The organism is Bradyrhizobium sp. 44, from assembly GCF_023073095.1.
GTDB lineage: Bacteria > Pseudomonadota > Alphaproteobacteria > Rhizobiales > Xanthobacteraceae > Bradyrhizobium.
On sequence record NZ_JADPIY010000004.1, the window covers coordinates 342,758 to 430,449 of the forward strand.

At 64.6% G+C, this 87,692-nt stretch carries 87 protein-coding genes and 2 pseudogenes (1 of these 89 cut by a window edge); 35 read left to right on the forward strand and 54 right to left on the reverse strand.

All coding sequences use genetic code 11. The annotated features are described in order from the left end of the window. Together hpnO and IVB41_RS01555 are read left to right on the forward strand one after the other, a co-directional pair. Positions 1 to 55, forward strand: partial view of an aminobacteriohopanetriol synthase HpnO gene (gene hpnO / locus IVB41_RS01550; RefSeq protein ID WP_247426049.1) — the 3' portion only. The gene continues 1,337 nt to the left of window position 1, outside the view; only the last 55 of its 1,392 coding nucleotides appear in the window; its start codon lies beyond the left edge, outside the window; the stop codon is at positions 53 to 55. Positions 56 to 170: 115 nt separating this feature from the next. Continuing rightward, positions 171 to 575, forward strand: coding sequence for a GFA family protein (locus IVB41_RS01555; protein WP_247288711.1), 405 nt, complete (start codon positions 171 to 173; stop codon positions 573 to 575). A 15-nt stretch (positions 576 to 590) separates the two neighbouring features. On the opposite strand, the gene IVB41_RS01560 is transcribed toward IVB41_RS01555, so the two are convergent. The 5 genes from IVB41_RS01560 to IVB41_RS01580 form a co-directional block, all read right to left on the reverse strand. Next, a complete protein-coding gene (locus IVB41_RS01560) occupies positions 591 to 1,358 on the reverse strand; it encodes an anti-sigma factor (protein ID WP_247426052.1) in 768 nt (255 codons plus the stop codon). Continuing rightward, entirely contained in the window at positions 1,355 to 1,903 is a 549-nt protein-coding gene (locus IVB41_RS01565; protein WP_247288712.1) for a sigma-70 family RNA polymerase sigma factor, read from the reverse strand. The genes IVB41_RS01560 and IVB41_RS01565 overlap by 4 nt, the downstream gene beginning before the upstream one ends. 157 nt (positions 1,904 to 2,060) lie before the next feature. Then, positions 2,061 to 2,396: a cupredoxin family copper-binding protein gene (locus tag IVB41_RS01570; protein WP_027569019.1), complete on the reverse strand. Its 336-nt coding sequence runs from the start codon at positions 2,394 to 2,396 to the stop codon at positions 2,061 to 2,063. 23 nt (positions 2,397 to 2,419) lie between these two features. Beyond that, positions 2,420 to 3,364, reverse strand: a complete 945-nt coding sequence (locus IVB41_RS01575) for a metallophosphoesterase (RefSeq protein WP_247426054.1) — start codon at positions 3,362 to 3,364, stop codon at positions 2,420 to 2,422. Positions 3,365 to 3,552: 188 nt separating this feature from the next. After that, positions 3,553 to 5,172 (reverse strand): GMC family oxidoreductase, encoded by a 1,620-nt coding sequence (locus IVB41_RS01580; RefSeq protein ID WP_247426057.1) that lies wholly within the window; start codon positions 5,170 to 5,172, stop codon positions 3,553 to 3,555. A 200-nt stretch (positions 5,173 to 5,372) separates the two neighbouring features. Here IVB41_RS01580 and IVB41_RS01585 point away from each other — a divergent pair, with 200 nt between their 5' ends. Further along, the gene (locus IVB41_RS01585; RefSeq protein ID WP_247426059.1) at positions 5,373 to 6,545 is read left to right on the forward strand and encodes a M20 aminoacylase family protein; all 1,173 of its coding nucleotides are present in this window, start codon (positions 5,373 to 5,375) and stop codon (positions 6,543 to 6,545) included. Positions 6,546 to 6,623: 78 nt separating this feature from the next. Here the strand turns inward: IVB41_RS01585 and IVB41_RS01590 are convergent, their stop codons facing one another. The 3 genes from IVB41_RS01590 to IVB41_RS01600 all read right to left on the reverse strand — a co-directional run bounded on the left by IVB41_RS01590 (position 6,624) and on the right by IVB41_RS01600 (position 11,029). After that, a complete protein-coding gene (locus tag IVB41_RS01590; protein ID WP_247426061.1) occupies positions 6,624 to 8,252 on the reverse strand; it encodes an inorganic phosphate transporter in 1,629 nt (542 codons plus the stop codon). 99 nt (positions 8,253 to 8,351) lie between these two features. Beyond that, positions 8,352 to 9,794, reverse strand: a complete 1,443-nt coding sequence (locus IVB41_RS01595) for a UdgX family uracil-DNA binding protein (protein ID WP_247426063.1) — start codon at positions 9,792 to 9,794, stop codon at positions 8,352 to 8,354. Further along, complete coding sequence (locus IVB41_RS01600; protein ID WP_247426065.1) at positions 9,794 to 11,029, reverse strand: putative DNA modification/repair radical SAM protein; 1,236 nt, start codon at positions 11,027 to 11,029, stop codon at positions 9,794 to 9,796. Before IVB41_RS01600 ends, IVB41_RS01595 begins: the two co-directional genes overlap by 1 nt. Before the next feature lie 163 nt (positions 11,030 to 11,192). Between IVB41_RS01600 and IVB41_RS01605 the strand changes: the two genes are divergently transcribed. From IVB41_RS01605 to IVB41_RS01615, 3 genes are read left to right on the forward strand one after another with little or no spacing between them, the layout of a single operon-like run. Next, a complete protein-coding gene (locus IVB41_RS01605; protein WP_247359906.1) occupies positions 11,193 to 11,981 on the forward strand; it encodes an ImuA family protein in 789 nt (262 codons plus the stop codon). Continuing rightward, a complete protein-coding gene (locus IVB41_RS01610; RefSeq protein ID WP_247426067.1) occupies positions 11,878 to 13,470 on the forward strand; it encodes a DNA polymerase Y family protein in 1,593 nt (530 codons plus the stop codon). The genes IVB41_RS01605 and IVB41_RS01610 overlap by 104 nt, the downstream gene beginning before the upstream one ends. Next, the gene (locus tag IVB41_RS01615) at positions 13,467 to 16,835 is read left to right on the forward strand and encodes an error-prone DNA polymerase (RefSeq protein WP_247426069.1); all 3,369 of its coding nucleotides are present in this window, start codon (positions 13,467 to 13,469) and stop codon (positions 16,833 to 16,835) included. The genes IVB41_RS01610 and IVB41_RS01615 overlap by 4 nt, the downstream gene beginning before the upstream one ends. Before the next feature lie 115 nt (positions 16,836 to 16,950). On the opposite strand, the gene IVB41_RS01620 is transcribed toward IVB41_RS01615, so the two are convergent. Next, positions 16,951 to 17,721: an SDR family NAD(P)-dependent oxidoreductase gene (locus IVB41_RS01620; protein WP_247359903.1), complete on the reverse strand. Its 771-nt coding sequence runs from the start codon at positions 17,719 to 17,721 to the stop codon at positions 16,951 to 16,953. Positions 17,722 to 17,896: 175 nt separating this feature from the next. Then, complete coding sequence (locus IVB41_RS01625; RefSeq protein WP_007593600.1) at positions 17,897 to 18,184, reverse strand: hypothetical protein; 288 nt, start codon at positions 18,182 to 18,184, stop codon at positions 17,897 to 17,899. 54 nt (positions 18,185 to 18,238) lie between these two features. Between IVB41_RS01625 and IVB41_RS01630 the strand changes: the two genes are divergently transcribed. The 3 genes from IVB41_RS01630 to IVB41_RS01640 all read left to right on the forward strand — a co-directional run bounded on the left by IVB41_RS01630 (position 18,239) and on the right by IVB41_RS01640 (position 24,182). Beyond that, positions 18,239 to 19,639, forward strand: a complete 1,401-nt coding sequence (locus IVB41_RS01630) for a CoA transferase (protein WP_247426072.1) — start codon at positions 18,239 to 18,241, stop codon at positions 19,637 to 19,639. Between the two features lie 145 nt (positions 19,640 to 19,784). Further along, the gene (locus tag IVB41_RS01635; protein ID WP_247426074.1) at positions 19,785 to 21,029 is read left to right on the forward strand and encodes an efflux RND transporter periplasmic adaptor subunit; all 1,245 of its coding nucleotides are present in this window, start codon (positions 19,785 to 19,787) and stop codon (positions 21,027 to 21,029) included. A 36-nt stretch (positions 21,030 to 21,065) separates the two neighbouring features. Next, positions 21,066 to 24,182: an efflux RND transporter permease subunit gene (locus IVB41_RS01640; protein WP_247426083.1), complete on the forward strand. Its 3,117-nt coding sequence runs from the start codon at positions 21,066 to 21,068 to the stop codon at positions 24,180 to 24,182. 9 nt (positions 24,183 to 24,191) lie between these two features. Here IVB41_RS01640 and IVB41_RS01645 read toward each other — a convergent pair whose 3' ends face one another. The 6 genes and pseudogenes from IVB41_RS01645 to IVB41_RS01675 all read right to left on the reverse strand — a co-directional run bounded on the left by IVB41_RS01645 (position 24,192) and on the right by IVB41_RS01675 (position 29,838). Beyond that, positions 24,192 to 24,818: a LysE family translocator gene (locus IVB41_RS01645; protein WP_247426085.1), complete on the reverse strand. Its 627-nt coding sequence runs from the start codon at positions 24,816 to 24,818 to the stop codon at positions 24,192 to 24,194. Positions 24,819 to 25,018: 200 nt separating this feature from the next. Next, positions 25,019 to 25,981, reverse strand: coding sequence for an amidohydrolase family protein (locus tag IVB41_RS01650; RefSeq protein ID WP_247426087.1), 963 nt, complete (start codon positions 25,979 to 25,981; stop codon positions 25,019 to 25,021). Positions 25,982 to 26,032: 51 nt separating this feature from the next. Continuing rightward, a pseudogene (locus tag IVB41_RS01655) lies at positions 26,033 to 26,590 on the reverse strand (hypothetical protein). Positions 26,591 to 26,615: 25 nt separating this feature from the next. After that, positions 26,616 to 28,046, reverse strand: coding sequence for a TolC family outer membrane protein (locus tag IVB41_RS01665; protein ID WP_027569036.1), 1,431 nt, complete (start codon positions 28,044 to 28,046; stop codon positions 26,616 to 26,618). Between the two features lie 184 nt (positions 28,047 to 28,230). Then, positions 28,231 to 29,010, reverse strand: coding sequence for an enoyl-CoA hydratase (locus tag IVB41_RS01670; RefSeq protein ID WP_027516881.1), 780 nt, complete (start codon positions 29,008 to 29,010; stop codon positions 28,231 to 28,233). A 162-nt stretch (positions 29,011 to 29,172) separates the two neighbouring features. Beyond that, positions 29,173 to 29,838, reverse strand: a complete 666-nt coding sequence (locus IVB41_RS01675; RefSeq protein WP_247426093.1) for a hypothetical protein — start codon at positions 29,836 to 29,838, stop codon at positions 29,173 to 29,175. Between the two features lie 288 nt (positions 29,839 to 30,126). Here IVB41_RS01675 and IVB41_RS01680 point away from each other — a divergent pair, with 288 nt between their 5' ends. Then, entirely contained in the window at positions 30,127 to 30,672 is a 546-nt protein-coding gene (locus IVB41_RS01680; RefSeq protein ID WP_027569038.1) for a sigma-70 family RNA polymerase sigma factor, read from the forward strand. A 2-nt stretch (positions 30,673 to 30,674) separates the two neighbouring features. Further along, positions 30,675 to 31,313 carry an NrsF family protein gene (locus tag IVB41_RS01685; RefSeq protein ID WP_027516884.1) on the forward strand — a complete coding sequence of 213 codons (639 nt, stop codon included), beginning with the start codon at positions 30,675 to 30,677 and terminating at the stop codon, positions 31,311 to 31,313. Positions 31,314 to 31,323: 10 nt separating this feature from the next. Here IVB41_RS01685 and IVB41_RS01690 read toward each other — a convergent pair whose 3' ends face one another. Next, positions 31,324 to 32,427: a DUF2336 domain-containing protein gene (locus tag IVB41_RS01690; protein WP_247426095.1), complete on the reverse strand. Its 1,104-nt coding sequence runs from the start codon at positions 32,425 to 32,427 to the stop codon at positions 31,324 to 31,326. Positions 32,428 to 32,490: 63 nt separating this feature from the next. Continuing rightward, positions 32,491 to 33,648, reverse strand: coding sequence for a GGDEF domain-containing protein (locus IVB41_RS01695; protein WP_247426097.1), 1,158 nt, complete (start codon positions 33,646 to 33,648; stop codon positions 32,491 to 32,493). Between the two features lie 433 nt (positions 33,649 to 34,081). Here IVB41_RS01695 and IVB41_RS01700 point away from each other — a divergent pair, with 433 nt between their 5' ends. The 4 genes from IVB41_RS01700 to IVB41_RS01715 all read left to right on the forward strand — a co-directional run bounded on the left by IVB41_RS01700 (position 34,082) and on the right by IVB41_RS01715 (position 38,207). Continuing rightward, on the forward strand, positions 34,082 to 34,651 hold the full coding sequence (locus tag IVB41_RS01700; protein ID WP_007593582.1) for a sigma-70 family RNA polymerase sigma factor: 570 nt from the start codon (positions 34,082 to 34,084) through the stop codon (positions 34,649 to 34,651). Continuing rightward, entirely contained in the window at positions 34,648 to 35,343 is a 696-nt protein-coding gene (locus IVB41_RS01705) for a hypothetical protein (protein ID WP_247426099.1), read from the forward strand. Before IVB41_RS01700 ends, IVB41_RS01705 begins: the two co-directional genes overlap by 4 nt. 15 nt (positions 35,344 to 35,358) lie before the next feature. Continuing rightward, a complete protein-coding gene (locus IVB41_RS01710; RefSeq protein ID WP_247426102.1) occupies positions 35,359 to 37,065 on the forward strand; it encodes a S8 family serine peptidase in 1,707 nt (568 codons plus the stop codon). A gap of 479 nt (positions 37,066 to 37,544) precedes the next feature. Continuing rightward, on the forward strand, positions 37,545 to 38,207 hold the full coding sequence (locus IVB41_RS01715) for a TIGR03809 family protein (protein ID WP_247426104.1): 663 nt from the start codon (positions 37,545 to 37,547) through the stop codon (positions 38,205 to 38,207). Between the two features lie 30 nt (positions 38,208 to 38,237). Here IVB41_RS01715 and IVB41_RS01720 read toward each other — a convergent pair whose 3' ends face one another. From IVB41_RS01720 to IVB41_RS01790, 15 genes are all read right to left on the reverse strand, one after another. Continuing rightward, positions 38,238 to 39,608 carry a TIGR03808 family TAT-translocated repetitive protein gene (locus tag IVB41_RS01720; RefSeq protein WP_247426106.1) on the reverse strand — a complete coding sequence of 457 codons (1,371 nt, stop codon included), beginning with the start codon at positions 39,606 to 39,608 and terminating at the stop codon, positions 38,238 to 38,240. A gap of 104 nt (positions 39,609 to 39,712) precedes the next feature. Further along, entirely contained in the window at positions 39,713 to 40,366 is a 654-nt protein-coding gene (locus tag IVB41_RS01725) for a pyroglutamyl-peptidase I (protein ID WP_247426108.1), read from the reverse strand. Next, positions 40,363 to 41,352 carry a methylmalonyl Co-A mutase-associated GTPase MeaB gene (meaB, locus tag IVB41_RS01730; protein ID WP_247426109.1) on the reverse strand — a complete coding sequence of 330 codons (990 nt, stop codon included), beginning with the start codon at positions 41,350 to 41,352 and terminating at the stop codon, positions 40,363 to 40,365. The genes IVB41_RS01725 and meaB overlap by 4 nt, the downstream gene beginning before the upstream one ends. A gap of 51 nt (positions 41,353 to 41,403) precedes the next feature. After that, positions 41,404 to 42,918 carry a tripartite tricarboxylate transporter permease gene (locus IVB41_RS01735; RefSeq protein ID WP_027569048.1) on the reverse strand — a complete coding sequence of 505 codons (1,515 nt, stop codon included), beginning with the start codon at positions 42,916 to 42,918 and terminating at the stop codon, positions 41,404 to 41,406. A 4-nt stretch (positions 42,919 to 42,922) separates the two neighbouring features. Further along, positions 42,923 to 43,417 carry a tripartite tricarboxylate transporter TctB family protein gene (locus IVB41_RS01740; protein WP_247399234.1) on the reverse strand — a complete coding sequence of 165 codons (495 nt, stop codon included), beginning with the start codon at positions 43,415 to 43,417 and terminating at the stop codon, positions 42,923 to 42,925. 89 nt (positions 43,418 to 43,506) lie between these two features. Continuing rightward, a complete protein-coding gene (locus tag IVB41_RS01745) occupies positions 43,507 to 44,499 on the reverse strand; it encodes a tripartite tricarboxylate transporter substrate binding protein (RefSeq protein ID WP_247399231.1) in 993 nt (330 codons plus the stop codon). A gap of 126 nt (positions 44,500 to 44,625) precedes the next feature. After that, the gene (locus tag IVB41_RS01750; protein WP_247426111.1) at positions 44,626 to 45,396 is read right to left on the reverse strand and encodes an RsiV family protein; all 771 of its coding nucleotides are present in this window, start codon (positions 45,394 to 45,396) and stop codon (positions 44,626 to 44,628) included. A gap of 53 nt (positions 45,397 to 45,449) precedes the next feature. Beyond that, entirely contained in the window at positions 45,450 to 47,606 is a 2,157-nt protein-coding gene (scpA, locus tag IVB41_RS01755; protein ID WP_247426113.1) for a methylmalonyl-CoA mutase, read from the reverse strand. A 23-nt stretch (positions 47,607 to 47,629) separates the two neighbouring features. Continuing rightward, complete coding sequence (locus tag IVB41_RS01760; protein ID WP_027569053.1) at positions 47,630 to 48,094, reverse strand: GFA family protein; 465 nt, start codon at positions 48,092 to 48,094, stop codon at positions 47,630 to 47,632. Continuing rightward, positions 48,091 to 49,977 carry a methylmalonyl-CoA mutase subunit beta gene (locus tag IVB41_RS01765; RefSeq protein ID WP_247426115.1) on the reverse strand — a complete coding sequence of 629 codons (1,887 nt, stop codon included), beginning with the start codon at positions 49,975 to 49,977 and terminating at the stop codon, positions 48,091 to 48,093. Before IVB41_RS01765 ends, IVB41_RS01760 begins: the two co-directional genes overlap by 4 nt. A gap of 82 nt (positions 49,978 to 50,059) precedes the next feature. Continuing rightward, positions 50,060 to 50,551 carry a 2-amino-4-hydroxy-6-hydroxymethyldihydropteridine diphosphokinase gene (gene folK, locus IVB41_RS01770; RefSeq protein ID WP_247426117.1) on the reverse strand — a complete coding sequence of 164 codons (492 nt, stop codon included), beginning with the start codon at positions 50,549 to 50,551 and terminating at the stop codon, positions 50,060 to 50,062. 1 nt (position 50,552) lies between these two features. Beyond that, positions 50,553 to 50,921, reverse strand: coding sequence for a dihydroneopterin aldolase (folB, locus tag IVB41_RS01775; RefSeq protein WP_027516901.1), 369 nt, complete (start codon positions 50,919 to 50,921; stop codon positions 50,553 to 50,555). Then, a complete protein-coding gene (folP, locus tag IVB41_RS01780; RefSeq protein ID WP_247426119.1) occupies positions 50,918 to 51,778 on the reverse strand; it encodes a dihydropteroate synthase in 861 nt (286 codons plus the stop codon). The genes folB and folP overlap by 4 nt, the downstream gene beginning before the upstream one ends. Before the next feature lie 234 nt (positions 51,779 to 52,012). Beyond that, positions 52,013 to 52,420 carry a DUF4332 domain-containing protein gene (locus IVB41_RS01785; RefSeq protein ID WP_211382897.1) on the reverse strand — a complete coding sequence of 136 codons (408 nt, stop codon included), beginning with the start codon at positions 52,418 to 52,420 and terminating at the stop codon, positions 52,013 to 52,015. Positions 52,421 to 52,446: 26 nt separating this feature from the next. Continuing rightward, complete coding sequence (locus IVB41_RS01790) at positions 52,447 to 52,812, reverse strand: DUF2267 domain-containing protein (RefSeq protein ID WP_247426121.1); 366 nt, start codon at positions 52,810 to 52,812, stop codon at positions 52,447 to 52,449. A 346-nt stretch (positions 52,813 to 53,158) separates the two neighbouring features. On the opposite strand from IVB41_RS01790, the gene IVB41_RS01795 reads away from it, so the two are divergent. The 3 genes from IVB41_RS01795 (at position 53,159) to IVB41_RS01805 (ending at position 57,696) form a co-directional block, all read left to right on the forward strand. After that, a complete protein-coding gene (locus IVB41_RS01795; protein WP_247426123.1) occupies positions 53,159 to 54,787 on the forward strand; it encodes a helicase HerA-like domain-containing protein in 1,629 nt (542 codons plus the stop codon). A gap of 133 nt (positions 54,788 to 54,920) precedes the next feature. After that, a complete protein-coding gene (locus IVB41_RS01800; protein ID WP_247359877.1) occupies positions 54,921 to 56,249 on the forward strand; it encodes a glycosyltransferase family 87 protein in 1,329 nt (442 codons plus the stop codon). Between the two features lie 52 nt (positions 56,250 to 56,301). Then, the gene (locus IVB41_RS01805; protein ID WP_247359876.1) at positions 56,302 to 57,696 is read left to right on the forward strand and encodes a M20/M25/M40 family metallo-hydrolase; all 1,395 of its coding nucleotides are present in this window, start codon (positions 56,302 to 56,304) and stop codon (positions 57,694 to 57,696) included. Positions 57,697 to 57,893: 197 nt separating this feature from the next. Here IVB41_RS01805 and IVB41_RS01810 read toward each other — a convergent pair whose 3' ends face one another. Then, complete coding sequence (locus IVB41_RS01810) at positions 57,894 to 58,673, reverse strand: class II aldolase/adducin family protein (protein ID WP_007593534.1); 780 nt, start codon at positions 58,671 to 58,673, stop codon at positions 57,894 to 57,896. A 180-nt stretch (positions 58,674 to 58,853) separates the two neighbouring features. Then, entirely contained in the window at positions 58,854 to 60,503 is a 1,650-nt protein-coding gene (locus IVB41_RS01815; protein WP_247359875.1) for a glycosyltransferase family 39 protein, read from the reverse strand. 313 nt (positions 60,504 to 60,816) lie between these two features. On the opposite strand from IVB41_RS01815, the gene IVB41_RS01820 reads away from it, so the two are divergent. Together IVB41_RS01820 and IVB41_RS01825 are read left to right on the forward strand one after the other, a co-directional pair. Beyond that, a complete protein-coding gene (locus tag IVB41_RS01820) occupies positions 60,817 to 61,689 on the forward strand; it encodes a DUF308 domain-containing protein (RefSeq protein ID WP_247399204.1) in 873 nt (290 codons plus the stop codon). A 172-nt stretch (positions 61,690 to 61,861) separates the two neighbouring features. After that, positions 61,862 to 62,278, forward strand: a complete 417-nt coding sequence (locus IVB41_RS01825; RefSeq protein WP_027569063.1) for a MucR family transcriptional regulator — start codon at positions 61,862 to 61,864, stop codon at positions 62,276 to 62,278. A gap of 5 nt (positions 62,279 to 62,283) precedes the next feature. On the opposite strand, the gene IVB41_RS01830 is transcribed toward IVB41_RS01825, so the two are convergent. Next, the gene (locus IVB41_RS01830; protein ID WP_247359873.1) at positions 62,284 to 62,715 is read right to left on the reverse strand and encodes a SufE family protein; all 432 of its coding nucleotides are present in this window, start codon (positions 62,713 to 62,715) and stop codon (positions 62,284 to 62,286) included. 68 nt (positions 62,716 to 62,783) lie between these two features. Further along, positions 62,784 to 63,209, reverse strand: a complete 426-nt coding sequence (locus tag IVB41_RS01835; protein ID WP_247359872.1) for a DUF5330 domain-containing protein — start codon at positions 63,207 to 63,209, stop codon at positions 62,784 to 62,786. A gap of 384 nt (positions 63,210 to 63,593) precedes the next feature. Here IVB41_RS01835 and IVB41_RS01840 point away from each other — a divergent pair, with 384 nt between their 5' ends. The 3 genes from IVB41_RS01840 to IVB41_RS01850 are packed head-to-tail and all read left to right on the forward strand — an operon-like array spanning position 63,594 to position 66,614. Then, complete coding sequence (locus IVB41_RS01840) at positions 63,594 to 65,525, forward strand: PAS domain-containing sensor histidine kinase (protein ID WP_247426125.1); 1,932 nt, start codon at positions 63,594 to 63,596, stop codon at positions 65,523 to 65,525. Next, positions 65,518 to 66,213 carry a peptidoglycan-binding domain-containing protein gene (locus tag IVB41_RS01845; protein ID WP_247288761.1) on the forward strand — a complete coding sequence of 232 codons (696 nt, stop codon included), beginning with the start codon at positions 65,518 to 65,520 and terminating at the stop codon, positions 66,211 to 66,213. The genes IVB41_RS01840 and IVB41_RS01845 overlap by 8 nt, the downstream gene beginning before the upstream one ends. A 56-nt stretch (positions 66,214 to 66,269) precedes the next feature. Next, positions 66,270 to 66,614 carry a DUF1491 family protein gene (locus IVB41_RS01850; protein ID WP_027569068.1) on the forward strand — a complete coding sequence of 115 codons (345 nt, stop codon included), beginning with the start codon at positions 66,270 to 66,272 and terminating at the stop codon, positions 66,612 to 66,614. On the opposite strand, the gene IVB41_RS01855 is transcribed toward IVB41_RS01850, so the two are convergent. Then, positions 66,611 to 67,597: a DUF2336 domain-containing protein gene (locus IVB41_RS01855; RefSeq protein ID WP_027569069.1), complete on the reverse strand. Its 987-nt coding sequence runs from the start codon at positions 67,595 to 67,597 to the stop codon at positions 66,611 to 66,613. The two genes, IVB41_RS01850 and IVB41_RS01855, sit on opposite strands and share 4 nt — an antisense overlap. A gap of 253 nt (positions 67,598 to 67,850) precedes the next feature. Here IVB41_RS01855 and IVB41_RS01860 point away from each other — a divergent pair, with 253 nt between their 5' ends. After that, on the forward strand, positions 67,851 to 68,039 hold the full coding sequence (locus tag IVB41_RS01860) for a hypothetical protein (RefSeq protein WP_027516916.1): 189 nt from the start codon (positions 67,851 to 67,853) through the stop codon (positions 68,037 to 68,039). Between the two features lie 14 nt (positions 68,040 to 68,053). Beyond that, entirely contained in the window at positions 68,054 to 68,815 is a 762-nt protein-coding gene (locus IVB41_RS01865; protein ID WP_247426127.1) for a hypothetical protein, read from the forward strand. A 5-nt stretch (positions 68,816 to 68,820) separates the two neighbouring features. On the opposite strand, the gene IVB41_RS35590 is transcribed toward IVB41_RS01865, so the two are convergent. The 9 genes from IVB41_RS35590 to IVB41_RS01910 form a co-directional block, all read right to left on the reverse strand. Next, positions 68,821 to 68,952, reverse strand: a complete 132-nt coding sequence (locus IVB41_RS35590; protein ID WP_256379048.1) for a hypothetical protein — start codon at positions 68,950 to 68,952, stop codon at positions 68,821 to 68,823. Between the two features lie 59 nt (positions 68,953 to 69,011). Beyond that, complete coding sequence (locus IVB41_RS01870) at positions 69,012 to 69,209, reverse strand: hypothetical protein (RefSeq protein ID WP_247426129.1); 198 nt, start codon at positions 69,207 to 69,209, stop codon at positions 69,012 to 69,014. A gap of 205 nt (positions 69,210 to 69,414) precedes the next feature. Continuing rightward, positions 69,415 to 69,582: a hypothetical protein gene (locus IVB41_RS01880; RefSeq protein ID WP_247426130.1), complete on the reverse strand. Its 168-nt coding sequence runs from the start codon at positions 69,580 to 69,582 to the stop codon at positions 69,415 to 69,417. A gap of 60 nt (positions 69,583 to 69,642) precedes the next feature. Further along, entirely contained in the window at positions 69,643 to 69,828 is a 186-nt protein-coding gene (locus IVB41_RS01885; RefSeq protein ID WP_027569072.1) for a hypothetical protein, read from the reverse strand. A 188-nt stretch (positions 69,829 to 70,016) separates the two neighbouring features. Further along, a complete protein-coding gene (locus IVB41_RS01890; RefSeq protein WP_027569073.1) occupies positions 70,017 to 71,171 on the reverse strand; it encodes a helix-turn-helix transcriptional regulator in 1,155 nt (384 codons plus the stop codon). 86 nt (positions 71,172 to 71,257) lie between these two features. Next, complete coding sequence (locus IVB41_RS35855; protein WP_407062468.1) at positions 71,258 to 71,437, reverse strand: hypothetical protein; 180 nt, start codon at positions 71,435 to 71,437, stop codon at positions 71,258 to 71,260. Positions 71,438 to 71,722: 285 nt separating this feature from the next. Then, entirely contained in the window at positions 71,723 to 72,316 is a 594-nt protein-coding gene (locus IVB41_RS01900) for an amino acid synthesis family protein (protein ID WP_247426132.1), read from the reverse strand. A 9-nt stretch (positions 72,317 to 72,325) separates the two neighbouring features. Further along, positions 72,326 to 73,189, reverse strand: coding sequence for a fumarylacetoacetate hydrolase family protein (locus IVB41_RS01905; RefSeq protein ID WP_027569076.1), 864 nt, complete (start codon positions 73,187 to 73,189; stop codon positions 72,326 to 72,328). A 94-nt stretch (positions 73,190 to 73,283) separates the two neighbouring features. Then, positions 73,284 to 73,985 (reverse strand): GntR family transcriptional regulator, encoded by a 702-nt coding sequence (locus tag IVB41_RS01910; protein ID WP_027569077.1) that lies wholly within the window; start codon positions 73,983 to 73,985, stop codon positions 73,284 to 73,286. Between the two features lie 105 nt (positions 73,986 to 74,090). Here IVB41_RS01910 and IVB41_RS01915 point away from each other — a divergent pair, with 105 nt between their 5' ends. The 3 genes from IVB41_RS01915 (at position 74,091) to IVB41_RS01925 (ending at position 77,057) form a co-directional block, all read left to right on the forward strand. Further along, positions 74,091 to 75,083: a zinc-dependent alcohol dehydrogenase family protein gene (locus IVB41_RS01915; RefSeq protein ID WP_247359865.1), complete on the forward strand. Its 993-nt coding sequence runs from the start codon at positions 74,091 to 74,093 to the stop codon at positions 75,081 to 75,083. 16 nt (positions 75,084 to 75,099) lie between these two features. After that, entirely contained in the window at positions 75,100 to 76,005 is a 906-nt protein-coding gene (locus tag IVB41_RS01920; RefSeq protein ID WP_247426134.1) for a VOC family protein, read from the forward strand. A gap of 74 nt (positions 76,006 to 76,079) precedes the next feature. Then, on the forward strand, positions 76,080 to 77,057 hold the full coding sequence (locus tag IVB41_RS01925; RefSeq protein WP_247426136.1) for a tripartite tricarboxylate transporter substrate binding protein: 978 nt from the start codon (positions 76,080 to 76,082) through the stop codon (positions 77,055 to 77,057). 27 nt (positions 77,058 to 77,084) lie between these two features. Here IVB41_RS01925 and arsC read toward each other — a convergent pair whose 3' ends face one another. Genes arsC through IVB41_RS01940 form a run of 3 tightly spaced genes read right to left on the reverse strand, consistent with a single transcriptional unit; the run spans position 77,085 to position 78,542 of the window. Further along, the gene (gene arsC, locus IVB41_RS01930; RefSeq protein ID WP_247426138.1) at positions 77,085 to 77,486 is read right to left on the reverse strand and encodes an arsenate reductase (glutaredoxin); all 402 of its coding nucleotides are present in this window, start codon (positions 77,484 to 77,486) and stop codon (positions 77,085 to 77,087) included. Continuing rightward, positions 77,483 to 78,187, reverse strand: a complete 705-nt coding sequence (locus tag IVB41_RS01935) for an MIP/aquaporin family protein (RefSeq protein WP_247426140.1) — start codon at positions 78,185 to 78,187, stop codon at positions 77,483 to 77,485. The genes arsC and IVB41_RS01935 overlap by 4 nt, the downstream gene beginning before the upstream one ends. Next, a complete protein-coding gene (locus IVB41_RS01940) occupies positions 78,180 to 78,542 on the reverse strand; it encodes a helix-turn-helix transcriptional regulator (protein ID WP_247426142.1) in 363 nt (120 codons plus the stop codon). Before IVB41_RS01940 ends, IVB41_RS01935 begins: the two co-directional genes overlap by 8 nt. 127 nt (positions 78,543 to 78,669) lie before the next feature. Here IVB41_RS01940 and IVB41_RS01945 point away from each other — a divergent pair, with 127 nt between their 5' ends. From IVB41_RS01945 to IVB41_RS01955, 3 genes are all read left to right on the forward strand, one after another. Further along, positions 78,670 to 78,987: a helix-turn-helix transcriptional regulator gene (locus IVB41_RS01945; RefSeq protein ID WP_027569084.1), complete on the forward strand. Its 318-nt coding sequence runs from the start codon at positions 78,670 to 78,672 to the stop codon at positions 78,985 to 78,987. 51 nt (positions 78,988 to 79,038) lie between these two features. Then, positions 79,039 to 80,406 (forward strand): NAD(P)-binding domain-containing protein, encoded by a 1,368-nt coding sequence (locus tag IVB41_RS01950; RefSeq protein WP_247426144.1) that lies wholly within the window; start codon positions 79,039 to 79,041, stop codon positions 80,404 to 80,406. A 115-nt stretch (positions 80,407 to 80,521) separates the two neighbouring features. After that, entirely contained in the window at positions 80,522 to 81,703 is a 1,182-nt protein-coding gene (locus IVB41_RS01955; protein ID WP_247426185.1) for an MFS transporter, read from the forward strand. A 12-nt stretch (positions 81,704 to 81,715) separates the two neighbouring features. Here the strand turns inward: IVB41_RS01955 and IVB41_RS01960 are convergent, their stop codons facing one another. From IVB41_RS01960 to IVB41_RS01970, 3 genes are read right to left on the reverse strand one after another with little or no spacing between them, the layout of a single operon-like run. Then, on the reverse strand, positions 81,716 to 82,516 hold the full coding sequence (locus tag IVB41_RS01960) for an ABC transporter permease (protein WP_247399179.1): 801 nt from the start codon (positions 82,514 to 82,516) through the stop codon (positions 81,716 to 81,718). Then, positions 82,513 to 83,109, reverse strand: coding sequence for an ATP-binding cassette domain-containing protein (locus tag IVB41_RS01965; RefSeq protein WP_247426146.1), 597 nt, complete (start codon positions 83,107 to 83,109; stop codon positions 82,513 to 82,515). Before IVB41_RS01965 ends, IVB41_RS01960 begins: the two co-directional genes overlap by 4 nt. Positions 83,110 to 83,112: 3 nt before the next feature. Continuing rightward, entirely contained in the window at positions 83,113 to 84,147 is a 1,035-nt protein-coding gene (locus tag IVB41_RS01970) for a Cj0069 family protein (protein ID WP_247426156.1), read from the reverse strand. A gap of 494 nt (positions 84,148 to 84,641) precedes the next feature. Here IVB41_RS01970 and IVB41_RS01975 point away from each other — a divergent pair, with 494 nt between their 5' ends. The 4 genes and pseudogenes from IVB41_RS01975 to IVB41_RS01990 all read left to right on the forward strand — a co-directional run bounded on the left by IVB41_RS01975 (position 84,642) and on the right by IVB41_RS01990 (position 87,017). Then, positions 84,642 to 84,875: a hypothetical protein gene (locus tag IVB41_RS01975; RefSeq protein WP_247426158.1), complete on the forward strand. Its 234-nt coding sequence runs from the start codon at positions 84,642 to 84,644 to the stop codon at positions 84,873 to 84,875. A 17-nt stretch (positions 84,876 to 84,892) separates the two neighbouring features. Next, a complete protein-coding gene (locus IVB41_RS01980; RefSeq protein ID WP_247426159.1) occupies positions 84,893 to 85,801 on the forward strand; it encodes a DUF1259 domain-containing protein in 909 nt (302 codons plus the stop codon). A gap of 3 nt (positions 85,802 to 85,804) precedes the next feature. Then, positions 85,805 to 86,488 carry a hypothetical protein gene (locus IVB41_RS01985; RefSeq protein ID WP_247426161.1) on the forward strand — a complete coding sequence of 228 codons (684 nt, stop codon included), beginning with the start codon at positions 85,805 to 85,807 and terminating at the stop codon, positions 86,486 to 86,488. A gap of 29 nt (positions 86,489 to 86,517) precedes the next feature. Continuing rightward, a pseudogene (locus IVB41_RS01990) lies at positions 86,518 to 87,017 on the forward strand (GlcG/HbpS family heme-binding protein). 109 nt (positions 87,018 to 87,126) lie between these two features. Here the strand turns inward: IVB41_RS01990 and IVB41_RS01995 are convergent. Further along, positions 87,127 to 87,387: a DUF1127 domain-containing protein gene (locus tag IVB41_RS01995; protein ID WP_247426163.1), complete on the reverse strand. Its 261-nt coding sequence runs from the start codon at positions 87,385 to 87,387 to the stop codon at positions 87,127 to 87,129. Positions 87,388 to 87,692: the final 305 nt, after the last annotated feature.

The following is an 87,692-nucleotide window of genomic DNA, read 5'->3' on the forward strand; positions in this document are numbered from 1 at the left end:
GATCTGGTCGCTCGGCAAAACGCTGGTGGACAACGCGGTGAGGCGATCGGCGTAAGGCCTGTGCTGCGGCCTGATGTCGCGACGTGCGACCTGCTGAAGCAGTCCGTCTCCCGAAATTCCAAATCGACGCTTATTTTCCGGCATTGACCTGACCGGGAGAGGAGTGGGCGATGCCTTTGACTGGCGGCTGTCATTGCGGCGCGATCCGCTACGAAGTCAACGGCGACATGATGGTGCACGCGCTCTGCCATTGCGCGGATTGCCGCCGCCACTCCGGGGCACCGATGGTCGGCTGGGCGATGTATTCGCTCAAAGCCGTCAAAGTCGTGCGCGGTCAGCCGAAGATCTATCAATCATCCGAACATGGACGACGTCACTTCTGTGCCGATTGCGGCACTGGGCTGTTCTACATCAACGAAAACCTGATGCCCGATATCATCGATATCCAGAGCGGGACCTATGATGACCCCGATGCCGTTCCGGCGACGATGCACATTCAGGTCGCCGAGCGGATTGGCTGGATGAAGCGGGCTCACGAACTGCCCGTCTTCGAACGATTTCCTCCGCTCGAATGACTGGATGCGCAGAGGCTAACCCTTCATCGCCGCCTCGAACTTGTCGACGAATTCGGCAAGCTCGTCGGGGGCGAGATCGCTGACGGCCCAGAAGTTCAGGCCGCGATTGCCCCAGCGCCGGCAGTTGAAGCCCTGCATGGTTTCGGTCTTGGGCGCGCGGTATTCCGCGTTCGATGTCTGCGACACGAACAAATTCACCACGTGCTGCCGGCGCTTGTAGACGACCGCACCGATGGCGCGGGCGTCGATATAGTCGAGCCGCCCTCCCACCAGCGTAAACCCTTGTGCGGTGAGGTCGATCACGGGCGGGGCGACGTCGAGCTTGCCGTTGAACCACGGCTTCACCGTGTGCTGGTCGGTCGAGACCACGTCGATGAGGTGGCCGGCCTGGAGCGAGCGCAGATGCGCGGAGACGACCTCCGACAGGATGCGCTGCTGGTCGTCCTGGCGCAGCACCAATGCAACGACGCCGGAGGCGGCGAGCGCCGAGACTGCCGAGCCCATCGCAAAGCCGCGCAGCACGGAGCGGCGGCTCGGCTGTTGGCGCTGCGGCTGCGGCTGCGGCTGCGGCAGCGAAGCCTCGATACGCGCGCGCAGGCTCGCCGGTGCGGTGTAGCGCAAATCGGCGTCCGCGAGCACGCGCTGCATGTCGCGTTGGGCCGAAAGCTCCGCAGCGCAGGCCGGGCAGCTCACGATATGGGCTTCGACCTCGCGCGCATGGCCGGCATCGAGCTCGTTGTCGAGCAGCGCGTGAAGCAGGATTCTTGCTTCGTCGCAGGTCATCTTGCTTGCTCCTCATCCGCCGTCCAGGCCGCGCGCAGCATGGCGCGGGCGCGGGCGAGGCGGGACATCACGGTGCCGACGGGCGCGCCGACGGCCTCGGCGATTTCGCGATAGGACAGGTTGTTGATCTCGCGCAGCACGAATGTTTCCTTGAACGGCTCGGCGAGCGCGTCGATCAGCTTGCGGATCGCGCCCGCATCGCGGCTGCGCAGCACTTCGGTCTCGGGACTGGCCTCGGTCTCCTGCCAGATCGGCGTCTGCTCGGCAGCGCCGGGCGTATCGTCGATCGCGCTGTGCCTGTGCGCGCGCCGTGCATATTCGGCATTGCAGACGTTACGCAGGATCGCGAACAGCCAGGGCTTCATCGCCGGTCCGCGATAGCTGTCGAAATGCTTCAGCGCGCGCAGATAGCACTCCTGCACCGCGTCCTCGGCATCGGAGGCATCACGCAAGAGATAGCGCGCGAGGGTGTAGACGTCGTCGAGATAGGGCAGCGCCGCCTCGCGGAAGCGTTGCGCCTTCTGCAAATCGTCGTTGGCGGGCATCGCTCCTCGCTTTGCCTCTTGCTCTGATCGTTGCTTCGTCTCGTCGTTGCTCGTTTCGTCCCTGTTCGTTTCGTCCCTGTGTGTGACCGAAGGCACACGAGCCCGGCCGGCGTGGGACCACCGGCCGGGCAAGACGTTGATGCCTTGGTTCGAGACGTTACTCAACCTTGATCATCCCCGTCATGTGCGGGTGCAGAGAACAAAAATATTTGTAGTCGCCCGCATTGGTGAAGGTGAACGAGAACTTGTCGTCAGTGTCCAGGGTCTTGGATCTGAACTTCCCGGCCGACACAACGGTATGGGGGATGTCGTCCCGGTTGGTCCAGGTCACGGTGGTGCCGACCTTGATCTTGAGCTCGGCCGGCTGGAAGACGAAATTGTCGATATGCACCTCCATGTCGTCGGCACGGGCGGTTGTGGCGGGTACCAGCATGGCCGCGGCCCAAGCGAGACCGAAGGCGACACCGAAGTCGCGGCGATTGAGAGTCTTCATTGTCAGCTTCCGTTAGCCCTGCATCAACCCTGGAGCGGCGTGTCGATGATCGCGAGCCGCTGCTCGTTCTGCTTGAAGTTGATGCTGGCAACGCCGAGCATCGCGCGGAGCTTTGCGTCCTCGACCTTCATCGGTCCGGGCGAGGGGGCAGCTCCCGGCGCCGGCTGCGGAAAGGCGGTGGAGCGTGCGGTGTGGAAGGTGACGTTGCCTTCGACCTTCTGCATCACCTGGTGAATGTGGCCGTTCAGCACGGTGACTGAACCAAAGCCCTTCACCTGTTCCAGCGCGCGGGCGCCGTCCTCAGTGCCCCAGCCCCATTCGGGGTAGACGGTCCAGAGCGGGATGTGGGCGAACAGCACGATCGGCGTCGATTTCGACTTGCCGCGCAGATCGTCCTCGAGCCAGGCGAGCTGCTCGGCACCGAGATTGCCGAGGCCTCCGGCCTTGAGGTCGACGACATTGACGAGGCCAATGAAGTGCACGCCGCTCGCGTCGAACGAATACCAGCCTGCGCCCTTGGTACCGCGGCCGTAGCGCTCGCGATAGAACTTCACGTCCTCGTCGAGGAAGTCATGCTCGCCGGGCACGTAATGCACGTCGAGCTTGCTCTGCGAGATGATGCGATCGGCATTGTCGAACTCGGCGGCCTTGGAGAGATGCGTGATGTCGCCAGTGTGGATCATGAAGGACGGCTTGACCGGCATCGCGTTGATCTTGTTGATGGCTTCCTCCAGCGTGCCAAGCGCGTTGGGATTGGCCGGCTTGTCGAAGCCGACATGGCTGTCGCTGATCTGGAGGAAGGTCATTCCGGGCGCGGCCGCGGTCGCGGCTTGCGCGGAATCGATGATGCCGAGCGAGCGCGGGACGCCACCGGTGATGGTCCAAAGCACCCCGGTGCCGGCCCAGGTCATGCATTCCAACACCTTGCGGCGGCTTAAGCCGTCCTCGCCGTGATCGTGTCCGCTCATCGCGCAGCTCCACTTCGCCCGGAATTGGGCTTCGGGGAGGTGATTGGGGGAGCGGGGGTGTTATTCCCGGACGCGATGACGTTTTCGTGAGGTGGTTGGACGCGTAGCCCGTATGGAGCGTAGCGGAATACGGGACCTATCGAGCGTCCTCTCCCTGGATTTCGCTACGCCCGATCAAGGCTACGCATTCACTTCGCATCCTCCAAAATCATCGCCGCACCCTTCTCGGCGATCATCGCGGTCGGCGTGTTGGTATTGCCCGACGTGATGGTCGGCATGATCGAGGCATCGACAATGCGAAGGCCGCCGAGACCGTAGAAGCGCAGGCGTTCGTCGACCACCGCCATCGGATCGCTTGCCGCGCCCATCTTCGCGGTGCCGACGGGGTGGAAGATGGTGGTGCCGATGTCGCCGGCGGCCTTCGCGAGCGAGGCATCGTCGTCGCCGACGGCGGGGCCGGGCAGATATTCGCTCGGGAGATATTTTGCCAGCGCCTTCTGCTGCATCAGGCGGCGGGTGGTGCGGATGGCGTCGGCGCCGACCTGGCGGTCATCATCCGTTGAAAGGTAATTAGGCGCGATGATGGGCTTCTCGTCCGGCGTCGCCGAACGCAGACGTACGGTGCCGCGCGAGGTCGGCTGGAGATTGCAGGCGCTCACCGTGATCGCGGGGAAGCGGTGCAGGGGATCGCCGAACTTGTCGAGCGACAGCGGTTGCACGTGAAACTGGATGTTGGCGCGTGTGCGCGTCGCATCGGAACGGGTGAAGATGCCGAGCTGCGACGGCGCCATGGTCAGCGGCCCGCGGCGGCGGAAGGCGTAGTCCAGGCCCATCAGGCCGCGTCGAACCAGATTGTAATAGGTCTCGTTCAGGGTGCGCACGCCCTCGACCTTGTAGATCGCGCGCTGCTGGAGATGGTCCTGCAGATTGCGGCCGACGCCGGGCTTATCCATCACGATGTCGATGCCGAGCGGTGACAGCCAGTCGGCAGGTCCGATGCCGGAGCGATGCAGCACCTGCACCGAACCGATCGCGCCTGCCGAGAGGACCACCTCGCGTTTCGCACGCGTCTCGAAGATCTCGCCATTCTGGATGAAGCGCACGCCGACGGCGCGGCCCTGTTCGATGATCAGACGGTCGACCAGCACATGCTTTTCGAGCCGCAGGTTCGGGCGGTTCAATACCGGCTTGAGGAAGCCGCGCGCCGACGACCAGCGCCGGCCGCGCTTCTGATTGACGTGGAAATAGCTGGTGCCTTCGTTGTCGCCGGTATTGAAATCCGGGATGCGCTTGATGCCCATCTCCTCGGCCGCGTCGCCCACGGCATCAAGGACGTCCCAGGACAGCCGCGGCGCCTCGATGCGCCAGCCGCCGCCGGCGCCGTGATGCTCACTCGCGCCGAGGAAGTGATCCTCGAGCCGTTTGAACAGCGGCAGCACGTCGTCGTAACCCCAGCCGGTCATGCCGAGCTGGCGCCAGTGATCGTAATCGGCGGCCTGTCCACGCATCGAGATCATGGCATTGATCGCCGAAGAGCCGCCGATCACCTTGCCACGGGGATAGGCGAGCGAGCGGCCGTTCAGCCCGGGCTCGGCCTCGGTCTTGAACATCCAGTCCGAGCGCGGATTGCCGATAGCGAAGAGATAGCCGACGGGAATGTGGAACCAGATCCAGTTGTCGTCGCCGCCGGCTTCGAGGACGAGGACGCGATTGCTGGAAACGGCGGACAGCCGGTTGGCGAGGATGCAGCCCGCCGTTCCGGCACCAACGACAATGTAGTCAAACTCACCTTCGAGCCGCCTTGGCATTCTGCTTCCACCCAACGGGCGTCATGCCCGGGCTTGTCCGGGGCATCCACGCGCTTTCCGTTCTAATAGTCAGACGTGGATGGCCGGGACAAGCCCGGCCATGATGAGAGGACAGAGCTACCCGGAGCCCCCGCCAGTTGGGTGGACTGGTGCTTGCATGGTAGACAGGCCTGCATTTTCAACAAAGTTTGAGACCCTCCATGCCCATCGTGAACCGCGTCGCCGACCTTCAACCCGATATTCAGGCCTGGCGCCGGGACATCCACCAGCATCCGGAGCTGCTCTATGACGTCCACCGCACCGCAGCATTCGTCGCGGACCGCCTGCGCGAATTCGGCTGCGATGAGGTCGTGACGGGCATCGGCCAGACCGGCGTGGTCGGCGTGATCAAGGGCAGCAAGCCGGCCGCCGAGGGCCTCAAGGCCATCGGCCTGCGTGCCGACATGGATGCGCTGCCGGTCGAGGAACAGACCAACCTGCCTTACGCTTCGAAGACCCCGGGCAAGATGCACGCCTGCGGCCATGACGGCCACACTGCGATGCTGCTCGGTGCTGCGCGTTATCTCGCCGAGACCCGCAACTTCGCCGGCGATGCGGTGGTGATCTTCCAGCCGGCCGAGGAGGGTGGCGCCGGCGGCTTGGCCATGGTCAAGGACGGAATGATGGAGCGCTTCGGCATCGAGCAGGTCTACGGCATGCACAACGGCCCGGGCATTCCGGTGGGCTCGTTCGCGATCCGGCCGGGTCCGATCATGGCGGCGACCGACGAGGTCGATATCATGATCGAAGGCCTGGGCGGCCATGCCGCGCGGCCGCACAAATGTGTCGATTCCGTTCTGGTCGGCGCACAGGTGATCACGGCGCTGCAGTCGATCGTCGCGCGCAGCGTCGATCCGCTGGAATCGGCCGTGATCTCGATTTGCGAGTTCCACGCGGGCAATGCCCGCAACGTGATCCCGCAAACCGCGACACTGAGGGGCACCATCCGCACGCTGTCGCCGGAGGTGCGCAAGCTGGTCGAGAAGCGCGTGCACGAGGTCGTGGCGGGTGTGGCGCAGATCACCGGCGCCAAGATCGACCTGCGCTACCAGCGGAATTATCCCGTGGTGAACAACCACGCCGCGGAGACCGAGATTGCGCGTCGCATCGCGGGGCAAGTTGCGGGCGAGGCCAACGTGCTCGAGATGTCGCCGCTGATGGGCGGCGAGGATTTCGCCTATATGCTGGAGGCGCGCCCCGGCGCGTTCATCTTCTGCGGCAACGGCGACAGCGCCGGTCTGCATCACCCCGCCTACAATTTCGACGACGAGGCGATCGTCTACGGCACGTCGTACTGGGTCAAGCTGGTCGAGCAATCGCTCGCGGCGTCGTAAGGTCAAGTCGAAAGCACAAACGAAAAGGGCCCGCGCATCGCACGGGCCCTTTGTCTTCGAGTGACGCGATGATCGGCTTCAGAAGATCCGCGAGAAGATCACGTACAGCGTGCTCGACAACAGGATAGCGACGGGCAAGGTCAGCACCCAGGCCATCACCATGTTCCTGATGGTGGCGACCTGGAGACCCGAACCGTTCGCGGCCATGGTGCCGGCGACGCCGGACGACAGCACGTGGGTGGTCGAGACCGGCAGGCCGAACACGTCGGCGGCGCCGATCGTGGCGGCGGCGACGAGCTCGGCGGAGGCACCCTGCGCGTAGGTGAGATGGGTCTTGCCGATCTTCTCGCCGACGGTGACGACGATGCGCTTCCAGCCGATCATGGTGCCGAGGCCGAGCGCGATCGCGACGGCCACTTTCACCCAGGTCGGGATGAACTTGGTCGCGCTGTCGAGGCCGCCCTTGTAGGCGTTCAAGGTCGCGACCTCTTCCTTGCTAAGGTCATTTTCCTTGTCCTTCATCAGGAAGCGGATCGCTTCCGAGGTCAGGTACATGTCGTTGCGGGTGTTGCCGACGACTTCCGCCGGCACCTTGTTCAGCGAACCGTATTTCGCGACCTGCTCGCCGACATCCTTCACCAGCACTGACAGAGAAGGATAGGTGCCTTCGCTGATGTGATGCGAGGTGACGTACTGCGTCACCGCAGGGCGGGGATCGCCGATGATCGCATGACCGGCGCCCTTGGCCGCAACCACCTTGGAGGCGGCATCCGAGACCTTCGCGAACTGGGCGACTTGCGACTCCGGCAATGCGCGGTTGAGCGCGTAGGCCGTGGGCACGGTGCCGATCAGGATCAGCATGATCAGGCCCATGCCCTTCTGGCCGTCGTTCGAACCGTGGGCGAAGCTGACGCCGGTGCAGGTCAGGATCAGCAGGCCGCGAATCCAGATCGGCGGGGCTTTATTACCCTCAGGGGCGGCATAGAGCGCTGGGTTCTTGACGATCAGCTTGAGCAGCAGCAGCAGGCCGGCGGCGCAGACGAAGCCAACCAGCGGCGACAGCAACAGCGCATAGCCGATCTCGGTGGCCTTGCCCCAGTCCACGCCCGAGGTACCGTCGCGGCCGCGCATCAGCGCGTTCGCGACGCCGACGCCGATGATCGAGCCGATGAGCGTATGCGAGGAGGAGGCCGGCAGGCCGAAATACCAGGTGCCGAGGTTCCAAAGGATCGCGGCGATCAGTAGCGCGAACACCATCGCGAAACCGGCGCTGGAGCCGACCTGGAGGATCAGCTCGACGGGCAGCAGCGAGACGATGCCGAAGGCCACGGCGCCAGACGAGAGCAGCACGCCGAGAAAGTTGAAGAAGCCTGACCACATCACCGCGACCTCGGCCGGCAGCGAATGGGTGTAGATCACGGTCGCTACCGCGTTGGCGGTGTCGTGGAAGCCGTTGACGAATTCGAAGCCGAGCGCGATCAGGAGGGCGACGATAAGAAGGATATAGGGCAGGTAGCTCGTGATCCGCGTGCCGGTCGCATCGACATCCGAATAGATGCTGTAGGCCACATAGAGCAGGCCCGCGGCGAGGATGCCGAAGAACAGGATCAGTGTCAGCGGATTGAAGCCCTTGTCGAGATTTGGCCGCGAGGCCGGCTGGATCGGCGCGGGATCGGCTACCGCGCGGTCGAATGCAACATCGGTCATGTCTGGACGCCCCTTAACTTTCTGTAAGGGCTATTGTCCCCGATGGATTTGAAGGCTGGATGACAGGACGGCACCTGAAAGGGGTTTTCCCGCCCGTATTCAGGCGGCGCGCGCGGCTTTCTTCTGCAAACCGGCGACGATCTTCAGGTCTTCGACAAAGCGCTGATATTCCAGCGCCTTGGCTTCCGGATCGGGCAACCGCAGCAGATAGGACGGGTGCACCGTCACCAGCGCCTTGTGACCGTCGGGAAGGTCGATCAGCCGGCCGCGGGTCTTGCCTACAGGGGTGATCTTGCCGAACACGCTCTGCGCGGCGGTCGCGCCCATCGCAACGATGAGATCGGGCTGGATGACGGAGACTTCCCGCTCGTACCACTGCCGGCAGGCCTTTATCTCCGGCGTATTCGGCTTCTGATGCAGGCGGATCTTGCCGCGCGGCACGAATTTGAAGTGTTTCACCGCGTTGGTGACATAGACCTTCTTGCGGTCGACGCCGGCCTCTTGCAGTGCCCTGTCGAGCATCTGGCCGGCCGGACCGACGAAGGGATGGCCCGCGAGGTCTTCCTTGTCGCCAGGTTGCTCGCCGACCAGCATGATATTGGCTGACTTCGGACCCTCGCCGAACACGGTCTGGGTGGCGTCCTTGTAGAGATGGCAGGCGCGGCAGTGGGCGGCCTCCTCGCGGAGCGCTTCGAGATCGTCGGCAGCGGTCTTGCGTTTCATCGGAGCCTCCGGCCGCTTTTGAGGCTTGTGCGGATCGGTTGCGGCATTGGCGATCATGGCGCCGGTCATGCGCTCGGCGTCCTCAATCAAGGGCTTAATGATCGAAGCCTCGGGCAGGTTCCTCCAATATTTCTTCGGCATCTCGGCCTGCATCGCCTTCACCTTCAGGCGGGCCGGATTGAAGATGCTGGCGTAGTAGCGCCGCCAGGTTTCCTCCAGCCGGTCTTCGCTCGGTGCCTCGCTCTTGCTGACGCCTGATGTGAACGAGAGCGCGTGGCCATCCCAATGCGCGCACAAATCCGGCGTCAGGATCGACCAGGGCATGTCGGCAAAGCGCCGGGCGAAGAACGGCGCGGCGAGCTCGACGATATGATGCTCCGGCTCGAACCAGGCGACATAGTGTGCTTCGCGTTCCCTGCCGATCTCGCGGAAGCGCACGAAGGCGTGCATCTTGTGCTCGTCGCGGTAGACCGCCTTTGCCATGGCCGTGACTTGCGCGACGTCGGGATCGGTCGCGACCTCGATGAGATCGTGGTTGTCCTTCAGCCGAAACAGCAGGCGATAGAGGATCGCGAAACGCTCGGGATCGCGATGGAGGATCGCGGCCTTGGCGAGCTCGACGAATTTTGCAGGCACGTTGAAGGTGCCGTCGCCACCCGCCGGCAGCGGAGACGGCGAGGGCGTCGCGAACAGCTCCGCTTCGCCGCCCTGCACGGTCCAGGTGATGTCTGCCGGCTTCATTTGGTGTAGCACGAGGCTACGCGCGGCTTTGCGCCAGCCGTCGAAATCGGTTTCGTTCTCGAGGGTGATATATTGCATCAGAAGCCAAATCCCAGTTGCGTTGCCTTCGGCTTGAACCGTTCGATCAGCCGTGCCTCGTCGAGGCGGTGCGGCGCGGGACGGTGGTCGCTGAGGACGATGAACGGCAGCGCCTTGTTGCGGGGCACATGCAGCCGCGCGAGATCGGCGACGCGGATCGTGGTCGTGCGTCGCGTTGCGATGATGCGATCGACCGCCTTGGTGCCGAAGCCCGGCACGCGCAACAACTCCTCGCGGCTGGCGCGGTTGACGTCGAGCGGGAAGCGGTCGCGGTGGCGTAATGCCCAGGCGAGTTTTGGATCGATGTCGAGCGGCAGCATCGCACTTTCGTCGACGATCTCGCCGACGTCAAAACCGTAGAACCGCATCAGCCAGTCGGCCTGGTAGAGTCGGTGCTCGCGCAGCAAGGGCGGCGCGCGCAGAGGCAGCGCGCGGCTGGCATCGGGGATCGGGCTGAACGCGGAATAGTAGACGCGCCTCAGCCTGTATGAACCGTAGAGATTGGCGCTGGTGTGGAGGATGGTGTGGTCGGAGGCCGCGTCGGCGCCGACGATCATCTGCGTGCTTTGGCCGGCCGGCGCGAAGCGCTGCGGCTTGGCTTTCGTGTTCGCGTTGCGGCTTTCCTCGGCCTCGTCCAGCTTCAGCCGCAGCCGGCCCATGGTGCGGCGGATCGCGCGCACGTCCTTCTCGGGCGCGAATTGCTGCAGGCTCGTCTCCTGCGGCATCTCGATGTTGATGGAGAGACGGTCGGCATATTTGCCGGCCTCGGAGATCAATGCATCGTCGGCCTCCGGGATCGTCTTGAGATGGATGTAGCCGCGGAAGTGATGCTCCTCGCGCAGTTTTCGCGCGACACTCACCACCTGCTCCATGGTGTAGTCGGGGTTGCGGATGATGCCGGAGGAGAGAAACAGCCCTTCGATGTAATTGCGCCGGTAGAAGTCGAGCGTCAGCTTGACCACTTCGTCGATGGTGAAGCGGGCACGCGGCACGTTGGAGGAGGCCCGGTTGACGCAATAGAGGCAGTCGTAATTGCAGGCGTTGGTCAGCAGCACCTTGAGCAGCGAGATGCAGCGGCCGTCCGGCGCGTAGGAATGGCAAATGCCCATGCCGGGCGCGGTCGATCCCATGCCCTTGCCGTCGCTGGAATCCCGCCTCTCGGTGCCGCTGGAGGCGCAGGACGCGTCGTACTTGGCGGCGTCCGCCAGGATTTCCAGCTTGCGTTGCACGTCCATATTGGAATCCCTTTGATTCAGCTCATGAATCCCGAAGAGTGCCAATTCGATTGACTCTCCAGGCGCCGTTAGCTTTATATTAGAACATACCATGAACAATTGAGCCAGCCGTTGGTTCTCTTTTTGAGAGCCACGGCAATCACCCCTTCAAGGAGCGGCGACCATGAGCGGCGCACGCATCAGCGCGCTTGCAGCCTTGCGCGGCCAGATCGAGCGCATCGAGACGGCGGAGGTCGTGCATCATCGCGACCGTGTCGCGCTCGGCCATCGCGAGGCCGACAACGCGCTAAAGGGCGGGCTCGCGCGCGCGGCAATCCACGAGGTATTTTGCGAGGGACGTCAGGGCGCGGCCGCGACGGGCTTTGTCACCGGACTTGCGGGGCGGATGACGGCGCGAAAACCGCTGCTGTGGGTGCGGCAGGATTTTTCAGAAATTGAAACCGGTGCGCTGTCGATGAGCGGGCTCACCGAGATCGGTCTCGATCCGCGCCGCATGGTGATGGTGCGCGCCGCCGACGTGGAGAGTGCGTTGCGCACGTCGGCCGATGCGCTCGCCTGCGACGCGCTGGGTGCCGTCGTGCTCGAGCTCTGGGGCGAGACGAGGCAGTTCGATCTGGTGGCGAGCCGCAAGCTGACGCTGGCTGCGCAATCTTCCGGTGTCACCGGCCTGTTGCTGCGGATGGCCGCGCAACCTTTACCCTCAACCGCCGAGACCAGATGGATGCTGCGCGCGGCGCATTCGCCGCCGGGCGCGATGTGGAGCGCTTGGGGGGCGCCGCGTTTCGATGCCGAGCTCCTGCGCAATCGTCATGGCCCGTGCGGGCGGTGGATCATGGAATGGAAATGTGATGAGTGCCAGTTCTCTGAATCGTCGGCGTATCCTCAGCCTGTGGCTGCCGCGCCTGCCCATCGATCGGATCCAGCGGTTCTTCGGCAACGTCGGACTGCATGAAAATAATGCGCCCAGCATCGTCGTTGCCAAGGACAGCAACGCGTTGGTGATCCATGCGCTGGACGAGGCGGCCGAGCGCCTCGGTCTGCATATCGGCCAGCCTCTGGCCAATGCCCGGGCGATGTGTCCTGATTTAAAGGTGTTCGACGCCGATGCCGTGGCCGATGCCAAGACGATCGGCGACATCGCAGACTGGTGCGATCGTTTCACGCCGCTGGTGGCACTCGATCCGCCGCACGGGCTGTTCCTCGACATCACCGGCTGCGCGCATCTGTTCGGCGGCGAGGCTGCGCTGTTGCAAACCCTTGTCCGTGCCCTCGATCGACAGGGCTTTGCCGTCAGCGCGGCGATCGCCGGCACCTCGGTCTGCGCGCGCACGTTGACGCGGCAATCTTCAGGGACCATCGTTGCCGATGGCGGGGAGGCGGCGGCAATCAGCCGGTTTCCGGTGTCAGCGCTTGGCGCGGGTGAGGCCATCAGCACCGGCCTGCGACGCGCCGGCCTGAAGACCATCGGCGATGTCGCCTCGCGCACGCCGAGCGAAATCACGGCGCGGTTCGGTGCGCGGTTCTCCACGCTGCTCGCGCATGCGCTGGGGCAGGGCGATGCGCCGATCAATCCACGAAAGCCGCTGCCCGATTACATCGTGGAGAAACGCTTTGCCGAGCCGATCGCGACCGACACCATGATCGCGATGACGCTGTCGCGCCTGGCGGACACGCTGATTGCGTCGATGGAGAAGCAGGGCAAGGGCGCGCGCCGCCTGGAAGCAGCCTTCTTCCGCACCGACGGCGCGGTGCGCGCGATTATGGTCGAGACCGGACGTCCCGTGACGCGGAGTGCGGTGATCGATCGGCTGTTCCGCGAGCGCCTCGATGCACTCGCCGATCCGCTCGATCCCGGCTTCGGCTTCGACATGGTGCGGCTGTCGGCAAGCCGCACCGAGATCGTGGTGCAGGAGCAGCGCGATCTCGACGCCCATGTCCACGACAATGACGAGCTTGCCGCGCTGATCGACCGCATCGCCGCGCGCATCGGCGGAAAGCGCGTCGTCGTGCATCTGCCTGAGGATACCCATATCCCTGAATGTGCGGTGCTGGCCGCGCCGGCGCAGCATCATCTCGCCGTGGCCATGCAGGCCGAATGGCCCGCGCGCACCAAGAGTGAGCCGCCGCTGCGTCCGTTGCGGCTGTTCGACAAGCCTGAGCCGATCAATGTGCCGTTTGCGACCGTGCCCGACGGGCCGCCGCATCAATTCACCTGGCGCCGCGCGCAGCATGCGGTGGTGCGGGTGGAAGGCCCCGAGCGCATTGCCATGGAATGGTGGCGGCAGGACGGCAAGCAACTGACGCGAGACTATTTCCGTATCGAGGATGCCGAGGGCCTGCGCTTCTGGATCTTTCGCGACGGTCTTTACGAAAGGGAGTGCTTCGACGGCGACGGCAAGCCCGTTCCTCCCGGTTGGTATGTGCACGGTCTTTTCGCATGAACACACCCGCTTATGCCGAGATCGGCATCACCACGAATTTCTCCTTCCTGCGCGGCGGCTCGGATCCGCGTGCCTATGTGCACCAGGCCAGCATCCTCGGCATTCCCGTGATCGGCATCGCCGACCACAACACGCTCGCTGGCGTAGTGCGCGCCCACAAGGAGCTCGACAATGACGAGGTGCTGCACAAGCCGAAGCTTTTGATTGGCACCCGCATCGTCTTCATCGACGGCACGCCCGATATCCTGGTCTATCCGCGTGACCGCGCCGCCTATGGCCGGCTGTGCCAGCTTCTCACCCGAGGCAAGCGCGGCGACGGTATCACGCGGATCGCGAAGGGCGAGTGCCATCTCACCTTCGCCGATCTCCTTGCGTTTTCCGAAGGCCAGCTCCTGATCCTGACGCTGCCGTATCGCTTCGATGCGGCGCAGACGCAGGACATCCTCGCCAAGCTGAAGGCAAGTCGTGCCGAGGGCGTGTGGCTGGCGGCGAGCCTGGTCTATCGTGGCGACGACCGCCGCCGCCTCGCGCAGCTCGACGATCTCGCCGCAAAAGCAAAAGTGCCGCTGCTTGCGACCAACGAGGTGCTCTATCACCACCCCGCGCGCCGTCCCCTCCAGGACGTGCTGACCTGCATCCGGGAGAAAACCACGATCGAGGCGGTCGGCCGGAAGCTGGAAGCCAATGCCGAGCGATTTCTGAAGACGCCCAGGGAGATGGCGCGGCTGTTCCGCGATTTCCCCGAAGCTATCGCGGAGACCATGCGCTTTGCGGACAAGATCACCTTCTCGCTCGATCAGCTCAAATATCAGTATCCGGATGAGCCGGTGCCGTCGGGAAAGACCGCGCAGGGGCATCTGGAGGATCTGACCTGGGCCGGTGTCGACAAATATTTCGGCGGCAAGATCGACGACAAGCTGCGCGCCACCCTGAAGAAAGAACTCGCACTGATCGCCGATCTGAAATACGCGCATTACTTCCTCACCGTGCACGACATCGTGCATTACGCCCGCAGCCAGAACATTTTGTGCCAGGGGCGGGGATCGGCGGCGAATTCGGCGGTCTGCTACGTGCTCGGCATCACCTCGGTCGACCCGACCAAGGTCGATCTGCTGTTCGAGCGCTTCATCTCCAAGGAGCGGCTGGAGCCGCCCGACATCGACGTCGATTTCGAGCATTCGCGGCGCGAGGAGGTGATGCAATATGTCTATCGCCGTTACGGCCGCCATCGCGCCGCGATCATCGCCACCGTCATCCATTATCGCCCGCGTAGCGCCATCCGCGACGTCGGCAAGGCGCTGGGCCTGACCGAGGATGTCACCGCCGCCCTCGCCGACACCGTTTGGGGAAGCTGGGGCAAGGGCCTCAACGACATGCAGGTCAGGCAGGCCGGCCTCGATCCGCAAAATTCAATGATCAACCTCGCAGTCGAGCTCGCGACCGAGCTGATCGAATTCCCCCGTCATCTGTCCCAGCATGTCGGCGGCTATGTGCTCACGCAGGACCGGCTCGACACCTATGTGCCGATCGGCAATGCCGCGATGGACGATCGCACCTTCATCGAATGGGACAAGGACGATGTCGACGCGCTCAGCATGATGAAAGTCGACGTGCTCGCGCTGGGCATGCTGACCTGCATCCGCAAGTGCTTTGATCTGATCGAGCAGCACAAGGGCGAACGCTGGATGCTGGCGAGCGTCCCGCAGGATGATTCCAAAGTCTACGACATGCTGTGCGACGGGGAGTCGCTCGGCGTATTCCAGGTCGAGAGCCGCGCGCAGATGAACATGCTGCCCCGGCTGAAGCCACGGACCTTCTACGATCTCGTCATCGAGGTCGCGATCGTGCGGCCGGGGCCGATCCAGGGTGACATGGTGCATCCGTATTTGCGGCGGCGGAACGGCTTGGAAAAAGTGAACTATCCATCGCCGTCACCGGAGCATGGCGACAAGGACGAGCTTTACAGAGTGCTGCACAAGACCCTCGGCGTGCCCCTGTTCCAGGAGCAGGCGATGCGGATCGCGATCGAGGCCGCGAAGTTCACGGCCGAGGAGGCCAACGGCCTGCGCCGTGCGATGGCAACGTTCCGCAATGTCGGCACCATCGGCAAGTTCGAAGACAAGATGATCGGCAACATGATCGCACGCGGTTATGCGCCGGATTTTGCCAGAAACTGTTTCGAACAGATCAAGGGTTTTGGCAGCTACGGTTTTCCGGAGAGCCATGCCGCAAGCTTCGCGCAGCTTGTCTATATTTCCTCATGGCTGAAGCATTATCACCCTGATGCATTCTGCTGCGGCCTCCTGAACTCGCAGCCGATGGGCTTTTACGCCCCGGCGCAGATCGTCAGCGACGCTCGCAAGAACGGCGTCGAGGTGCGCGATATCGATGTGTCCTACAGCTTTGCGCAGAACACGCTGGAAGAAGGAAGTGGCAAATATTGCGCCGTGCGCCTGGGCTTCCGCCAGATAGACGGTTTTCATTGGCTCGATGAGGATGAGGAAAGGCTGAAAAGAGGCGCGCCTCGGAATGAGTATGTGGAGAGAGCGCCCGACTGGGCCGACTGCATCGTCGCCGCGCGCAACCGCCGGCCCTTCACCTCGCTGGAAGATTTCGCCCGCGACACCGGTCTGCCCAAGCGCGCGCTGATCTTGCTCGCCGATGCCGACGCGTTCCGCTCGCTCGGGCTCGACCGTCGCGAGGCGCTGTGGCAGGTGCGGCGCCTGCCCGGCGATGTGCCGCTGCCGCTGTTCGAGGTGGCCACCGCACGCGAGCAGCCGGACGAGCATGCCAGGCCGTTGCCGGTGATGCCGCGGGCCGAACAGGTGGTCGCGGACTATCAGACCATTCGGTTATCGCTGAAGGGGCATCCGATGGAATTTTTGCGCGAGATGTTTTCGCGCGAGCGCATCGTCGCCTGCAAGGACATCAACCATGACAATGAGCGGCGCCGTGTCCGCTGTGCCGGCGTCGTGCTGGTACGGCAGCGGCCGGGCAGCGCCAGCGGCGTCGTGTTCATGACACTGGAGGACGAAACCGGCATCGCCAATGTCGTGGTGTGGCCGAAGATCATGGAGCAGTACCGGAAGGAGGTGATGGGCGCCCGCCTCATCCTGGTCGAAGGCTATATCCAGAGCAGCCCCGAAAAGGTGACGCATCTGATCGCCCAGCGGATGATCGACCGTTCGCACGATCTGGTCGGCCTCGCCAACGACGCCCTCGGCCGCAAGCATCCGGTGCCGGCAGGCGCCACCGTGGTCGAACCGCTCAACGACGATCCCCGCGCCCACACCGATGCGCCCGCGCAAAAACTTCGCCACCCCCGCAACGTCCGCATCCTGCCGCCGTCGCGGGATTTCCATTGAGGAATGTAGAGCACTCTGCTGCCACACCGTCATTGCGAGCGCAGCGAAGCAATCCAGACTGTTACCGCGGAGAGATACTGGATTGCTTCGCTGCGCTCGCAATGACGAGCATATTCTAAAAATTCACCCGGTTCGAGATCGCGCCGTCCACCACCAGATTGGAGCCCGTGGTGAACCCCGACACCGGGCTCGCCAGAAACACCGCTGCGCTCGCGATCTCCTGCGGCGTCGCCATGCGGCCGGTGGGGTTGCGCTTCATCGCATCATTGTAGCGCTCGGGCATGTTCTGCTCGATCGTATTCCAGACGCCGCCCTTGAAATAGACCGTGCCTGGCGAGACCACGTTGACGCGGATCTTCTTCTTCGCGTACTGCCGTGCCAGCCCCTTGGCCATGTGGATCAACGCAGCCTTGATCGGGCCGTAGGAGCTCGCCGTATCCGCTTGCGCCGCGGAGATCGATGAGATGATCACGAAAGCGGCATCGCCGCTGCTTGCACCGCTGGCCTCGAGGAACGGCCGCGCGGCGTCGAACGCATGCACGGCGCCGAGCAGGTCGAGCCGAAAATTCTGTTCCCACGATGCGGCATCATGGCCTTGCGCCATCGCCCCCGCGTTGGAGAACAGCATGTCGATGCCGCCAAGCTCCTTTGCAGCATTCTCGATCCAGGATTTCAGTGCCGCGCCGTCGGTGACGTCGACCGGACTGCCGGTCGCGCGGATCCCGCTCGCCTTCAACTCCGTAACGGTGGCGGCAACCTGGTCGGCGTTGCGCGCACACACCGCGACATTGCTGCCTTCGCCGGCCAGCGTCGCCGCAATCGCCCGCCCGATGCCGCGCGTGCCGCCAAGCACGACGGCGTTCTTGCCCTTGAGACCGAGATCCATTGTTTGGTTTCCTTTTTTGTTGGTCGCAGCGAGTGTAGCTGTTTCGAGAGACGCCCAAAAGCCTCCACATCGTCATTGCGAGGAGCTCTTGCGACGAAGCAATCCAGACTGCCACCGCGGAAAGACTCTGGATTGCTTCGATTCGCTCGCAATGAGCGTGTGGAAACAGCGGCCCTCACTCCGGTGCCGCTCCCACCGGCGGGCCGCCGGGCGGGCGGTGCAGGAATGTCAGTGAGACGTAGGCGCCGGCCCAGGAGCCGATCGCCGCGAAAGCCACATAGAAAGCGTTTTCGGTGTAGCTGATCACCGCATAGGAGGAGAGCATGTACCAGACAGCGCTCCAGTTCGCCGCGGGCACGCGCTTGCGCGCGATCACGGCCGAGGTGAACATGACATAGACCGCGTCGGTAGCCGCCGTTGCGATGAACACGGCGCCTGCGGTGAGAGGATCGATGGCGGCCATTGCATGTCCTTGTGTGCTAATGCGATGGTCGCAAACTAAAGGGAGAGAAGGGTCATGCAAAGCCCCACCGAAATTCTCAGTGGCATCTGGACCTCCGCCGGTGGTGACGCCGCCGCGCTCGCGCGCGTGCGGCTGACGGGCGAGGAGCCGCAGATCCCGTCCTCGTTTCGCGTCGCAATTGCCGGCCAAACGACTATCGCCGCCGCCGGCCTTGCCGCCGCCGAAATCTGGAGATTGCGCAGCGGCGAAGCGCAGGACGTCAGCGTCGAACTGCGCCATGCCGTCGCCGAATGCCGCTCCGAGCGCTACTTGCGCGTCGACGACAAGCCGCCGCCGCCCGCCTGGGATGCCATCGCTGGCGTCTACAGAACCGGCGACAACCGCTTCGTCCGCTGCCACACCAATTTCCCGCATCATCGCGACGCCGTCTGCAAGGTGCTCGGCTGCGAACCCGAGCGCGAGAAGGTGCAGGCCGCATTGATGCAATGGAAGGGCGAGGATTTCGAGACTGCGGCTTACGCTGCGGGCGGCGTCGTTGCCCTGATGCGCTCCTACGACGAATGGTCGGCGCTGCCGCAGGCCCGCGCGCTCGCCGAATTGCCGCTGGTCTCGATCGAGAAGATCGGCGAGGCCCCGCCGAAGCCATGGCTAAAAGGCGATCGCCCGCTCTCGGGCCTGCGCGTGCTTGATCTCTCTCGCGTCATCGCGGGGCCCATCGCCGGCCGCACGCTCGCCGCGCACGGCGCGGATGTGCTGCTCGTGTCAGGCCCCGAACTGCCGGCCATTCCGTGGCTGACCATCGACACCGGCCGCGGCAAGCTCACCACCTTCATCGAGTTGAAGAGCGAGGCGGGCAGAGCGCAGATGCGCGCGCTGTTGAAGGACGCCGACATCTTCTCGCAAGGCTATCGCCCGCGCGCGCTCGCCGCTCTCGGCTTTACGCCGGAGGACGCGGCAAAAATCAATCCCGGCATCGTCTACGTGACGCTGTCGGCCTATGGCCATGCCGGCCCATGGGCGGAGCGGCGCGGCTTCGATTCTCTGGTGCAGACCACGACCGGCTTCAACCATGCCGAGGGACAGGCTGCCGGCATCGATGGACCGAAGGAATTGCCGGCACAGATGCTCGACCACGCCACCGGCTATCTGATGGCGTTCGGCGCGATGATGGCCAAGGCCCGCCAGGCCCGCGAAGGCGGCAGCTGGCACGTGCGCGTATCGCTGGCGCAGACCGGGCGCTGGCTGTGGAATCTCGGACGGCTCGAAAATGGCCTGAATACCCCGGATATTACGGGCGAGGCCATACACGCTGCATTCATCGAGAGCATGCCATCTGGCTTCGGCACGTTGAAGGCGGTGCGCCATTCAGCGCTGCTGTCGAAGACGCCGGCGCAATGGAGCCGTCCGGCGATGCCGCTCGGCAGTCATCCGGCAGAGTGGCCGGTGACAAACTGACGTGAAGCTGACGTGTCGCAAATTTTTAACGCAAACCGAAAGGCGCGCGGCGTTTTTTAGGTTGTTTGAAATCACAATTCGGCACTATTAGCGCGACCGATGACGCCGGCATCCGCTGGTATCATCGCAGACATGACCGGGCCCCATGGTAGTTGAAAATACCAAGCGATTGCAGGTGCTTACAAAACAACGGGTAATTACATCCGTAGTTTTACTAGCTCTTGCCGGTGCCGGGGCTTACGGCTTCCTCCATGCGGGAGCGAAGGAGAAGAACCACTCCGAGATCTCCAGCCAGTCGCGCAGGAATGCGCAGAACTTCACGCCGACGCCGTCGGAATGGGCGACGCTGACGATCGAGCCGGTCAAGGCCAAGACCTTCCGCGCCGAGTATGTCACCGAGGGCAAGGTCGCAGTCGACGAGGACCGTTCGACGCCGGTGTTCTCGCCCTATGCGGGCCGGGTGACCAAGCTGCTCGCCAAGCCCGGCGAGGTGCTGAAGCAAGGTCAACCGCTGTTCACGATCGAGGCCGCCGACACCGTGCAGGCCCAGAACGATTTCATTGCGGCGATGAGCTCGCAGAACAAGGCGAAGTCGGCGATCGATCTTGCCGACATCCAGTTCAAGCGCGCCAAGGACCTCTACGAGGGCCATGCCATCCCCCTGAAGGACTACCAGCAGGCGGAAGCGACCCAGGTTCAGGCGCAGAACGACATGCGCTCATCGGCGACGGCGCTGGAAGCCGCGCGCAACAAGCTGCGTATCCTCGGCTTCACCGACGAGACCATTAAGGTGTTCCAAGACAAGGGCGTCATCAATCCGGAAGTCACGATCTATTCGCCGATCGCGGGCACGGTCGTGCAGCGTAAGATCGGCCCCGGCCAGTACGTCAATTCGGGCGCCAGCGATCCGGTCTTCGTCGTCGGCGACCTCTCCACGGTCTGGCTCACCGCCTTCGTGCGCGAGAGCGATGCGGCTGCCGTGTGCATCGGGCAGGACATCACCGTCAACGTGATGGCGCTGCCGGGCCGTCCCTTGACCGCCAAGGTCAACTACGTCGCCGCCGCGATCGATCCGAACACCCGCCGCCTGCTGGTCCGCGCCACCATCGACAACAAGGACGGTCTGCTGAAGCCGGAGATGTTCGCCAACGTCACGATCTATTCGTCCGGCGATCGCGCCGCGCCGGCTGTACCGAAGCAGGCCTTGATCTACGAAGCCGACAAGGTCCGCCTCTGGGTGGCACGCGAGGACAAGTCGGTCGAGCTGCGCGAGATCAAGATCGGTCTCATCAATGGCAATCTTGTCGAGGTCACCAGCAATCTGAAGCCCGGCGAGCAGGTGGTCACCAAAGGCAGCCTGTTCATCGACCGCGCGGCGTCCGGCAGCTGATCGACGGGCCGGGAAAAAGACAAGCTGAAGACCTGAATGGATCGCCTCGTCGCCCTTGCCGTCAACCGGCGCTTCCTGATGGTCGGGATGTTCGTCGCCGTGCTTATCGGCGGCCTGATCGCGTTCAACCAGCTCAACATCGAGGCTTATCCCGATCCGACTCCGCCGATGGTCGACATCGTGACGCAGAGCCCGGGGCTGTCGGCGGAGGAGATCGAGCGCTACATCACGATTCCGATCGAGACCCAGGTCGCGGGTCTGAAGAACGTGACGACCATTCGCACCATCTCGCTCTACGGCCTCTCCGACGTCAAACTGCAGTTCTCTTTCGCCTACACCTATGACGAGGCGTTGCAGCAGGTCTTGAACCGCCTGGCGCAGCTCGCGCCGCTGCCCGGCAACGTGCAGCCGCAGATCTCGCCGCTTAGCCCGATCGGCGAAATTTTCCGCTACCGTCTCGTCGGTCCGCCGAACTACAGCGTGCTCGACCTCAAGACCATCCAGGATTGGATTCTCCAGCGGCGCTTCCGTGCCGTGCCCGGCGTGATCGACGTCACCGGCTGGGGTGGCAAGAGCAAGACCTACGAGCTCCAGGTCGACTTCAACAAGCTGGTCGCCAACGGCCTGACGCTGCCGCAATTGCTCCAGGCGGTCGGCAATTCCAACGTCAATGTCGGCGGCAACACCGTCAATATCGGTCAGCAATCGGCCGTGGTGCGCGGCGTCGGCCTGATCCGCTCGATCGACGACCTCGCCAACACCATGATCTCGCAGACCAACGGCAATCCGGTGCTGGTCAAGGACGTCGCCACCGTCACCGTCGGCCAGAAGCCACGTCTCGGCATTGCCGGCCTCGACGAGGCGGACGACATTGTGCAGGGCATCGTCCTGATGCGCCGCGGCGAGCAGAGCTCGCCAACCATCAAGCGCGTCCACCAGCTCGTTCAAACCATCAACGAGTCCAGCATCCTGCCGCCCGGCGTGCGCATCGAACGCATCTACGACCGCGGCGACCTGATTGAGCTCACCACCCACACCGTGCTGCACAACATGGTGGTCGGCATTCTGCTGATCGTGCTGCTGCAGTGGATCTTTCTCGGCGATCTCCGCAGTGCGCTGATCGTCGGCGCCACCATTCCGTTCGCGTTGTTCTTCGCGGTGATCATCCTGGTGCTGCGCGGGGAATCGGCGAACCTGCTGTCGGTCGGTGCGATCGATTTCGGCCTGATCGTCGATGCCACCGTCATCATGGTGGAGGCGATCTTCCGGCGCCTGACGCAGACGACGCCGATGTCGGAATCCGAGCAGATGTCGTCCGAGACGCTGTTCGGCATGAAAAGCCACGCCATCCTAAGCGCGGCGGCCGATGTCTCCCGTTCGATCTTCTTCGCCGCGGCGATCATCATCGCGGCCTTCCTGCCGCTGTTCACGCTCTCCGGCGTCGAGGGCAACATCTTCGGACCGATGGCGCGCACCTATGCCTACGCGCTGGCCGGTGGACTGCTTGCGACCTTCACCGTCACCCCGGCGCTGTCCGCGATCATCCTGCCCGCGCATGTCAGGGAGACCGAGACCAAGGTGATGCTGATCCTGCATCGGATCTACATGCCGGTGCTGCATTGGGCGGTCGCCAACCGCGGCTTCATGCTCGGTGGTGCGTTCGGCCTCGTGCTGATGACGGTTGGGCTCAGCCGGTTGCTTGGCCTCGAATTCCTGCCGAAGCTGGAGGAGGGCAATCTCTGGATCCGCGCCACGCTGCCGCCGACCATCTCGCTTCAGGAAGGCAACTCCTACGTCAACGAGATGCGCAAGGTGATCCGCGCGCGGCCTGAAGTGGAATCCGTGGTGTCGCAGCACGGCCGCCCCGATGACGGCACCGACGCGGCCGGCTTCTTCAACGCCGAGTTCTTCGCGCCGCTCAAGCCCGCCAGCCAATGGCCCGGCACCCGCGACAAGGAAGAGCTGACGGCGCAACTGCTCAAGCAGCTTGACGATCGCTTCCCCGGCGTCGAGTTCAACTTCTCGCAATATCTCCAGGACAACGTCTCCGAAGCCGTCTCCGGCGTGAAGGGCGAGAACTCGATCAAGCTGTTCGGCAGCGACCTCCAGGCGCTGACCGACACCGCCAACAAGATCAAGTCGGTGCTGTCAACCGTGCAGGGCGTCACCGATCTTGCGGTGTTCACCTCACTCGGGCAGCCGACCATCCAGATCGACATCAACCGTGCCAAGGCCGCGCGCTACGGCCTCGCGCCGGGTGACATCAACGCCACCATCAAGGTCGCGATCGGCGGCGACACCGCCGGAGACATCTACGAGGCGGGAAGCGACCGCCACTTTCCGATCATCGTTCGTCTCGCGCCGGAATTCCGCAGGAGCGCCGAGGCGATCCAGAATTTGCGGATCGGCGCGCCCGGACCGAACGGCACCGTCACGCAGATCCCCCTGAGCGAGGTCGCCAGCATCAGCCTCGTCTCGGGTGCGGCCTACATTTATCGCGAGCAGCAGGAACGCTATCTGCCGATCAAGTTCTCGGTGCGTGAGCGCGACCTCGGCAGCGCCATCCGCGAGGCGCAGCAGAAGATTGCGGATCAGGTGCAACTGCCGCCCGGCGCGCACATGGATTGGGTCGGCGAATTCGGCAATCTCCAGGACGCGATCCGACGATTGTCGATCGTGGTGCCGATCTCGCTGGCGCTGATCGGTGTCCTGCTCTGGTTCAATTTCGGCTCGATGACCGACACGCTGCTCGCCATGAGCGTGATCCCGATGGCGATCTTTGGCGGCGTGCTCGGTCTCTTGATCACCGGCACCGCCTTCAGTGTCTCGGCGGCGATCGGCTTCATCGCGCTGTTCGGTATCGCCGTGATGGACGGCATCATCATCCTGTCGCAGTTCAACCAGCTCATCGAAGAGGGCATGGACCGCATGAGCGCGGTGATACGCACCGGCGAATTGCAGCTTCGGCCGGTGCTGATGACCTGCGTCGTCGCCGGCATCGGCCTGTTGCCGGCCGCGCTGTCGGAAGGCATCGGCTCGCAGGTGCAGAAGCCGCTCGCGGTCGTCGTCGTGACAGGCATGATGCTCGCCCCGATCGTGATCCTGGTGACGCTGCCGGTGTTGATCTCCTTCTTCTCCCGCCGCGCACGCTGACGCCGCCGATCACAGCATCCGCTGCGCGATCCGCACCAGCATCATGGTGCCGAGGCCCAGCAGCATCAGGCTGGCCAACCGACTGCTTATCGACAGCATGCGCGGCGTTAGCCGTGATCGCGCCGTTGCCACGATCGTGCTGAGCACGGTCCACCAAATCGCGGAACCGACGAAGACACCGGCGATCAGCGGGGCTGCCGCGGCCTGCATGGAGAAGGCGTGCAGCGCGGCCAGAAACAGGATGACGGTCAGCGGATTGGTGAACCCAAGCGCGATGGCGCTGAGATAGGCGCGCGCCAGATGCACGTTGTCGATGTCGTCGGTCGCCTGGAGTGCGACCGAGCTGCGATGGGTTCGGATCGCGAACCACAGCAGCGTGAGCGCCGAGACGATGCCGAAGCTGGCGGCATTGGCCTCGACCCAGGGCTGTGCAAGCGAGCCCAGGCCCAAAACCGCGAGGGCGCTGTAAGTGAGATGCACGGTCGCCGCGCCGAAGCCGGTTGCGAGGCCCGTGGCCATGCCTGATGCCAATGTGCGCTGAATGCACAGCATGCCCATCGGTCCGATGGGGGCGGCGACGGTGAAACCAATTCCAATGCCGGAAAAAAGCGCGGCAAGATAATGCGATAAAGGCATGCACCCGCACGAACAAATGAAATCTGTGCGTGTGCGTAGCCCTGAAAAAGAATCGCCGCCTCAACCAGAAGGGTGAGAAACGAACGAGAGCACAAACACGTTCGTGTGAGTCCAACGGGTTTGTGCCTTCGCGACAACAGTTCCACGCCTCACTGTGGAACCGTGTCGCGGTCGTTGAACCGAATTGCGCTTGGCGCGACTCAGAATCCGTAAAGTTGCGCCGGGTTGTCGACCAGGATCTTCTTGCGCACATCCGCATCCGGCGCCCACACCGGAAGCTGGTTGAGCAGGCGGCCGTCGTCGATCTGGTAGAGCGGCGCGATGTCGGTGGCTTTGCGTCCCTCGACACGGCTCGAATCCGGATGCGGCCAGTCCGTGCCCCAGACGATGCGGTCCGCATTCGCCGCGATCAGTGCGCGGGCATAGGGCACCATGTCCTGATAGTCGGGCGCGAGCTTCGAGGAGCGATAGGCGCCGGAAATCTTGACATAGGCCTTGCCGGATTTCACCAGCGCGACCAGATCGGAAAATCCCGGCTGCTCCAGCCCAAGCGAGGCCTCGAGGCCGCCGAAATGGTCGAAGACAACGGGTACTGGCGCCGTCTCGACGAGGTCCTTGATCGCCGAGATCATCGGAAGCGTGGTGTAGAGCTGCACGTGCCAGCCGCGCGCCTTCATGCGCTCGACTGCGGCGGTGAAACGCGGCCGGCCGACATTGGGGTCGTTGACGCCGCCGGTCGCGAGATTGAGGCGGACACCGCGAAAGCCGTCCGCCTGCATGGTATCGAGCTGGGCCTCGGTCGTTTTGTCGTCAATCACGGCCACCCCGCGCGCGGCCGCGCCACGCGCCTTCATGCCGAACAGGGTGGAGGCGTTATCGGTGCCGTAGACACTCGGCGTCACGATCACAACGCGCTCGATATGCAGCGCCTTGTGCAATGCGGCCATTTCCTCCGGCGAAGCCGGCTCCGGCGTGTAGACGCGGCCCGCGAAGAACGGAAATTTTTCGACGTCGCCATGGATGTGGGTGTGACAGTCGCAGGCATGGGCCGGGACGTCGAAATTGACTGGCGTCGCGGGCTGCGCGGCACGTGCGTGGGCTTTGTTGGACATGGCAACTCCGGCGGCAAGGGAGGCAAGCAGGACGCTGCGTCGGCTGAGCATGGTTTCTCTCCCCGTTTTGTTATTTGGCGGTGGCGTCGGGACAGTATCACATCAGCCCGGCAGCCGCTGCGCTTCGCTGCATAGCTGCTCGACGAGGTCCGCAAGCGGGCGTGAGCCGTCGACGCGCACGACCGGGCAGGGCAGCTTCGCGAGCCACGCTTCATCTTTTGCGAGACTGCGGCCGTCGCGATCGCCGGCTTCGTAGTGCGAGGCCCAGTCGACGAACGACTCCGCCTCCTCATGACGCCAGCCGCCCTGTGCGACGGCATCCGCTCCGAAATGCGTAGCCTCGCGGTCACGCAGGCGCTGCAAGCGAAGCTCGCGCGGCGTCGTCACAAAGACGACGAGATCGAAGAATGGGACGAACTCGTCGCCCCAGCCGGTGACGGTTCCGCTCAGCACCCAATCGAGCCGCGGCAAAAACATCTCGCGCATCAGGCGCAAACGCTCGGCGGCAGGGCGTGTCGTCTGCTAGGGCGGCGCCGTCGGCAGCCAGAAATAATCATCGCTGTCGTGATGCGGCAGCGCAAGCCTGCCGGCGAGCGCGCGACCGATCGTCGTCACGCCGGAGCCGGAGGCTCCCATCAGATGGATGCGGCGGCTTTTCATCGGCACCAAGGCGGACGATTTGAAGCTACTGCCCGGACGGCGTGCGCAGACCGTGCCAGGCGTCGCGGACTTGCTGGTAGTGCACCTCGGGCAGATAGTCCGGCGTGTTCAGGCTCAAGGTCTTGACGTCGAGATGGCCGACGGCGCTGAGCAGCGTGTAGGAGGCGATTACGCGGTCGCGATTGGCGCCGATCAGGCGGGCCTTGGCCTGGATCAAATCGGCCTGCGAGTTCAGCACATCCACCGTCGTGCGCTGTCCACCCGCGGCCTCGCGCTGCACGCCCTGGAGCGCGACGGTCGCCGCCTTCACTTCGGACTCCGAGGCCGAGACCGCAATCTTGGCGCCTTCGTTGGCAACCCACGCGCTGACCGCCGCCGTGCGCGCCTGGTTGCGCACCTGGTCGAGCACGAGCCGGCTCTGCGCCGTGATCTCCTTGGCCTGCCGGGTCTGTGCGGCGGCCTGGCCGCCGTCGTAGATCGGCACGGTGACATTCGCGACGATCGAGGCCTGATCTTCGGCGAAGGTGCCGAGCGTCGGGTCGTTGTTGCGGCTCTTGCTGGCGCTGCCCTGGACGCTGGCGCTCGGCAGCAGCGCGCCTTCGGCGACGCGGATGTTGGTGGAGGCGACATCAACGTCGAAGCCCGCCGCCATCACCGCCGGGTGCTGGCGGATCGCCATCGTCAGCGCGTCTTCGCGGCTCTTCGGCAGATAGCGGTCGACGACTTCGGCGGCGCGAAGCTGCGACGGCGCATTGCCGATCACCTGCGCGTAGATCGCCTGGCTCACCGCCAGCGCGACTTCGGCGGCGTTGAGATCGGAAAGTCCGCGGTTGAGCCGCGCCTCGGCCTGAGCGCTGTCGGTCGGCGTGACGTCGCCGGCGTTGAGGCGCCGCTGGGTGACCGAGAGCGTTTCGCGCAGGAAGGCGACGTTGGAGCGCTGCGCCTCGACCAGCGACTGGTTGGCGAGGACATTGGTGTAGGCGGTGACCGCGTCGAGCAGCACGCCTTGGCCGACGTTGCGCAGCGCCTCGCGGCCAGACTGCACCTGGAGTTCGGCGGCGCGCACGTTGTTGGCGGTGCGGAAACCGTTGAACAGGGTCTGCGACACGGTGACGCCGATGATCCATGGCTTCAGATTGGCGGTCTGGATGGTGTTGTCGGGCAGCAGATTGCGCACCGATTGCAGCCCGGCGCTGAGGCTTGCCACGATCTGTGGCCGGTAGCCGGCGAGCGCCTGCGGCACGTTCTCGTCGGTGGCCCGCTGCCGCGCACGTTCGGCATTGAGCTGTGGATTGGTCTGGTAGGCCTTGGCGAGCGCCTCCGGCAGCGCTTCCGCCCGTGCGGCGGAGGGCAGGGCGCAACAGAGCGCAAGCGTGGTCCATGTCGCGAGCACAGGAGCCACGCCCGATCGATGCCGCGCCATCACGCGACCAGCTCTGGCGGCACGCCCAATCATGTAATCCGCAAATCCTGGCTGTCCGCCCCCGCCGACGGCGGCTCTCTTAACTGTTTAACCAGCCGAGGTCCCGCAGGCAAACTGCCGCGGGGGAAACCCCCATGTATTCCGTGCTTGTTGCAGCTACATCACAGGGATTCTGCGGGAAAGGCAGAGTCTTACACCAGCCTGACCGCTCGCCTCCTTACCGGTTCTTGTTCACCGGCTTCCGCTTCTCGATGAACGCCGCCATTCCCTCGGAGCGGTCCTCCAGCGCGAAGGTCGAGTGGAACAGGTTGCGCTCGACGCTCATGCCCTCGGCGAGCGTGGTCTCGAAGGCGCGGTTGACCGCTTCCTTGGCCATCGCGACCGCGGGCCGTGACATCGCGGCGATCTTCTCGGCCGCGGCCATCACCTCTTCCATCAGCTTGTCGGCTGGCACGATGCGGCTGACGAGGCCGCTGCGCTCGGCTTCGGCTGCATCCATCATGCGGCCGGTGAGGCAAAGGTCCATCGCCTTGGACTTGCCGATCGCACGGGTCAGGCGCTGGGTGCCGCCGATGCCGGGGATGGTGCCGAGGGTGATTTCGGGTTGGCCAAATTTGGCGGTGTCGGCGGCGATGATGAAGTCGCACATCATCGCGAGCTCGCAGCCGCCGCCGAGGGCATAACCCGCGACCGCGGCGATCGTCGGCTTGCGGCAGCGCGCGACCCGATCGCCGCCGATCGCGGCAAAATCCTCCGAGAACATGTCGATGAAGCCTTTCGGCTGCATCTCCTTGATGTCGGCGCCGGCGGCAAATGCCTTCTCGCTGCCGGTCACGACGATGCAGCCGATGGCGTCATCGGCTTCGAGATCGTCGACGGCCGCGGCGATCTCGCGGAAGACGCCGAACGAGAGTGCGTTGAGCAGCTTCGGCCGATTCAGCTTGATGATGCCGACCGCGCCTTTGCTTTCGACGATGATGTGTTCGAACGTGCTCATGCTCCACCCACGCTTTTGGTTGAGCGGGCAATGTGCCCGCTGGCGCGGTGGGCTTCAAGAGGCGCTAAAGCCATCGGAGCAGGAACGGCCGGAACACGCAGCGAGATGCGCGTTCCGCACGAGGTCCCGCGGGCCGGCGATCAGGCCGTAATCAAGCCAAAGTTACGCCATGAACATGCGCGCGGCGGAGGCCAGCGTCAGCAGCGTGCCGACACCGATGAAGATCTTTCCGATCAGGGAGCTCTGGTCCCAGGCCGAGCTCTGCTGGCTGCTTGCCATCACCGGTGCCGGACGCGGCTGCGCGTCGATTGCGGCAATCGCCGCCTTCTGCGCCGGCGCGTTGTCCTGTTGCAGGGCGCGGTCGACATCGTTGAGCTGATCGGGTGCGACGACCTGGCTATCGGGGTTCGGGGCGGCGGTATTATTGGCCGCGGCCTGGACGTTGTCGTTGGCCCGGCCGGTCATTGCTGAGGCGGCAGCCGCGGTCGGCGTATCGGCGGCGGCGAGCTGCGCATTGGCGTTGGCGACTTCCGGCGGCATCTGGCTCGAGGCCGGGACCTCACGAGTGTCGGCCTTCGCCTCGTCGGCCGTTGCCGCGGCGTCCTTCTTGTCGGCCTTGTCGTCGGATTTCTGCGCCGTCTTGGCGTTGTCGCGGTGGCGCGACGTGTGACGCCGCTGCTTGCTCGGCTTGACCTCGTCCGCCTGTTTGCTCGCATTGTCCGACTTGCTGCTAGCGGCTGAACTCGGCGCCGCCTGTGCAACGCCCCCGAACAGCACGAAAAGCCCGGCCAGGAGAATCAGGGCCGCGCGCCCGCTGGCTTTCATCATGTTGACATCTCCCCAAGTCCGCCCGTCCCGGACCGAACAGAGACCCTGGCGCGTGACGACAGCGGGGCAGAAAATGGGAATCTTCGGGCCACACCGGGCAAAAGCGCGGCAAACCCTTGCCGTCGCGGCCGGCCGCGGGTGCGTACGGGACCGATCGGTGTTATGAGCCGTCGCAGATCCTGACGGCCGTATCGGTTGCGTGGCCAAGCATGATCACGAATTCGTGATCACGCTGCCGCCGGCGTAACAAACTGAAAGAACGGCCGAATTGCATGGTGAGGGGCGCGCGTGCGCGGACGTGAGGACGAGTGGACCGACCTGATGCGGTCGGCCATGGCAGGCGATGACGCGGCGTATCATCGTCTGTTGAAGGCGGTCACGCCTGTGCTGCGCGCTGCCGCGAGGCGCGGCCTGGCGCGGGCCGGGCAGCCTCCCGACCAGGCCGAGGATATCGTGCAGGAGATTCTGTTGGCGGTGCATCTGAAGCGGCACACCTGGGACAGCGAAGCTCCCTTCGCCCCGTGGCTGTTTGCGATCGGCCGCAACAAGCTGATCGACATGCTGCGGCGACGGGGCAGGCGGATCTTCGTCAACATCGACGATTTCGCCGAGATCCTGCCGGGTGAGGCGCCGCAGGAGACGGTCTCGGCCGGCGAGGTCGCCAGCCAGCTCAATACGCTGCCGCAACGCCAGCGCGACGTGTTGCAGTCGATCGCGGTCGACAGCACCTCGATCAAGGACACGGCGGCGAAATATTCGATGAGCGAGGGCGCGGTGCGGGTCGCGCTGCATCGCGGACTTGCGGCGCTGACAGCCAAACTGCGGGACCACTAGTCATGGATACCGATCAACTCATTCGCTCCCTCGCGGCCGACAACGCCCATCGCCCGCCGCGCGTCGGCGCGGTGCTGACCATGGCGCTGCTGGTCGCCGCGCCGCTGTCGATCCTGATCTTCGCCACCTTCCTCGGTGTGCGTCACGACGTGATGAGCGCGATGCGCAACCCGTTCTTCGACATGAAGTTCGCGGTCACGCTGTCGCTCGCGATCCCGGCGATCATCGTCAGCCTGCATCTGTCGCGTCCCGAAGCTTTGCTGCGTGGCTGGGGCTGGCTGCTGCTGCTGCCCGTCGGGCTGCTCGCGGTGGCGATCGGCAGCGAGGCGATGATGGCGCCGGCCATGCCGATGACGATGCGTTTGATGGGCAAGAATTCCAGGGTGTGCCTGTTCGCAATCCCTGCGATGTCGCTGCCGCTGCTTGCGGGGGCCCTGTTCGGCCTGCGCCACGGTGCGCCGTCGCACCCCGCGCTCGCCGGTGCGCTCGCCGGCCTGGTGTCGGCGGGCCTTGCCGCGACGCTGTACGCCTCGCACTGCACCGATGACTCGCCGCTGTTCGTCGCGACCTGGTACACGCTCGCCACCGCGTTGGTGACGGCAATTGGCGCGCTGGTGGGGGCGAGGGTCCTACGCTACTAGCTCGCCAGCTTCACGCCGCCGGCGTCGCGCCCTGCTGCATGCGGTGGAAGCGCAGCACCTGCTGCGCGGTCGAGCTGCGCAGCGCCTCGTAAGCGTCGCGCAGCGTCAGCATGTCGGTCTGCGGGCCGCCTGAGAGCTTCTCGCGCAGGGCGATGATGGCGCGGACGCTCGACCATTGCATGGCCGCGACCTTGGCGAGGATCATCACGCCCTCGACCCGGCTTTCGATCATCATGGTCTCGGCGGTCTCGACTGCGACGCCCGCAAGCGCCGCGAGCCCCGCATTGGTCTCGTCGAACTTGCCCTGCTCTGCGAAGGTGGCGACTTGGAGTTCGGTCAGGCGGCCGTCCTCGTGCAGCGACTTCACCAGCGCCCGCGCCATCTCGGTCTGCCGGGTCGTGGTGGCGGCGCGGATCCGCTGAGCCGCTTCCTGGACCACGCTGGACACGTCGTCCGCGAGCTCCGGATGCGCGGCCTCCAGCTTCCGGCGCACGGTCAAGGAGGCCTTCGCGACCAGCTTCAAATAATGATGGCGGGGCAGGTCGGCCCGCAGGCCGATGCAGCTGGCGAGGTCGTCGTCACGTTCGGCGCGGGTCACGAGGTCGGCGAGACTTCCCTCGGACAGTTGCGCGCCCGGATTGCTGACGGTCGATTGCACCACGTCCTCGTTGCCGCGGGTCACCAGCACGTCGCTCAGCGCTTCCGACAACACCCGCCGGAGCGAGATCGCCTTGAGATGGGCCTGGCCCCTGGTGCGCGCGATCTCGATCAGGGTCGCCTCGTCCAGCCGTTCGGATTTCGACAGCACCGGGCCGGAAACCTCGATCACCTCGTCGAGCGCGAGCGTGCGGATGATCTTCGGCGGCGCAGCCGCGATCGATGCGAGGCGGTCGGCGAGCAGCGCCCTGGCGGACGTCTCGATCCGCTCGATCAGGCATTGGAACACGTCGTCGAACACGCGGACGTGGTCGTCGGAATAGTCCACCGCGTTGCCCACGAACAGATCGGTGACGCGGCGCAACGTCTCGACCCGGTGCGCAACGGTGCCGTGCGAGAGCGCAGTTTGCAATTCCTCGAGCAGACTCTCGGATGATTTTACGGCTTTGGATCTCATTGCCCTGTCCTGGAGCGTTCGGCCCGGCCGCGGCTTCTGTCGCGCCGGGAGAAAATGGATTGGTCAGCTCGTTGCAATGCGGTTGCGCCCCTGTGCCTTGGCGGAATAGAGCGCGCTATCGGCGCGCACGAGAAACGTGTCGGCAGTATCGTTGTCGCGTAGCGTCACGACGCCCGCGGAAATGGTCACGCGCATGCCCGGGGAGAATGCGCTCCAGTCCAGATCGGCGACGATGCCGCGCAGCCGATCGAGCATGCGTGACGCCGGATCGCCGTCCATCCCTGGCAGCAGCAGCAAGAATTCCTCGCCGCCGTAGCGGCCGAAGCAGTCGGCCGGGCGGATGTTGGCGAAAATGGTGATCGCGAAGGTGCGCAGCACCTCGTCGCCGACGGGATGGCCATGGGCGTCGTTGATCCGCTTGAACCAGTCGAGATCGATCAGCGCGATCGCGCAAGGGGTCGACGTCTGCCGCGATTTTTCGATCTCGGCGTCGAGAAGCCGCATGATACAGCGGCGGTTGTAGGAGCCGGTGAGCTCGTCGAGCTCCGCCAGTTCCTCGATGCGCCGATAGGCGGCCTTCAGCTCGATGCTGCGCCGGTACAGGATCTTGCGCAACGTGGCGCCGAACAGGCCGAGGAAGGCGCACTGGCCGATCACCAGCACGAAGCACAGCATCGATGCCGCCCGTTGCAGCTGGGTCGTAACCGGCAGTCCGATTGGCAAGTCCGAGGCGAGGAAGACCAAGGCGAGCCCGCAAGTGGTGAGACCCCAGGTGAGCATTGCCTGGCTCGATGTCATACGAAGCGTGCCGAAGGCGAAGATCAGAAACAGCACGGCCAGGAACGCGACTCCGACCGTCGGCACCGCGAGCAGGAACAGCAGCTGCAGCGTCATATGCGCCGAGATCTGGAAGACGGTGAGGTAATGATCCTCGAACCGGTCGCCGAAGCCCGCTTCCGATAGCACGGTGAAGGTACCGATGATCAGCAGGCCGCTGAGCCAGAACAGCGACGGAACGCCCATGGAGATCACGCCGTCAAAGGCGTAGAGCAGCAGGACGGAGGCGCCGAGCGAATAGCTCGCCACCTGGCCGACATACATCTGGCGCCGCTGCCGGATCCGGCGTGCCAGGACCTCGGGTGCCGCTGCCTCGGTCGTCAAGGCGAGATCCGCGGCCTCAGCGGCATTCCTCTCGGGAAAGGACGTCGCAGCCGTGCTCATGGTCCCGCCAGTGGTGGATGTCAGCTCAAAAATCTACGTCGCAAGCCTTTAGGTTTGGTATCCTTCGAAACCGAATCCACGCTGTGCAACGCGGCAGCAGGGGACGTCGATCGCTCCAGGAATTTGCCGGCGATTAGGCATCGTGTGCGACGGGTCGAGCCAAAGCAGGGCTTCGGAAGACATATGTCGTGCTAGGCTGCTAAGGTTCCATGCACGTCGGGCCGTCTCTACTGGGACGGCATTGCTCAGGAAAGTGCTTCATTACTATGTTACCATTCTTGAGCGAGGCGCCCAGCCGCGGGTGGCAACAGGAAATTTCGCGTATGTGGGGTAGATCACACAGCCTCCCGTATGACTGCGGTAGGCTGAACAATTTTACCCCTCCCGTCGAACCGTCTGCCGCATCGACCCGACCAACCTTGCGAGACGGTCTTTGAGCGTGACACAAGCGGCTTCGGACGAGATCCTGATCGCCAGGATCGCTCAAGGTGACCGGCTCGCCATGCAGGTGCTGTACGGGCGGCACCATGTCAGGGTGTATCGGTTCGGCCTCCGGCTCGTGCGGGACGAGCAGGCGGCGGAAGACCTCATCAGCGAGGTGTTTCTCGACGTCTGGCGTCAAGCCGGCAAATTCGAGGGCCGATCCGCCGTTTCCACCTGGCTGCTGGCCATTACCCGATTCAAGGCCCTGTCTGCGCTTCGGCGCAGGAAGGATTTTGAGTTGGACGACGACGCCGCGAACGCGATCGAGGATACGTCCGACAATCCGGAAACGGCGGTGCAGAAGAAGGATACCAGTGAAGCGTTGCGGGAGTGTCTGACGGGCCTCTCGCCGGACCATCGGGAGATCGTCGATCTCGTCTACTACCACGAGAAATCCGTGGAAGAAGTGGCCGAAATCGTTGGCATCCCGGAGAACACTGTGAAGACGCGCTTGTTCTATGCGCGCAAGAAATTGGCCGAACTGCTGAAAGCAGCCGGCATTGAGCGAGGCTGGCCATGATGGCTTTGAGCAAGAAGATGCTGGAGCAAGAGCCCGGTGAAATTGAACTGCTGCTGCCGTGGCACGCCGCCGGCACGCTGAACCCGCGCGATGCGCGCCGCGTCGACGAGGCGCTGGCGCGCGATCCCGAGCTCGCGAAGCAATATGCCGCGATCCGCGGCGAGTATGAAGAGACCATCCATCTGAACGAGAGCCTGGGGGCTCCGTCGGCGCGTGCGATGCAGAAGCTGTTCGCCGCGATCGACGCTGAGCCTGCGCGTGCGGCCGGGTCGCTGCCGCTGTCGGCGCGCATCGCCACCTTCTTTGCGAGCCTGTCGCCGCGCACTCTGGCCTGGTCGGCGAGCCTTGGCGCCATCGCGCTCGTGCTGCAGGCCGGAATCATCGGCGCCGTGTTGACGAAGACCCAGACTGCGACCTTCCAGACTGCTTCGCTCTCGACCAGCGCTCCGATCACCCGCGACCTCGGCACGACCGTCCCGCCAGCGCGCGCGCTGGTACGCTTCACGCCCGAGGCGCGCGTCGCCGATATCACGGCATTGCTCGACGCCTACCAGGCTTCGATCATCGGTGATGCCAAGGGCGGTATGTTCCGCCTCCAGTTCGACAAGGCGATGAGCCGTGACGAACTCACCTCGCTGCTTGGCAAGATGCAGCGCGAGAAGTTCGTCAACCTCGCCGTCGCAGCGCCGTAAGGCGCTTCCAAACCAATGACGCGCAAGTTTGAAAGTAGAGTAAGAGCGGGGGCCTGCGCTTCGTCGGTCGCAGCCGCGCTTCTGCTCGCCGCCTGTCTCGGCGTCGAGGTTGCGCAGGCGCAGGCGATCATGCGCACGCCGACGATCAGCGTCCCCTCCCGAATGCCGACGATTTCTCCTGGCATCGCCGCACGCGTCAGTCCCGGTGTTGCCGCCAGAGCGGTGGCCGTCGGCCGCGGTCCCGGTCCGATTGTGACGACGAGGATTTCGGCGCGGATGGGGCCGACGCCGGTGCTGCCTTATGCGCGCTACTCCCCGAACCTCTATCCCGCCTGTACCGCGCCCGATCGCGACGCCGTTGGCGAATGCCTGGCGCAGCAGAACGCAAGCGGCGATGGCTCGGGCAAATCGGGCAAGAAGACCGCCGGAAAGGGGCGCGGCAACAACACGCCCGTCGCCGCGGATTTGCGCACCTTCGCCGGCGAATTCGTCGCCGAGATCGACGGCGGGCTGTCGTTGAGCCAAGCCGACGAGCTTGCGCGCCGCCATGGCCTGACGCGCGTGTCCTCCGAGAATTTTCCGCTGATCGGGGCGACGTTCGGACTGTTCCGCATCACCGACGGCCGGCCCTCCGCGACGGTGCGGCGTGAATTCGCGGCCGACGGCAGCGTGCGTTCGGTCCAGCCGAACTTCCGCTACCTGCTCCAGGACCAGAAATCGTCGGTGCCGATCGAGGGAGATCCCGCGCAATATGCGCTGGCTAAGCTCCGCCTGCCGCAGGCACATACTCTCGCGCATGGCGCCAATGTGACGGTCGCCGTGATCGACTCCGGCATCGACGTCCAACATCCGGAACTTGCCAATTCCATTGCCGACAATTTCGATGCGCTTGGCAGCGCCGATGGCCCGCACATTCACGGCACCGGCATTGCCGGCGCCATCGTGGCGCATGCCAAGCTGATGGGCAGCGCGCCCGAGGCGCGCCTCATCGCCATCCGCGCCTTCGGCGGCACCACCGGCGGGGCCGAGAGCTCGTCCTACATCATCCTGCGCTCGCTGAACTATGCCGCCGAGCATGGCGCCCAGATCGTCAACATGAGCTTTGCCGGTCCCAAAGACGCGGTGATCGAGCGGGCCATCGCGGCGACCGCCGCGCGTGGCCTGGTGCTGATCGCGGCCGCCGGCAATGCTGGCGCGAAGTCGCCGCCACTCTATCCGGCCGCCAATCCCAACGTGATCGCGGTGAGTGCGACCGACCAGCAGGACAGGCTGTTCACCGCCTCCAACCGCGGCAACTACATCGCGGTCGCGGCCCCCGGCGTCGATATCTTCCTGCCGGCGCCTGACGGCAAATACCAGATGACGTCGGGCACCTCGTTCTCGGCTGCCTATGTCTCCGGCGTCGCGGCGCTGCTGCTCGAGCGCAACTACGCCTTGAAGCCGGAAGCGCTGCGCACGACGCTGGCGAAGACGGCGCGCGACCTCGGTTCACCCGGGCGTGACGATCTGTTCGGCGATGGCGAGGCCGACGCGTTTGCCGCGGTCATGGCCGTTCCCGCCGCCGGCGCGGCGCCGGTCGCGGCTGCGTCCGGTACAACAAAACGTGAAGATATCGAGAAGCGTCGCGACGGGCCTGGCATCCGCGCATTAGAGCAACCTTCGTTGTCGAGCACCGAGGATAAAGCCACGGTTTCTCAAGCGGATAAGCCGACGACGCGATAGCGGCTGCGACAACTTTGCGCGCGGCGCGAAGGTCGAAAAATCAAACGCCGCGTTGAACGTTCGGCCCGCTGCCACGACCAAATTATGTGGGAGCGGTTATCCCTCCCCATAAGTCATATTAGGCGCGAGCGCCCATCCACCCCAAGCGCCCATATGGCTCGACCCGTCCGGTTGTCCCCCCGGACGGGTCTTTTCTTTTTGGACGTCCAATTCCTCGAAGCCCCACGCGAGATCAGCTTCCGGTTGAGAGGTCGTAGCTCACTCAACGCTACCGCTCCGCCGGCACGCCGCAAGCGCGCTATGCTTGTGCGAAGCTTGACTCCAAAACCCCTTGAATCTCCGCACGACTACGGAGTTTGGCGACGAAAACATCGTCGTTGCTGGACAAGTCAAAACTTTTCCACAAAATATTCACGTCGCGTCTAAATTGATTCGTGTGCGTTGCGTCGCGTCCGTATTTTCTCCTGACGGGCTGATTTATGACACATCGCCAAGAGGCTATTCGCGACGTTGCTATTGGCCGCGACGTTGCGGCACGCTGGTGCGCTCTCGCCGAGCAGCGGCTGGTGCATCTCTCCGAGATGTTCGAGACCGGGCGCTGGCGCCGCTATCATTCCGAGATCGCATTTCTCGAAAACATTCAGGAAGCGAAGCTCGCCGTCCAGACCTGGCGCGCGCTTGCCACCGGCGCTGATGTCGCCACGGCGGCCGCGAGCGTGTCGCCCGCATTCGGCTGGTCGCCGGCGACAATGCCCCGCATGTTTCCGCGCGAGCCCCAGGCGCAGACCGTGCAACCGAAGGCCGTGCACATCGCTCCGGAGACCGCCGTCCCGGTCAGGCTCGATCCGAAGCCGGGCGTTCTCGCCGAAATCACCGAAGCCCCGACCGCGCCGGTCGCCGCGCCTGCCCCGATGGCACCGCTCAGAGTGCCGGCTGCCATGGCGCCGCCCAGCGCGCCCGTCACGATGACGGGGCCCAAGGTGCCGGCAGCGCCCAAGGCGCTGGCTGCGATGGCGGCGCTTCTGCCGCAGTTCTCTCCGCCGGCAGCCGAAATTGTCGCAGCCCCCGAACGTCTGGTTGAGTTCACCTTCAGCCTCGACGGCCTCGAAGCGAAGTACCCGCTGCTGCGGAACGCGTTCTAGCGTTCGAGAGCCAGAGGCGAGGAGCCGCAGCTACCGCCGCACCGCATTCCCGCCGACGACCAATTGCGCAAACCGCTGAGCGCCGTCCGCCGACAGGTCGGACGTTACGGCGCGCGCGTGATCGAGCCCGACCACGGCGCCGCGCGGGGTTTCCGAGATCATGTTGTTGTTGACGAGCGCGGTGCCGGCGCCGGGCACGACGGACACGCCGACGCCTGCCAGTGCCTTGCGGATCACGTTGCCCGTGATGGCGACGTCGCGGAGATATTTGCCCCAGCCGGCGACGATGCCGTAGGACGGCGCGTTCTCGATCACGTTGCCGGTGACCGATGAATCCGCCTCGATGTAGATGCCGATGCCGGCATCGTCATCCGGCGCGGTGCCGATCGGCCGCTTCGGGATCAAATTGCGGATGATGTTGCCCTGGACCACGGCGATGCGGCCGCCTTCGTTGAAATTGCAGACGGAGACGCCGACCGCGGCGCCGTCCACAATGTTGTTGGCGATCACCGCGGCCTCGAAAGCGAATTCCGAATAGAGCGCGACCTCGCGCACATCGCTGACGCTGTTGCCGGTGATGTGGATGTTCGAGGCCGAGTTGCCGCGCACGGCGGAGTAATCGCAATTTTGGATGCGATTGCCGCGCACGATGACGTTGCCGGCGCGGAACGCGTTGATGGCGTTGCCGTACTGGCCGGAGCCGCCGGGACCGGCCTTGATGTCCTCGATGCGGTTATCAGCGACCAGCGTGCCGTCGTCGCCGATGGCCGTGCGCAGGATCTCGATGCCATTGTCGTTGGTGCCGGTGATGGTGTTGCGGGAGACGCTGAGACCCCTGGCGTCGAACGACACCACCGCCGTCACCGCGATGTTGGCAAAAATGTTGCCGGAGATGTCGCCGGAGACCTGCTCGAGCCAGATGCCGCTGCCGCCGGAACCGGTGATCTCGCAATCGCTGATGCGGACGTCGCGCCCGCCGAGGACATGGATCAGCCCGCGCCGTGCCGGCAGCGGAATGCCGCCGCCGTCGAAGGTGATGCCGGTGAGGCCAATCGAATCGGAGCGGTCGCTCTGGATCGCTGACGCCCCGCCGGTGAAAACGAATTTTGTCGCGCCGCGCACGCCGATCAGTTGCGCGCCATTTGGCAGACGCAGCAGTCCCGTGCGGTAGATGCCGGGTGGCAGCGCCAGCGGCATCTGCGCCCGCGCGGCCTCGTCGATCGCACGCTGGAGCGCGCGGGTCTGATCCTCGCTGCTGCCGGGCCGCACGCCATACTGCGTGGCATCGCGGCCGAGCAGCGACGTCAGCGGCGCTGCGCGCGCGGCGTCGGCTGGCATCGCGAGCGCGCCGGCGATGCCTGCGGTCGATGCTCCGATGAGATGGCGGCGATTGAGGTCCATGGATGCGTCCTCCGGCGGACGCGGGGGCCCGCAGCGGTTAGGTAGCGCAAAAACGGGACCGCGCGGCTGGGGCCATGAGGATAGTTCACGGTAGGGTTAAATGTTTACGCAGTCGTGTTCCGAGTCTTCCGTGCCAACTGCACCATCTCCATCAGCATCGCCTCGCCGGCATCGACCAGTTCCTCCAGCGTGATCCGCGGCGCGCCCTTGCGGCGCACGGCGCCGCTGCGCGCGAGCAGGGGAATGTGGATGAACGCCGCAAGCTGCGGCCCGCCGGCCCTGACGTTCTCGATCGCGCGCCAGCTCAGATAATTGCAGAGATAGGCGCCGGCGTCGCGCGAGGGGCGCGCGTCGATGCCGGTGAGGCGCGCGGCGCGCAGCAGCCTTGCGGTGTGCGGGCCGAACGTTATCGCGTCCGCATTGCCGGCGATGCCGCGCTTGCTCGAGCGGGTGTTGGCGGCATCGGGCCAGAGCATGGTGACGGCGTTGCGCGCGCGGCTCTCGATGCGCAGATAGGGTGTGCGTGCGGCGAGGCCGAACATCAGCAGCGCATCCGGCTTCTCTTTCGCGAGCACCTCCGGCAATTGCCGGTCTACCGCAGCATAGGTGACCGGGAAGATGTGGCTGGAGATCGCGGCATCGTCGAGTGCGGGTCGGCGCAATTGCGCCAGCCGGGCGACCAGTGGCTGGGTCGGATTGTAGGGCGCGCCGGGAAACGGGCCGAAGCCGGTGAGGAGAATGCGGAGCTTGTCGCTCATTGCAGCAGCTCCAAAATCTTCTCGGCGGCGATCGCCGGCGTGAGATGGCCGTCGGCGACCTCAGTCTCGATCTTCCTGACCTTGGTCCGCACTGACGCCTCGCTGCGCAACCGCGCCAGCATGCGTTGCTCCAGCATCGACCACATCCATTTCACCTGCTGCTCACGCCGCCGTGCGGCGAAGTCGCCGGATGCATTCATCGCCTTGCGGTGATCGAGGACTTTCTGCCAGATCTTCGCGATGCCGTCCCCGGTCAGCGCCGAATAGGTCTCGACCGGCGGATGCCAGTGCTCGGAGCGTGGCGTCAGGATATGCAGCGCGCCGCGATAATCGGCGGCGGTGATGTTGGCGCGCTTGAGATTGTCGCCATCGGCCTTGTTGATCGCGATCATGTCGGCGAGCTCCACCAGGCCCTTCTTGATGCCCTGCAATTCGTCGCCGCCGCCCGGCAGCATCAGGGCGAGGAAGAAATCGGTCATGTCGCAGACCGCCGTTTCGGACTGGCCGATGCCGACCGTTTCCACCAGCACGACGTCGAAGCCGGCTGCTTCGCACAGCAGCATCGCCTCGCGCGTTTTCGCCGCGACGCCCCCAAGAGTGCCCGAAGACGGCGAGGGCCGGATGAAGGCGTGGTCGGAGGCCGAAAGCCGCGCCATCCGGGTCTTGTCGCCGAGGATCGAGCCGCCGCTGCGCGCCGAGGACGGATCGACCGCGAGCACGGCGACCTTGTGGCCCTGCTCGATCAGATGAGTGCCGAGCGCGTCGATGGTGGTGGATTTGCCGACGCCGGGCGAGCCGGTGATGCCGACGCGGACCGCCTTGCCGGTATCGGGCAAGAGCATCTGCACCAGTTCGCGCGCCAGCGCCTGATGATCGCTGCGCCGGCTCTCGATCAGCGTGATGGCCCGCGCCAGCGCCGCGCGGCTGCCGGCGCGGAGGTCGTGGGCGAGGGATTTGATGTCCAGTGAAGGCTTCTTCTCAACCATGCCCTGCTTTACAACGCCCCCGCGGGGCAGGCGAGGGCCGCCCGCCCGATATCACCGGGATGTCGCCGCCACCCCCGTCCGCACCGGTTTCACCTTCCGCCACGCCCAGACCATCACCGGCCACAGCAGCGCCCCGATCGCCATGGCGGCGAGGATCGCAGCGACCGGGCGTTCGAAAAACGGCAAAATGCTGCCGTCCGACTTGATCAGCGAGGTGACGAAAGCCTGCTCGACCATGGTGCCCATGACGATGCCGAGCACCATCGCCGCGACGGGATAGCCGTTCGCCTCCATCACATAGCCGATCACGCCGAAGGCGGCGACGGTGACGACGCCGAACATGTTGTTGCCGATCGCGAACGAGCCGACCGCGCAGCACAGCATGATGATCGGCATGATAGCGGAGCGCGGTGCCAGCAGGATGTAGGCGGCAACCCGGATCATGGCGATGCCGAGCGGGATCATCAAAATGTTTGCGATGATGAACATCAGATAGATCGCGTACATGCTCGACGCTTTCTCGGTGAACAGCGTCGGTCCGGGGTTCAGCCCCTTCATGTAGAGCACGCCGATCGCGATCGCGGCGATGGTGTCGCCGGGGATGCCGAACAGCAATGACGGCACCCAGCCCGAGGCGATGCTGGCATTGTTGCTGGCGCCGGCCTCGACCAGGCCCTCGACATGGCCGGTGCCGAACTTTTCCGGTTCCTTGGAGAAGCGCTTTGACATCGCGTAGGACACCCAAGCGGCCATGTCGGCGCCGGCGCCGGGCAGCACGCCGATGATGATGCCGACGATGTTTCCGCGCGTCATCTGCCAATGGTATTTCTTGGTCAGCTTCCACTGGCCGGCCATGATGCTTCCGAATTTGCGCCGCGGCAGCGGCGGAGGCTCGGGGGTCAGCATCGCGCGCATCACCTGGGCCACCGCGAACACGCCGACCAGCGCGGGGATCGGCTCGATGCCGCCGAACAGATCGGTGAGGCCGAAGGTGAAGCGTGGCACGCCGCCGGGATTTTCGATGCCGACGCAGGAGACCAGCAGGCCGAGGAACATGCCGGCGATCGCCTTCACGGGCGAGGAGCGCGCCACCAACGTCGCGCACATCAGGCCGAGCAGCGCCAGCCAGAAATACTCGAAGGTCGAAAACGACAGCGCGATCTCGGCCAGCGGCGGCGCCAGGATCATCAGCGACAGCACGCCGGCGATGCCGCCGACGGCCGAGAACCACACGCCGGCCCCGAGCGCCAGCTCGGCCTGTCCCTTGCGGGTCATGGCGTAGGCCTCGTCTGCATAGGCGGCGGAGGCGGGCGTTCCCGGGATGCGCAGCAGCGCGCCGGGAATGTCGCCGGAGAAGATCGCCATCGAGGACGCCGCGACGATGGTCGCGATCGCCGCGATCGGCGAGAGGTAGAAGGTGACGGGAACGAGCAGGGCGGTTGCCATCGTCGCCGACAGGCCCGGCAGCGAGCCGATCACGAGCCCGTACACCGAGGCTGCGAACATCGCGATGATGACCTCCCAGGTGGAGATCAGTGCGAACGCTTCAATCAGGGTTTTCAGCATGGGATCACCAGGGCGTCGGCAACAGGCCGGCGGGCAGCGGCACGCGCAGCAGCTTGCCGAAGATCAGGTGGATGGCGAACGGCGACAGCGCTGCGAGCGGCAGCGCCAGCTTCCACTTCGCCCCCAACGCGGTCGAGGTGACGTAGACCATGATCGCCGCGGTGACGATGAAGCCGAGGCGGTCGGCCGCGACCACGTAGAACAGCAGCAGCGCCGGGGGCAGCAGCGCGCGCAGGCCGTACAACTTTCCCTGCGGCGGCGGGGCAGCCGCTGCCTGGCCATCCTCGAGCGGGATCAGCTCTTCCGCCTCCTCGAAGGTGTGGCCGATCCCGAACACGATCGCGAGCCCGCACAGCGCAAGCCCAATGCCGATCACGAGCGGAAATACGTTGGGACCGACCGGCTGCCCGGGCACCGGCGGCAGCAGCCAGCCGCCATAGGCGGCTGCTGTGCCGAGCACGACGAGAAACGATCCCGTGACCGAGTCGGGAAGACGCATGGGAGAATCCTATGTGAGGTATTCTCTCTCTCCCCGCGCGGGAGGAGAGAGAGGCGATCAGCGCGTGTAGTCGGGAAATGATCCCAGGGTCACGCCTTGCTCAGACCCGCCGCCTTCATCGCTTCGCCCATCTGGGCGTCGCCCCTGTCCATGAAGCTTGCGAACTGGCCGGCATCGCCCCACACCGTGCCGAAGCCGCGATTGCTCATGAAGTCCTTGAACTCGGCGGAGTCGTAGACCTTCTGCAGCGCCGCGGTGAGCTTGGTTGCGATCTCCGGCGGCAGGTTCTTCGGCCCGGCGATGCCGCGCCAGGCGCCGGTCGCGTAGTCGATGCCCATCGCCTCCTTCAGCGTCGGCACGTCCTTGAAGATCGGATTGCGCGCCGGCGCCATGATGGCAAGGCTCCTGGCCTTGCCGGCCTCGATGATGGCGCGGGCTTCCGGCACCGAGCAGGTAGTGAGGTCGAGGCCGCCGGCGGCGAGGTCCTGCATCGCGGGTGCGGCGCCGTTCGACGGCACCCAGGCGACCTGGTTGGCGGGCAGGCCCATCGCCTGCATCCAGCCGACCAGCGCGAGGTGCCAGATCCCGCCCTGGCCGGTGCCGGAAGCCTTGAACTTGCCGGGAGGGGCCGCCTTGATGGCTTCGGCGAGTTCCTTCACCGTCTTGTAAGGCGAGGAGGAGGAGACCTGGATGCCCGGGGGATCTTCGTTCATCAGCGCCAGCGGGGTGTAGCTCTTCGGCGCCAGCTCGGTCAGCCCTTGCCAGTGCATCATCGAGATTTCGACCGTGAGCATGCCGATGGTGTAGCCATCGGGCTGCGCGGTCGCGATCGCGGTATGGCCGACGACGCCGGAGCCGCCGGTGCGATTGACCACGTTGAAGGGCTGGCCGAGATCCTTCTCCAGAAGCGCCGCGACAATGCGCGCAGTCGCGTCGGTACCGCCGCCCGCGCCCCAAGGCACGATCACGGTGACGGGCCGCGCCGGGTACGCTTGTGCAAGTGCGGGTGTGAGGCCGAATGCGGCGGATGCCGCGACTGCGGCAGATGAAGCCGCAAAGGTGCGGCGCGTAATCTTGGACATCAATGCCTCCCAGCGGCGCCCATGATTTCGGGCGCTCTTGTCAATGGCGACATTCTAGTCGGCTTTGCAGCGCCCCTGCAAGGTAGCGCTACCAACGCTCTGCGAGCAACTTGTAGCTCAACACGATCACTGCGGCTCGTCCGCGTCGCTCTTCGGCCGCGAGCCGCCGAAGATGCGAGTGCCTTCCGCGGTGAGATAGGGCTTCAGCGCTTCCCACGGCACGAACGCGACATATTCGCCCTCGGCGTAGGGGCCGACTGCGTAGGGCGGATAGTGGAAGGTGAGCCCGGAACTCTTGCCCGCGTCGGTTGAGGGCGCGAGCGTCACCGCGCCGATCTTGAGCAGGCTCGGTGCGAGCTCCTTAAACCACTCGTCGGTCGCGGTCTCGCCGGCGCCGCGCTTCTTCTTCTCGATTTTCAGTGAGGCGATCACCGCCTGCACCATCGCCTTCATGGCCGGGCCGTTGTCGGCGGTCTCGGTGAAGAACGGGCGGATGGAGATGCGCTTGCCTTCGGTCTTGTCCCACACGACCGTGTTCACGTCGGAATTGGGATGGGCGCCGTGGGTGTCCATGTAGTCGTTGCGGAGAATGCTGACATAGCGGTCGGCGACGACGGAGCGGACCGCATATTTGCGCTCAAAGTCCCAGCCGCCTTCCTTGAAGAACTGCGGATCCTCTTTGCGCGAGGCGGCGGCTTCCGCCGCGTTCTTGTCGAGCCACTTCTTGCCTTCCGTCAGGCAGTCGGCCGCCAGCGCCGCATCGACCTTGACCTTGTCGTCGAGGAAGACACGCGCCTCGATGCTCTTGGTCTTGATGACCGCGTCGGGCTTGGGATCGGCGGCATGGGCAGTAGCCAACAACGCGCTGCAAGCTGCGACCACAGCTAGCGCGCGCATGAACGCTGGCGCGGAAAATATCACGCACTGTCCTTTCAAAGAGCGATGGCGACCTACTCCGCCGCCTCGCTATGCCCGAGCCGCGCGTTCAGCTTGCGGATCAGCTCCTCGGCCGCGTCCGCAATCACCGTGCCCGGTGGGAAGATCGCTTCGGCGCCGGCCGCGTAGAGCGCGTCGTAATCCTGTGGCGGCACCACGCCGCCGACGATGATCATGATGTCGTCGCGGCCCTGCTTCTTCAGCGCGGCTTTCAGTTCGGGCACGGCTGTGAGATGGGCGGCCGCGAGCGAGGAAACGCCGAGGATGTGGACGTCGTTCTCGACCGCCTGGCGCGCGGCTTCGTCGGCAGTCGCGAACAGCGGCCCGATGTCGACATCGAAGCCGATATCGGCGAAGGCCGACGCGATCACCTTCTGGCCGCGGTCGTGACCGTCCTGACCGATTTTTGCGACCAGGATGCGCGGACGGCGGCCTTCCGCCTCCTCGAAGGCATCGATCAGCGCCTGAACTTTCTCGACCCGGTTACCCATGCTGGACGCCTCCCGCTTGTAGACGCCGGTGATGGATTTGATCTCGGCGCGGTGCCGGCCGAACACCTTCTCCATCGCGTCCGAGATTTCGCCGACGGTTGCCTTCGCGCGCGCGGCGTCGATGGCGAGCGCCAGCAGATTGCCGTTGCCTTCGCCGGCCGAGCGCGTCAGCGCGGCGAGCGCGGCCTCGACGTACTTCTGGTTGCGTTCGGACTTCAGCCGCGTCAGCTTGTCGATCTGGAGCCGGCGGACATTGGTATTGTCGACCTTGAGGATATCGATCGGAGCTTCGTCCGTCGGCTTGTATTTGTTGACCCCGATCACCGCCTGCTTGCCGGCATCGATGCGGGCCTGGGTCTTGGCGGAGGCTTCCTCGATGCGCAGCTTCGGTACGCCGGCCTCGATCGCCTTGGCCATGCCGCCGAGTTCCTCGACCTCCTGGATGTGGCTCCAGGCCTTGGCGGCGAGGTCGCGTGTCAGCCGCTCGACATAATACGAGCCGCCCCAGGGATCGATGATGCGGGTGGTGCCGCTCTCCTGCTGCAGGAAGAGCTGCGTGTTGCGGGCAATGCGCGCCGAAAAGTCGGTCGGCAAAGCGAGCGCCTCGTCGAGCGCGTTGGTGTGCAGCGACTGGGTGTGGCCCTGCGTCGCCGCCATCGCTTCCACCGTCGTGCGCATCACGTTGTTGAAGACGTCCTGCGCGGTCAGCGACCAGCCGGATGTCTGGCAATGCGTGCGCAGTGACAGCGAGCGTGGATCCTTCGGATTGAAGGGCTTGAGCAGCTTCGCCCAGAGCAGCCGCGCGGCGCGCATCTTGGCCACTTCCATGAAGAAGTTCATCCCGGTCGCCCAGAAGAACGACAGCCGCGGGGCGAAGCGGTCGACATCGAGGCCCGCTGCAAGGCCGGCCCGCAGATATTCGACGCCGTCGGCCAGCGTATAGGCGAGTTCGAGGTCCTGCGTCGCCCCGGCCTCCTGCATGTGATAGCCGGAGATCGAGATCGAATTGTATTTCGGCATCTTCTGCGAGGTGTAGGCGAAGATGTCCGAGATGATCCGCATCGAAGGCGCGGGCGGATAGATATAGGTGTTGCGCACCATGAACTCTTTCAGAATGTCGTTCTGAATGGTCCCTGAGAGCTTCTCCGGCGGCACGCCCTGTTCCTCGGCGGCCGCAACGTAGAGCGCGAGGATCGGCAGCACCGCGCCGTTCATGGTCATGGACACGCTCATCTGGTCGAGGGGAATCCCCGCAAACAGCGTGCGCATGTCGTAGATGGAATCGATGGCGACGCCGGCCATGCCGACGTCGCCGCCGACGCGCGGATGGTCGCTGTCATAGCCGCGATGGGTGGCGAGATCGAACGCGACCGAGAGGCCCTTCTGTCCGGCCGCGAGATTGCGGCGGTAGAACGCGTTGGAGTCCTCCGCCGTGGAGAAGCCGGCATATTGCCTGACGGTCCAGGGCTGGTTGACATACATGGTCGGGTAGGGGCCGCGCAGATAAGGCGCGATGCCCGGATAAGTCTCGAGGAAGTCGAGCCCGGCCAGGTCGGCCTCGCCATAAGCGGGCTTCACCAGAATGCCCTCGGGCGTCAGCCACGGCTCGGCGCTGCCTGATGGCGCGGCGCTTGTGGTGCGCTCGAAGGCGATGTCTGCGAAATCAGGAATGCGGCTCATGGTTTCAACCATATCATGGGCGCTCAATCATGGTCGGGATGCTGATGGCTGACGATGGTTGCCATCTTCTCCGGCCCGTAATTTTGCTGCGTGGTCTGGCTTGGTAGATTGGCGATCCCGACCACCCAGCCGAGACGGGACTCGGAACCGAACTGCCGCGTCGGCACCACGTGATCGGGGCGGTCGAACGCGCCGGTCATGATCTCGATCCGGTCGCCGTCGATGCGGCCAAAGCTTAGCGGCGTGCCGCAGGCGGCGCAAAAGCCGCGCTCGGCGATGGAGGAGGAGCGGAAGAACGACGGCTTGCCCTTGGTCCATGCAAAGTCCGTCTTGTTGATGTCGGCAAAGGAAGCGAACGGCGCCCCGCTCGCCTTCTGGCACATCCGGCAGTGACAGATCGAAACCCTGTTCGGCGCCGTCGTGACTCCAAAGCGCACTGCCCCGCATTGGCAGCCGCCGGTGAGAACTGGTTTGCTGGCTTCGGTCATGCCTGCTCCATCCGTCGATACGTGTCTTGCAATGTCGCAAGCGCGTCGCCCCCGGCGAAGACAAAACCGGTGACGCCGGCTGCACGCAGCGCCGCCTCGGCATCGGTCGGGCGGCCTGCCAGATAGATAAGTCGGGCGCCGGCGGTTTGCAGGGCCTGCGCCGCGGCTTCGGCGTGTTCCGCATAGACCTTGTCGCTGGAACAAAGGCAGGCGAGCCCGGCACCGGAGGCCTTGAAGGCGGCAGCTAACTTGGCCGAATCGGCGAAGCCCTGGCTGTCGACGGCCTGGCTGTCGACGGCCTGGATGCCGCCGGTCTCAAACAAGCTCTTGGCAAAGGTCGCGCGCGCCGTGAAATCGGCGGGCGTGCCGAGATTGGCCAAGAACACTTTCGGCCGCGCGCCGTGTGCCTTCAACGCCGCATCGGATTTGTCGCGCAGTGCCTCGAACGGTTCCGCCAGCCGGATCGGCGGCAGCGCGTCGAACTTGTATTTTTGCTCGCCATAAGGCGCCAGCGCGATCGGCGTCGCCTTCAGCACCATCGTCTCGTTCTCGTGCAGGTTCGGAAACTCGCTGGCGCCGGTCAGCACGTCGCGGCGTTTTGCGATGTTGGCGTCGCGGGCTTTTCGCGCGGCCGCGACCTTGCTCTGGAACAGGCCCTGCTGAAGCGCAGCGAAGGCGCCGCCGGCTTTCTCGCTCTCCTGGAATAGCGCCCAGGCGGCGTCGCAGAGCTGGCCCGTCAACGTCTCGATGCCGCCTGCGCCTGCCGCGGGATCGCTGACCTTGGCGAGATTGCTCTCTTCCAGCAGCACGAGCTGCGTATTGCGCGCCACGCGCCGCGCGAACGGATCGGGCAGGCCGAGCGCCAGCGTATGCGGCAGCACGGTGATCGCGTTGGCGCCGGCAAGGCCGGCCGCAAACGTCGCCATGGTCGCGCGTAGCATGTTCACATAGGGATCGCGTTGCGTCAGCATGCGCCAGGCGGTATCGGCGGCGATGAACAGCGGTTTTGGCGCGAGCCCGCACGCCGTCTCGATACGCGCCCACAGCAGCCGCAAGGCGCGGAATTTTGCCATGGTGAGGAACTGATCTGCATCCGCGGCAAGCCGCGCATAGACCATGCCCTGCGCCTGCTCCAGCGGAACGCCCGCGCCCTCGATCGCGCGCAAATAGGCGATGCCGCAGGCGAGCACGAAGGCGAGCTCCTGCACCTCCGAGCCACCGGCATCGTGGACGACGCGTCCGTCGGCTGATGCGAACGGTCCCTTGAAGCCGAGCGCGGCGAGGCCCTTGATGCCGCCGGTGACGGCCGGAACGATCTCGTCCCAGGTATAGGGGCTGTGGCCCCACACCGCGCCGGCCGCGAGCGGGTCGAGCCCGAAGCGGATGCCGCAGGCCGCGGGATCGATGCCGTTGCTCTTCACATATTCCGCGACGTGGATCGCCGCCATCCGCGATTGCGGGCCGATCTCGAGCTCCAGCCCGATGCCGGCATCGAGATGGATATCCTTCAAGATCTTTGCGACTGCGTCTGCGGTCGGTTCCAGCCCGAAACCGTGAGCGGCGTTGCCGCCGGCGAACACCAGCGCAAGCCCTGTCGCGCCATTTTCGAGGTCGGTCAGTGCCTGCGCATTCGCCGCACTTGCATCGGGATGGTCGATCCGCTGCATGATCTGCCAGGGCGCGGCCGCCGGCCGTCCCACCACGGGCGCAACGCCTTTGGCGCGCGGATAGAGCGGATCGATCCTGATGCCGTCATAGGTCTTGGCGACCAGCTTCTCGAATGGCGCGCCCTTCAGCACGCCATCCACCAGCTTGCGCCAGTCGTCGACGGTCGCCTTGGGAAAATCCGCCGCCAGCGGCAGGTCGTCGGTCGCGGAGGTCATGCGGCGAAGGGCTCCCGAAAAATCTTGTTGTTCGCAGGCGAAATTGCCACGGCCGGCCGTCCCTGCAAACGGTTGTTTTTGGTTAACCGGTATCCGGAAGCCGCTCAATGCCTTGTGTCGAGACGCTGGCGAGACCGTCACGGACACGAATGCCTGCGATCACGCGGTCGGGCGCGATCTCGGCCAGCGGCACCAGCACAAAGGCGCGCTCGAACAGGCGCGGATGCGGCAGGGTCAGATCGGGCTTCTGCATCGACACATCGTCATAGGCGATCATGTCGAGATCGAGCGTGCGCGGGCCCCAGCGCCGCTGCTTATCGCGCGAGCGGCCGAATTTCTGCTCGACCTTCTGCATCACGAACAGCAGCGCATGCGGATCGAGGCTGGTGTCGATCTCGACGCAGGCGTTGATGAAGGGAGCCTGGTCCTCGTCGCCCCAGGGCGGCGTCGCATAGTCCGACGAGCGCGCGATCAACGCAGCCTGGGCCATGCCGCAGATATGGGCGATCGCCTTCTGGAACGTCGCGCGGACATCGCCGACATTGCCGCCGAGCGCGATCAGAACGCTTGCCATGTCAGGGGTGCCGCGAACGCGTCAGCATGATTCCGACGTCGTCGAAGATCGCGGCGATCGGCGCATGCGGCTTGTGCACGGTGATCTTCACGGCGCGGATACGCGGGAAGTGCGACAGGATGGCATCGGCGACCGCGCCGGCCGCGCGCTCCAGCAGCTTGTAATTGGTGTTCTTGAAGGCCGCGGTGGTCGTCGCCACGACGTCGGCGTAAGACACGGTGTCGGCGAGCCGGTCGCTGCGCGACGGTTCCGACAGGTCGGTATAGAGCTCGAGGTCGATGACAAAACGCTGGCCGACCTCGGTCTCGTGCTCCATCACGCCGTGGCGGGCATGGATCGACAGGCCGCTCACGAAGATCGTATCGGTCATGGCTTGCTCTCGATTGCGTGCGCCACTCGCAGGGCCTGCAAGGTCTCGGCGACGTCGTGTGTCCGGATGATTTTCGCGCCGCGCTGCGCGGCGATCAGATGCGCGGCGATCGAGCCGGCGAGCCGCTCTGTCGGCCCCGACGGCGACACCGAGGCGATGAAGCGTTTTCGCGAGGCGCCAACGAGGATCGGCAGGCCAAACATGTCGAGCTCGCGAAGTCGCGCCAGCGCAATCATGCTCTGTTCGGCTGTCTTGCCGAAGCCGATGCCGGGATCGAGCACGATCTTGTCGCGGGCGATGCCGGCTTTTGCCGCGATCTCCAGCGAACGCAGGAAAAACGCTTTCATGTCCACGACGATATCGATGGCGGGATCGACGCTGTCGCGGTTGTGCATGACGATGACGGGGGCGCTTCTCGCGCCAATCAGCGGCGCCATGGCGGCATCGCGCTGCAGGCCCCAGACGTCGTTTGCAATCGCCGCGCCCTGATCGAGCGCGAAGGCCACCACTTCCGCCTTCATGCTGTCGATCGAGACGGGCACACCGAGCGCCACGATCTCCGATAGCACCGGCCGCAGCCGCGCCAGCTCGTCTTGCGCCGTGACCGGCCGAGCGCCCTTGTAGGGCCGGGTGGACTCGGCACCGATATCGATGATGTCGACCCCGGCCTCGATCATCGCCCGTGCCCGCGCGAGCGCCTGCTCGGGCGCGATGAATTCGCCGCCGTCGGAGAATGAATCCGGAGTGACGTTGAGCACGCCCATCACCGCCGGGATCGGCCGCTCCAGCAGCGTCCGCAGCACGTCAGGCCCGAGTGAACCGGCCGCCGGGACGGATGGAGAGGGCGAGGCATTCATGCGGCCCGCTTTAGCGGTCGGGGAGGGGGGATTCAAGGCGGGATTGGGGGGCGATCCAGTCGCCCAATGCACTCCGGGGCCGGTGAGGGCGCGATGCTCTTGCCACGCTCCGTCATTACGAGCGTAGCGAAGCAATCCAGGCTGCCGCTGCGGAGGGACTCTGGATTGCTTCGCTGCGCTCGCAATGACGACCGGGAAGGAGCGGTGCTCTATCTGCCCAGCCTTGTCCCCGGATCAATACGAAATCTTCGGCGGCAGCTTTTTCGCCTTGGCGATGATGTCGCCGACCGACTTTTCCGAGGGCAGGATGCGGAGGAGCTTTTTCTTCTCGTTGGCATCCCGCATGCTCTGGGCCAGCCTTGCCGGATTTCGGTAGGCGAGCTCGCGCACGGTGGTGACGCCGGCGGCGCGGACCAGGCCGACCTTGGCCCGGCCCATGCCGGGGATGCGCATGTAGTCGGAGACGTTGGCCCATTCCAGCAGCAACTGCTCGCTGATGCCGGTCTTGGCGGAGAGCGCCTTGCGGCCCTTCACGGTCGAAGCCGCCTCGAGCAACGCATCGGTGGTGCGGATACCCTGCGCCTTCAACTTGTTGGCGGCAAAGGTCGACAGGCCCTCAATCTCGGAGATCGGATATGTCATGATACTCGATGTGAAATGCGCAGGCGTCAGGCGAACTGGCTGAGGCCCGGGGTCCCCGCGATGATCTTGCCCATCTGATCCGCTCCGATTTTGTCTCGGCCGAAGCGAAAAAGTTCACGGGCGATGTTCTGAATCTCGGCCATGCCAAGTCCCAGGCCCATCAGGCGCGTGCCGACCGCCATCAAGCCGCCGCCCATCAGCCGCGACAGTCCTGCGCCGCTGCGGGACGCCTCGATTGCCGCTTCTGCACCTGGAATCTGGTCGATCAGGACCTGGACGCTGTCGGAAGGACCCTCGTTGCGGAGGAAGCCCAGGATAATGCCGACGGTCTTTTCAGCGACAGCACCATCTATGCTGGCGTTTGTCGCCAGCCGCCCGATCAGCTCGTCCATATGGCCGCCCCTCAGTCGGTTCACATGCCGGAGTATTGCTTTCGAAAATGATCTTGAGCCGGTGTGATGTGAAATACAAGCGATGAACGCCATCAACGTTCCGATTCATTCTCGAACGCGCGAGAAGTGTTGCAGCGATGCAAGGGCGGAGATGAAATCGGCAGAAAAATGCCGCGATGCGAATGCGTCGTTCCTACTTTCGGCGGATGTCACTCGCATGTTTCCGACGATGTCGTATGCCCGGGGCGCGTTGAATGGTTTCAATCAGCGCGCGATATGCGTTAAACTACGGAACTGGTGCATTCGAGTTTCGATATGCGAAACAAGGCAGAGAGATCAGGGCATAATGACCGCACAGGACAGCAAGCTCGGTGATACCGACGACAAGATCTTTGTCGGTAAAGGAAGCGAGCAGGCATGGCTGACGCTGGCGTTCGCCAATCGCCACGGCCTCGTCACGGGTGCAACCGGAACCGGCAAGACGGTCTCGCTGCAAGTGATGGCAGAAGGATTTGCGCGCGCTGGTGTTCCAGTGTTCGCGGCCGACATCAAGGGCGACCTCTCAGGCATCTCCGAAGTCGGCGAAGCCAAAGATTTCATCGTCAAGCGCGCCACCGAGATGGGACTGACGTTCCAGCCCGACCAGTTCTCGACGGTGTTCTGGGACGTGTTCGGCGAGCAGGGCCACCCGGTGCGGGCGACCGTCACGGAAATGGGCCCGCTGCTGCTCGCACGTATGCTCGACCTGAACGATGTGCAGGAAGGCGTGCTCAACGTCGCCTTCCGCGTCGCCGACGACAACGGGCTGACGCTGATCGACATGAAGGATCTGCGCGCGCTGCTCGATGCCATCGTGCCCGACGCCGGCAAGAAGGGGGCGGATGCCGAGGAGAGTCCGCTTGCCGAGATCAAGAAGGCGGCGCAGGGTTTTGGTAACGTCACCAAGGCCACTGTCGGCACCATCCAGCGCCAGCTTCTGGTGCTGGAGAATCAGGGCGCCACCAAATTCTTCGGCGAGCCGGCGCTGACGCTGAAAGACTTCATGAAGACCGACCGCGACGGCCGCGGCATGGTCAACATCCTCATCGCCGACAAGCTGCTGCAGAGCCCACGGCTTTACGCGACATTCCTGCTGTGGATGCTGTCGGAGCTGTTCGAAGAGCTGCCCGAGGCCGGTGACCTGCCCAAGCCGAAGCTGGTCTTCTTCTTCGACGAGGCGCATCTGCTGTTCAACGACGCGCCCAAGGCGCTGATGGACAAGATCGAGCAGGTGGTGCGCCTGATCCGCTCCAAAGGCGTCGGCGTTTATTTCGTCACGCAAAACCCGGTCGACGTGCCCGACCGCGTGCTCGGACAATTGGGCAACCGGGTGCAGCACGCGCTCCGCGCCTTCACCCCACGCGACCAGAAGGCGGTCGCCGCCGCGGCACAGACCTTCCGGCCCAACCCGAAGCTCGACACTGCCAAGGTGATCATGGAGCTCGGCAAGGGCGAGGCGCTGGTGTCCTTTCTCGAAGGCAACGGCACGCCGGCGATGGTCGAGCGAGTGATGATCCGGCCGCCATCGGCCCGGATCGGACCGGTCACGCCGGAAGAGCGCAAGGCGATCATGGATGCAAGCCCGGTGAAGGGCAAATACGACACCGCCGTCGATGCGGAGTCCGCCTACGAGATGATCCAGAAGCGCATTGCCGGCACGGCTGCGACTGCCGATCCAGGCGCGGCTGGCGGAAATGGAGGCGGCGGCATCCTCGGCCAGATCGGCTCGATCGTCGGCACCATCTTCGGTACCAACGTCAAGCGCGGCCGCCTCTCGACGGGGCAGGTCATCGCGCGCGACATGACCCGATCGGTCACCAATCAGGTGATCGGGGGGATGGCCGCCAATATCGGCAAGTCGGTCGCCGGCCAGCTTGGTGGCTCGATCGGCCGCACACTGGTCCGCGGCGCGCTCGGCGGCTTGCTGCGCAGGTAGGCAGAAAGCCTCGTTTGAGGCAATTCATCCGCAGACCCGCCGCTTGTGCGCGGCGGGTACAAATTCGGGTGATCAGGACTCTCCAAGCGTCCGTTGGTCTGCTAGGTGCTATGGCCCCTGACTGGACCACATCGTGACCTCACCTGAATCTTTCGTCCGACCCGGCGCATTCCGAAACCTGTCGTTGCGTGCGCCGCTCGACCTGCTCTTCCTGCTCTGCTGCTTCATCCTGGCTGCCGATGTCCTCGGACCCGAGATCTTCGGGCACGGCAAAACCAAGGACTATGGCCTGTGGTACTGGGCCGGGCAGCAGGTCTTAAAGGGTGGGCCGCTCTATCCCGGCGACATCGGTGCGTACTTCGAGTTCATCTACCCACCGCTGCCGGCGATCCTGCTGGCGATCCCGAGCTGGTTCGGCAAGATCGCGCTCTACAGCGTGCTGTCGATCCTGAATATTACGGCGTGGTGGTACACCGGGATGCTCTCCAACGCCATGACCGGTTCGGGCCGCACGCCTGGCCCCTGGCTGGAGGCGCTGCCGGCTCTCGTCACCGTGACCTTCGTGTTCGACATGTTCGATCTTGGCCAGCCGAACCTCGTGCTGCTGGCGATGATGCTCTACGGCTTCTGGAGCTTGCAGCATCAACGCTCCTGGCTCGCAGGCTTGATGTTCGCGCTCGCCACCGCCATCAAGGTGTTTCCCATTGCGGTGCTGCCCTATCTGGTCTGGCGTCGAAACTGGGGAGCCGCCGTCGCTACTGTCGCCTTCACCGGCATGCTTCTCTATATCGTGCCGGCCCCCATACGCGGCTTCGAGCGCAACGCCGCCGAGGTCAAGACCTGGTATCAGGGCATGGTCGGGTCGAGCTCGGAAAAAGGATTTGGCCAGCGCGACGAGCAGAACTGGTCGTGGGTGAACCAGTCACTCATTGCCGTCACGCACCGGCTGGTCCGGCCGATCAACTACAATCAGGAGGATTCCAACAAGCCGCCGCGCACGATGAATGTCATCGACGTCGATTTCAGGACGGCGAACTGGATCGTGCTGGCGCTGTCGGCCTTGCTCGGATTGGGCTTCGTCGCGGTCATGCCACGGCAAGCGCGGCGTACGGCGCGCTCGGACGCCGAGGAGCTCGGCATCCTGTTCTGCCTGATGACGGTGGCATCGCCCCTGGCGCGGCAATACTACTTCATGTGGCTGTTCTTCCCGATGACGGTGCTGATGCATCGTGCCGCCTTCGACGAGCGGGCGAACGTGCGCCTGGGAACCTGGCTTTCCCTTGGCGCCGCCGGCATGCTCATGCTGCTGGCACTGCCGTGGTTTCCCAATGTCTTTCAGGCTTGGGGCAATAACCTCGTCGCCACAGCGGTCCTCGCAGCTAGTCTCGCATGGCACATCCGGCATCCGCCGGTTGCGGCTGGCCCCAACGCCGCGGCAGCGCTAAAAGCCGATAGTTCTTGAGAAGACAGCTTGAGCCCCGACGTCTTGGGATTCGAACGCAGGGAATACGACAATGGCAAATGCGCAGCTTCAATCCGTGCTCGACCACATCGACAAGGAGTTCGACAACAGCCTGGAGCGCCTGTTCTCGCTGTTGCGGATCAAGTCGATCTCCGCCGATCCGGCCTTCGCGGCCGATTGCAAGGCGGCGGCCGAGCATCTTGCCAGGGACATCGCGAGCCTCGGCGTTGCGACTGAAGTGAGGCCGACCGCCGGCCACCCCGCGGTCGTTGGCAAGAGCGTCGCGGGCGGCCGGCCGCATGTGCTGTTCTACGGCCACTATGATGTGCAGCCGGTCGATCCGATCGAGCTCTGGCACCGTCCGCCATTTGAGCCTGTTGTGACCGACCATGCCGACGGCCGCAAGATCATCGTGGCGCGCGGCGCCGAGGACGACAAGGGTCAGGTCATGACTTTCGTCGAGGCCTGCCGCGCCTGGAAGAAGGTGACGGGATCGCTGCCGATCGACGTCACTTTCCTGATCGAAGGCGAGGAAGAAGTCGGCTCGAAGAACTTCGTGCCCTTCATCGAAGCCAACAAGGACGAGTTTAAGGCTGACTACGTGCTGGTCTGCGACACCGGCATGTGGGACCGCAACACGCCCGCGATCACGACCTCGCTGCGCGGTCTGCTCTATGAGGAGCTCAAGATCACCGCCGCCAATCGCGACCTGCATTCCGGCGTGTTCGGCGGCAGCGCGATGAACCCGATCCGGGTGCTGACCAAAATTCTCGGCGGGCTGTTCGACGATGACAACCGTATCACCATTCCCGGCTTCTATGACGGGGTGAAGGACACGCCGTCGGACATTCTCGCGCAGTGGAAGAAGCTCGATTTCACGCCGGACACGTTCCTTAAGCCGGTTGGACTATCGATACCGGCCGGCGAGAAGGGCAGGCTCCTGGTCGAGCAGGCTTCCACGCGTCCGACCTGTGACGTCAACGGCATCTGGGGCGGTTATATCGGTGAGGGCTCGAAGACGGTGATCCCGTCGCACGCATCGGCCAAGGTCTCGTTCCGGCTGGTCGAAGGCCAGGATCCCGCGAAGATCCGCAAAGCTTTCCGTGAGTACGTGACTGCGCGCATTCCGGGGGACTGCAAGGTCGAGTTCGGCGACCACTCTGCCGGGCCCGCGATTGCGCTCGACTGGAACATGAAGCCGCTTGCCGCGGCCAAGACCGCGCTGACCGAGGAATGGGGCAAGGAGACCGTGCTGATGGGATCGGGCGCCTCGATCCCGATCGTCGCGGACTTCAAGCGCACGCTGGGGCTCGACTCGCTGCTCGTGGGTTTCGGCCTCGACGACGACAATATCCACTCGCCGAACGAGAAATACGACCTCCGCAGCTTCCAGAAAGGCATCCGTTCCTGGGCGCGCATCCTCGCGGCGCTGGCGGAGGTGAAGTAGCGGGCGCTCTGTCCTCGTCATTGCGAGCGTAGCGAAGCAATCCAGAATCTCTCCGCAGAGACAGCCTGGATTGCTTCGTCGCTTCGCTCCTCGCAATGACGGGGCCAAATAAAAACGCCGCCCGGAATTGGGCGGCGTTTCATTCCGAAAATGTGTAGAGGGTGTTGAGACCTACCCTACACCAAATCCCGAAAATCTCAAGAGCGGTAGCCCGGAAGCTCGCGGTCCAGCTTGCGCAGCAGTGGCGGCCACACGAGGTTGGTGGCGCGCAACTCGGCGCGGTCGCGGTTGGCGAGCAGCTCGGTGTTCTTGTCGATCGCGACATCGTCGACCGGATAGACCGGCGTGCCCAGCGCGCGCGTACGTACCTGCATCGAGCAGGCCCGCTCAAGGTGATACATGCGCTCGAAGGCCGAGGCCACCGACCGGCCGACCGTCATCGTGCCGTGGTTGCGCAGCAGCATGTGGTTGTGGTCGCCGAGGTCCTTCTGCAGCCGCGGCCGCTCGTCGTGGTCGAGCGCGATGCCTTCGTAGTCGTGATAGGCGAGGTCGTGGGTGACGAGCTGGGCGGTCTGGTTCAGCGGCAGCAGCCCTTCGGCGCTGCTCGAGACCGCGGTGCCGTCGAGGGTGTGGAGATGCAGCACGCAGATGGCGTCCTCGCGCACCTCGTGGATCGCCGAATGGATGGTGAAACCGGCGGGGTTGATGCTGTACTCGCTCTCGGAGAGCTGGTTGCCGTGCAGATCGACCTTGACCAGGCTCGACGCCGTGATCTCGTCGAACATCAGCCCGTAGGGATTGATGAGGAAATGATGGTCGGGGCCGGGCACGCGCGCGGAGATGTGGGTGTCGACCAAATCGTCCCAGCCGTAGAGCGAGACGAGGCGATAGCAGGCGGCGAGATTGACCCGTTGCTGCCACTCGGCCTCCGTCATGTTCGACGGCACTTCCTTCAGGCGCGCTTCCGCTGGCGACATGGTTGATCTCTCCGAACATCGTTGTTGCGGGGACGGAGCGTAGTCCTGCCGCGAGCTGCCAGCAAGGCACACAAAGCGCGGCAGTCCAGCGTAGTCCGCATGAGCGACGCGACATGCGGGGCTGCCTGATAGGCCCCGGATGTCGCTGCGCTCACCCGGGCTACGATCCGGAGAAATTTATTACGGTGCCGGGATCGAGAGCAGGCTGGAAATGCTGCTGCCGCGGATGTCGTAGACGCGGGCGAACACCACGTCGTCGCGCTTGATCTCGACCAGCACGGGCGCGGTGAGGCCCTTGCAGTAGAATTCACCGAGCGTCATGGCGAAGTCGGCGGCATTGGAATCCCAGCCGATGGTGAAGTCGGGGCCGAGCGCGACCTGGGCGGGGCGCTGCGGACCGCACACGGCGACCTTCCATTTGCGGTTGCGCGGCGGCACTTCCTGGCGTTCGACCAGTTGCTCGCGCAATTCGTCCGAGGCCTGCTTCAGCGCCAGGCCCCAATAATCCAGCATGAAGCGGTCGTCGGCGCCGCGCACGGTGCCGGCGATGTGGTTGAAGTGGGTGTATTGATAGGGATGCAGGCGGATCATCTCGGCGAGCGAGAGCGCAAGGCCAAAGCAGAAGGTGGCGAGCACGACCGGCTGCCACGTGCGGTGATTGGCGCGCAGCCGCTCCATGGCCCAGCCAAAGGCGACGCCGCCGAGCACCGCCATCGGCGGGATCACGAAGACGAAATGGCGGATGCCGTTGTACAGCGCCGGTCGCTTCACCATCGCGATCGCGAGCGGCAGCGTCGCGGCGAGCGTGAGCATCAGCAGGATGGTCTTGCGGCGTGCGGGAACCTCGCGACGCGGCAGCAGTGCGAAGGTGCCGATCACGGCGCCGAACATCAGCACCAGCATCACCTCGGGCAACTGAAGCGCGAACAGCGTCGGCAGATAGGACCACGGCATGTCGGGCACGGATACGATCGCGCCGTCGAACATCTCCTTCCAGGGTTTCTCGAAGAAGTGCGAGAAGTAGGTCAGCGCCTCGAAGGGATTGCCGGGCTCCATGATCGACCACGGCCAGATCAGCCCCATCACGAGGTAGCCGAGCACGAGGCCGGGCAGCAGCACGTAGACGACATAAGCGAAGCGGCGGACCGACTCGCGCAGGCCCTCGCTACGCAGTTCCTCCAGGAACAGCGGCATGAAGCCGATCACGGCATAGACCAGCGCAAGGCCGCCGAGGATGCGGGTGCCGAGCGAGAGGCCGGCACCAAGGCCGACGATCAGGATCGTGCGCGGCGAAGGCTGCGGATATTCCTCGGCGAGGCGGACGAGACCCAGCATCAGGATGATCATGGCCACCGCGAAGGGCGCATCCTTCGGGTTCATGAACATGTGGCCGTAGAAGATCGGGCAGAGCGCGAGCAGCAGGAGCGAGGCAAGTCCCGCAAGGGGGCCGCCGATACGGCGGCCGAGCCGCCACGTCACCGCAAGTCCGATCACGCCGACGACGGCGCCGACCAGACGGCGCGTCTCGAACAGCTCGAGCGGAATCACCTTGTGCAGGAGGGCCGCGACCATGTCGAAGCCGCCGCCATACATGTAAAGGTTGGCGAAGGAGAGTGCCGCGGTGTCCTTGAAACCGGAACCGAACATGCGCAGCAGCAGGTCAGCATATTCGGCGTGGGTGTAGTCGTCCCAGCCGAGCCCGTAGTCGCGGAAGGTCAAACCGGCAATGACGGCGACCGCAGCCAGCACCAGCATGGCGAGATCGTCGCAAGTCCGTTCAACCGAGCGCCGCAGAGGCGTGTCGATCGCCGAAGTCGTGATGGATGTCATGGCTATTGGTGACCCGGAATCCCCTCTTGGCCCTGCTGGTGCGCGCGGGCCTGCTCCCCGGAATCCCTATAGCGCAGTTCCATTACCAAGTAATTGGGCATTATGGCTAAATTCCTGATGCAACGCAGCAAATCCGACCAGCTCGAGAGCAGCTTAGAAGTAGCGAGCCGTAGCTGAAGGGAATGTGAATAAGTCCCTGATTTCCTTTCCTTTAGGAACGCAGGCTATAATTCGACGTTGGCGTGGAACACCGGATGACGGTATCGTGGCGTGACGAGTGTCGCGTGTGGCTGCGCGGCCGGGGGTGAGTTCGATGGCGTTGGTATTGTTGATCGCGGGGATTTTCGCCGTTTTGGCGGGCCTCCTTGCGATCCTGTTCGGCTTCACCGTCAGGGAATTCAGTCTCGGCAGTACCCTCATAATCTCCGGCACCATCGGCGTCTGCTCCGGAATGTTACTGGCCGGCCTCTACGTCGTGGTCGCGGAATTGAAGGGCATGGCCCGCCGGCTCGCTGGATCAATCGCACCATCCGACGTTCGGGTCCGGCCCGTACTGCCGGGTCTCGGGATGCCTGGAACGCCTGCCCCCTCGCCTGAGCCGGGCGCGGAGAAGATGGAGCCGGCGCCGCCATTGCCGGCCGCAGGCCCGCCGCCCTGGCAGAACGAAGCAGCCGCGCGCGAGCGACCGCGCGTCGAACCTCCGCCACCGCCGGAAGCTCCGAGCCCGCCTGAGGTTCCGGAGCCGCCGCGCCGGCGCAACTTGCTGTTCGCCTCGACCTCCCGCAAGGAGCGCGAGCGCGCGGAGGCGAAGACCGGCGAGGGCGTGCCGCCGCTGCCGCATGCCGAGCCGTCGGGGGAGCCTGCCGCCCCGGAGGCGCCGCCTGCGAGCTTTGACGACGCCTGGCCGAAGCCGGATCGCATGAGGCCTGCAGAGCCGCCGGCCGCCTCGCGGCGCCCGCCACCACGCTCGCCGTCGACCTTCGCGGAGGCTGCTCCGCCGCCTGCACCGGAGCCGACGGCCGCGGCCGAGCAGGCGCCCGTGACCGTGCTCAAATCCGGCATCGTCGACGGCATGGCCTATTCGCTCTACTCCGATGGCTCGATCGAAGCCCAGATGCCGGAGGGGATGATGCGCTTTGCCTCGATCGACGAACTGCGCTCCCACCTTGACCAGCGGGGCGCTTGAAGAGCGCGTAGGCAACTCTGGCGCAGCCAAGTAAAGCGCTGGCGTTCTTGTTGGTTCGTCAGTAAATCAGCCCATACTCCTCAGTCGTCCCATTTCAGCCAAACGTATTGTTGACACGGAATACTCTGACGTCGTCTCTCCCGTGAGACGCAAGGTGGAGAAAGGCGGGGCGATGTCGGATGCCGGGGCTAAGAATTTCATTGAGCTGACGGCAGGCATCGTGTCGGCCTATCTCAGCAACAATCCGACGCCTGCGGCTGAGATTCCGAACCTGATCAGCCAGGTGCATGGCGCGCTGGTGCGCGTTTCGTCGGGCCGCACCGAGACGGTGCCGCTTGAGCCCGCGAAGCCGGCGGTCTCGCTGAAGAAGTCGATCGCGCCCGATTATCTGGTCTGCCTGGAAGACGGCAAGCGCTTCAAGTCGCTGAAGCGCCATCTGCGCACCCAATACAACATGACGCCGGAGCAATATCGCGAGAAATGGGGCCTGCCGGCCGACTATCCCATGGTCGCGCCAAACTATGCGGTGGCCCGCTCGCAGCTTGCGAAGCAGATGGGACTGGGACAGCAGCAGCGGAAGCGGAAGTAGATTTTCTACGACGCTTCCGCGAGCGCCTCTTTCGCGTCGGTCTTGATGCGCTCGACCATCGAGCGCAGGCCGTTGGAACGCTGCGGCGTCAGATGATCGCGAAAGCCGAACTCGTCGAATACGGCAATGGCATCGGTTGCAAGAATCTCCTGAGGCGTGCGGCCGGAGTAAAGCGACAGCACGATCGCGACCAGCCCGCGCACGATGTGGGCGTCACTGTCGCCGCGATATGTCAGGACCGGCTGGCCGCCATCGCGATGATCGATCAGCTTCTGAAGCCAGACCTGGCTGACACAGCCATTGACCTTGTTCTCGGCCGAATGCTCAGCCTCGGACATCGGTTCCAGGGTGCGGCCGAGCTCGATGACGTACCGATAGCGGTCGTCCCACTCGTCCAGAATCTCGAAATTATCCCTGATTTCGTCGATCGTCGTCATGCTGGCCCAAAGTTCCCGTTCAGGCCAATATAGGGACGCAAAGCGCCGAAATCGATAGGGTTTGGGCGCTAATTCGCCGGTGCGGGCGCAGGGCCGCGCCATTCCAGCGCGAGGTCGTCCTGGGACAGGGTGTCGCGCGGCGCTTCGCTGGTTGCGGTATCGCCTTCGCCGGCCAGCGCGATCGAGCCGGTGTGGTCGGGCGCCTTCTTGTCGGGCTTCTCGAGCTGCTCTTTTTTGTCGTTGATGATCTGGTAGATCTTCTTTGCGCCGTCCTGCGCGCGCTGGCCGATGATGGTCGCGGCCTGTCCGCCGACCTCGCAGGCCGCCGGCTGGCGCTTGCAGAACTGGGTCATGTCGGAGACGGCCGCGGTCGCAGCCTGCACCGCGTCGGCAGCGCCGATCTGCGGCAGCTTGTCCGATTCGGGCGTCTTGTCCCGCGGCAGGAGCACCAGCACCAGCCCGAGCCAGAATGTGATGCGAAGCAGAAAGCGCATCTTGCGACCTGTATGTTAGACCCCGTCGCGGCGATCTCCGCGGATGTCGGACCTAGCAACTCTCGATAAATCGCAAGTGATTGCCTTCCGCTTAATTCGCGGAAAATTGACTCAAGAATCTTTGCAATCGACGGTGTCGTAAATTTTCGATTGACTTCCGTGCCGTGAGCTCTGCGGCCGCGCCCGTCCACCATTTCGAAACCATGCGGATCACGGGGAAACCCTGTGTTCACCATCCCCGCCGATGACGTCGTCAAATCGTCTAAAAAGCCCTGCGATGACGCGGTGTCCGGCGGCGCGCCGCGCTGCCTTAGTGTTCGTTTAAGGTCGCTCTGACACGGTGGCTCAACGATAAGGAGGCGTTCCGGCGCGTCTTCCCGACGAATGAGCCGAAGCGCGAGACCCGTGACAGTTTTGAGTATCATCCGCGATTGTCTCGATGCGCTGCTGCATCCCTCCGCGCGTTACGACGCGCTGACGCGAGCGCGCCATCGTGCCTTCATGGCCCCGCGGCTGCTCGGCAGCCTGGCCGCTTTTGCCGCATTCCCGGTCTATCTCGCCATGCGCGGCGCGCCGAGCGCGATCGAGGTCGCGGCCTTCGCCTGGCTGATTGCGCCGATCCTGTTGTCCTGGTTCCTGTCGCGCACCGGCCGTTACGAAGGCGCGCATGTGCTGTCGTCGCTGGCGCTCTCGGGCCTGATCATGGCGGTTGCGGTGACGACTGGCGGCATCGAATCTTTCGCCGCGATCTGGCTGGTCGTGGTTCCCCTCGAAGCTGCGCTGTCGGCCTCGCGCCGCGTCGCGGCCTTCGCATCGCTGCTGGCACTGTCCTGCGCCGGCATCCTGATCCTCGTCAGCCAGCTCGGCTGGCTGCCGATTGGCGACACCAGCGCTGCGGAACGCGGCGTGCTGATGGCGTTCGGCGTCGCCTCGGCGACGCTCTATGCCGCGGGCCTGGCTTTCGGCGCGGAATCGCTCGCGCGCACCAGCGTGGCGCTGCTGTCGCGGGAGGAGGAGCGTTACCGCCTCCTGGCGCGGAATATGAGCGACGTCATCTCGCGGCATCAGCGCAACGGCGCGGTGCAGTTCATTTCACCGGCAGTGGAAGCCATGCTCGGCGTGCCCGTCGCGCAACTGCTCGGCCACGGCCTGTTCGATCGGGTCCATGTCGCCGATCGGCCGGCGTATCTGACGGCGCTGTCCGATGCTGCGCGCGGCGACGTGCGCAGCGTCGAGTTCCGGTTGCGCCGGGAACGTGCCGGCTCGGAACGCGGCCAGGTTGACTTCATCTGGGTCGAGATGCGGTGCCGCCCGCTCGATCAGGATATGGGCCGTGATACCACGCGCGAGGCCGATGTCGTCGCCGTGATGCGCGATGTCACCGACCGCAAGCTCGGAGAGCAGGCGTTCGACGAGGCACGCCGCGCTGCAGAGGCGGCCGACGCCGCCAAGACGCGCTTCCTCGCCACCATGAGCCATGAGCTGCGCACGCCGCTCAACGCCATCATCGGTTTCTCCGAGATGATCACGCAGGAGCAGACCTTGATGCTGGGCGCGGCCCAGCGGAGGGAATACGCCCAGCTCATCAACGATTCCGGCCAGCATCTGCTCTCGGTCGTCAACGGCATCCTGGACATGTCCAAGATGGAGTCGGGCAATTTCGAGATGGCGTCGGAACCGTTCGCGCCGCGTGCATCATTGATGCATTGCTGCAATCTGCTGGCGCTGAAGGCGCGGGAGAACGGCGTCGATCTCGTCACCGATGCGCCGCAGGACCTGCCTGTCATGACCGGCGATCCACGCGCCTTCAAGCAGATCGTGCTCAATCTCGTCGCCAACGCCGTCAAGTTCACCGAGCGCGGCGGTCAGGTCACCGTCACAGCCGCGGTCTCGGGTTCGCAGCTTGCGCTGCGCGTCAGCGACACCGGTATAGGCATCGCGCCTGACGATCTCAAGCGCATCGGCGCGCCGTTCTTCCAGGCCGGCAAGACCTATCAGCGCCGTCACGAAGGCACCGGCCTCGGACTTTCGATCGTGAAGAGCCTGGTGGCGTTGCATCTCGGCGAATTGACGGTACAAAGCAGGCTGGGCGAGGGCACTGCCGTCACCGTCAAGCTGCCGCTGGTCTACACGCCGCAGGCCAAGACGTCTGATATGAAGACTTCTGATGGCAAGATGTCCGACAGCAAGGCGAGCGAGAGCAAGATCGCGACCTTGACGCCGGTGCTGCGCCAGGAACTTCAGGACCACGAACTTCACGACCATCCTCACGACCAAGTTCAGGACCAACCCGCTCTGGTGAAGAAAAGTGCCTAAGAAGTCTGCCAAGGACGAAGCCGCTCCGCGCCGCCGTGGCGCCAAGGCCGCGGTCATCGATGTCGAGACCGAGCGCAATCTTGTGCTGCGCGTGCTGCTGCATAGCCCCAAGGATACGCTGGCCGGTCTCGTCGCCGTTGCCGCCATCGGCGCGATCGTTGCCAATGCGCTGTTCCTGCAGACCGGCCGGCACCCGGCGCCGATGTTCGGTACCGTGATCAATCTTCCCGCACCGTCGTCCATGGCGCTGTCGAACCCCTTGCCCCGTCCGCGTCCCGTCGGCGCCGATACCTCTCCGCTCGAGCCGAGAGCGACGGAGTTTCGTGCCGAGCCCAAACCTGCAGACAAGCCGCCTGAGAGGCCCGTCGAGGCGACTGCATCGACGCCGCGCTCGGGCGATCCCATGACCAATCTGGTCAAGCAAACGATTTCGGCGCCGCCCTCCGTCTCACGTCCGCCGGCGCCAATCCCCGTGCAGCAGGGCCCGGCCGCGCGGCGCATCGCCGGCGTGCAGCGCGCGCTCTCCGAATACGGCTACGGGAATTTGAAGATCACGGGCGCGATGGGCGCCGAGACCCAGTCCGCGATCCAGAAATTCGAGCGCGAGCACAAGATGCAGGTCACCGGCCAGCTGTCCGACCGCCTGCTCCGCGAGCTCGGCGCCGCGATCGGCCACCCGGTCGAATAGTCGTGATGTTGTGCGAAGGCTGGTGCTGATTGCAGCGCTGTCCTATCGTGGCCTCCATGCGTTTGAAATCAAACATCTGGGTCTCAGCCTATCTGCGCCGGTGCCAGACCGAGGGCGTGTACGGCGCGGTGCGTCGTCGCGGCGCCGAGGAGGCGGGTGCGGTGTTCGTGAAGGTCTCGCTGCTCGACGGCAATGCGATGCTCTATGTGCCGGCGCCGCAGACCTCTTATGACGACGGTCGGCCGGTCGATCGCTTCTTCGTGCCGCTTGCGCCGCAGCCGATGCCGGAGTCCGCGGTGGAGGAGCGTCTGACCAAGGAGATCCGCTTCGACTCCGACATCTGGATCGTCGAGACCGAAGACCGCGCCGGGCGGCATTTCCTCGAGCTGGCGAAGACCTAACGATCCGATCCGTCAGTCCCTGTCCGCACCGCAGGCGCGGAGCCGGGCTGCACGCCCGGACGCGTCTGGCTTGCGCCCGCACGTGCGCGCTGGCGCTCGCTGTCGTGCAGCGACGGTTGGTACTTGGCCCGGGTGACGGCAAGCGTCGAGCCGCGCCAGGCGGCCAGCATCACCAGCGCCGCGCGGTCGCTGAGACGATCGTAAAGCCGCGACAGCCGGTACACGTCGGTCACGGAGTTGCCGATCTCCGGCTTGAAGAACAGCAGAATGCGCTGGAACACCGGGCTTGGCATGTCGAGTGCGCGCGCGGCGACCGCGAGCGCTTCGCCGCTTGCATCGTCGACGATCTGGGCTGCGACGCGCGAGGGCAGGATCAGGCTGTCGCAAAGCTCGAAGATGAAATTCTCGACATCGCCCGCGATCGCCGCCATCTCGAGGATCTGGATCGCGCGCTTGGCGCGGACGGTCGGAATCCGCGGCGCGGCCTTCAGCGGCGTCTCCGCCAGATTGTGCAGGATCAGCGCGCGCTCGGTGGCGCCAGCGCGGAAGAACATGTCGTGGATATCGGCCGCGTCCTTTGGCTGCATCGCCATGTTCGAGGCCATGCGCAGCTCGGCGTCGCTAGGCGTGCGAACCGGCAAGGGGACAGGAGCGGGGGCAGGGACGGGCGCCGGGATTTCGCGCGCGAGCGGAACCCTGCGGCCCTCCTGCGCGGCCGACAGTCCGAGCTTCTGCATGATCGGCGCGGGCGTCGACGGATAGATCGCAAGCCGCGCCTTGACGGCCGCGCGCGTCGCGTCGTCGACCTGGTCGATTAGTCGTGTGGCGAGCTCGACGAACTGGCGCTGCTCGTCGTCGCTATGGGTGCTCGACTGGACATAGAGGTCGGTCAGCACGCGCAGCAGCGTCGGACGAACATCGACGCCTTCGCGACGGGAGAGGGTCATCAGCCCGTCGAATCCTGGAAACAACGACTTGGTCATGGAGAGATACGCGACCTGGAAGAGATACTCGCCGCCAGCCTATCGCGGGCTCCTTTAAAGGCTCGTTAAGGAAAACGAGGCGTGAAGCCGAACCGGCAATTTGAAGCGTTCTCGTGCCGCAACGGGACGACGGGTCCCGCCCGTGCGGTTACGGTCCCGCCGGCACGTTTACACCCCGTTAACCATGAACTGATCTTAATGAATGCATGTTGCAGAGGCGCGCCGGGTCGCGCGGCAATTGAAGAGAGCTGATATGGGGACCATCATCGAATTTCCGGCCGGTCGCCGGGTGAGCGCGTCGGGGGACGTGGCTCCGCGCGCGGACATGGGCACGATTTTGATCCTTCCCGTGATCCGCATCGAGCGCGAGAGCGACGAAACCAGCGGCGATCACGGGCCGGAGCAGGGCACAGCGCCGGGGCGCCGTCGTCGTCGCCGCTAGCCTTCGGCCTTGAAATGCCGGAGAGCCTCCGCCAGATCCGGCCGGTCGTAACGGCCATCATGCTCGCAGTGCTGGGCGCGACGCTTGCCGCCTGTAGTGGTGGCGATTTCGGCCGGACCCGCGCCGACATGCGCAGCGACGACATGCATCGCTGGCTGGGCGCGGAAGTCACCTCCAGCGTCGGCCTCAAGCCATCCCAATTCCAGCTCACCGACGAAGAGCGCCAGCTTCGCGACCTCGCTTATCCGCTGATCGAACCGCCGCTGTCGCGGCCCGCCTGGAAGAGTGTGTTCGGCGACTACAAGGCGCTGCCCTCGCCCTGGCGGCAAAAGATCGTGTTCGACCGCACCATGTATGGTCGCACACTGATCGACGAGCCGCACCGTTCGCATTCTTCGCGCTACACGCAGCTGATGGAGGACGTGCGCAACGACATCACCCGCTTCGAGCCGTTCTTCGCCTCCGCGATCCGCGTCATCGACCTCGACAAGAAGCGCAATGCCAGCATGGCGCGTGTCTCCTCCCTCTCGCCGAAGGAGAAGGAGGACGCGGTCGAGCGCATGCAGGAGAATTCGCTGATCATCCAGTGGGTACAGCAGTGCCTCGAGCAGCGCGTCTCGTCCTATCGCTGGGGGCTGGAGCGGCTGGTGATCCAGGCGCCCGACGGCATGGCCGCCGATGCCGACCGCCTGATCGGCGAACTCGCCGCCCAGACCGCCAACCCGCCGGTCGCGGCCCAGCCGCCCTACGGCCGCGCGGTCGTCTCGAAGGGCTAACCCAGTTAGTCGCACAAGGGCGATATGGTCGGCTGCACTGGAGCCGCGGCCTCGCTCGCCGACGCGCGTCCCCAGATCATCACGGCGACGATGTGAACGACGAGGAATGCGGCTGCGACCGCCAGGAGCCAACGCATTTCACTGCGCTGCGGAGACCGCACCGTCAATCCTGCCTCAGCTGTCCTGTTCGCAACGATCATTCTCGTTCTCCGGCATCATGTTTGAGTTCGTTGGTGAGCAAGTGCTCGTAATGGCGCAGGACGCGACCTGCCTGATGCCGTCGCGAGGCGTGCAGCGCCGACATGATGAAGGCGAAGATGCCTCGCGATTCCGGTTCGACGTGGCGGTTGGGAGCCTGAGAGGCCGCTCCGGACCAAACTGACACGATGCTCATGGTCGAACCCGATCGGTCAGAAGAACCCGGCGCTGAGATCCAACCCGTGAGTCAGCGACAGCAGCCATACGAAGAGGACGGCTCCGCAGCACAAAGTGAGCTGCTTGAGAACATGTGCCCGCAACGAAGACGCGGGGAATGCGCGAGCAAAAGCGCTCGCAATGGTGGCGGTTGCGAGGGCTCGCATGATGATCCGGACCGTGGGCTAATGGCCGGGCCTGACCGGCCGTTGCGCTTCGCGCGTGAACTCGTCGTACCGTTGCCGGCGCCGGCGGGCTTCCTCGATTTCCCAGAACGCCAAAACGAAACACGCGCCCAGGCAGGCTGAAATCAGCATGAGCAAAAACGCTTGATCGCTCGCGGTTTGAGTCATGAAATGTCCAATGCAAATAAAAACCAAATCGAAGCAAAGGGTGCGCCAACGCGGCCTCACTCAAGGAATGTTGATTGCCGGCAGTGGGCCGGTGGCAAGAATTGAGACGTCGCTGGCTTGCTTCTGCTCGAACATGGCCAGCAACATCAGCGCGATCAGAAACACGTAAGACGCGAGACGCCATCGCTTTGGTTCGGGCCGATGGTCGTCCGTATCGAGGCAGCGCCCGCCAGTTGCCGTCCGCATCGTGATCTCCTGATGTCGTGACGATGAGAAAATCAGTCATCCCGCATCGCCGCATCATCGGAACCAATGAAACGCAACCGTCGTCGGCGAATTTTTCTTGTCTGGAAATTTCGCCCGGCATGCGTAGCGCTGCGCAAGCCGGCGACGCAGGCAAATGACGACGATTTAGGCGTATGTCAGATGACGAATTAGCCGACAGCGCCTTGTGCGGGCAGAAGTGGCGGCGTGGCGCTTTGCAGCAGGCGAAGCAGATCCGTTTGCCTCGTCGTGTTCGTCTTGGCAAAGATGCGCTGCAGGTGAGAGCGCACCGTTGACTCGCCGATGCCGAGCATGTCGGCCGCCTCTTTCGCGCCGAGACCTTGCGCGAGCGTCATCAGCACGCGAAGCTCGCCGCCCGTGAGCTTGTAGAGCCTTGCAAAAGCCTCGCCCGGCATCATCGGCACCTCGGCGGGGTCCTTCATGAAGACGGCTACCGATGCGGCAAACGGGGCGAGGATTCCGCTGCGCTGACCGCGATCGACAGGAAGCAGGGTGGCGATGTAGCCGGCGCCGTCGATATCGGGGATTGCGAGCGAGTGTCCGCTCAAATCCGCATCGTCGCGGGACGCTTCGTCGATGGCCTTGGACAGCGCATCGCGGGCGGCGGCATCGGTCGGAAAGATCCGGTTGCCGAGGACACGAACGGCGTTGCCGGTCTTGATCTGCCGCTCGGCAGTCTCGTTCATGTAGACGACCCGGCCGTCGCGCGCCGTCAGGAAGACACCGACGGCAAGCATGTCGAATGTTCGCTCCAGCATCTCCGACCGCAGCGTCCTGAGGTCGAGTGCGTCGGAGATGGTGAGGGCGCGGCAGACATGAGGGGACAGCATCTTGAACAGGTTGATGTCCAGCTGCTGATAGCGATGCGTCTTCGCCGTCCGAGAGGCATGCATGGAGGCCATGCGCCCGCCGGTCCGCAGAGCTGGAAACCAGATGATGTCCTGCAATCCGTGAGGCTGGAGAATGTCCCGGTAGAACCGGCTTTCGAGCAGCTCATCGAGATCGTTCATCGAGAGCGCGCTGACATGACCGATGTCGGCGACGATATCCGCGGCCGCCATCGGCGTCTTCGCGTAGTTCTCGCCGAGCTTTTCCAGAAACGTCTGCTCGTAGCCGAACACGAACAGCTGGTCGTTCTGGACGTGCTTCATGTCGTGAACGCAGATGCCGCCCGCCGTGCTCTCGCAGAGATCGGCGATCTTCCGGCAGGTGGCCGCCCAAAGCTGCGGATTGAGGGCGCAGTCGTAGATGGCGCCGATGGTGTCGGATAACGCTTGGGCGGAAACCCCCTCCAAACCGATCATGACGCCTCTTTCATTCTTCTTTGATTAGTTTTTAGGCAAACAACCGGCGTAATATACATAGCACATGATTTGATGGATTTAGAGCGCTACTTTGCGCTGCAATAAGGATGCGCTAGCGCGGACGAGGCGATCTCTTCGCGTTCGCCACGGCCGCTCGGCCCCGTGGAGACTTGGCGCGCTGCTTCTGACACTGCGACGTCCGGATTGCCGCGCGCCACGCCTTCCGGGACAATGGCGATGCCGACCCCGGCAGCGACCAGCGCCATGGCCCAGTCTTCCGATTGCCGCTTTGCTCGCAATGGCAGCGGTCGATCAAGGGGACGCGGGCGAGATCGGCGGTGCGAAGCTTCTCCTTCAGTGCCAGCGGATGCGACGGCGGCGGCGCTGCGACATAACGCTCGCTCACATCGCGACGAAATGCTCGTCAGCGCGCAACATGGTCTTCGAGATGATCTGAACCACGGCGATCGCGTGGGCGTCGTCAACAGCCACGATCCCGCCGATTATGAGCGCTGCAGGTGCGACGCACATTGAGTGCGCTGCTCGGGCCGTCAGCGCTGTCCGTCGTGCGCGGAGATCGCGGATGCCGCGAGGCCTCCGATGCGCGCGTGAGGTCGGCCGCCGGTCGCCATCACGAGCCCGAATGCGATCTCGTCGCGCCGTGGTGAATCCCACAGCGTCATCTCCGCGGTGCCGAAATGGCTGCGGACATAGGCGGCGTGGATGTGCCCGAGCGGAACCATGAGCCGCGTGCCCGGACCGCCGATGGTTTTCGCCGCCGGGACGATCGCCTTGGGCTGACCGAGCACCTCGCGCATGCCCTGGCCGCCGGCCTCGTGCCAGACCGCGCCGTGCTCGAGCTCGCCGTCCTCGCCGACGATGATGCCCTTGCCATAGGCTTCGATCTGCGCGGCACCGCCGAGCTGCGCGATCAGCCGCGTTGCAAGCTCGCGCCCGAGCTCGCGCAAGGATGCCTGAAACGGCATCAGATCAGGTTCGAAGCGGCCCGCGAAGGGATTGCGGATCACCGCAATGGCCGTTCCGACCAGCAGAGGCTTCTCCAGCCGGGGACCGCGCTCGTGCCAGATGGTCTCGACGCTAAGCGCGGTCTTGCGGATGTCTTGGGACACGTCTTGAGACGACATGCGCAGGCGCTATGCTTCGTCGACGACGGGATTGCGCAGCACGCCGATGTTCTCGATCTCGACCTCGACCACATCGCCGGGCTTGAGGAAAACAGGCGGCTTGCGGGTGAAGCCGACGCCAGCCGGCGTGCCGGTGGCGATGACGTCGCCGGGGACGAGGTCGAAGATGGTCGAGCTGTACTCGATCAGCCGCGGGATCGAGAAGATCAGCATCGAGGTGTCGGAGGATTGTACCACCGCGCCGTTGACGCGCGTCTCGAGCTTCAATTTGGTGGGATCGCCGATCTCGTCCGGCGTCACCAGCCATGGTCCGAACGGGCCGGTGCCGACGAAGTTCTTGCCGGAGGCGATCTGCTGGGCGTGACGCTGCCAGTCGCGCACGCTGACGTCGTTGTAGATCGAGTAGCCCGCCACGTGATCCCAGGCGTTGGCCTGGCTGATGTGACGGCCGCCCTTGCCGATGACGACAGCCAGCTCGCCCTCCCAGTCGAAATTGTCCGAGACCTTCGGCCGGATCACCGGCGCGTTGTGCGCGACCTGGGAGCGCCAGACCCGGAGGAAGATCGGCGGAAATTCCGTGATCTCGCGCTTCATCCCGAACGCCACGGCTTCATTGTGGTGGTCGAGATAATTGCGCACGGCGCAGACGATCTTCTCCGGACGCGGGATCACCGGCAGATATTTGACGTCGCTCAGCGCCATCGTGGGCTTGTGTCCGGCGACGATGGCCTCGCGCCGCGCATAGTCGTCGCTGCCGAGGAAGTCCGCGAGAACAGGGTACTGGGGCAGGGCGCGGCCGAGATCAACGACGCCATTTTCGACAACGGCACCCCAGCTTTCCCGATTTCCGTCCAAGAACGACAGCAGCTTCATGGTTACGCCCCGAAGGTTGGCATTTTCGATCTTAGCTATTATTTTCGAAAATCGGGCGAGGCGCAAGCCCACTGCGGTAAAAAGCCGTTGCCGCCTATTCGATATCGAGCAGATGCGCGGCGTAGGTCGCGACGTTGTCGGCGGTCGTGCGGATATGCGTCTCGATCAGCTGCACCGCGAGATCCGGATTGCGCGAGATGGCGGCCTGCATGATCGCCTGGTGCTCGCCGGCCTTGTCGCGCGGCCGTGGCCGGAAATTGGCCGACAGATGCCGATAGCGCTCGGCGCGATCGAACAGGTCGGCGCGAATGGCAAGAAGGGTAGCGGAGCCGCAGGCGGACACCAGTGCCTGGTGGAATTGGCGGTGGGCGATCTTCCATTCGGGATCGCGTAGCGGATGTTCGGGATCGCGCTGCTCGATTCGCTTCAATCTATGCAGCGTCGAGATGACGGCGATTTCCCAATCGTCGTCGCCCCGCTCGATCGCGCGGCGGATCAATTCCACCTCGATCAGCACCCGGGCATCGGTGACTTCCACCAGGTCCTGGCGGCTGACCGGCGCCACCCGAAATCCGCGCTGCTCCTGCGCGTCGACCAGGCCTTCGGCGGTAAGCGCCGTCAGCGCCTCGCGCAGCGTCGTGAAACTTACGCCGAATCGTTCGCGCAGGACGTCGAATCGCAGCGGCTCGCCCGGCGCCAGGCCGCAGGCAATGATCTCCTCGCGCAGCCGATGGGTGATGTCGGCGGCAACGGTCTTGCCGAATTCCTTGCGGGGGCGAATGGCGCTTTCGGACATGGTTTCTGCCATTGAATCGATGGCTCAACATGCCGCGCTAACGAGCATCTTGCAATAATTTTCGTAAACGATATTATTTTCGAAAATATGGGCGGAGATGAAATCATGAGGGCGGTGCTGGTGCGTCAGCCGGGTGGGCCGGATGCACTCGAACTGGTGGAGCGTCCGGTGCCTGTGCCCGGACCCGGCCATGTGCAAATCCGGGCCGAAGCGTTCGGGGTGGGGCAGCCCGATGTGCTGATCCGGCGTGGCGTCTACAAATGGATGCCGCCGCTGCCGGCCAATCCCGGCAACGACGTCGCCGGCCGCATTGCCGCGCTCGGGTCCGGCGTAGAAGGGTTTGCGATCGGCCAGAAGGTGCTGCTGAGCGCGCGCGACCTGTCGCAGCGCGGCGGCTGCTACGCCGACTATGTGGTCGCGCCGGCGGACGCCATTCATCTGCTGCCCGACGATGTCGATATGCAAGCGGCCGTGTGCCTGTCGAACTACCAGGTGGCCTACGCGCTGCTGAACGAGTGCCGCCATCCGCGCGCACCGGCCAGCGTGCTGGTGATCGGGGCGGCGGGTGGTGTCGGCACCGCGCTGGTGCAGCTCGCCAAGCTCGCGCAGATGAATGTCATCGGCACGGTTTCCAACGAGGAGAAGGCCGCATTCGCGCGCGGCAACGGCGCCGATCACGTCATCTACTACCGCCGCGAAGACGTGGTGGCGCGGACCCGCGAGCTGACCAATGGCGAGGGCGTCGGCCTCGTGCTCGATCACGTCTGTGGGCCCGAGTTCACCGGCTATCTCGGCGCGCTCGGCAAATGGGGGACGTTGCTGTCGTACAACGCCTTCGCAGGATTGCCGGAAGAAAACCTGATGGCGGCGATGCGCGACCATCTCGACATCTGCCCGGCGATACGCTGCTTCTCCTTCCACATCTACGACCACGATCGCGACGGGCGTCGCGCGCTCATGCGCAACGTGATCGACGCGCTGAGCCGCAATGCGATCAAGCCGGCGATCTCGGCGGTCCTGAAGCTCGACGAGGTCAGGCAGGCCCACACGCTGCTCGAGCAAGGCTCGGCGCTCGGCAAGATCATCATGACGCCATGAGGGGGTGGATTGCACGATGACGACACAAGCACCCATTGCACGCTTCACCCGGCTCCGGCACGCGAGCTTTGCCTCGCCCGATCCCGAGCGGTTGCTCGACTATTACCGCGCCGTGATCGGTCTTGGCCTCGTCGGCCGCGACGGCAACCGCATCTTCCTTGCCAACGATTCCGAGCAGCTTTCGCTGGTGATCGAACCCGGCGACGCGGCGCTGACGAGCATCGCCTTCGAGATATCTCCTGATGTCCAGATCGAGGCCCTGGGCGCCGCGCTGAAGCAGGCCGATCTGCGGCCCGAGCTGCATAGCGATCCCCTGCCTGGCGTTTCCAAATCGCTGTCGTTCAGCGACCCCGAAGGCACGCGCTTCGAGTTGATCCAGGGCTGGACGCCGACGCCTGCGCAGGAGCGGATCGGTGCGCTTGCCGTCACCAAGCTCGGCCATGTCGCGCTTGGCACGCCCGATCCGCGCGCCGCCTCGGAGTTCTACGCGAACATGATGGGCCTGCGGGTTTCAGACTGGATCGAGGATCGCTTCGTCTTCATGCGCAGCGGCTACGAGCATCATACGCTGAATTTTGCTCGGGCCCCCGGCCATGGCTTGCATCATGTCGCGTTCGAGCTGCGCGGCCCTGTCCATATGCAGCAGGCGTGCGACCATCTCGCCCGTCACAAGCTTCCCGTTCTGTGGGGACCGGTGCGTCACGGCCCCGGCCACAACACGGCGATCTATCATCGCAATCCCGACGGGCATTTGGTCGAGCTGTTCCATGACCTCGACCGCATGACCGACGAAGAGCTCGGCTACTTCGAGCCGCGTCCCTGGCATCGCGATCGACCGCAGCGGCCAAAAGTCTGGGTCGGTCTGCCGCGCGACGTCTGGGGCATGCCGCCATCGCCTGAATGCACGGAGTTCGCCCGCTAGCGGATTCAAACTCGACTTGAAGAACGCCGCCTCGTCGCGGCCAACGATAGAACAGTCAAAGGGAGGACGCATCCATGCGAAGGATGAAGCGGCTTGCTGCGGCGATTTTTCTGTTTGGCTGCTTTTTAGCAGCCACTTCGGCGTCGGCGGACAATTATCCATCGCGCCCGATCCGGCTGCTGCATGGATTTGCCGCCGGCGGCGCGGCCGACACGTTGTCGCGCATCATCGCCGACGGGCTCTCGAAGAAGCTCGGCCAGCCGATCATCGTCGAGGCCAAGCCCGGCGCCGGCGGCAACATCGCCGCGGATGCCATCGCGAAAGCGGCGCCCGATGGCTACACGATCGGGCTCGTCACCGGCGCTCATGCGATTTCCGCCGCGACCTACAAGAGCCTCGCCTACCAGCCGGCCGAGAGTTTCGAGATGATCTCGACGCTGGTCTATTACGCGCTCGTCATCGCTGTGCGTAGCGACTACCCGGCGAAATCGCTGGGCGAGCTCGTCGCCATGGCAAAGCAGAAGCCCGGTGCGCTGAGCTTCGGATCGGTAGGTTTTGGCAGCACGCACCATCTTGCAGGAGAGCTGTTGAACGCAGCCGCCGGCGTCGAGATCGTGCACGTGCCTTATCGCGGCGATTCTCAATCCGTCACCGCGTTGCTCGGCGGAGAGGTTCCGGTGATCGTCGGCACGCCGGTCTTGCTTGCCTCGCAGATCCAGGGCGGCGCGATCCGCGGCCTGGCGGTGACCTCGCCGACGCGCACCGCATTGTTGCCCGACGTGCCGACGGTTCAGGAAGCCGGTATCAAGGGATATGACGTGCGCACCTGGGCCGGCCTGCTGGCCCCGAAGGGAACGCCGCCCGCCATCATGGCCGCACTCAATGCGGCGACGCTCGACGCTCTCAGGGATCCCGACCTCAAGCAGCGTCTGGAGACCGCCGTCGGCGGCGAGGTTCGCGGTAGCTCGCCGGAGGAGATGAAGGCCCTGATCGAGACCGAGATCAGCAAATGGACCGGCGTGGTGGAGCGGGCGAAGATCCCGAAGATCTGATCCCAATAGGACAGGGATCTCGTAAGCCTATCGCGCTTCGACCACCTCGCCATCCTCCTTCACGAACCGGCCGACGGGATGGTCCAGGAGATCGATCACGGCTTCCGAGGGACGGCACAGGCGTGTGCCCTTGGGCGTCACCACGATCGGACGGTTGATCAGGATGGGGTGCGCGAGCATCTGGTCGATCAGCTCGTCGTCGGACCATTTGGGATCGTCGAGGCCGAGCTCCTTGTAGGGCGTGCCTTTCTCGCGCAGCAGCGCGCGAACGGAGATGCCCAGGGCCTTGGCCAGCCCGACGAGCGTTTCGCGGGATGGCGGCGTCTTCAGATATTCGATCACGTCCGGCTCGACGCCGCTCTGCCGGATCATCGCCAGCGTGTTGCGCGAGGTGCCGCAGGCGGGGTTGTGGTAGATCGTGACGCTCATCGGGTGGTCTCCGCGATTGGGATGGGGCCGGCCGCGCGGGCGTCTGCGAGCAGCCAATTCATCAGCAGCGCGCCGGCGAACTCTCCGCAGAGCTCCGCGAGAATGAATCCGGGCAGGTCGGTGGGACGTATGCCCGTGAACGTGTTGGTCAGCGACCTCGCAATGGCCACGGCCGGATTGGCGAACGAGGTCGAGGCTGTGAACCAATAGGCCGCCGTGATGTAGAGACCGACCAGCCAGGGAACCGCAGTGCGCTGAAACCGGATGCCGGCCAGGATCGTTGCGACCAGACCGAAAGCGGCGACGGCTTCGGCGAACCATTGCGGTCCTCCGGTTCGCATCTTCTCAGAGAAATCGAGTAGCGGCAGTCCGAACATCAGATGCGCTGCCATCGTTCCCGCGATGCCGCCGGCGATCTGCGCGACGACGTAAAATGCGGCGTCGTTCACCGGCAGCTCCCGCTTGCCGGTGAAGACGAGGGTCACTGCCGGATTGAAGTGTCCGCCGGAGATCGGACCGAGCACGGTGATCAGGACGACCAGAATGGCGCCGGTCGGCAGGGTGTTGCACAGAAGCGCAAGCGCGACGTCTTTGGTCAGCGTCTCCGCCATGATGCCGGAGCCGACCACCGTGGCAACCAGAATGCCCGTGCCGAGCGCCTCGGCCGCGAGACGCCGCGGAAGATCGAATTGATCAGGCACGGCTTCGCTCCTTTCGTCTCGGCTTGCAGCACGCTTGCAGGGTTTCGACGACAGGTTCGCAGACTTCCGGCCGTCCGCCGCAGCAATCCCGCAGCAGGAAGACCGCGACGTCGCGGAATTCGGTGAGGTTGGCGCGGTAGACGATCGAACGGCTGCGCCGCTCGGAGGTCACCAGCCGCGCGCGCGTCAAGATCGACAGATGCGCCGAGAGCGTGTTTTGAGGGACCTCCAACAGCCGTGCGAGATCGCCCGCAGCGAGACCATCAGGCTCGTGACTGACCAGTGCGCGGAAGGCCTCCAGGCGGGTCGATTGGGACAGCGCGGCGAGCGCCATGACGGCTTCTTCTGTTTCCATATATCCAGACTTATGGAATTAATTGGAGCGCGTCAATCCGGAAGCCGTTGGGCGGCCGAGCCAGTATTTCGAAGATTCTAGAAATATGGTTTGACAGTTTGAAATCGGCAGGCGCATCATGGCGGCCATGAAGATCGACGACGCAGCAGCACGCCTGGAGGCTCTGGGAAACCGGACCCGGCTTCAGATCTATCGTGCCCTGGTGCGGGCAGGGCACAAGGGCATGGCCGTCGGCCGCCTGCAGGACAAGCTGAAGATTCCGGCGTCGACGCTGTCGCATCACATCAAGACCCTGGTCTCGGTCGGGCTCGTCAGTCAGGTCCGGGAATCGACGAGCCTCGTCTGTCACGCGAATTTCGAGGCGATGCGGGGCCTAGTCGATTTCCTGGCGGCGGAGTGCTGCGCAGACGAAGTCGGATGCAAGACGACGCAAACGGCGGCGTGAACTTTTTTGGCTAGCATCTTTCGATGATTCTAGAATTATGGGAGAAGTCGAATGAACGCTAAGACGGTCGCCATCATCGGGGCAGGGCCTGTCGGCCTCGCAGCAGCTGCGCACGTCCTGGAGCGTGGCATGTCACCCATCGTGCTGGAGGCAGGACCCGAAGCGGGGCATGCGGTTCGCCAGTGGCAGCAGGTCCAGCTCTTCTCGCCGTGGGACTACAATATCGACAAGGCCGCCGCGCGCATGCTCGCGCCGACGGGATGGAATTCGCCGAACCCGGGCTCCTATCCGACCGGCGGCGAGCTGATCGACCGATATTTGACGCCGCTTGCGACGCGAACGCCGTTGCGCGAGGTGATCCGGACATCCAGCCGTGTCACGGCCATCAGCCGCGTCGGCTTCGACAAGGCGAAGACGACGGGGCGTGAGCAGGCGCCGTTCGAAATCCGCTACCAGAACGGCAAAGGTCCTGAAGTGCTGCGCGCGGATGCCGTGATCGATACATCCGGCACATGGTTCTCGCCCAATCCCGCCGGTGGTAATGGTCTGCCCGCGATCGGCGAGCGTGAATGCGCCGGCCACATCGCCTATGGCATGCCCGATGTCCGTGGTGTCGGCCGCGCCAGATATGCCGGGAAGACCGTCGCCGTGCTCGGCGCCGGCCACTCCGCGGTGGGCACGCTGATCGATCTTGTGCATCTCGCGGACGAGGTGCCGGGGACGCAAGCGATCTGGCTGTTGCGCGGCGCCGATCCCGCCAAGGCCTTTGGCGGCGGCCGGAATGACAAGCTCGCCGCGCGCGGAGAGCTCGGCAGCGCGTTCGCTGCGCTCATTGCCTCCGGAAAGATCAGGGTCGAAACCGAATTCGGCGTCACGCATCTGTCGGACTCCGAAGGCCGCCTCGAGATCGCGGCCGGCTCGGGTTGCGGCGCGCGAAGCGTGATTGTGGACGAGCTGATCGTCTCGACCGGCTTTCGTCCCGACTTTTCGTTCCTGTCCGAATTGCGCCTGCGGCTCGATCCCGCCATCGAGGCGGCGGTCGCGCTGGCGCCGCTCATCGATCCCAACGAGCACAGCTGCGGCACGGTGCGCCCGCACGGCGCGCGCGAGCTCTCGCACGACGAGCCGGGCTTCTACATGGCGGGCATGAAGTCGTATGGCCGCGCGCCGACCTTTCTCATGATGACGGGGTATGAGCAGGTGCGCTCGATTGCGGCCGATCTCGCCGGCGACAAGAAAGCCGCCGCAAGGGTGGAGCTCGTGCTGCCGGAGACCGGCGTCTGCACGCGCGGCGGCGTCGAAGCCGCCGCGGCCGGATCAGGATGTTGCGGCGGGCCGGCGAAGCAGGAACCGACGGCCTGTTGCGCCGACGACGAAGCGGCGAAGAAGGCCGGCGCTTCCGGCTGCGGTTGTTCATGAATTTGGGTCTTGCAGGTGAAGCCGGAGAGTTGCCCATTGTGGTTGGTGCGCCGTGTCGGCGTGGGGGCGGGAGGACAGCATTCGTAACTTGAGCGGGCGGTCTCTGATCGCGGTGATGTGCATCGGCCAGGTCGGCAATCTGCTGCCGCATGTGACGTTGTCCGCGAATCTGGCGCAGCATCTGATGCCGGCGTGGGGGCTGTCGGCGGCCGAAGGTGGCTTGATGGCGAGCGGTTACGCGTTTGGCTACATGCTCGCCGTGCCCGTGCTGACGACATTGACCGACCGGATCGACGCACGGCTCGTTCTGCTCTGGGGTTCGATCGTCAGCGGGCTGGCGACCGCAGCGTTCGGAATCTTCGCGCAAGGGTTTTGGTCCGCGACCGCGATCTGGTCCCTGGCAGGACTTGGATTTGCCGGCGCCTACATGCCGGGCCTGAAGGCGCTGACGGACCGGCTTCCCCCCGGCGACACCTCGCGCGCCGTCACGCTGTACACGTCGAGCTTCTCGGTCGGTGTCGGCCTCTCGTTCCTGGTCGCGCAAGTGATCGCCGACCGCTGGGGATGGCGGACCGCCTTCCTTGTCACCGGCTTCGGTCCGATCGCAATGGTCGTCGCGTGTCTTCTGATGCAGGCGCAGCGGCCCGCGCCGAGGGCGGGACGGCTCTTGAACTTCGCGCCCGTCTTCGCCAACCGCGAGGCGCTCGGATACATCTTCGGCTACGGCGCTCATTGCTTCGAGCTCTACGGCATCCGCACCTGGCTGGTCGGGTTCTGGACCTTCGTCGTCGTCCACCAAGGCGCGCCCTCATGGTTGAGCCCCGTCGTGCTGAGCTTTTGCTTCGCGGTGATCTCGATGCCGGCCAGCATCCTCGGCAACGAGGCCGCGCTGAAGTTCGGCCGCCATCGCGCGATCACGATCGTGATGATCGCATCGGCCTGCGTCGCGCTGGTCATCGGCTTCAATGCGACAGCGCCGGCATGGGTCCTTGCGCTGCTGCTGCTCGCCTACGGTTTGACCGTGCCGGCGGATTCGGGCGCATTGACCGCCGGCATGTCCGCGGCGGCTGTGTCCGAACATCGCGGCGCGACCCTGGCCCTGCATTCGACGGTCGGCTTCGGCCTGTCGGCGGTCGGCGCCTGGGGGACCGGCGCCGCCCTCGACGCAGCCGGCGGCCCGCAGAGCGCGACCGGCTGGCTCTTGGCGTTCAGCGTCCTCGCGGTCGGGATTGCACTGGGGCCGCTGGCGCTGCTGTGGGCGCGGAAGGGCCAGTCTGTTCGGGCGCAGTCGATGTGAGGTCGCGCAATTCTACTCGGCGGTGGAAAATCGATCGAGGCGCAATCGATGCCGATGATCGGTGAGAAGGCGAGCACCTCCCATCACGGCGGCGAGCGTTCCCAATCCCGTGCCGCCGGCGATCAAGAACATGATCAGGAGTTGATACTTGACGGCGTCAATCGGTTCGACGCCTGCAAGGATTTGACCGGTCATCATCCCCGGCAAAGAGACAAGGCCGATCGCAGCCATGCTGTTCATGATTGGCGTGAAGCCGCTTCTCAATGCGTCTCGCAGGACCGGCAGCAACGCCTGATACCGGGTGCCGCCAAGAGCAAGGCAAGCTTCGACGGCGGCCCGTTCGCGCACCAGGCTATTCGTCAGCACGTCCAAGCCCAGGCTTATCCCGGTCATGGTGTTGCCCAGGATCATGCCCAACAATGGCAGCGCATAGCGCGGATGATACCAGGGATCCGGGCGTAGCTCCGTCAGAAGCGCGAACATCGTGACGGTGCCGGCCGCGAGCAGCATGCATCCCGCTCCTAAGCCATAGCTCCAGATACCCGGCAGGCGTCGCTTTTGCCGAGCGACGATTTCCCGTGATGCGAACAGAACCATGATGACGGCGGCGAGGGCGGTCCAGAGCGGCGAGACCGCGGCAAACAGGAACGTCAATACGTATCCGACGAGCACCAGCTGAACCACCATCCGCACGGTGGCGATGGCCAGCTGCTTTTCAAGCTTGAGGCGGAGAGCGAGCGAGAGAGCGCCGTCCATGACGACAAGGAGCGCGGGCAGAACCAAGTCGCCGTATGCCAGGTGAATGTAACTCACGGCCGATTGTCCTCAATTCCGCCCTCGGCATTCATCACAAGGACCCTCGACCCGACGCGGCGGGCCTGGGCGTTGTCGTGAGTGCTCCAGACGACACTCGTTCCATTCGAAATGCGTTCGGCGATCAAGGATTCCACGGCCGCCGTCGATGCCGAATCGAGGGCCGACGTCGGCTCGTCCAGGAGAAGAACCCGCGATCGCAGCATCAGCGCCCGCACCAGCCCCAGCCGTTGTCGCTCGCCGGTCGAAAGTCTTTGGACCGGCCAGGGACCGCAACTGCACGGCAACCCCAGTCTCGTGACCAGTGGCAAGGCATCATCCCAGCCGCTGAAGTGATCTTGCACGATGTCTGACCACCAGCCCGGCTCGGCAGCGAGGTAGGTCACTCGCTTGCGCCAGGCGGGGGCGGGCATCGCCTCCCTGAGCGTTCCGTCCAGTTTGACCATTCCTTCGTTCGGATCGAGATCCGCGATCGCGCGAAGGAGTTGGGTCTTCCCTACGCCCGAGGGCCCTTGCAGGGCGACGCATTCGCCGTCCTGCAAGTCGAATGAAACGGAAATGTGCAAGCGCTTGAGCGCGCGGACCGTCAGCATGTCTCAAAGCTTGCGCCGGAGCCGATCGGCAACTCGCCTCGCGATCTCCGCCGGCGCCTCGTCCGGATAAGGATGCACCGAGCTGACATTGATCTCACCGAGTACATAGCTGTCGGTCCCGTCGGCAAGGACCGGGCCAAGCATGAAGTCGGCGTCCCAAATCGCAGGCAGGTCGAGCCGCGGAATATCGAGCAACGACGTCACCTGCGGCGTCCACTCGTCTTCCATCAAGCGACGCAGCCGCTGGAAGCGCGGGTCTGCGTTGGACGAATAGAGCCGTGGTCCGGCCTCGGCGCGTGCGGCTGGCGAATCAACCAGGGCTTTGACCTTGTGATGGCCGAAGCCGGCACAGCGATCGCCTGCCATGTAGCAACGTACGACGCCCTCGCCCAGGCGAGGCTGGAATGGTTGGTCGATCACGCTACCGTTCTCGAAATACTCGGCGCAGCGACGGAGAAAATCATCCAGCGTCAGTTCCTCCGGCGCGTCCCTGGTCGCGTCCAGCACCTTTATCATGGAGGAGGTCGGCAGACTCTCGACCTTCCAGACGCCTTGGCCGCCATTGCCCCGGTTGCGCTTGATCACGCGCGGACCAGCGGCGAGCCGTATCGGCAACTCGGCGCGCATCGCCGCAGCGGTTTCATATAGCGCCGTGTCGCTTCCCCAGCCCATCGCGCGGGTACGATACAGAACCTCCTTGGTGCCCATCTTGAGGATGACATCGGGATGGGCACTTACCCACACACCCTGCGCCGCGACGTCCCGCAGCAATGCGTCGAGACCAATGCGACTTCGACCGTCCTGAATGGGGTTGACCCAGACCAGCACGCCGTCCACCCCGAGCAATTGTTCACGGACGCCCTCGGCGAAGCCTTCATCATAGATCGCCGGCTGGGCTTCAATCCCGACGGCGGCGAGCGCTTCGAAAAGCTGCGCGAAGCGGCTGTTTTGCGCCGTCGCATCCCGCCGCGCGGCAGCGTCTCCGCGTGAGAGGATGGCGACGGTATGTTGGTGAGAAGGGTGTCGTTCGGTGTCCATGCGCAAGCTCCACAAATGGCGTGCTGCGCAGAGCTTGGACCGAGGCCTCACGGGGAGTCTGCTTTGTCCCCACGCAAAGGACAGTAGCGGGGCCGTCCGCCAGTTTCAAGACGTGGCTGGCGGGGTTCCGCGGAGCGGTGAACTCTTTGTGACGTTCGCCGGCGGCGTCGGTGCGCCGCCCAAAGCCTGGGCCCGTTGACAGCTGCCGCCCTCGGGTTTTTACTTGGGGCTCGGGGATGTGCGATCTCCCCGTGAGGCGACATGCCCAAGCATCGCGTCCTGATCACCAAGGGCGCAGCATGTCATCATACATCCCCGATTTCATCCGTCAGACCGGCTCGACTTTTCGGCACGGCGTCCGCGCCGGTCGCGTCGCTGTGCACATTAATGCCCGCGGCCTCTTGCGCCGTGTGGGCACCGCGTAGGGGAAGATCGCGAAACGGACTTCACCTGGGGCAAGAAAACGTTGGGCAGGACAAACCAGGAGAATGATCATGCGAACACGACCAATCTTCCGCACGATCCTGTTGCTTGCGATCGCGGGCGGGCTGTCGAGCGCGCACGCTCTGACGCAGGAGGAGCTCGTCGCCAGGATCCAGGCGGCCGGTTACACGCAAGTCAGCGATATCAAGTCGACGGCCGAAGGCATCACCGCCAAGGCGGTGAAGAACGGCAAGGCGGTGATGCTGGTCGTCGACAGCAGCGGCCAGGTCAAAGAGCGAAACTAAGCCTAGGGAGTAGCGCGATGAAAAGAATCATTTGGGCCGTGGTCGGCATTGGTGTCTGTCTTCTTGCATTTCGCTTCGGCCCCATCATCCCGGCATATGCTCAGGATGCCGACTGGCAGAAGGTGGACGAGACCCTGGGTCGCAAGCCCGCCGTCTCGGACGACGTCCGCCGTTACGGCTTTCCCCGCAGCGATCTCTCCGTGACGTTGGATGGGGTTGCGATCAAGCCGGCGCTGGCGCTGGGCGGCTGGATCGCGTTCAAGCCTGCGCATGGCGGCGCCATGGTCATGGGCGATCTCGTGCTGCTCGAGACCGAGATCAATCCTGTCATGGCGAAGATGATCGCGAGCGGGCTCGAGATCACCGCCGTGCACAATCATCTGCTGCGTGCGAGCCCGGCAACGTTCTACATGCATGTCGCCGGAAACGGCGATCCCGTCAAACTGGCCTCGGCGATCCATGATGCCCTCGCCGAAAGCAAGACTCCGCTGACGGTCACGGCGCCGGCGAACCCGCCGCCCGCCATCGACCTCGACACCGCGAAGCTCGATCAGATCATTGGCGTCAAGGGGCAGGCGAACGGCGGCGTCTACCAGTTCAACGTGAAGCGGCGCGACCCCATCACGGAAGACGGCATGTTGTTGACGCCCGTCGGCGCGATGGGCGTCGCGATCGCCATCAATTTCCAGCCGACGGGCGCGGGTAGGGCGGCCATCACCGGCGACTTCGTGCTGACCAGCGACGAGGTAAACCCGGTCATCGTGGCGCTGCGGACGCACGGCATCGAGGTGACCGCGCTGCACAGCCACATGCTGGACGAACAGCCACGGCTCTTCTTCATGCACTTCTGGGCCAACGACGATGCCGTCAAACTTGCAGAGGGTCTCCGTGCGGCGCTCGACAAGACGGCGAGCACGAAGGGCTGACGCATGGACAAGTACGTGGACAAGCACCTGGACAAGCTCGTGGGCATGCTTGCGCTGGCATCCATGCTGGCTTTGTTGGTGGGAGGGAACGCCATGGCCGAGACCTTGAATTTCGACAACGCTGCTGCCGGAACCTCGCCCGACGGATGGACTTTGACGATGACCGGCAAGGGACAGCCGAAATGGACCGTCGAGGCCGAGTCGACGGCGCCAAGCAAGCCGAACGTCCTCAAGCAATCCGGACGGGCGACGTTTCCCCTCGCCATCAAGCGCGATACGTCCATCCGTGACGGCTTCGTCGAGGTGAAATTCAAGGCCGTGGCCGGCTCCGAGGATCGCGCGGCGGGAGTTATCTGGCGTGCGAAGGATGCCGACAATTACTACGTGGTCCGGGCTAACGCGCTGGAGGACAATGTCGTTCTCTACAAGACGATCAATGGCGTCCGAACATCACTTGAGATCGTGGGTCGCAGAGGCGGCTATGGCGTCAGCGCGCCGGTGCCGTCCGCACAATGGCACCTGCTGCGCTGCGACTTCGCGGGAAGTCGGTTCAAGGTGAGTTATGACGGAAAGCAATTGTTTGAGGTGGAAGACGCCACCATTCCGGACGCCGGCATGATCGGCCTTTGGACCAAGGCAGATAGCGTAACCCTGTTCGATGATCTGACATATGGTGGGATCAAATAGGCGTTTGGTCACCTTTGCCGGAGATTGCCATGAACGTTCGATGCCTGTCGGTCGCGACGGCCCTGCTGATTGCGTCGATCTGCCCGGTGCGGGCGGAGGAAGGTCTGGTCGCCTACAAATCCCTCGGTCCGGAACTGGCGCTCGATCTTGCGCGCGCTGCGTTGGCGAACTGCCGCACCCGTGGATACCAGGTTGCAGTTGCGGTCGTCGATCGCTTCGGCGTCACGCAAGTGATGTTGCGCGACCGCTTTGCAGGCCCTCACACGCCCTCGACGGCAGCAGGCAAGGCGTGGACAGCTGCCTCGTTCAAGACCAGCACGACCGAGCTGAATGCGATCAGCCAGCCGGGCATGATGCAGGCGGGCATTCGCAACCTTCCCGGAACGGTCGTCATCGCGGAGGACTGATCGTCGAAGCCGGCGGCTCCCTGGTCGGAGCGGTCGGCGTGTCCGGTGCGCCGGGCGGTGACGCGGACGAAGCCTGCGCGAAAGCCGGAATTGACGCCATACGAGACAAACTGGACTTCTGAGGCGTAAAGATCGTGGTGGAAAAATCTTCAGACCTTTGCGAGCTTGGCGGCCGTCCGATCCGCAGAGACAAGCAGACGCGCCGCCTTCGCACGCGCAGGTGTCGGGCGCTCACCGACAGGAATCGACAATATCCGATTTGTCACGCCAACCTGAGAAATAAGACCGTCGAGCTTCCCCAACGATTGTTCTCGATAAGCCGATGTCCGCGAGAAGCCGGTCGTCCAGTTCGAGAAGCTCGTCGTACTGGCGGCGCCGTGTGATGCCGTCCAGCAGCGCGAGCGTGAGTTTCCAGAACCATCCAGGGTTTGGAGAAGGAACGAAGGCTGCCTTGGATGTGCAGATTGAGCCAGTGGTGCTGTCGCAAGACATGTTTCACCTCCATAATGGAGCGAAACAACGCTTGGCTCGAAAGCTGGTCGGGCGGTTGTGTTTGACCCGATGGCGCTTGCTATCATGCTCGTCCTTGACGCGCAAGCGACCCTGCCGACTTCGGCAAGTGACCCTGGCTGTGTGAAAACGCCGTGCCTGCTATGATTCCCGCACTGAATCGGCGGGGGCTGGCATGGCTCGTTTCGTTCAAGGAGCTGATCGCGGGCAATCTACTTTGTTGCCGGAATGCCTGGACGACTGGGTTGCAGATGACAATCCGGTTCGCGTGATCGACGCCTTCGTTG

Bases quoted from the DNA above. Each gene is read 5' to 3' on its own strand.
- IVB41_RS01565 (WP_247288712.1), bottom strand. From the start codon at position 1,903: ATGCCCGCCAACGACGATTTGCAGAAGGCGCAACGCTTCCGCGAGGCG.
- IVB41_RS01975 (WP_247426158.1), top strand. From the start codon at position 84,642: ATGCGAACACGACCAATCTTCCGCACGATCCTGTTGCTTGCGATCGCG.
- IVB41_RS01985 (WP_247426161.1), top strand. From the start codon at position 85,805: ATGGACAAGTACGTGGACAAGCACCTGGACAAGCTCGTGGGCATGCTT.
- IVB41_RS01815 (WP_247359875.1), bottom strand. From the start codon at position 60,503: ATGACATCCATCACGACTTCGGCGATCGACACGCCTCTGCGGCGCTCG.
- IVB41_RS01870 (WP_247426129.1), bottom strand. From the start codon at position 69,209: ATGAGCATCGTGTCAGTTTGGTCCGGAGCGGCCTCTCAGGCTCCCAAC.
- folK (WP_247426117.1), bottom strand. From the start codon at position 50,551: ATGGCAAGCGTTCTGATCGCGCTCGGCGGCAATGTCGGCGATGTCCGC.
- IVB41_RS01945 (WP_027569084.1), top strand. From the start codon at position 78,670: ATGAAGATCGACGACGCAGCAGCACGCCTGGAGGCTCTGGGAAACCGG.
- IVB41_RS01595 (WP_247426063.1), bottom strand. From the start codon at position 9,794: ATGCAATATATCACCCTCGAGAACGAAACCGATTTCGACGGCTGGCGC.
- IVB41_RS01600 (WP_247426065.1), bottom strand. From the start codon at position 11,029: ATGGACGTGCAACGCAAGCTGGAAATCCTGGCGGACGCCGCCAAGTAC.
- IVB41_RS01690 (WP_247426095.1), bottom strand. From the start codon at position 32,427: ATGAGATCCAAAGCCGTAAAATCATCCGAGAGTCTGCTCGAGGAATTG.
- IVB41_RS01710 (WP_247426102.1), top strand. From the start codon at position 35,359: ATGACGCGCAAGTTTGAAAGTAGAGTAAGAGCGGGGGCCTGCGCTTCG.
- IVB41_RS01850 (WP_027569068.1), top strand. From the start codon at position 66,270: ATGCGTTTGAAATCAAACATCTGGGTCTCAGCCTATCTGCGCCGGTGC.
- IVB41_RS01920 (WP_247426134.1), top strand. From the start codon at position 75,100: ATGACGACACAAGCACCCATTGCACGCTTCACCCGGCTCCGGCACGCG.
- IVB41_RS01750 (WP_247426111.1), bottom strand. From the start codon at position 45,396: ATGCGCGCGCTAGCTGTGGTCGCAGCTTGCAGCGCGTTGTTGGCTACT.
- IVB41_RS01610 (WP_247426067.1), top strand. From the start codon at position 11,878: ATGAGTGCCAGTTCTCTGAATCGTCGGCGTATCCTCAGCCTGTGGCTG.
- IVB41_RS01880 (WP_247426130.1), bottom strand. From the start codon at position 69,582: ATGACTCAAACCGCGAGCGATCAAGCGTTTTTGCTCATGCTGATTTCA.
- IVB41_RS01890 (WP_027569073.1), bottom strand. From the start codon at position 71,171: ATGATCGGTTTGGAGGGGGTTTCCGCCCAAGCGTTATCCGACACCATC.
- IVB41_RS35590 (WP_256379048.1), bottom strand. From the start codon at position 68,952: ATGCGTTGGCTCCTGGCGGTCGCAGCCGCATTCCTCGTCGTTCACATC.
- IVB41_RS01645 (WP_247426085.1), bottom strand. From the start codon at position 24,818: ATGCCTTTATCGCATTATCTTGCCGCGCTTTTTTCCGGCATTGGAATT.
- folB (WP_027516901.1), bottom strand. From the start codon at position 50,921: ATGACCGATACGATCTTCGTGAGCGGCCTGTCGATCCATGCCCGCCAC.
- IVB41_RS01795 (WP_247426123.1), top strand. From the start codon at position 53,159: ATGACCGCACAGGACAGCAAGCTCGGTGATACCGACGACAAGATCTTT.
- IVB41_RS01590 (WP_247426061.1), bottom strand. From the start codon at position 8,252: ATGACCGATGTTGCATTCGACCGCGCGGTAGCCGATCCCGCGCCGATC.
- IVB41_RS01950 (WP_247426144.1), top strand. From the start codon at position 79,039: ATGAACGCTAAGACGGTCGCCATCATCGGGGCAGGGCCTGTCGGCCTC.
- IVB41_RS01825 (WP_027569063.1), top strand. From the start codon at position 61,862: ATGTCGGATGCCGGGGCTAAGAATTTCATTGAGCTGACGGCAGGCATC.
- IVB41_RS01855 (WP_027569069.1), bottom strand. From the start codon at position 67,597: ATGACCAAGTCGTTGTTTCCAGGATTCGACGGGCTGATGACCCTCTCC.
- IVB41_RS01685 (WP_027516884.1), top strand. From the start codon at position 30,675: ATGGATACCGATCAACTCATTCGCTCCCTCGCGGCCGACAACGCCCAT.
- IVB41_RS01835 (WP_247359872.1), bottom strand. From the start codon at position 63,209: ATGCGCTTTCTGCTTCGCATCACATTCTGGCTCGGGCTGGTGCTGGTG.
- IVB41_RS01790 (WP_247426121.1), bottom strand. From the start codon at position 52,812: ATGGACGAGCTGATCGGGCGGCTGGCGACAAACGCCAGCATAGATGGT.
- IVB41_RS01995 (WP_247426163.1), bottom strand. From the start codon at position 87,387: ATGTCTTGCGACAGCACCACTGGCTCAATCTGCACATCCAAGGCAGCC.
- IVB41_RS01735 (WP_027569048.1), bottom strand. From the start codon at position 42,918: ATGCTGAAAACCCTGATTGAAGCGTTCGCACTGATCTCCACCTGGGAG.
- IVB41_RS01970 (WP_247426156.1), bottom strand. From the start codon at position 84,147: ATGGACACCGAACGACACCCTTCTCACCAACATACCGTCGCCATCCTC.
- arsC (WP_247426138.1), bottom strand. From the start codon at position 77,486: ATGAGCGTCACGATCTACCACAACCCCGCCTGCGGCACCTCGCGCAAC.
- IVB41_RS01575 (WP_247426054.1), bottom strand. From the start codon at position 3,364: ATGAGCGGACACGATCACGGCGAGGACGGCTTAAGCCGCCGCAAGGTG.
- IVB41_RS01860 (WP_027516916.1), top strand. From the start codon at position 67,851: ATGGGGACCATCATCGAATTTCCGGCCGGTCGCCGGGTGAGCGCGTCG.
- IVB41_RS01785 (WP_211382897.1), bottom strand. From the start codon at position 52,420: ATGACATATCCGATCTCCGAGATTGAGGGCCTGTCGACCTTTGCCGCC.
- IVB41_RS01740 (WP_247399234.1), bottom strand. From the start codon at position 43,417: ATGCGTCTTCCCGACTCGGTCACGGGATCGTTTCTCGTCGTGCTCGGC.
- IVB41_RS35855 (WP_407062468.1), bottom strand. From the start codon at position 71,437: ATGGCGCTGGTCGCTGCCGGGGTCGGCATCGCCATTGTCCCGGAAGGC.
- IVB41_RS01955 (WP_247426185.1), top strand. From the start codon at position 80,522: ATGTGCATCGGCCAGGTCGGCAATCTGCTGCCGCATGTGACGTTGTCC.
- IVB41_RS01925 (WP_247426136.1), top strand. From the start codon at position 76,080: ATGCGAAGGATGAAGCGGCTTGCTGCGGCGATTTTTCTGTTTGGCTGC.
- IVB41_RS01805 (WP_247359876.1), top strand. From the start codon at position 56,302: ATGGCAAATGCGCAGCTTCAATCCGTGCTCGACCACATCGACAAGGAG.
- IVB41_RS01840 (WP_247426125.1), top strand. From the start codon at position 63,594: ATGAGCCGAAGCGCGAGACCCGTGACAGTTTTGAGTATCATCCGCGAT.
- IVB41_RS01640 (WP_247426083.1), top strand. From the start codon at position 21,066: ATGGATCGCCTCGTCGCCCTTGCCGTCAACCGGCGCTTCCTGATGGTC.
- IVB41_RS01910 (WP_027569077.1), bottom strand. From the start codon at position 73,985: ATGTCCGAAAGCGCCATTCGCCCCCGCAAGGAATTCGGCAAGACCGTT.
- IVB41_RS01820 (WP_247399204.1), top strand. From the start codon at position 60,817: ATGGCGTTGGTATTGTTGATCGCGGGGATTTTCGCCGTTTTGGCGGGC.
- meaB (WP_247426109.1), bottom strand. From the start codon at position 41,352: ATGGTTGAGAAGAAGCCTTCACTGGACATCAAATCCCTCGCCCACGAC.
- IVB41_RS01670 (WP_027516881.1), bottom strand. From the start codon at position 29,010: ATGAGCACGTTCGAACACATCATCGTCGAAAGCAAAGGCGCGGTCGGC.
- IVB41_RS01570 (WP_027569019.1), bottom strand. From the start codon at position 2,396: ATGAAGACTCTCAATCGCCGCGACTTCGGTGTCGCCTTCGGTCTCGCT.
- IVB41_RS01905 (WP_027569076.1), bottom strand. From the start codon at position 73,189: ATGAAGCTGCTGTCGTTCTTGGACGGAAATCGGGAAAGCTGGGGTGCC.
- IVB41_RS01615 (WP_247426069.1), top strand. From the start codon at position 13,467: ATGAACACACCCGCTTATGCCGAGATCGGCATCACCACGAATTTCTCC.
- IVB41_RS01650 (WP_247426087.1), bottom strand. From the start codon at position 25,981: ATGCTCAGCCGACGCAGCGTCCTGCTTGCCTCCCTTGCCGCCGGAGTT.
- IVB41_RS01675 (WP_247426093.1), bottom strand. From the start codon at position 29,838: ATGATGAAAGCCAGCGGGCGCGCGGCCCTGATTCTCCTGGCCGGGCTT.
- IVB41_RS01695 (WP_247426097.1), bottom strand. From the start codon at position 33,648: ATGAGCACGGCTGCGACGTCCTTTCCCGAGAGGAATGCCGCTGAGGCC.
- IVB41_RS01885 (WP_027569072.1), bottom strand. From the start codon at position 69,828: ATGCGGACGGCAACTGGCGGGCGCTGCCTCGATACGGACGACCATCGG.
- IVB41_RS01810 (WP_007593534.1), bottom strand. From the start codon at position 58,673: ATGTCGCCAGCGGAAGCGCGCCTGAAGGAAGTGCCGTCGAACATGACG.
- IVB41_RS01760 (WP_027569053.1), bottom strand. From the start codon at position 48,094: ATGACCGAAGCCAGCAAACCAGTTCTCACCGGCGGCTGCCAATGCGGG.
- IVB41_RS01965 (WP_247426146.1), bottom strand. From the start codon at position 83,109: ATGCTGACGGTCCGCGCGCTCAAGCGCTTGCACATTTCCGTTTCATTC.
- IVB41_RS01630 (WP_247426072.1), top strand. From the start codon at position 18,239: ATGCAAAGCCCCACCGAAATTCTCAGTGGCATCTGGACCTCCGCCGGT.
- IVB41_RS01605 (WP_247359906.1), top strand. From the start codon at position 11,193: ATGAGCGGCGCACGCATCAGCGCGCTTGCAGCCTTGCGCGGCCAGATC.
- scpA (WP_247426113.1), bottom strand. From the start codon at position 47,606: ATGAGCCGCATTCCTGATTTCGCAGACATCGCCTTCGAGCGCACCACA.
- IVB41_RS01560 (WP_247426052.1), bottom strand. From the start codon at position 1,358: ATGACCTGCGACGAAGCAAGAATCCTGCTTCACGCGCTGCTCGACAAC.
- IVB41_RS01720 (WP_247426106.1), bottom strand. From the start codon at position 39,608: ATGGACCTCAATCGCCGCCATCTCATCGGAGCATCGACCGCAGGCATC.
- folP (WP_247426119.1), bottom strand. From the start codon at position 51,778: ATGAATGCCTCGCCCTCTCCATCCGTCCCGGCGGCCGGTTCACTCGGG.
- IVB41_RS01745 (WP_247399231.1), bottom strand. From the start codon at position 44,499: ATGTCCAAGATTACGCGCCGCACCTTTGCGGCTTCATCTGCCGCAGTC.
- IVB41_RS01620 (WP_247359903.1), bottom strand. From the start codon at position 17,721: ATGGATCTCGGTCTCAAGGGCAAGAACGCCGTCGTGCTTGGCGGCACG.
- IVB41_RS01555 (WP_247288711.1), top strand. From the start codon at position 171: ATGCCTTTGACTGGCGGCTGTCATTGCGGCGCGATCCGCTACGAAGTC.
- IVB41_RS01625 (WP_007593600.1), bottom strand. From the start codon at position 18,184: ATGGCCGCCATCGATCCTCTCACCGCAGGCGCCGTGTTCATCGCAACG.
- IVB41_RS01715 (WP_247426104.1), top strand. From the start codon at position 37,545: ATGACACATCGCCAAGAGGCTATTCGCGACGTTGCTATTGGCCGCGAC.
- IVB41_RS01980 (WP_247426159.1), top strand. From the start codon at position 84,893: ATGAAAAGAATCATTTGGGCCGTGGTCGGCATTGGTGTCTGTCTTCTT.
- IVB41_RS01900 (WP_247426132.1), bottom strand. From the start codon at position 72,316: ATGTCGTCTCAAGACGTGTCCCAAGACATCCGCAAGACCGCGCTTAGC.
- IVB41_RS01865 (WP_247426127.1), top strand. From the start codon at position 68,054: ATGCCGGAGAGCCTCCGCCAGATCCGGCCGGTCGTAACGGCCATCATG.
- IVB41_RS01725 (WP_247426108.1), bottom strand. From the start codon at position 40,366: ATGAGCGACAAGCTCCGCATTCTCCTCACCGGCTTCGGCCCGTTTCCC.
- IVB41_RS01705 (WP_247426099.1), top strand. From the start codon at position 34,648: ATGATGGCTTTGAGCAAGAAGATGCTGGAGCAAGAGCCCGGTGAAATT.
- IVB41_RS01580 (WP_247426057.1), bottom strand. From the start codon at position 5,172: ATGCCAAGGCGGCTCGAAGGTGAGTTTGACTACATTGTCGTTGGTGCC.
- IVB41_RS01585 (WP_247426059.1), top strand. From the start codon at position 5,373: ATGCCCATCGTGAACCGCGTCGCCGACCTTCAACCCGATATTCAGGCC.
- IVB41_RS01830 (WP_247359873.1), bottom strand. From the start codon at position 62,715: ATGACGACGATCGACGAAATCAGGGATAATTTCGAGATTCTGGACGAG.
- IVB41_RS01635 (WP_247426074.1), top strand. From the start codon at position 19,785: ATGGTAGTTGAAAATACCAAGCGATTGCAGGTGCTTACAAAACAACGG.
- IVB41_RS01665 (WP_027569036.1), bottom strand. From the start codon at position 28,046: ATGATTGGGCGTGCCGCCAGAGCTGGTCGCGTGATGGCGCGGCATCGA.
- IVB41_RS01765 (WP_247426115.1), bottom strand. From the start codon at position 49,977: ATGACCTCCGCGACCGACGACCTGCCGCTGGCGGCGGATTTTCCCAAG.
- IVB41_RS01940 (WP_247426142.1), bottom strand. From the start codon at position 78,542: ATGGAAACAGAAGAAGCCGTCATGGCGCTCGCCGCGCTGTCCCAATCG.
- IVB41_RS01915 (WP_247359865.1), top strand. From the start codon at position 74,091: ATGAGGGCGGTGCTGGTGCGTCAGCCGGGTGGGCCGGATGCACTCGAA.